This is a genomic window from Micromonospora sp. NPDC049374 (genome assembly GCF_040677165.1).
Taxonomy (GTDB): Bacteria; Actinomycetota; Actinomycetes; order Mycobacteriales; family Micromonosporaceae; genus Micromonospora.
This window is the reverse complement of record NZ_JBFAQH010000003.1, coordinates 225,486-340,828: the sequence shown is the minus strand read 5'-3', so window position 1 is coordinate 340,828 and position 115,343 is coordinate 225,486. Positions and strand designations below refer to the sequence as shown.

The window sequence follows — 115,343 nt, the reverse complement described above, 5'->3', positions numbered from 1 at the left end:
AACACCGCCTTCACCACGATCTACAGCGACTACCTGGTCCAGGCGGGTCCGGGCATCCCGGTCACCGACGGGCGCCGGAACTGCCAGCTCAACGTGCTGGTTCACGCCCCGGCCGGTTACACCTTCGCGATCGTCAAGGTGGACTACCGCGGGTACGGGCTGCTCAACCCGGGCGCCGTCGCCTCGGCCCGGGCGAACTACTACTTCCAGGGCATGACGCAGAGCACCTTCAGCAACCACCCGATCCCCGCCCCGCTCGACGACAACTGGATGGTGAGCGACGAGGTGCCGATCGCCTCCGTGGTCTGGCACCCCTGCGGTGAGCTGCGCAACCTGAACATCAACACCGAGCTGCGCCTGAGCCGGGGCAGGTCCACGGACACGAGCTTCCTCACGATGGACTCGACCGACGGCAGCATCCAGACGATGTACCACCTCGCCTGGCAGCCCTGCCCGTGACCTGACCGCGGCCTACGGCTAAGAAGGGTGGTCGGCCTCGCCGGCCACCCTCACCGTGACCGGGTGTGGCGCAGGGACGCGCCGCACCGGCGGGCTCAGGTGGCGGAGGTGAAGGGCGCGGCGACCGCGGCGCGTTGCGCCGGTGCGGTCCAGGCCGGGTCCAGTTCGCGTCGGGCGGCGGTCAGGAAGACCTCGGCGTACGAGTCGGCCGGGAAGTCGCCCAGGTAGCGGCTGCGGGTGGCCCAGCGGGCCTCGGCGAGCGGGTCGGTGTCGAGCAGCCGGGTCAGCACGTCGTCCAGGTCGGCCATGTCCCGGCGCAGCACGTAGCCGGCGGCGGCCAGCGGGAAGCGCTCGACGAACCGGTCGCCGTCGGTGCCCAGGTCGGTCACCGCGTACGGCTTGCCCGAGTAGAGCCAGTCGGAGACCACTCCGGAGACGTCGGAGACCAGCGCGTCCGCGCGGTTGACGCAGTCGGTCAGGGTGAGCCGGCTCGCGGCGGCACCGTAGACGTGCGCCCGGCCGGTGCGGCCCCGGTCGGCGGCGAGCAGGTCGTGCAGCCGCGCCAGTTGGCGCGACGAGGCCGGGTTCTGCGCGGTGTACGGGTGGGCCCGCAGGATGACCGTGGCCCCCCGGTCCAACAGGCGTCGCAACAGTGGCTCCGCCACCGGCAGCGAGCAGTAGTCGGCGTCGGCGTTGTGCCCGGTCCAGGTGGGCGTGTAGAGCACCGTCGGGTTGGTCAGGCCCCGCGCCGGTCGCGGGCGCACCTCGATCGCCTCGACCTGGGGACGGCCGACCACCACGAACTTCTCGGCGGGGATGTCGATCCCGGCCCGCGCGTACCGCTCGATGGCCGCCTCACCGGCGACGAAGATCCGGTCGAAGATCGCCGAGACCGGGTTGGCGCTGGGGGCCTTGTCGCTGTCACCGTGGTGCAACTGCACGTGGGTGAGCTGCGTGAACCTGATGCAGTGACTGTTCTTCGCGCCGTGGTTGACGTAGAACGCCACCCGCAGGCTCGGCACCAGCACCTCGTCCATGCTCCGGGTGGTGGGGCAGTAGACCACCGGGGCGGTGGTGGCCGCCGCAACGGGGGCCAGGAACTCCGGCTCCCGCACCATCACCACGAAGGGCCGGCCGATCCGTTCCAGGTACGGCAGCCACATGGTGACCTGGTACTCGGAGCCGGGCGGTGCGGAGAAGTGCAGGACGAACTCGGGCTGGTGCCGGCGCAGCGCCCGGGCCACCGCCGACCCGGTCGGTGACGGCCGGAACCGACGCCGGGCCAGGTCGAGGGCGACGGCCGCGGCGGCGCTGCCCACCAGCAGCGTCGCCGCCAGGGCCACCACCGTGGGTAGCCCCGTCAAGGCGGCCAGGGCCAGCAGACCGAGCAGTACGGCCACGGCGTCGCCGAGAACCGCCGCGACCTGCGGCACCCAGGCGCGTACCGGAAGGTTGGCGGCACGGATCTCCAGGTTGCCGGCCTGGCGCAGTGGACCGGTGAGCAGCACCAGGCCCAGCAGCACCAGGGCGGTCGCGGTCAGGGCCGGGTCGAAGCCGGCGTCGAGCCGGCGGCCGTAGCCGACCAGCACCCCCGCCGCGATCAGCGCGGTCTCCGCGACGTTGTCGGCACCGGGTCGCACGCGGCGCTCCCAGACTGTGGCGACGAGCGCCGCCACGGCCAAACAGAGCCCCCAGGCGGTCGCTCCGGTGAGCGCGACCACCAGGAACGCCAGGACCGCCCCACCGGTGGCCAGGCCCCGTGCGGTCAATTTCCGGACCAGCTCACCACGCATCTCGGTGTCGCTTTCGCGGTCGTGTGGTCGGACGGGTCAGCCGACGGCAGCGGCGCTCGCCGCCCGGTCGGTCTGGGCGGGCACGGCGACGGCGACCGGTGCCTCACCCGGCGGCCGGCGGACGTCGATCACCTGACCGGTGAGATCCGAGATCAGCACGTCCAGCGACGACTGGGCGACGGTCTCGGCGGCGAGCAGCGTGTGCTCCGGTTCCGCGCCGAAGGCCTTCGTCCGCATCGGGGTGGCGGTCCGCTCCGGGTTGATGACGTTTACCCGTACGCCGAACTCCGCCCACTCGTCCGCGAGCGCCTGGGTGAGGTTGACCAGGGCGGCCTTGGTGGCCGAGTAGAGCGCGTAGTCGGCCCGCCCCCGGGTGTACGAGCTGGAGGTGTAGAGCAGCAGCTGGCCCTTGGTCTGCTGGAGGTAGGGCAGGGACTGCCGGGCGACGGTGACCGGGCCGACGAAGTTGACCTGGAGCACCCGGTCGATGGTCTCCTGGTCCATCTCGGCCAGCGCGCCCTTCTCCAGGATCCCGGCGGTGACCACGACGTGGTCGATCCGGCCGGTGGCCTCGAAGGCGGTCCGCAGCGCGGCCTCGACGTCCTCGGGGCGCTCCACGTGGGTGCCGGTGCTGGAACGGCTGAACGGGAAGACCTGGGCGCCGTAGCGGCGGGCCAGCTCCGTCAGGTCGTGACCGATGCCGTAGCTGCCGCCGAAGACGACGATCGTGCGGCCGGAGACCTCCTCGCTGTACGCGCGGTGGTCGGTCAGCCGCGGCACCTTGGCGGCGGCCAGCTGGAACAGCTTGTCGGCCAGGTGCACGTCGACCGGGTGGGTGACCTTGATGTTCTCGTCGGAGCCGTCGATCACCTTGATCGGGGTCTCCGGGAGGTAACGCAGCACCACCCCGCAGTCGTCGGTGGCGGCGAAGTTGGGGTCGCCCTCGGCCCGGCGGTACGCCTCCCGGATGGTGCCGGAGCGGAACGCCTGCGGGGTCTGGCCCCGGCGCAGCGTGGCGCGCACGGGGATGTCGGTGATGCACTCGTTCTCGTCGACCTGGATGATCGTGTCGGCCGACGGGATGGCCACGTCGACGGCCGAGTAGGTCCACAGCGCGTTCACGCACTCCCGGACGATCCGGCCGCTGAGCAGCGGGCGCACCGCGTCATGGAAGAGGATGTTGCAGTCGCCCGCGCCGACCGCGTCCAGCGCGACCCGGGTGGTGTCGTTGCGGGTGTCGCCACCCTCGACGACCTTGGTGACCTTGCGGAAGCCGGCCTTGTCGACGATCTTCTGCGCCTCGGCGACGTGCCCGGTGGCCATCAGCACGATGATCTCGTCGATCTCGGGCGCGGCCTCGAAGACGGCCAGCGTGTGCTCGATGATCGGCTTACCGGCGATCTTGAGCAACTGCTTGGGAATGCCCAGACCCAGCCGGGTGCCGGTGCCGCCGGCCAGCACCACCGCCACCGTCCGTGAGGGTCGCCACGGCGTCCGGTCCTCCGGCGTGGTACCCGGATCGGTGGTCTGGTCCTGCGTCATTGCCGGTCCTCGCTCTCGGGGGTACATGACTGTGGTGGTAGGTGAACGGAAGGTTCCGCCGACGCGGCGACGGAGTGAACCATAACGCGCGGGCCGCGTCGCCCCAACGGGACAACGCGGCCCAAGATCCTGGGCACGCTCGGCGACGTCGCCGCTCGTTCACCCAGACTCTACTTGCCGTTCGTAAATGCCTCGTAAGCCGCCAGCACCTCACGAGTCGGACCGTCCATCCGGATCTCGCCGGATTCCAGCCAGATGGTCCGTTCGCAGGTGTCCCGTACGGAGGAGAGCTGGTGGCTGACCAGGAACACCGTGCCGGCGCTCTCCCGCAGCTCCCGTACCCGCTGCTCGCTGCGCTTGCGGAACGCCTTGTCCCCGGTCGCGAGGGCCTCGTCGATCAGCAGCACGTCGTGCTGCTTCGCGGCGGCGATGGAGAAGCGCAGCCGGGCCGACATGCCGGAGGAGTAGGTGCGCATCGGCAGCGAGGCGAAGTCGCCCCGCTGGTTGATGCCGGAGAACTCGATGATCTCCGGGAGCTTGCGCCGTACGTCAGCCGGCGACATGCCCATGGCCAGACAGCCGAGCGTGACGTTGCGCTCGCCCGGCAGGTCGTTGAGCAGGGCGGCGTTCACGCCCAGCAGCGAGGGCTGCCCCTGGGTGTAGACGGCCCCCCGCTCCACCGGCAGCAGGCCGGCGATGGCCCGCAGCAGGGTCGACTTGCCGGAGCCGTTGGTGCCGATCAGGCCGATGGCCTCACCCCGGTACGCGGTGAACGAGACCCCGCGCACCGCGTGCACCTCCCGGACGTTCGGTGTGGAGGTGCGGGTGACCAGCCGCTTGAAGGCGGCCACCGGGCTGGTGTTGCCGGCGGAACCCCGGTACACCCGGTAGACGACGTGCGCGTCGTCCACCACCACGGTGGGGATTCGCTCCTGGATTCGGGGGAGGGTCACCGTCACATCATTGGACATTTCAAGGTTAACCACGGCCGTACTCCTGTTCGCCGCGCCAGAAGTAGAAGTAGCCACCGAGCCCCGCGACGACCGCCCAGCCGAACGCGATCAGCCAGGTCAGCGGCAGCGACTCGTTGAGCAGGTGGGTGTTCTCCAGCAGGGAGATGCGGGCCAGCTCGATGTAGACAAGCATCGGGTTGAACTGCACGATGCCCGTGGCCCAGCCGGGCAGGTTCTCGGCGAACAGGGTGACGCTGTAGAGCACGCCGGAGCCGTACATCCAGGCCCGCAGGATGAACGGCATGACCTGCTTCAGGTCGGTGGCCTTGGCGCCCAGCCGGGCCATCGCCATGGTCAACCCGGCGTTGAAGATCGTCTGGAGCAGCACCGCCGGCACCAGCATCAGCCACATCAGGGTGATCGGCTCACCGGTGGCGACCACGATGACCATCAGCACCAGTAGCGAGCCGAGCAGTTGCTGGAGCTGGGTGGCGGTGATGGCCAGCGGCAGGCTGGCCCGGGGGAAGTGCAGGGCCCGGATCAGGCCGAGGTTGCCGCTGATCGCCTGGGTGCCCTGCTGCAGGCTGACCTGGGTGAAGTTGAAGATGAACACCCCGGTGGTCAGGTAGGCGATGAAGTTGTCCATGCCCCGGCTCTGTTCGAGCACCACACCGAAGATCAGGAAGTAGACCGCCGCGTTGCTCAGCGGGGTGAGCACCTGCCACAGCTGCCCGAGCCGGGCGTTGCTGAACGAGGCGGTCAACTTCGCGTGGGAGTACGCGGAGATGAAGTGCCGGTAGCGCCACAGCTGGCCGCTGTAGGCGACGATCGAGGGCCGCTCGCCGGCCACCCGTAGTCCGTGTCGGGCGGCCAGCTGAGCTGGGGTGAGGCCGGAGTCGGGGTCGGCCAGCAGGTTGGCCATGGGGATGGGCGCTCCGATCTGTCGTGCCGGCGTTATGTCTCGCGATGAGTGAATCTAGCGTGGGTCAGTGCGGGAGCGCCGCCCGCGGTCGCTGGCTGGACAGTAGTCCGAAATACGTCGGGACGCAACCGTAGCGTCGTTGCGCTACGCTGTCCCGGTGACAGTCGAGAAGAGTTCCAGGTGACGGCCGAGAAGAGGCGCACACCGGCCGGTGCGGCGGTGCTCCGTGATGAGATCACCACGGCCATCCGTCGTGCCCTCATGCAGGAGCTCGCCGCAGTCGGGTACGGCCGGCTCTCCATCGAGGCGGTGGCCCGCCGGGCCGGGGTCAGCAAGACCGCGATCTACCGCCGCTGGAACTCGAAGCTCGACCTGGTGCTGGACGTGGTCTCGGCCGTCGCGAGCCGGAAGCTGCCGATGCTCGACACCGGGACCCTCGACGGCGACGTGCGGCTGCTGCTGCTGGTAGTGAGCGGGGCGCTCGGCCACCCGGTGGCGTCGCAGATCATCCCCGACCTGCTCGCCGAGGCGGCGCGCAACCCGCAGATCGCCGGGACCTTGCAGAGCGCGATGAAGGACTACCAGGACCGGATCGGCAAGATCGTCATCGGGCGGGCGGTCGACCGTGGGGAGTTGCCCGGCGGTGCCGACCCGCGGACCGCGGCCGACCTGATCGTCGGGCCGATCTACTGGCGGATGGCCATCGCCCGGTTGCCGCTGGACCCGCCCGAACTGGACCGGATGGCGCGGGCCGCCGTGGCCGCCCTGCGGGTTGCCTGCGCCGTGCCGGAGAACGATCTGGCCTGAGCTGCGCGGCGTCCGTATACCGAAACGTGAACGTCGACTGGACGCCTCGTGAACGGCTTTCTGCTCTTCCGTGTCCAACGGACTAGTATCGCACCCCGAACCTGCGAACAGTCCTGCAACGGGAGGATCTTCTTCATGACTGGGCAGCGCCCGGCCTTCATACCGCCAGCCCGACCGATCATCGGCGAAGCCGAGATCGAGGCGGCTGTCAGGGTGTTGCGCAGCGGCAAGGTGGTACAGGGACCCGAGGTTGTCGCGTTCGAGCAGGAGTTCGGTGAACTCGTCGCCGGCCGACACTGCGTCGCCGTCAACTCCGGCACCTCCGCCCTCCAGTTGACCCTGCTGGCGCTCGGCGTCGGCCCGGGCGACGAGGTCATCGTGCCGTCGTTCTCCTTCGCGGCCAGCGCCAACGCGGTGCGGCTGGTCGGTGCCGAGCCGATCTTCGTGGACATCGAGCCGGGCAGCTTCTGCCTCGATCCGGAGGCGGTCGCCGCCGCAGTCACCGCGCGGACCGTCGCCGTCATGCCGGTCCACCTGTACGGCCACCCCGCCGCGATGGACCAGATCATGGCGGTGGCGCAGCGGCACAGCCTGGCCGTCGTCGAGGACGCCGCCCAGGCCCACGGTGCCAGCCTGCACGGCACCCCGGTCGGGGCGTTCGGCACCGCCGGTTGCTTCAGCTTCTACCCCACCAAGAACATGCACTCCCTGGAGGGAGGCATGATCAGCACCGCCGACGCCGGGCTCGCCCGCACCCTGCGGCTGCTGCGCAACCAGGGCATGGAGCAGCGGTACGCGAACGAGATCGTCGGGGCCAACATGCGGATGACCGACGTGGCCGCCGCCATCGGCCGGGTGCAGTTGACCCAGCTCGCCGAGTGGACCGAGCAGCGCCGGGCCAACGCCAAGTACCTCGACTCCAACATCACCGGCATGACCACCCCACCGGTGGCGGACGCCGCCCGGCACGTGTACCACCAGTACACCGTCCGGGTCCGGGGCAACCGGGACGCCGCCCAGGCGCGGCTGGACGAGCTGGGCGTCGGCAACGCCGTCTACTACCCGACCCCGATCCACCGGCTCAAGCCGTACCTGGACAAGGACGGCCAGCCCGGTCCCTGGGAACTGCCGGAGACCGAGCGGGCCGCCGCCGAGGTGATCTCGCTGCCGGTGCACCCCTCGCTGAGCCCCGACGACCTTGAGCGGATCGCCGAGGCCGCCAACCTCGCCGGTGGTGCCCGGTGAACGCGCGGCAGGGGGGCAAACTGCGCGCCGGCCTGATCGGCCTCGGTGCGATGGGGCGCAACCACGCCCGGGTACTCTCCGGTCTGGACGGGGTCGAGCTGGTCGGGATCGTCGACCCGGCCGGTGACCAGAGCGGCCTGCTCCGGGCACCGGTGCTGCCCGATCTCGGCGAGCTGCTGGCCCGGGACATCGACTACGCGGTGGTCGCCTGCCCGACCGCGCTGCACGAGCAGGTCGGGCTGGAACTCGCCGCACACGGGGTGCCCGCGCTGATCGAGAAGCCGATCGCGCAGTCCGTCGAGGCGGCGACCCGGCTCGTCGAGGCGTTCGAAAGCCGTGGGCTGGTGGCCGGGGTCGGCCACATCGAGCGGTACAACCCCGCCCTGCAGAACCTGCGCATCCGCCTGGAGGCGGGCGAGCTGGGCGAGGTCTACCAGGTGGTGACCCGGCGGCAGGGTCCGTTCCCGCACCGGATCGCCGATGTCGGCGTGGTGATGGACCTGGCCACCCACGACATCGACCTGACCAGCTGGGTGACCGGCCAGGAGTACGTCTCGGTGTCAGCCCGGACGGTCTCCCGCAGCGGCCGACTGCACGAGGACATGGTCGCGGTCGTCGGCCAGCTCACCGGCGGCACGATGGTCAACCACCTGGTCAACTGGCTCAGCCCACTCAAGGAGCGGTCCACGGTCATCACCGGTGACCGGGGGTGCTTCGTCGCCGACACCCTCACCGCCGACCTGACCTTCTACGCCAACGGCGCCATCGACACCGAGTGGGAGGCGTTGCGCGCCTTCCGCGGCGTCGCCGAGGGCGACATGATCCGCTACGCCATCCCGAAGCGCGAACCGCTGCTTGTCGAGCACGAGCGATTCCGGGACGCGGTCGAGGGCAAGGAGAGCGACATCGTCACCCTCCGCCAGGGGCTGCGCACGGTGCGGGTCGCCGCGGGGCTGCTGGCGTCGGCCACCGACGGCACCGTGGTCACGGTGGCACCGGGCCACCCCGACGAGACCGCCGCCGCCCGCTGACCACACCGGGGCCGCTCCGCCGCGTGCGGAACGGCCCCGGGATCGGTTGTCCGGTGCGTCAGTTCGTACCCGCCGGTGGCTCCAGCACCAACCGGTCGAAGTCCTTGTGCGTGACCGACCAGTCCCAGGTGCCGAGCACGTGCGAGGCCGCCGCCCCACCTGCCTCGCGCCAGGTCTCCTCGGACGCGGTGACGTCCAGGATCCGCTGCGCCGCCTCCGCCGGTGTGGAGACCACCCAGTCACCGGGGAAGAGGGTGCGGGCACCGTGCGGCCGGCCGGCGAAGAACGGCCAGTCCCGTACCACCGGCACCGCACCGCTGGCGGCACCCTCGACCAGGCCACAGTGGAAGCTCTCCCGTACCGAGGTGCTGAGGATGACCCCGACGTCGGTAAGGGCCCCCGGCACGTCCTCGGTCCGGCCGGTGCGTACCACGGCACCGGCGGGTTCCAGCTCGGCCAGGTCCGCGGCCAGTTCCGCCGCGTACCTCGCCACCCCCGGGCCGAGCGAGGTGCGCAACTCGTCACCGATCAGCTTCAACCGGTACCGGTCGTCGCGGCGGCGCAGCTCGCGTAGTACCTCCAACGCCCAGCGCGGGTCCTTGGCCACCGCGCTGAGCCCGACCAGGCCCAGCGTGAAGCGGGCCTCCGCGGACGGCTTCGGCAGCACGTACCGGTACAGGTCCATGGCGTTGGCGATCACATGGGTCCGTGGCCCCTCCGGCGCGCGTAGCCGGGGCACCGCCGCCAGCGCCAGATCACGCAGGTGCTCGGAGACGAAAACGAGGTCGTCCACTCGGGACCAGTCGGTCAGGTGCGGCCACCAGGTGAACGCCTCGAAGCTGTGCAACCGGATGATCACCCGGGCGGACCCCGGATCGATCATGGTGAGCATCGCGGCGGCCAGGTTGCACCAGTCGACGAAGATGGTGTCCGCCCAGGCGACGTCGGCACCCCACGCCTCCTGGACCTTTCGGGCGTGCTCGGAGCTGCCGGCGAGCCGGTGCCGCGTCAGACGCATCCGCCCGTTGCCGAGCACCGGGCGGATCGACTCCTCAACCAGGTTCAGCCGGCGGACCTCCACCCCGGGCGTCGCCTTGTAGCGATCGAGGATCGGCCCGATGAAGTTGTCGTTGATCCCGGTGAAGAAGAGCATCCGGTGCGGACGGTTGGCGGGTGGGAACTCCGCCTGCGTCCGGCGGCCCTGCGGAGTGGCCAAGGCCTTGCCGACCTCGCTTTTCAGCAGCGGTGCCAGGAAGCCCGCCGGATCCGCGGCCAGCGGCGAGGTGAGCCCGTCGAAGTGCAGGTTCCGGTGGAACATCAGGTCGAAGGCGCGTACCACATGCTCCGCGGCCTGACCCGACCTGCGCTTCTTCAGGTGCCCGTCAGCCATCTGGAGCTGCCCTTTGACCACCGTCTTCAGGTGTTCGGGCAGGGTGCCCTGTTTGAGCTCCGCCTCGACCATCGGACCGAGCACCTGACCCTTCGCCGCGACGCTGCGCATCCGGCGCTGGGCGGCGAGCGCCAGCCGGTTCGCGCTGTCCCGGTGACCGGCCCGACGCATGCTGCGGTTCACCCGCCGGGCGGCCATGCCCCGCAGGCGTTCCGGCACACCGGGAGCGGTCACCGCCTGATGCCAGAACCAGCGCACCGGGGCGAGCTTCATGGCCCTCTTGCCGGTGCTCAGGTCGAACACCCGCTTCGCCAGGTCGATGGTCTGACTGCGGGTGGCGCTGGTCAGCACCGTGGGCGAGGGAGCGATGGTGCTCAGCCGGTGCCGGCGGTACCGCGCCGGGTCGACCGACCGTTTCCGCACCGCCTGCAACGCCGGGGCGATGCCGTGGACCGCGTCGGCCCGCCGGTGCCGCTGCGCCAGCTGCCAGACCGTGTGCAGGGCCTTGGCATCCAGGGCGACCAGCACGTCGGCACGCTTCGCGTGCCGCCGGATCCACGGGTCACGCTGGGCACGCAGCCACGGACGCCGAGCCGGGTTGGCCCGCTTGACCATCCGGCCGAACCGCGGCCCCAACTGCGCGGTCGTGGATAGCTGGTGCACCTCGGCCAGCCCGGTCACCGCCGGAATCTTCTCCACCGGGTCGAAGGTGGTGGCGATGCGGACGGTGACGCCCAGGGCCCGGAACTGCGCCAGCGCATCGGTGAGCACCGCCACCCGGGCGGGTACGGCGCCCAGCACTACCAGGACCTCGATCATGACCCACCTTCTCGGGCAAGGACGCGGGCGCCGGCAGCGGAACCGGGCGCGGTGCCGGCTGGCCCGCCGACGCCGAGCACCAACTCGGTGACCTCCCGGACAGCGGGGATGAGCTGCTCCTCACGGGCGTACTGTCGCGCCTCGACCCGCGCCTTGTCCCGCTCGGCCACATCGGCGTTGCGGGCCATGTCGGCGGCCCGCCGGAACGCACCGGCCAGATCGTCCGGCTCAAGCCCGACCGCCCCGGTCCAGAGCGGGTACGTGGACAGCAGGGTGGACGCGTCGTGCTCCGCCTCGTGGGCGGAGACCACCGGCAGGCCGGTGGCCATGTACTCGTAGACCTTGCCGGAGGTCATGTACTTGCCGCCGGTCACCATCAACACGACGACGTCCCATCGGGTGTAGAAATCCACCACCTCTGCCTTGGGCACCGATCCGCCGACCACCACCCCGTCGTCGGCGGCCGCCTTGAGCAGCTCGGCGTGGCGGTTGTCGCCCCGGGCCCACCCGGAGCCGATGTGACCGCGCACCTCGAACGTGGCGTCGGTAAGTGCCGGGTCCTCCGCGCGGGCCTTCCGCCACCCCTGCAACACCGCGTCGAGCAGCGGCACCGGCAGATTCAGCGCCCCGAGGTAGCCGAAGTTCAGCGGCCGGTCGGCCGGGGCGGGAATCGACTCGGCCGGAATGCTGGCCGCGTCGTAGCCGTTGCGCACGATCCGCATCTTGTGGGCCAGGTCCGGATAGCGCTCGCGGTACCAGCGGGAGATCGGCTCGTTGACGTTCCAGATCGCCACCGCATGGGTGAGCAGCTTGGTCTCCCACCGACCGGAGACCGAATCCCGGGTGAACGCCTCCCCGCCGTTGATCACGTCGACGGACCAACCGTCCCGGAAGTCCACCACGTAGGGAACCCGGTGGGTCTCCCACAGCTTCCAGGTGGCGGCCAGGTTCACGTACGGGACGCAGGTGGTCACCAGCAGCTCCGCCGGCCGCTCGCGGTGGAGCTGGAGCACCGCCTCCTCCAGCGCGGGCCGCCAACCGCCGAAGACCGGCTCGGGGAAGACCTTCAGGTGCTGTTCGCGCAGTTCGGTGAGGTAGTCGTTGTGGGCCAGGGCCCGTCGCTCGGTGTAGGCCCGGACGTCGGTCTCCAGGTCCTCCCGGAACAGCGGCAGCTTCACCACCCGGACGCGGGGGTCCACCCCCGCGACCAGGGTGTGGTCGAGGCCGTAATCGCGCTCCCACGCCTCGTCCGCGATGGTGACGACGGTGACGTCCCAGCCCGCGGCGGCGAACTGGTTGGCCGTCGCCCGCATCCGGTAGGTGGAGCTCTTGGCCGCCGGCGGAAAACCGATCGCGAGGTAGATCATGTGCGGCCGGGATCCGGGCCGGCGCGTCCGGGAACGTTTCCACGAGTCCCAGAGGGGTCGCCGCTTGTTCATTTGTTCCGTTCCTGGGGAGGTGGGAGGATTCCGCACTGGTACCCGGAGGGCCCCTCCTCGCTACCCGGTCGGGTGGCGGCAGCCGCAGGACGTCTGCGGAGCGGGACCATGCCGGGAGGGACCTTTCGTCAGAGGTACGCCGCACCTTGTCGGTCGGCGGGACGCGGTTTCTGCTGCGCGACGCCGGGCAGGGCCGTCGCGGACAGGCCGCTGACCCTACAATAACGCCGGCCTGAGCGTCCGTCGTCTCGGCCGCCGTCCGATCCGTCCGGTGGCCGTCCCGGTCGCCGTGGAAGGTTGCGTCCCAAGATGACCACTCCCGACACCCGCGACCGCGAGCCCGGCCCCACCGGGAGCGCTGAGCCGGCGGAGAGCGACGCTTCCACTCCAATGCCGCGCGTCGAGCCGGCGGAGAGTGACACGTCCGCTGCCCCGCCGCTCGCCGAGCCGGCGGGCGGTACTGGACGCAGTACCGCCCGGCGTTGGCCGGTCGACGTGGTGGCCGCCCTGGTGTTCCTCGCGGGCGCGGGCTGGGTCACCGGCCGTGGGTGGCTCGACCCCGACGGTCGGCTGCTCGGCAGCCGCCCCGACGACCAGGGCTTCAACGAGTGGATGCTGGCGTACGCGGCACACGCGGTCAGCCACCTGGAGAACCCGTTCTTCACCACGTTGCAGAACGCCCCGGACGGGGTCAACCTGGTGGCCAACGTCGGGTTGCAACTTCCCGGGCTGGTGCTCAGCCCGGTCACCCTGCTCTTCGGCGCGCCGGTCGCCTACCTGCTGTTCATCACCCTGAATCTGGCCGGCACCGGCTACGCCTGGTACCACGTGCTCTCCCGGCACGTGGTCGAATCCCGGGTGGCGGCCTTCCTGGGCGGCGTGTTCTGCGCGTTCGCCCCGGCACTGGTCTCGCACAGCAACGGTCATCCGCACATCACGGCGCAATGGCTGGTGCCGTTCATCGTCTGGCGGCTGATCGCGCTCTCCCGGGGCGAGCACGTGGTCCGCGACGGTCTGGTGCTGGGCGCGCTGGTGACCGCGCAGTTCTTCGTCGGACTGGAGATCCTCTTCCTCACCGCGCTCGGCTGTCTGATGCTGGTCCTGGCGTACCTCGCCGTCCGGCCGCGGGACGCGGTGCGCCGCGGGCGCGCGCTGCTGCCGGGCCTGGCGATCACCGCCGTACTGGTGGCGGTCGTGGCCGCGTACCCGCTCTGGATGTACTTCGCCGGCCCGCAACACCGCAGCGGCCATCCCGGCACCCCCGACATGTACGCCCTGAAGCTCGGCTCGTTCGCCCGGTTCGCCACCGAGTCGGTCGCCGGCGGCCCGACCAGCGCTGTGGGCTGGGCGCCGAACACCACGGAACAGGCGAGTTTCTACGGCTGGCCCATGCTGCTGCTCGCTCTCGGCGCGTTGTGCTGGCTGCGGCGTGAGGCCGTCGCGTTGGTGCTCGGGGCCGTCGGACTGGTGACGGCACTGCTGTCGATCGGCACCACCTGGACCGTCGGCACCCGCCGTACCGACGTGCCGGCACCGTTCGCGCTCGTGCAGCACCTGCCGGCGTTCGACTCGGTGGTGGTGGCCCGATTCGCCCTGATCACCACTGTGGCGCTCGGCGTACTGCTGGCGATGACCGCCGACCGGTTCGTCACCCGCCACGGCCGGCCGTTCGGCCGGCTCGCCCGCGCAGCCGGTGCGGTGGCCGTCGCCGTCGCGCTGGTGCCGATCCTGCCGACGCCGCTGCCGGCTGGTGACCGGCCCCCGGTGCCAAACTTCGTCACCAGCGGCGCGTGGCGTGATCACGTGGCACCGGGCCGCACTCTGGTGCCGGTGCCGGTGGCCCGGATGACCTCGGTGTACTGGGGTTCGGCCGCGCTGGCCGGTTTCGCCGTGCCGGAAGGCTACTTTCTCGGACCGGTCTCCGCGACCGACGCCACCGGCCGCTGGGGAGTGGCGCCCCAGCCCACCGCGGCCCTGCTCACCGCCGTGTCGAAGGGCAAACGGGACACCGCGGTCGGCCCGCCGGAGATCAGCCGGGCGCGCGCCGACGTCCGCTACTGGAAGGCTGACGCGGTGGTGCTGCCCGACCGGGGTGCTCGGCGACACGATGCGCTGAAGACCGTGCTCGACACCCTGTACGGCCCGGGACAGCGGATCGACGACGTCTGGCTGTGGGACGTCCGGCCGTTCACCCGATGAGCGCCGCGCCCCGGCCACCGGTCAGGGCGACCACGGCCAGATCAGCAGCAGGTAGCCGCCGAAGTAGGTGGCGAAGGCGACCATCGCCACCAGCACGGTGGTCGCCCGCGCCCAGCCGGACCGGGCCAGCGCCACGGCCGCCGGCAGCAGCAGCGGGAAGGCCGGCAGCAGGAACCGGGCCTTGGACTGGTAGTAGCCGGCCGTGCCCAACGTGGTGACCAGTAGCAGCCCGCTGTAGAGCAGTAGCTGCCACGGCTGCCGGTCGAGCAGGCTCAGCACGAAGAACATCAACGCCAGCAGCACCACCAGGCTCACCACGAACAGTTGCGGCGGCGCCGTCTGCGCCAGCGCCTCGCGACCCCGGCCCACGGTGTAGACGCCGAAGTCGAAGGTGCTGCCCCAGCCCGCGGACTGGATGTGGAACCAGGCGTCCGGGCGTCCGACCTCGCTGCCCACCCAGGCCAGGTAACCGAGCCAGCCGGCGGGGGCGAGCAGCGCGGCGACCCAGGGGCGCCAGCCGTCCCGGCGTCGGACGATCGCCACCAGCGCGGCCAGCCCCACCACCGGTATCAACGAGGAGGCGGTCGGGCGGGTCAGGCCGGCGAAGAGACAGAGCAGGCCGGCGGTGATCCAGTGGCCGCGCAGCAGGGCGTGGAGCGTCCAGGCGGTGAGGGCGGTGAACAGGGTCTCGCTGTACGCCATCGATTCGACGACGGCGTGCGGCACGGCCGCCCAGAGCGCGGCGAGCAGTACGCCGGTGCGCCGGTCGTGCAGGTACGCGCCGATCGCGAACAGCCCCCAGGCGGCGGCCAGGCCGGCCAGCCAGGCCACGATCAGCCCCGCGTCGCGGGTGCTGAGCGGCGAGATCCGGTCCAGCGCGGCGGTCAGCCCGGGGTAGAGCGGAAAGAAGGCCATATTGGACTGCGTCTTCTCGTACCCGTCGTACCCGTGCTGGGCGATCGCTAGATACCAGACCCCGTCCGACTTCGCCAGGGACTCGCTGGGCGAGACGCCGACGCGGTCGGCCCAGACGGCGACGACCACCACGCCGACCAGGCGGATCAGCGCGTACGCGACGAGCCCGGGCAGGGCGTACCGGGCGGCGTGACGTAGTCGTCGGGCCCGACCGGGTCGCGTCGGTGCGGCAGTGGCCGCCGGTTGCTGCTCTCGCTCAGCCGTCACCACGCCCGATGAAGCCGTCCGACCGGAACCGCGCAGCGTGCGCTCGCCGCGGTCGACCCGGGGGTCAGCCGGGCCGCAGGTTGAGGTGGGGAAGGGTGCAATGGATGATCCCGTCCGTGCCGAAAGGGGACGATCCGACAGCTCCTTCGCGGTGCGGCCGGGCGGCGCGACACCGAAGCGAAAACGGTCATCGGTCGTCGAACAGTACGGAGGTTAGCAATCGACGCGACAGGTCGCGGACCGCCGACCGCCACGGAGTTCGGGGCCGGGATCCTGCCGTACACTCGCTCGGGTCCGCGGGCGGGCGGCACCGGCGACGACGGAAACGGGCAACGATGGGATCTGACGACCTCGATGGGGGTGGCCTGGTGAACGCGCCGGACGTGACGGTTGTCGTCGCCGTCTACAACACCATGCCGTACCTGACCACCTGCCTGGACTCGCTGGTCGGGCAGAGCATCGGTCTGGAGCGGCTCGAGGTGGTCGCGGTGGACGACGGCTCGACCGACGGCAGCGGTGAGGAACTGGACCGCTTCGCCAAGCGGTACCCCGGCACCGTCACCGTGCTGCACCAACCCAACTCGGGTGGTCCGGCGGTGCCGAGCAACCGGGCCCTGGACGTGGCGCAGGGGCGCTACGTCTTCTTCATCGGTTCGGACGACTACCTGGGCCCGGAGGCGCTGGAACGGCTGGTGGACGCCGCCGACCGGTGGGGTTCGGACGTGGTGCTCGGTCGGATGGTCGGCACCAACAACCGCTACGTGCACCAGGCCATCTACGCCAGCACGGAGGAACAGGTCGACCTGTTCGACAGCGCGCTGCCCTGGTCGCTGTCGAACACCAAGCTGTTCCGGCGGGACCTGATCGAACGGTACGGCCTGCGGTTCCGCGAGGACATGCGGATGGGCAGCGACCAACCCTTCACCCTGGAGGCCTGCGTACGCGCCGGACGTATCTCGGTCCTCGCCGACTACGTCTACTACTACGCGGTCAAACGCGACAACGCGCAGAACATCACCTACGCGAGTCGGTTCGAGGAACGGCTGCGCTGCGCCGAGGAGCTGATCAACTTTGTGGCCGGGTTGATCGAGCCCGGTCCCCGGCGCGACGCCGTCCTGGTGCGGAACTTCAGCTGGGAGGTGGCCAAGCTGCTGCGGGCCGACTTCCTCGACCTCGACCCATCGGTGCAGGAGCATAACCACCAGCGGATCCGCCGGTTGGCCGAGAGCTTCCTGACCGACGCCATCCGGGACCAGCTCGCCCCCGATGTACGCCTGCGCCTGCTGCTCGCCCGGCACGGGAGCCTGGCGCAGCTACGCGAGTTGATCCGTCAGCAGAGCGACAAGCTGCTGCCCGCGTTGACGGTCGACGGCGACCGCTGCTTCGCCGGCTACGTCGGCTTCCGCGACCCGGAACTGGGCTTCCCGGACGAGTGGTACGACGTCACCGACCGGGCCGCCAAACTGGCGGTCAAGACCACCGTGACCGAGCTTGCCTGGGGCCGCGACGCCGCAGGTGGGTTGACCCTCGTGATCACGGCGCAGAACCCCTGGGCGCGCATGGTCGATCTCACCGGGGACGCGGTGCGGGTCACCATCGGTGACCAGCCGGCCGTCGTCTCGCTGCGCCCGGACAGCGCCGGTACCCTGCTACGTGCGGAGTTCCCGGTGAAACAGCTGCTCGCGGCGGGTGCCCAACGGTGGAAGGCCGGCGCCAAGCTCACCGTGTTCGGCGGGCTCAGCACGGTGCCGCTGCGGGCGAAGGGTCAGCTCACCGCGACGCGCCAGGCGTTGTGGCGCGGGTTGCGGTTGCACCGCGTCACCGCCAACACGGACCGCAAGCATCAGGTGCTCTTGACGATCAAGCGCGTCAGGTACCGCCAGGTCGCCGCCACCCGTCTGGCCCGTCTGCGGCCCTCGAGAGGAAAGTAAAGCCATGAACATCTGCGTCGTCGCCCTCGGGAAGATCGGCCTGCCGCTGGCCGTGCAGTTCGCCTCGAAGGGACACCGGGTGGTCGGCGCCGACGTCTCCGAGCGGGTCGTCGAGCTGGTCAACGACGGGGCCGTACCGTTCCCGGGCGAGACGGACCTGGACGTCAAGCTGAAGGAGGTGGTGGCCGCCGGCCTGCTGTCGGCGACCACCGACACCACCGCCGCGGTGGCCGCCTCCGAGGCGGTCGTGGTGGTCGTGCCGCTCTTCGTCGACGCCGACGGGGTACCGGACTTCGGCTGGATGGACGACGCCACCCGGGCGATCGCCGCCGGTCTCAAGCCGGGCACCCTCGTCAGCTACGAGACCACCCTGCCGGTCGGCACCACCCGGGACCGGTGGGCACCCATGCTGGAGGCGGGTTCCGGGCTCACCGCCGGTACGGACTTCCACCTGGTCTTCAGCCCGGAGCGAGTGCTCACCGGTCGGGTCTTCGCCGACCTGCGCCGGTACCCGAAGCTGGTCGGCGGCATCGACGAGGCGTCCGGTGCGCACGGTGTGCGCTTCTACGAAGCGGTGCTGGACTTCGACGAGCGGCCCGACCTGAACCGTCCGAACGGCGTCTGGGACCTGGGCTCGGCCGAGGCGTCCGAGCTGGCCAAGCTGGCCGAGACGACGTACCGGGACGTCAACATCGGCCTGGCGAACCAGTTCGCCCGGTTCGCCGACACGGTGGGCGTCGACGTCATCAAGGTGATCGAGGCGTGCAACACCCAGCCGTACAGCCACATCCACTCCCCGGGCATCGCCGTCGGCGGGCACTGCATCCCGGTCTATCCACGGATGTACCTGTGGAACGACCCGGCGGCCACCGTGGTGCGTTCGGCCCGGGAGGCCAACGTCGCCATGCCGGAGTACGCCGTCGACCTGCTGGCCGCCGCGTACGGCGACCTGACCGGCGTCGGTGTGCTGGTGCTCGGCGCCGCCTACCGGGGCGGCGTCAAGGAGACCGCCTTCTCCGGTGTCTTCCCGACGGTGGAGGCGCTGCGCCGGCGGGGCGCGAAGCCCTACGTCTCCGACCCGATGTACACAAACGAGGAACTGGTGGCGCTCGGCCTGCCGGGCTACGCCGGTGAGCCGGTCAGCGCCGCCGTCATCCAGGCCGACCACGCCGAGTACCGGACCCTCGGCTCCGCCGATCTGCCCGGCGTGACGGTGCTGGTCGACGGGCGACGGGTCACCGAACCAGCCCGTTGGACGGGCGTCCGCCGGGTGGTCATCGGGGGCTGAACGAGCCGTACCCGGGGCCCGGCGGCTACCGCTCGGGCCCCGGTCGTAACCGGGTCAGTGGTCCCGTCGGGGCGGGTTGTCCAGGTCCCGCGAGACGACCTCGCCCCGCTCGTCGACCCAGCCCTTCGGCCGGGCCGGGTTGCCCGCGACCAGTTGGTAGGGTGCCACGTCCCGGGTGACCACCGAACCAGCGGCGATCATCGCGTACTCGCCGACCTCGATGCCGCAGACCAGGGTGGCGTTCGCGCCGATCGAGGCGCCACGGCGCACCACGGTGGGGGTGATCTTCCAGTCCGGGTTCTGGGCACGGGGACGGAAGTCATTTGTGAAGACCGCGCACGGGCCGACGAACACCTCGTCCTCCAGGAGCACCCCCTGGTAGACGGAGACATTGTTCTGGATCTTCACGAGGTCACCGATCGTCACGCCCGCGTCGACATAGACGTTACGACCGATGACGCAGCCGGCGCCCACCCGGGCCGACGACCGGATGTGGGCCAGGTGCCACACCTTGGTCCCGTCGCCGACCTCGGCCCCCTGCTCGACGTCGGCTGTGGGATGGACGAAGACGGAGGGGGAGCTCTTGTCAGTCAACCTTCAGATCCCATCGGGTGTGCACGGTCTGGCGGAACTCGGCGCAGCATACCGGGCCGTGTGATGACCGGGTCCGGACCCGACTCCGACTACGCTCCTTGCCGATCCGCCGGCATCATCGGCCGAGCGTGCGCTGCGTACGCCCCGAGCTGGCCCCGCCCGTACGACGACGACAAGGACGCCCCGTGTCGATGACCGACCAGGCCACCGCCTCCTCGGCGGCGATCGACGGACCGACCGCTTCCGCTCCGGCCCGGTGGCGGTCCGCCGTGGGCCGGGTCGGGGCGGTCATCGCCTGGCTGCCCGTAGCACTGACCGACGGTGGCGTCCTGGTGTTCGCGCTCTGGACGCTGCTGTACCACGCCGCGCTGCCGCTCGGCATCGCCCCGTCGTGGACGTTTCGGGTCTGGTTGGTGGCCAGCCTGGCGCTGGCCCTGTTCGTCGCGCTGGCCCGATGGCGTCGCCGACGCGGCACGCCGGACACCACGGGCGGCACGCCGGACGCGGCAGGCGGCACGCCGGACACCGCGGGCAGTCCAGCAGGCGGCGCGCCGGCCACCGCGGGCAGTCCGGCGGGCGGTGCGTCGGACACTGCGGGCAGCACGCCGGGCGCGGCAGGCGGTGCGCGGGACGCGGCGGACAAGGGGCCGGCATCCGACGTCGACCGGACGGCGGCACGGACCGGCCGGGCGGCGGTCGTCCGGCACGGATTGACGGCACTGGTGCTGATCTTCGGCACTGTCGCGGCGATCACCGCCGGACTGGCCGGTACACCGGCCGGCGCCGACCTGTCCTGGTGGGTGCCGGCCGCAGCCGGGATCGTCGCGGCCACGGGTCTGGTGCTGCTGACCCGGCGGACCTGGCGGACCTGGCCGGACACTCCGGTGACCCGGTCGCCGGCACCGACCGCCTGGCAGTCGGCTTACGCGTTCGTGATCGCCGGTGGTGCCGCCGCCGCCTCGCTCGTCCTGGCCCGCAACACCCCGGACGACATCTACTACGTGGGCCGGTCGGTGTGGGTCGCGGAACGCGACAACGTTCCGCTCAACGACTTCCTGTTCAGCGAGAACGTCCTGCCGGCGATGGCGTCCCAGCCGCCGATCGCCAGCATCGAGGTGCTGGCCGGCGCGCTCGCCCGGTTCCTCGGCATCTCCGCCGCCTCGGCGACCTGGTACCTGCTGTTGCCGATGATGGCGGTGCTCGCCGTGCTGGCGCTCTGGCGGCTGGTGCAGCGCTGGGCGCCCCGGCGTCCGGTGCTCGCCTTCACCGTGGCCATCGCCTTCCTCGCGTTGGTCTGCGGCCCGGATGCCGCCCTGGGCAACTTCCACCTGCCCCGGCTCTACCAGGGCAAGGGCATGTTCGTCTCCGCGGTCGTGCCGCTGATGTGGCTCTATCTCACCCGCTGGTTCGACGACCGGTCCCGGCTGGGGCTGCTGCTGATCGCCGCGCTGTCGATCACCGCGACCGGGCTCACCACCACGGCGGCGATCGTCCTGCCGCTGCTGGTGGGTGGGGCGGCGCTGATGATGCTGCTGGTGGGCCGCTGGAAGTCGGCGCTCGCCGTCGGCGCGGCCGCGCTTACCTATCCGATCGGGGCGGTGGTGATCAGTCAGCTGGTCCTCGGTTCGGCCAACGAGGCCGCCGCCGACGTCAACTTCTACGACGCCGCGCACACCTACCGTCGGACCTTCGAGATCGGCATCGTCGGTGTGATCGGCGGGCTCGCGCTGTGGTGCGGCCCGCTGCTGGCCCGCCGTCGCAGCCCGGCGCTGCTGGCGGCCGGCGGCACGGTCACCCTGAGCGTGCTGCTGGTGCCCGGGGTGTTGGAGTGGCTCAGCGCGCTCACCGGCATCTCCGTGGTGCTGTGGCGGGTGTCGTGGCTGCTCGCCCTGCCGGCGCTTATCGGTCTGCTGTGCACGGTCTGGCTGCCGGCGCGGCTGCCCGCTGTGCGGGCGCTGGCCGGTGTGGTGCTGGCCGCCGCGATGGTGGGCTCGTTCGCCGGCTACGCGGTGCCGATGTGGGACGAGCGCAGCGGGGTGCTGGTGCACGACGGGCCGACCTGGAAGATCCGCACGAAGCAGCTGGCCATCGCGAGGTTCGTCGTGGGCCTCGACCGACCGGACGGTCTGGTGCTGGCCCCGGAGAGCATCATGCGGGCCATCCCGCTGCTCACCACCGAGGCGCGGGTGGTCCTGCCGCGTGACTTCTTCCTGATCGAGTACGACATCAACTCGCAGTTCTCCCAGGACCGGTTGTTGCTGACCCGGTTCGCCAACGGTGGCCCGGCCGCCCAGCGGCCCGCCGCCGAGCAGGTGGGCGCCGCGCTGGAGCGGCTGGACGTGGGCACCATCTGCGTCTACAGCCAGAACCGTTACGCCCGGCAGACCGCTGAACGGTTCGGCTACACCACGTACGCCAGGCGGAAGGCCGATCCTCCCGTGCACCCGAACGCCGTCACCTGCCTGCGTCGCGGGTAGTGCGGTGTCCAGAAACGTTCACCGGGCCGCGCCGGGCCCAGCCGACGACCGGCGGCGTTCCTGGACACCGCACTCGACACCCGGGCGTCACGGCGTCGATGTCTCGCGTTAAGGTCGCAGCTGCGCTGGCGCCGGGACGTGGCGTTCGGTGCCGCCGGGCTGCTGACCGGCCGTCGATCTCGGTAGGGAGAGCCATCCCTTGTTCGGCATGTTGACTGCGCGCGTCGGTGTGGCGGCGCGTGGGGCCCTGCTGGTGGGGGCGTACCTTCTCCTGCTCGTCACCGGCGCGTTCGGCCAGGTCGCCGGGTTCGTGGTTGCCGCCCTGGCGGCGGTGCTCGGCGAGGTTGCGGTGCAGCGGTGGTCTCTGGCCACCGTGACCCTGATGGAGAAGGCCGGCCTCGGCCTGGGCTACCGGCAACTGGCCCGCGACGTGTCGGTCGTGCTGCTGGTCGTCGCCCAGGTGGCCCCGGCCGGCGGCGCACTGACCCTGCTGCTCCTGCTGCCCGCCCTGGTGTGGGTGATCGCCGTCTTCGCCGGAGCGTTCGAGCGCATCATCGACAGGCGTAGTCCCGGCGGTTCGATGGTGCGCAACATCGATCTGGGTCGGCTCGGCGGCGGGCCGCAGCTGCCCCGGTGGGCCGCCGCCCTCAGCGGTGACCGGCTGCCCTGGGTGAACGTGTTGCTCGTGCCGGCGGCGGTGGCCGCGGCGCTCGCCGACACGGTGACGCCCGTCCACCTGGCCGGCGTGATCGCCGTCGGGTTGGCCGCGGTGGTGGGCGCCATGGTCGCGTCGATCTGGCTGCGGGGCCGGGGCACCGGGCACGGTGCCCGGCTGTCGGCGGTGCAGCGGTGGCTCGACAGCCACCGCCCGGAGGTCGCGCTGTACTTCGCCGGCCCAGGCAAGGACATCTACCAGGCGAACATGTGGCTTGCACCGATCGAGGCGCTGGACCGGCCGACGGTGGTCTTCCTGCGTAACCGGGAGGCCCTGGCGGAGCTGGCCGACACCCGGCTGCCGGTGGTCTGCGTCCCGCCCGGTGCGGATTTCATGAATCTCGGCAAGACCAGCGTCCGGGTGGCGCTGTATCCCGCCAACGCCGGGGAGAACATCCACATGCTGCGGGAGCCCGGTGTGCAGCACGTGTTCGTCGGGCACGGCGACAGCGACAAGGCCGCCAGCGTCAACCCGTTCTGCAAGGTCTACGACGAGGTCTGGGTCGCCGGCCCGGCCGGCCGGGAACGCCTCGCCCGCGCCGGGACCGGCGTACGCGACGTGAACGTGGTGGAGATCGGTCGGCCACAACTGGCCGGCCTGCGCACCGTCGGTGGGGGATCGGCCGAACGTCCCTTCACCGTGCTCTACGCACCCACCTGGGAGGGTTGGCTCGCCGACGACCCCTTCCACACCTCGGTGCTGCTGATGGGGGAGCGGATCGTCGCCGGGCTGCTGGCGATCCGGCCGGAGGTCCGGCTGATCTACAAGCCGCACCCGCTGACCGGGAGCCGGTCGGGGCGGGTCCGGGCGGCACACGAGCGGATCGTGCAGCGCATCCGGGCCGCCGGTGGCGACGTCGACGCGAGCACTCTGGACGGACCGGCGCACCGGGTCGTCACCGGCCGGGTGCCCGCGCTGTTCGACTGCTTCGACCAGACCGACCTGCTGGTCAGCGATGTGTCCAGCGTGGTGTCCGACTTCGTGCAGAGCCAACGGCCGTACGTGGTGACCAACCCCGCCGGGCTGCCCGAGGACGAGTTCCGTCGCACCTTCCCGACCTCCCGTGCCGCGTACCTGCTGTCCGCCGACTGCGGGGAACTGGGGAAGATCGTGGCGGTGACCCGGGCGGGCGACGACCCGATGACCGAGGCCCGCCGGGAGTTGAAGACCTACCTGCTCGGCCCGGCCGACGCCAACCCGATGGACCGGTTCGCCGAGGAGGTCGGTCGGCTCTGCCGCTGACGCCGCGCGGGTGCCCCGGGCGGAGGCTCCGCCCCGCGCCGTTGAGCCCGGGTTTTGTCCGGTACCGGCCCGGTCCGCCGCCTCGGCGGGCATGCTCGAAGGGCAGGCCGCCGGCGAGGGGATGGGCATGGAGAGCTACCACGACGACTGGACCGACAGCCAGCGCGCGCTCTACGACGAGTGCTACCGCGCCGGTGCCGACTGGGCCGACGACCCCGACACGCCGTCGGAGGACGTGCAGCACGTGATCAACCTGGCGGAGGCCGACGACGACACCCTCGCCGACGCTGAGATCGACTTCGCGCCGCTTATCGACGCGGTGACCGAGGCCACCGGCGAGGTCGTCGCCACCGTGCCGGCCAGCCACGAGGACCCCGGATTCAAGGGCTTCGTGGACGGGGTGCGGGACAGCACCTCCGACGAAACCTTCGGCCTCTGACCGGCTGAGCCGCTCTCCCGGCCCCCGGGCCTGTGCACCGGGCCGCTCGTCTGCCACCATCTGGCGCAGGTAGTTGAGCAGACCGAACGGGGAGGCCGGGTGCGCATCCTGCTGGTCGAGGACGACCGTCGGGTGGCCGCCGCACTGTCGTCGGCCCTGACCCGACGCGGGTACGAGGTGGAGCACGCCGCCACCGTCGCCGCCGCGCTCTCCGCCGCCCCCTGCGACCTGGTGCTGCTCGATCTCACCCTGCCCGACGGCGACGGGACCGACCTGTGCCGGCAGTTGCGACGGCGCAGCAACCAGCTCGGCATCATCGCCGTGACCGCCCGCGGCGAGGAGCGCGACCGGGTGCTCGGCCTCCGGCTCGGCGCGGACGACTACGTGGTCAAGCCCTTCTCGATGGTGGAACTCCAGGCCCGCATCGAGGCGGTGCTGCGGCGGGCCTCGCACGCGGCACCGGAGCGCAACCTGATCGAGGTCGGGCCGGTGTACATCGACGTGGCGGCCCGTACCGTCGCGGTGGCCGGACGCCCGGTGTCGCTGACTCGCAAGGAGTTCGACGTCCTGCTCTCCCTGGCCCGGCAGCCCGGCGTCGCGGTGCCCCGCGACCGGATCCTGCTCGACGCCTGGGGCACCACCTTCACCGATCGGCACACCGTCGAGGTGCACGTCGGTTCGCTGCGCGGCAAGCTCGGTGACCCGCGTCTGGTGGAGACCGTCCGCGGCGTCGGTTACCGGCTCCGGGGCGAGTGAGGAGCCCCGGGTGCGACGGCGGCTGGTGATCAGCTATCTGCTGCTGATGGTGCTGGTGGTGGTGGCGCTGGGTACGCCGTTGGCGGTGACGCTCACCACCCGGGAGACCGACCGTGTCCGGGCCGACCGGCTCGCCGACGCCACCCGCTTCGCGTCGCTGGCCGGGCCGGCGTTGCGCGACGGCACGCCCGGCCCACTCGACCACGAGCTGGGCAGCTACGACGAGCTGTACGGCATCGGTGCGGCGGTGGTGGACCGGGACCGGCGGGAGGTGGTGGCCTCGGCGAGCTGGCGACCGGCCCCGGGTACCCGGGAGGCACTTGACGTCGCGCTGTCCGGGCAGCAGGCCAGCGGGCCCGACTCGGTCTGGCCGTGGGTCGACGGGCCGATCGTGGTGGCGGTGCCGATCAACGACGGCGGCGAGGTCCTCGGTGCGGTGGTCACCGCCACCCCGGCCGACGGGGTCCGGCGTACCGTGGCCACCTGGTGGACGCTTGTCGCCGCGCTGGGTCTGCTCGCCGTGCTGGCCTGCGTGCTCACCGCGTTCGGGCTGGCCGGCTGGGTGCTGCGTCCGGTCACCGAGCTGGACGCCGTCACCCACGAGATCGCCGAGGGCGACCGTGGCGCCCGGGTGCAGCACCGGCTGGGGCCGCCGGAACTGCGCCGCCTGGCGAAGAGCTTCAACCACATGGCGGACGTCGTCTCCGACGTGATGGACCGGCAGCGTGCGTTCGTCGCGCACGCCAGCCACCAGCTCCGTAATCCGTTGACCGCGCTGCGGCTGCGGGTGGAGGAACTGGGGCCGAGCGTCACCGACGAGCAGGGCCGCGCCGAGCACCGGCTCGCGTTGGAGGAGACCGACCGGCTCGCCCTGCTCCTGGACGCGTTGCTCACCCTGGCCCGCGCGGAACGCCGCGAGAACCAGCGGATCACCGTCGACGCGACGGCTGCGGCCGTGTCCCGGGTCGCGGCCTGGGAGCCGCTGGCCCGCCACCGGTCGGTCACCCTGCGTCTGGCGGCCGATCCCGGGCCGGTGTACGCCCGTACCGTGCCGACCGCCATCGACCAGGCCCTCGATGCCCTGATCGACAACGCGGTGAAGTTCAGCGGTGCGGGCGGCGAGGTGACGGTGACCGTCGCGGCCCGCGACGGCGGGACGGCCCTTGAGGTACGCGACACCGGCCCGGGGATGACCCGCAGCCAGCTCGGTCGGGCCACCGAACGGTTCTGGCGGGCGCCGGAGGTGCAGAACGTCGACGGTGCCGGGCTGGGCCTGACCATTGCCGCCGTGCTTGTCGACGCCTCCGACGGCCGGCTCACCATGCACCCGAACTCGCCGCGCGGCCTGGTCGCCGCGCTGTGGTTCCCGCAGCCGGCGGAGCCGGCCGAACCCACCGGCCCGGATGCCGAGGCCGGACCACTGGCACCCACCGATCCGGCATCGTCCGCGCCAGCGGTGGCCTGAGCGTAGAACCGCGCACCCGCGGGACAGCCGAGGTTTGCTGCGAACCGTAGTATGAGTGCTACATTTCAGCGCACAGATCGTACGGAGGTGATTGTCGATGGCTGTCAGCGCCGGGGCGGAAACCCCGACCAGTACCGCGTCGCCGACCGACCGGGGCGTCACCCTGGACGTGCACGACCTGCGGATGCGGTACGGCTCGACCGACGTGCTCACCGGCGTGTCGTTCAGCGCGCGGCGGGGCGAGGTGCTGGCCCTGCTGGGCCCGAACGGTGCCGGCAAGACGACCACCATCGAGATCCTGGAAGGCTTCCGGATGCGTTCCGGCGGCCGGGTCGCCGTCCTGGGGGTCGACCCGGCGCGCGGCGACGAGCGGTGGCGGTCCCGACTCGGCGTGGTGCTCCAGTCCTGGCGCGACCACAGTCGATGGCGGGTGCGGGAGCTGCTGGCCCACCTCGGCTCCTACTACGCGCCCTACTCGACCGGGCGGATCAGCCGGCCGTGGGACATCGACGATCTGGTCCAGGTGGTCGGGCTGACCGAGCACGCGCACAAGAAGGTCGGTCAACTCTCCGGTGGTCAACGTCGCCGGGTGGACGTGGCGATCGGCATCGTCGGCCGGCCGGAGGTGCTCTTCCTCGACGAGCCGACCGCCGGGTTCGACCCCGCCGCCCGCCGCGAGTTCCACGACCTGGTGCACCGGCTGACCGACATCGACGACACCACCATCCTGCTCACCACCCACGACCTGGACGAGGCGGAGAAGCTGGCCGACCGGATCCTCATCCTGGCCGGTGGCCGCATCATCGCCAGCGGATCCGCCGACGAGTTGTCCCGCCGCATCTCCGCCGACGCCGAGGTGCGCTGGAGCCAGGGCGGGGCACGGTTCGTGCACTCCACCGCCGACGCGACCGGCTTCGTCCGGGAGTTGTTCACCCAGCACGGCGAGGACATCGCCGACCTTGAGGTGCGCCGGGCCAGCCTGGAGGACACCTACATGACGTTGGTACGCGATCACGAGTCCGGCCGCGCCGACGGCGCGACCCGCGCGTTCGAGGAGGTGGCTCGATGAGCCCGCTGGTCGTGGCCGCCCGGGCCGGTCTGTCCCGGGGCCGGATCGAGCTGCGGCAGAGCTTCACCAACGCGGAGACCCTCTGGGGGTACCTCTTCCCGACGGTCGTCCTGCTGGTGGTGATGTTCTTCCTGCGGGGTGCCAAGGTGCCGGGCACCGAGTTCTCGCTCGGCGCGCAGACGCTGCCCAGCACGCTCGGCATGACCGTGGCGTTCGGCGGGCTGGTCACCATGGCGTCGATCCTCACCGTGGAACGCGAGGACGGCACCCTGTTGCGGGCGAAGGCCACCCCGAACGGCATGTTCGGCTACCTCATCAGCAAGATCACCTTGGTCTCGGGGATGACGCTGGTGAGCGTCGCCCTGCTGCTCGTACCGGGTCTCTTCCTCTTCGACGCCCTGGCGCTCGACAGCGTGGCGGCCTGGCTGACCCTGGCCTGGGTGATGCTTGTCGGCATGGTGGGGACCATGCCGGTCGGTGCGGTCCTCGGCTCGCTGCTGTCCAACCCCCGGAACATGGGGCTGATCATGCTGCCGATGATGGGACTCATCGCCACGTCGGGCATCTTCTATCCGATCACCGCACTGCCCGGGTGGTTGCAGGCGGTCGCGCAGCTCTTCCCGATCTACTGGCTCGGTCTCGGCATGCGGTCGGCGTTGCTGCCCGAGGCCATGGCCGCCGTCGAGATCGGCGAGTCGTGGCGGCACCTGGAGACGCTGCTGGTGCTCGGCGGCTGGGCGGTCGCCGGGCTGGTGCTGGCACCGGTGGTGCTGCGCCGGATGGCTCGCCGGGAGTCCGGGTCGAGCGTGGCGGCCCGCCGCGAGAAGGCCCTGCAGCGGGTGACCTGAGGATGGGCCGTCGAGATGAGTGAGATCGTCCACAACCGCATCGCCATGCTCCGGGCGGAGCGGGGGATCTCCCGCCGTCAGCTGGCCGAGGCGTTGGGCGTCCACTACCAGACCATCGGCTACCTGGAACGCGGCGAGTTCAGCCCGAGCCTGCATCTGGCGCTGCGCATCGCCCGGCACTTCGAGGTGCCGGTGGAGGTGGTCTTCGCCACCGAACCGTTTCCCCGGCTGGGCGACCCCACGCCGCCCGCCGCGCGGTCCGCCTGACGCGTCCGGTCAGGGTTTGCTGGCCCGGTAGTAGTCGACGGCGCCCGGGTGCAGGGGCAACGGTGAGGTGGCGATGGCCGAGCGGGGGCTCATCCGGCCGGCTGCCGGGTGCGCGGCGGCCAGTTCGGAGCGGCGTTCCATCAGCAGCCGGGTCACCTCGCGAACCAGCGACTCCGGCAGGTTGGCCCGCACCACCAGGTAATTTGGGTTGGCCACGGTGGTGACCGGGTCGACGCCGTACACCGAGCGGGGAATGTCCCGCGGTACGTACACCTCGGGGTTGCCCCGGCGCAGCCGTGCGGTCCACTCGCCGAGGTCGACGATGCGGGTGGGAGTGTCCTGGGCGAACTGGGCGACCGCGCGTACCGGCAGCCCACCGGAGAAGAAGAAGGCGTCGATCCGACCGGCGTGCAGGGCGGCCACCGAATCGTCCAGGCCGAGCTGCTCCTGCCGCACCTGCGGGCCGTCGAGGCCGGCGGCGGTCAGCAGCCGATCCACCGTGATCTTGGTCCCCGAGCCGGCCGCGCCCACCGAGACCCGCCGCCCGCGCAGGTCGGCCAGGGTCCGCACCGGGCTGTCGGCGGTGGTGACCAGGTGCAGCAGGTCGTCGTAGACCCGGGCGACCGCCACCACCGGCGGGTCCGGACCCGGGTCGGCCTGCAACACGTCGGCTTGGGTGAAACCGAGTTCGGCCTGCCCGGCGTTGAGCAGCTGCACGTTCTCCGCGGAGGCCGCGGTGACCAGCACCTCCGCCCGCACCTGGGGCAGCTCCCGGTTGAGGATGGCCGCCAGCGACGCACCGAAGGCGTGGTAGACGGCGGTGGGGCTGCCGGTGGCGATCCGGATGACCACCGGCTCACCCGGATCGTCGCGGCAGCCGCCGAGGCCGGGCAGGGCCAGCAGCACGGTCAGCGCCAACGCCACGCGGGCGCCACGCCACCGGGCTCGCGCGGGACAGCGGGTACGGGTCACGGGCAGCACTGTGCGCCGCCGGACCCCGATGGCGCAACCCCGGGACGGCGGAGCATGGTGCGGCCGTGGGTCGGCCGCCGGTCACGCCACCGGCCGCTGCACCGCCTCCTCCGCCGCGTACCGCAGGATCCGGTCCCGGTCGCGGCCGTGGGCCACGCTGACCAGGAAACAGCCGGTGTTCGGGCGCAGCAGCGCCGGCACGTCCAGCAGGGCGGCGCCGCGTACCAGCACCGCGCCGAGTTCCCGGTCGGTGATCCGCACCCCGAGGATGTGCCGCCGGACATGCCGACCACCGGCCAGCAGCGCGGCCCGCCAGGCGGCGGCGGCCAACCGGGTGCGCCACAACCGCCGCGCCGTCGATGCACCCGGCACCGGCCCGCCGAGCAGCTCCCGCCGGCCGCGCCGCCAGCCGTTCTCCACGATCGCCGCGTACGTCGGCCGGTGCTCCCGCTCGACGTGCAGCCGGTGCAGCTCGTACCGGCGGCGCAGCCCACCGACGGCCACCTCGTGCCGGACCGGGATGTCGAGGCGGTCGAGCAGTTGCCGGGTCCGCCGTGCCGCCTCCTCCCGGTTGAACTCGATCGTCGTCGGCCGGACGGGTTGCTGCGCCGCATGCCGGTGCCCGGCGGCTGCCGGCGGTGGCATGCAGCGCAGCAGGCAGGCCGTCTCGAACGCGTCGGCCAACGTCGACCAGTCCAGCGGTGGCGCTGCCGACGGGGGCCGGGCCGACGACGGCGCGGTGGACGCCGGCAGGGCCGATGACGGACGGGACCGGTCGAGCAGGATCGGTTCGGCAACCACCGCAGGGCCTCCTCGTCGCGTCGGGTCCTCTTACGGTGACCCGGGACACGGACCGGTGGTACCGATCCGGTCCAGCCTTGAGGAAATCTTGCGTCTGGTTACAGCTCCGAAACGATCACGTCGACCTGACGCGGCCGGCCGGGGGCGGTGGCCTGCTCGCACACCTGGTACTTCAGGTCCCGCAGCGTCGTCACCAGCGCGGCCACGGAACGCGGTCGGGCTCCGGCGAGCAGCAGGTCCCGGACCAGCCGCCCCTTCGTGGCCTTGTTGAAGTGGCTGACCACCGAGCGCACCGGCACCCCGTCGACCTCCCGCTCGTGCAGCACCCGCACGGTGAGGGTGCGCTCGGCCAGCTCGCCGCGGGGCGTCCAGGCCGCCGCGTACGCCCCGGACCGCAGGTCCAGCACCGGGCCGCGACCGGCCGCCGCGGTCAGCGCGGCACCCAGGTCCTGCCGCCACAGCGCCGGCAGCGCACCGACGCCGGGCAGCCGGGCCCCGATCGGGCAGCGGTACGGCGGAATCCGGTCGGTCAGCCGCACCGCTCCCCACAGACCGGAGCTGACCAGCACCTGCCGTCCGGCCGCCCGCTGCGCCGTTGCCGGCAGGCCGGCCAGGTCGAGGGCCTCGTAGAGCACGCCGGTGTAGATCCGGCCGGCGGGCGCGGTGGCGGCCTGCCGCAGCCGAGCGTTGCGTCGCACCTCACCGTGCTGCCCGGCGCCGAGGCCGAGCGCGGTCAGCGCCGTCTCCGGCGGCCCGGCGCCGAGGGCGACAAGCGCGGACAGCACCTCCTCCCGCCGTGGGTTCAGCTCCGGCAGGGAGAGCCGGTCCAGGTCCAGTCGGCGGCCCGAGCCGGCCTCGGCCTTGCCCTCCGAGGGCGGCAGCAGGATGAGCATGGGTGACTCTAACGCCACGGCCGCAGCGGCTCCGCCGGGTGGTACACCCGGAAGCCACCGACCTCGGCGAGCAACGCCGCGTCGGCCCGGTCGCCGAGCAGTTCCCGCAGCCGCCGGTCCGCCGGGGCGTCGGCGGCCAGCACGTACCCGGGCCGCTGCGCCCGGGCCAGCCGCCACCAATACGCCGGGTACCGGTTCTGCCCGGGATGCAGACTGCCCTCGACCACTGCGCAGACCACCTCCTCGTCGGTGTTGAAGACCAGCCGGTTGCAGGTCCAGTACTCGCCGTACACCTCACGCAGGCCGGCCGCGCGGACCGTGTCGGCCAACTCCCGGGCCTGTCGTTCCTCGGTACGCCCCGGAGCCGCGCCGGTGGTGGCGAAGAGCACTGTCACCACAAGCGAACCGGCCGCCAGCGCGGCCAGCACGGCGGTGGCCGCCGCACCCGCCACCCGGCCCGCCACGCCGGCGGTGCCCCGTCGGGCGGCGACCGCCGCCACCCACAGCGGCCAGAGCACCGCCGGCAGCGACAGTTGCAGCACCGACAGGTAGCGGGCGTTGCCCAGCGGATCCGTGGCCGCCAGCGGGCTGCGCAGGTACGCCAGCAGGGTCAGCGCCGCGCCGGTGAGCAGCGCGAGGTGCACGACCGGGCCGACCCGGTCGCCGCGCCCGGTCGCCCGCCGGTACGCGAGCCCGGCGAGCGCCGCCGCGACCACCAGCAGCAGCGGGTAGAGCAGGCCGAACCACGCCTGCCAGCGGGCGCAGCCGTCGACCGGGCAGAGCCCGGCGGCCAGCGGTACGCCGTCCAGCAGCCCGCCGCCGAGCCGCTGCGACCACGGCGGCACCGGCCCGTCCTCGCCGCTGACCCCCCGTAGCACCGACAGGGAGTCCTGCCCGGGTGGGGCAACCAGGTTGTCCCGGATCATCGGGGCGAGCCCGACGGCGAAGCCGACGACAAGCAGCAGACCCGACCAGCCGAACAGCTCCCGGCGCAGCGTCCACACCAACACCAGCCCGGCCACCGCCAGGTACGGCACGATCAGCCAGTCCGACCAGAGCGCCACCCCGGCGAGCAGCCCGAACCCGCCCACCGCCAGCCCACGGCGACGTACCGTGCCGCGGGCCAGCGCCACCACGACCAGCAGCATCGCCAGCACCGCCACCTTGACCTCCGGCCGCCCGCCCACCGCGGTCACCTGGTCCCGGACGACCCGCTCGGAGCCGAGCGCGAGCAGCCCGACGACCACGGTGGCGAACCACGGCGAGCCGATCCGCCGGGTCAGCCGGTGGATCAGCCAGAGGAACAGCGCGTAGAGCGCGAGCACCGGCAGCCGCAACATCGGCCAACTCGGCCCGGTCACCGCGAGCAGCGGTGCGGCCAGGTACGACTCCAGGGTGCCCATGTACCGCTGGCCGTACAGGAAGATCGGCTGCTCGCGGCCCTGCGCGATGTGCAGCGCGGCCAGCCCGAAGGTCGCCTCGTCGCTGTTGGAGACGGGCACGGTGGTCAGCACCAGCACCAGCCGGTAACCGACTCCGATCATCCCGAACAGCAGGGCGACAAGCGCCGGCCGGTCGAGCCGTGGCCGCCACCGCCCGCGCTGTCGCCCTGGTTCCGCCCCTGCTCGTGGCACGACCTCGCCCCCGTCGTCGTCCCGACCGGAGTGTGTCACGGCGGCGACGCCGGGCGTGGCGGTTCGGCTCAGCTCGCGTGGCCGAGGTGGCTGGTCTGTGGCAGGGTTGCTTCCGTGCCACCGACTCCCGCAGGCCAACTGGCCGTACCGAACCTGCACCGGGCCGCGCGGATCGAGGACGCCGTACACGCCCTGGTGGAACGCCGGCTGCGGCGGACCGGCTGGCGGACAAACATCATCGCGTACACCGGCTACGGCGGGCCCGGTTGGGTGCGGGTGATGTGCCGGGTGCTGCTGGGGCGGCCGGACACCCGCCAGCGCGGCCGGCTGGAGAAGGTCCGGGGCTGGCGCAGCTTCACCACCCTGCCGGCCAAGCACGTCACCGTGACCATCGAGACCGGCGGGGTGGTGCACGAGGCACAGGCCGACCGCAGCGGCTTCATCGACACGGTGGTCGAGGCGGGCCTGCCACCCGGCTGGGGTTCGGTGCGGCTGAGCATGCCCGACGCCGATCCGGTCGAGGCACCGGTGCGCATCCTCGACCCGGAGGTGCGCTTCGGCATCCTCTCCGACATCGACGACACGGTCATGGTGACCGCGCTGCCCCGGCCGCTGCTCGCCGCCTGGAACACCTTCGTCCTCGACGAACACGCCCGCGCGGCGGTGCCCGGCATGGCGGTGCTCTACGAGCGGCTGGTCACCGCCCACCCCGGCGCGCCGGTGTTCTACCTGTCCACCGGCGCGTGGAACGTCGCCCCGACGTTGACCCGGTTCCTGTCCCGGCACCTCTACCCGGCCGGTCCGCTGCTGCTTACCGACTGGGGGCCGACGCAGGACCGCTGGTTCCGCAGCGGCCGGGAACACAAGCGCGCCACCCTGGCCCGGCTGGCCAAGGAGTTCCCGGACGTACGCTGGCTGCTCGTCGGCGACGACGGCCAGCACGACCAGGAGATCTACCGCGAGTTCGCCGTCGCCCATCCGGACAACGTCGCCGCGGTGGCGATCCGCCGGCTGTCGCCCACCCAGGCGGTGCTCGCCGGTAGCCTGCCGGTCCCACACGACGACCACGCCGAGGGGCCGGTGGGGCAGAAGTGGCTCTCCGCGCCCGACGGCGCCGGCCTGTGGACCCTGCTACGCGGCGCCGGCCTGGTCTGAGCCGGCCCTCGGTTCGCCGATCCCGATCCGCCGACCGGGCCGGCCGGGGAAGCTGCTCGGCTGGCGGGGGCGCTGCTCGGCAGGCGGGCGGAGCCGGTCACCTGGCCCGGCCCACCCACCGTCCGTCGGCGTCAGCCGCCCGGTGTGAGCGTGACCTCGCCGGTGCAGCCGGCCAGGGTGCGACGGTCTTCGAGCAGGTCGATGACCGCCTGCCGGTTGGCGATCCGCGCCTCGGAGAGGGCGTCCGGGTTGCGCCGCTGGCCGTCGATGAAGGCGAGGTTGTTGCGGACCGCGCCGTCGAGGCCGGCGCAGTTCTCCGCCGCGCCACCGTTGAGTGCCGCGTTCGGGTCCGCGTCGGGTACCTCGACCTCGCCGGTGCAGCCGGCCGCCGCACGCCGCTGCTCCAACTGGTCGATGACCGCCTGCCGGTTGGCGATCCGGGCCTCCGACAGCTCGTCGGGGAACACCAACTGGTCGGCGATGAACGCGAGGTTGCTGCCCACTGCGGCGTCCAGGCCGTCGCAGTTCTCGCTGGCCTGACTGGTCCCGGTCGCCACCGCGAAGGCCACCGCCAGGGTCACCCCGACCGCCGCGAACCCCGCGATCCTCCGCTGTCCTAACGAGGGCTCACTCCCACGGTCCCGGGCCGTACCCCTGCTGCTCGCCATCGATCCTCCGCCTCGTCGTCCACCTGGAACCATGGGTACGGAGGCGAGGGCGCGGGTGGTTCACCGTCCGATGATCTACCTGCCCGCCCGGCGGGTTGTTCTACTTCTGGTAAGCGTCATGTCACTCAGACAGGAAATTCTGAGTGACATGACGGCGTCGAGGACATCCGGTTCGGCGGCTCTCCGACGCGGCTAGGCGGGGCGGAGCCAGAGGGCCCCCAGCGGCGGCAAGCGGAGCGCCACCGAGGCGGGTTGGCCGTGCCAGGGGATGTTCTCGGCGTGCACGGTGCCCAGGTTGCCGACGCCGGAACCGCCGTAGTGCTGGGCGTCGGTGTTGAGCACCTCCGCCCAGTCACCGGCGGCCGGCAACCCGATCCGGTAGTCCTCAAGCGGCAGCGCGGAGAAGTTGGCCACGCAGACCAGAGTCGCCCCGTCGGGCGCGATCCGGACGAACGAGATGGTGTTGTTCGCGACGTCGTCACCGGCGAGCCAGCGGAAACCGGCGGGGGAGGTGTCCTGCGCCCACAGCGCCGGGGTGTCCCGGTAGACCCGGTTCAGGTCGCCCACGAGGCGTTGCACACCGGCCCGCGCCGGATCGTGCAGCAGGTACCAGTCGAGGCCGCGTTCCTCGCTCCACTCCCGGTCGTCGGCCAGCTCGCAGCCCATGAACAACAACTGTTTGCCCGGGTGCGCCCACATGTACGCCAGCAGCACCCGCACGTTCGCCAGCCGCTGCCAGGTGTCCCCGGGCATCTTGCCGACCAGGGAACCCTTGCCGTGCACCACCTCGTCGTGGCTGATCGGCAGCACGTAGTTCTCGCTCCAGGCGTACGCCAGGGAGAAGGTGAGCTGATGGTGGTGGTGCTGCCGGTAGATCGGGTCCTTCGAGGTGTAGAGCAGGGTGTCGTGCATCCAGCCCATGTTCCACTTGAACCCGAAGCCGAGCCCGCCGTCGCTCGTCGCCCGGGTCACCCCCGGCCAGGCGGTGGACTCCTCGGCGATCATCACCACCCCGGCGTGGTGCTTGTAGACGGTCGCGTTGACCTCCTGCATGAACGCGATGGCCTCAAGATTCTCCCGGCCGCCGTGCACGTTCGGCGTCCACTGCCCGGCCTGCCGCGAGTAGTCCAGGTAGAGCATCGAGGCGACCGCGTCCACCCGCAGCCCGTCGACGTGGAACTCGTCCAGCCAGTAGAGCGCGTTGGCGACCAGGAAGTTGCGCACCTCCCGCCGGCCGAAGTCGAAGACGTAGGTGCCCCAGTCGGGATGCTCGCCCCGGCGCGGATCGGGATGCTCGTAGAGCGGGGTGCCGTCGAACCGGGCGAGCGCCCACTCGTCCTTCGGGAAGTGCGCCGGCACCCAGTCCAGGATCACCCCGACGCCGGCGGCGTGCAGCCGGTCCACCAGGTAGCGGAAGTCGTCGGGGTCGCCGAACCGGGCCGTCGGCGCGAAGTAGCCCGTCACCTGGTAGCCCCACGAACCGCCGAACGGGTGCTCCATCACCGGCAGGAACTCCACGTGGGTGAAGCCCAGCTCCACCACGTACGCGGTCAACTGCTCGGCCAGCTCCCGGTAACCCAGGCCGGGCCGCCACGAACCGAGGTGCACCTCGTACACGCTCATCGGCTCCTGGTGCGGCTGCCGCCGCGACCGCCGGTCCAGCCACTGGGCGTCGGACCACTCGAACGTCGACCGGTGCACCACCGACGCGGTGGCCGGCGGCACCTCCGCGTACGCCGCGAGCGGGTCGGCCTTGTCCCGCCAGTACCCGTCCGCGCCCAGCACCCGGTACTTGTACCGGGTGCCGGCGGTGGCGTCCGGCACGAAGATCTCCCACACGCCTGTCGAACCGAGCGAGCGCATCGGCCAGCCGTCATCGGGCGCCCAGCCGGTGACGTCGCCGACCAGCCGCACGCCCCGGGCGTTCGGCGCCCACACCGCGAACGCCACCCCGCCGTCGACGACCCGGGCGCCCAGCGCCTCCCACAGCCGTTCGTGCCGGCCCTCACCGATCAGGTGTAGGTCCAGGTCGCCGAGGGTCGGCGGGAAACGGTACGGGTCGTCGTGGCGCACGCCGTCGACGTCGAGCCGGTAGTCGAGCACCTCCCCGGGGACGGTGGCCTCGAAGACTCCGACGTCGTGCACCCGCTTCATCGGGTGCCGCTCCTCGCCGACCAGCACGCCGACGTCACCCGCGCCCCGGCGCAGGGTGCGGATCACCGTACGCCCGCCGGCCGGGTGCGCACCGAGCACGGCGTGCGGGTCGTGGATCTCCCCGGAAATCAGCTGGTCCATCGGGTGTCGTCCTTCTGGGCGGGAGCGGTAGGTGCGGTGCCGCCCGACAGGTCGGCGGGCACGTCCTGAACGGTCAGGGTGACCGGCTGGGTGCCGCCCTGACCCGGGGACCCGGCATCCGTCGGCCCGGACAGGGCCGGCCCGGTCACGGCTGGCCCGGTCGAAGGCTCCGGCGCGGTGGCCGGGCGGTGCAGGGTGAGCACGTGCGCGGGTTGCAGGTACGGGTCGAGCCGGACCGCGTTGCGCTGCCCCCAGTCGTAGCGGGCGCCGGTCAGCTCGTCGTGCACGGTGAACCGGTCGTGCCAGTCCAGACCCAGCGCCGGCATGTCCAGGGTGGTGTTGCCCCACTGCACGGTGTGCGAGTCGAACGAACAGATCACCAGCACCGTGTTGCCGGTCGCCGGATCATGCTTGGACCAGCACAGCAGGGCCGGGTTGTCGATGTCGTGGAAGACCAGGTTGCGTAGCCGCCGCAGGGCCGGGTTCTCCCGGCGTACCCGGTTCAGGGTGGTGATGAACGGCGCCAGCGACCGGCCCCGCGCCTCGGCGCCAGCCCAGTCCCGCGGGCGCAGCTCGTACTTCTCGTTGTCGAGGTACTCCTCCGCGCCCGGACGGGCCACGTGCTCGAACAGTTCGTAGCCGGCGTACATGCCCCACGACGGGGAGAGCAGCGCGGCCAGCACCGCCCGGATCTTGAACATCGGCGGTCCGCCGTGCTGCAACGAGGCGTGCAGGATGTCCGGCGTGTTGGGCCAGAAGTTCGGCCGCATGTAGTCGGCCGCCGCCACCAGCTCCGTGCAGTACTCGCGCATCTCCGCGGCCGAGGTCCGCCAGGTGAAGTACGTGTACGACTGGGTGAAGCCGACCTTGGCCAGCCCGTGCATCATCGCCGGCCTGGTGAACGCCTCGGCGAGGAAGAGCACGTCCGGGTCGACCCGCTTGACCTCCCAGATCAGCCAGTGCCAGAAGTCGACCGGCTTGGTGTGCGGGTTGTCCACCCGGAAGATCTTCACGCCCTCGCCGACCCAGTGCCGCACCACCCGCAGCACCTCGGCGCGGATGCCCTCGGGGTCGTTGTCGAAGTTCAGCGGGTAGATGTCCTGGTACTTCTTCGGCGGGTTCTCCGCGTACGCGATGCTGCCGTCGGCCCGGGTGGTGAACCACTCCGGGTGCTCGGTCACCCACGGGTGATCCGGCGCGCACTGCAACGCCAGGTCCATCGCCACCTCCAGGCCCGCTTCGGCGGCGGCGGCGACGAAGTCGCGGAAGTCCTCAGGCGTACCCAGATCGGGGTGGATGGCGTCGTGCCCGCCCTCGGCCGCGCCGATCGCCCACGGCGAGCCCACGTCGTCCGGCCCGGCGACCAGACTGTTGTTCGGGCCCTTGCGGTTGACCCGACCGATCGGGTGGATCGGTGGCAGGTAGAGCACGTCGAAGCCCATCGCCGCGACACCCGGCAGCCGCTCCGTGGCGGTGACGAAGGTGCCGGAGCGGGCCGGCGCGTCGACGGCCGCCGGGATCGCCCCCTCGGAGCGGGGAAAGAACTCGTACCAGGCGGAGAAGAGGGCCCGCTCGCGGTCCACCCAGAGGCGGTACTCCTCGCCGGTGGTCACCAGCTCGCGCACCGGGTGCTGCCAGAGCAGGTCGGCCAGCTCCAACGCCGGACTCACCCGCTGCGGCAGCGGCCGGTCGACGTCGGTCAGGGTTTTCGCGGCCTTCTTGAGACGGGCCCGCTCGGCCTTCGGCACCAGCTTGGTGGCGGCGCTCAGCACGCGTACGCCCTCGGCCAGGTCGTTTGCCAGCTCAGCCGGCCCCTGGCCGGCGGCGATCTTCTTGGTGACCGCGTTGTGCCAGGTCAGGTAGGGGTCGCTGAACGCCTCCACGGTGAACATCCACTCGCCGACCGCGTCCGGCACGATGGTGGCGTGCCAGTGGTCCTGGCCGGGTTCACCCGGACGCATCCGGGTGAACGGGCGGGCCACCCCGTCGGGGCCGAGCCACACCACGTTGCAGCCGAGCGCGTCGTGCCCCTCGCGGTAGGCGCGGGCCGACACCGGCACCACCTCGCCGACCACCGCACGGGCCGGGTAACGACCGCAGGAGACGACGGGGGAGACGTCTTCGATCGGGAACCGTCCGCTCACCGCCCCAACCTACTGCCCGAGATCCCCTCGCGCTCGGCTGACAACCAACGAGATCTTGGAGGGCGTGGTGCGCCCCGATCCGTGGCAGTGAAAGTGGACGACACGCCGAGGCGAAGACACCAGTACTGCCACAGATCGGGGCGGGTAGCGTGCCGGCATGATCGAACTGGTCGAGCGGCACACGGTGCTGGCCGTCGTGGTCGGGTCGCGGGCGTACGGGCTGCACGGCCCGGATTCCGACCACGACCGGCGTGGCGTCTACGTGGCACCGACCCGCGCCTTCTGGCACCTGGAGAAGCCACCCACCCACCTCGACGGGCCGGCGGCGGAGCAGTTCTCCTGGGAGTTCGAACGCCTCTGCGAGCTGGCCCTGCAGAGCAACCCGACGGTGCTGGAGGTGCTCTGGTCCCCGCTTGTCGAGACGCTCACCGAGGACGGGCGACAGTTGCTGGCCACCCGGCGGGCGTTCCTGTCACGGCGGGTGGCCCAGACGTACGGCGGCTACGCCCGGGACCAGCTCAACCGGGTGGCGGCCCGCCGCGAACGTACCGGCGAGACGAACCACAAGCAGGCCATGCACATGATCCGGCTGCTGATCGCCGGGGTGCACGTACTGCGGACCGGGGAGATCCTGGTGGACGTACGGCACCTGCGTGACCGGCTGCTCGCGGTGCGCCGAGGCGAGCTGCCCTGGGAGTCGGTCACCGGCTGGGCCGAGGACCTGCAAGCCGAACTCGCCGACGCGACCGCCACCACCATGCTGCCGGAACAACCCGACCGGGACGCCGTCGACCGGCTGCTCACCGCCGTACGGGAGAGGAACCTGTAGTGACAGTCGACGTACCGTCGTGGGCCGCCGAGGCCGCCGGGGAGCTACCCCGCCCGCTGCTGTTCGCCACCGTCAGCGGCGCCCACCTGTACGGCTTCGCGTCGGTCGACTCCGACCTGGATCTACGCGCCGCGCACCTGCTGCCGGCGACGGAGGTCGTCGGGTTACGCACCGGACCGGACACGTTGCAGCACACCGGCGTACGCGACGGCGTCGAACTGGACGTGGTCAGCCACGATCTGCTGAAGTTCGCCCGGCTGCTGAACAGCCGCAACGGGTACGTGCTCGAACAGGTGTTGTCGCCGCTGGTGGTCGTGACCACCCCGGTGCACGCCGAACTCGTGTCCCTGGCACCGCGACTTGTCACCCGTCACCACGCGCACCACTACCTCGGCTTCGCGGCCACCCAGGAGCGGCTGTACGCGCAGACCGGAAAGCTCAAGCCCGCGCTGTACACGTTGCGGGTCCTGCTCACCGGGAGCCACCTGATGCGCACCGGCCGCCTGGAGACGGACCTCGGCGAGCTGGGAAAGAGCCTGGCGTACGTGCCGGATCTCATCGTCGCCAAGCGGGAGGCCGAGCACGGGCCAATGCCCCCGGGCACCGCCGAGCGACTCGCCGTCGACGTACCGCGGCTGCGCGCCGACCTGGAGGAGGCCAGGAACGCCTCGACCCTGCCCGACCAGCCCGACCCGGCCGCCGTGGACGCCCTGCACAACCTGGTCGTACGCACCCGCCTGGCCTGAGCCGCGTCAACGGAGCTTGATCCCCTGCTCGCTCGGTCGACCGCCCACGGGCTCGGGCTGTTTCCGACGACGTAGAATTTGGCCCCCGCGAGGGACCTGGGAGGGCGAGGCCGGCATGAGTTACGCGGCACTGATCCGGCCGGTGATCGACCGGGTGTACGTGGGACTGCGCAGCGCGGGACGGGACCGGCTGCGGGCGGTCTACGACCGGCACGGCCTTCGACCCGGGTTCGAGTGCAGCTTCTACTTCGGCCTGCTTGCCCGCCCGATGCCTGCGGACAGTTTCGCGGCGGCTACGGCGTACTCCGGCTCCGACATGACCGGCGAACTCGAACAGGGCATCGCCGTCGTCGACGCCGACGGCGCGTGGCGGCTGACCGAACGGGGCCGGGAGGTGGCGCTGGCCGTACAGCGCACCATGGGTGACTTCGCCGAGGAGTTCTGGGACCGGAAGCCGATCGAGACGATGCCGGGCCTGGCGGTGGTTCCCCACCTGGCCGACCTTGTCGGTCGCCTCCTGGAGGCGGGCCTGGCAACCGGTGGTCCAGCCTTCCGTGCGATGGCCCCGGTGTACGAGCCGACCGATGCCACTGCGGCCGTACGCCTGACCAGCCGACTCGGGGCGCTGCGGCACCACCGGGCCGACGCGCACCGGGCGGCCTGGGCCGCCGCCGGGCTCACCCTGGCGCAGCTTCGGGCGCTGGCCCCGGACGATCCTCGACGACAGGCCGTCGAGGACGCGACCAACCGGCTGGACGAGCCCATCTACCAGGCCCTGTCTCCCGCCGAGCGGGACGAACTGCTCGCCGGCCTCGGAGCACTCCCCGGCTGACCCGGCTCTGAGGACGTATCCGTCTGCTGACACGTATCGTTTGTATTACGTGATACGCGGAGGCGCCATGAAGCTCAACAGCAAGGGGCAGGTCACCATCCCGGCCGCGCTGCGCGCCCGGTACGGCCTGCACGAGGGTGACGAGGTCGACGTGATCGAGGACGGCGGTGCACTCCGAATCGTCCGGGTGAGCGGCGCGGAGAGTCGAGGGCAGCGCCTGGTGCGACACATGCGCGGGCGTGGTGGCACGAAGCAGACCGCCGGCATGTCCACCGACGACCTCATGGAGTTGCTGCGTGGGGATTGACCGACTCCGCGCCGTCGCGCACCGGCCCACCGACTCGGCCACGACCCTTGTCGACACGAACGTGCTGCTTGACATCCTCACCGACGACGCCCGGTGGGCGAACTGGTCCAGCGAGTCACTGGCCGAGGCACGGGACAACGGGGCCCTGGTGATCAACCCCATTGTGTACGCCGAGGTGTCGGTCCGTTTCGACCGCATCGAGGACCTCGACGAGGCGCTGCCGGCCGGTGACTTCCTTCGTGAGGAACTCCCGTATGCGGCCGGCTTCCTCGCGGGCAAGGCGTATGCGAGTTACCGCGCGCAGGGCGGCACCAAGAGGTCGCCGATTGCCGATTTCTACATCGGGGCACATGCGGCCGTGTGTGGATACCGTCTGCTCACCCGCGACGGGGCCCGCTTCCGGACGTACTTCCCGAAGCTGGCGTTGATCAGCCCGGCGGGTTGATCGCACTACTTCAGCAGGGAGCGGTAGAGGTCGAGGGTGCGGGTGGCGATGGCGTCCCAGGAGAAGTGTTCGACCGCGCGTCGCCGCCCGGCCCGGCCGAGCGTGGCGGCGCGCTCGGGCGCAGCCAGCAACTCGTTCAGCCGCCCCGCCAGGTCGGCCTCGAAGCGCGCCGGATCCACAGGCGTGCCGTCGAGGCCGGCCTGTTCGATCGGGACCAGCAGGCCGGTCTCGCCGTCGGCGACCACCTCGGGGATGCCGCCGGTGGCGGTGGCCACCACCGCCGTCTCGCAGGCCATCGCCTCCAGGTTGACGATGCCCATCGGCTCGTACACCGACGGGCAGACGAAGATGCTGGCGTGGGTGAGCACCTGGATCACCTCGGACTTGGGCAGCATCTCGGCCACCCAGACCACCCCGGAGCGGCTGGCCCGCAGCTCGGCGACCAGGCCCTCCACCTCGGCGGCGATCTCCGGGGTGTCAGGTGCCCCGGCCAGCAGCACCAATTGGGTGTCCGCCGGCAGCTCGCGGGCGGCGCGCAGCAGGTGCGGCAGGCCCTTCTGCCGGGTGATCCGCCCGACGTAGGCCACGCTGGGCAGGGCCGGGTCGATGCCGAGGCGCGCCAGCACGTCGGTGCCCGGATCCGGGGCGTACTGCGCGGTGTCGATGCCGTTGTAGATCACGTGTACCCGGTCCGGATCCACCGACGGGTACGCGGCCAGCACGTCCCGACGCATGCCCGCGCTGACCGCCACGATCGCGTCGGCCGACTCGTACGCGGTGCGCTCACACCACGAGGAGAGCGCGTAACCACCGCCGAGCTGCTCGGCCTTCCACGGTCGCAGCGGCTCCAGGCTGTGCGCGGTCGCCACGTGCGGCACCCCGTACAGCAGCTTCGCGGTGTGCCCGGCCAGGTTCGCGTACCAGGTGTGGCTGTGCACCACGTCGGTGCCGGCACACCCGGCGGCCATCTCCAGATCCACGCCCATCGTGCGCAGCGCGGCGTTCGCGCCGGTCAGGGCCGCCGGCTCGGCGTACGCCCGAACTCCCGGCTCGGTACGCGGCGCGCCGAAGCAGTGCACCCGCACGTCGGTGAGCTGGCGCAGTTCCCGGGCCAGGTACTCGACGTGCACCCCGGCGCCGCCGTAGACCTCCGGCGGGTACTCCCTGGTGAGCAGGTCCACGCGCAGCCGTGCGGAGTCCGTCATGCCCGGCACCCTAGTGCAGAATCCGGCGTCGCACCCGGCCGCGGAACTGTCCCGTACGAGTGGTGAACCGGCACCGGTATGGATAGCGTCTGTTCATGGCTGCCAAGGTGCTCGCGATCGTCCTGGCCGGCGGAGAGGGCAAGCGCCTGATGCCGTTGACCACGGACCGGGCCAAGCCGGCCGTCCCGTTCGGCGGGATGTACCGCATGGTCGACTTCGTCCTCTCCAACCTGGCCAACGCTGGCTATCTGAAGATCGTCGTGTTGACCCAGTACAAATCCCACTCCCTCGACCGGCACATCACCAAGACCTGGCGGATGTCGACGCTGCTCGGCAACTACGTCACGCCGGTGCCCGCGCAGCAGCGCCGTGGCCCCTGGTGGTTCGCCGGCTCGGCCGACGCGATCTACCAGAGCTTCAACCTGATCTACGACGAGCAGCCGGACTATGTGATCGTCTTCGGTGCCGACCACATCTACCGGATGGACCCCCGGCAGATGGTGGAGGACCACATCGCCTCCGGCGCCAGCGTGACGGTCGCCGGCATCCGGCAGCCGCTGTCGACGGCCGACCAGTTCGGCGTCATCGAGGTCGGTGAGGACGGCCGACGGATCCGGGCCTTCCGGGAGAAGCCCACCGACGCCGTCGGTCTGCCCGACGCCCCCGACGAGATCTACGCCTCGATGGGTAACTACGTCTTCACCACCCGGGCGCTCATCGACGCGGTCGAACGCGACGCCGACGACAAGACCAGCAAGCACGACATGGGCGGCAGCATCATCCCGATGCTCGTCGAGCGCGGCGAGGCGAACGTCTACGACTTCCGCGACAACGAGGTGCCCGGCAGCACCGACCGGGACCGCGGCTACTGGCGCGACGTGGGAACCCTCGACTCGTTCTACGACGCCCACATGGATCTGATCAACGTCCACCCGGTGTTCAACCTCTACAACTTCGACTGGCCGATCTACACCGAGCAGCCGCCGTATCCGCCGGCCAAGTTCGTGCACCAGTGGGGGGAGCGGGTCGGCCGGGCGGTCGCCTCGATGGTCTCGCCCGGCGCGGTGATCTCCGGCTCCCTGGTGGAGAACTCGATCGTCTCGCCCAAGGTGAAGGTCCACTCCTGGGCTCACGTGGACGGCTCGGTCCTGATGGAGGGCGTCGAGATCGGCCGGCACGCGGTGGTCCGTCGGGCCATCCTCGACAAGAATGTCCAGGTGCCCGAGGGCGCCGAGATCGGCGTGGACCTGGAACGCGACCGGCAGCGCTACACGGTCTCCGACAACGGCATCGTGGTCATCGGCAAAGGACAGAAGGTAGAACCGTGAGCGCGAGGAGTGCAGCGCAGCGGAGCCCCGCAGTCGCGAACGAAAGGTCAATACAGCCTTGAGCAGTCATCCCCGTGCCGGCCAGCCTGCCGAGCCCGCCGACCTGGTCGACGTACCACGGCTGGTGACCGCCTACTACGCCGAGCACCCCGACCCGGCCGACCCGGCGCAGCAGGTCTCCTTCGGCACCTCCGGGCACCGCGGGTCGAGCCTGCGCAACGCCTTCAACTCCGACCACATCCTCGCCGTCACCCAGGCGCTCTGCGACTACCGGCGGGAACAGGGCGTCGACGGCCCCCTCTTCCTCGGCCGCGACACCCACGCGCTGTCCACCCCGGCGGCCGTCGACGCCCTGGAGGTGCTCGCCGCCAACGATGTCACCGTGCTGCTGGACAGCCGGGACGGCTACACCCCCACCCCGGCGGTGTCGCACGCCATCCTCACCCACAACCGGGGACGCACCGCCGGCGTCGCCGACGGCATCGTGATCACCCCGTCGCACAACCCGCCCGACGACGGCGGCTTCAAGTACAACCCCACCCACGGCGGCCCCGCCGACTCCGACGTCACGAAATGGATCCAGGACCGCGCGAACGCGATCCTCACCGCCGGGCTCAAGGAGGTGCGCCGCATCCCGTACGCGCGGGCCCGCGCCGCCGACACCACCGACACGTACGACTTCCTCGCCGCGTACGTCGACGACCTGCCGGCGGTGCTCGACCTCGACGCGATCCGCGCCGCCGGGGTCCGCATCGGCGCCGATCCGCTCGGCGGCGCCAGCGTCGACTACTGGGGCGAGATCGCCGACCGGCACCGGCTCGACCTGACAGTGGTCAACCCGACCGTCGACCCGACCTGGCGGTTCATGACCCTCGACGGCGACGGCAAGATCCGGATGGACTGCTCGTCGCCGAACGCGATGGCCTCGCTGATCGCCATGCGCGCCGACTACCAGGTGGCCACCGGCAACGACGCCGACGCCGACCGGCACGGCATCGTCACCCCCGACGCCGGTCTGATGAACCCCAACCACTACCTCGCCGTCGCGATCGCCCACCTGTTCCGTACCCGCGAGAACTGGGGCCCGGACGCGGCCGTCGGCAAGACCCTCGTCTCGTCCTCGATGATCGACCGGGTCGCCGCCGACCTCGGCCGACCGCTGCTGGAGGTGCCGGTCGGCTTCAAGTGGTTCGTGCCCGGGCTGCTCGACGGCACGGTCGGCTTCGGCGGCGAGGAGAGCGCCGGCGCGTCGTTCCTGCGCCGCGACGGCGGCACCTGGACCACCGACAAGGACGGCATCCTGCTCTGCCTGCTCGCCGCCGAGATCATCGGGGCGACCGGGCGCACGCCCAGTGAGCACTGGGCCGAGCTGGCCGACCGGTTCGGCGCACCCGCGTACGCCCGCATCGACGCACCCGCCACCCGGGAGCAGAAGGCGGTGCTCGGCAAGCTATCCCCGGAGCAGGTACGCGCCACCGAACTGGCCGGCGAACCCATCACCGCGACGCTGACCACCGCCCCCGGCAACGGCGCCCCGATCGGCGGGCTGAAGGTGACGACGGAGAGCGGCTGGTTCGCCGCCCGCCCGTCCGGCACCGAGGACGTCTACAAGATCTACGCCGAATCCTTCCAGGGCCCCGACCACCTGGCCCGGGTACAGCAGGAGGCCCAGGCCCTGGTCACCGACGTGCTCGACAACTCCTGACACTGCGGCGGAGCGGGCGCCCGGGTGTGGTGACCAAGAGTGACCACACCCGGGATGCCGCTGTCACGATCCGGCCGGACCGATCGACGTGGGGCGGAAGGTGTGTTCCCGACCGCAGTAGTCCGGCCTGATGCTGGGCCCGTCGAGAGACGTCCGGCAGACCTGGATGGTCACCCGGTCGATGCCCAGCACCGAGGCGCTGGAGCCGAGCACGAAGTCGAACCGGACCACTCCGTTGTCGACCCGCTGGGCTGCCTGGTCGATGGGACGATCGCCCGCGTACGCGATGTAGGTGGCAGTGGTGTAGCGACGGTCGTCGCGGCAGGCGATCGGCTCGTTGGCGCTGGGCCGGTCGACGACGACTCCGGTAAGCCGTACCGCACTTGTGGGTGCGGTTGAGCGCCATTCGAGCACGCCTTCGGTGTAGCCGTAGGTGCAGTTGTCTCCGGACGGGACGGAGAAACGCTGGGAGATCGGGCTGGCGGCGGCGCTGCTGGCCATGACGGTGGCGGCGAGAAGCGCGGCGGCGAGGACGGTCGCCGCCCGCAGGAGTGCGCGGGTCATCTGCTTCCTTCCAGACTGATCGGGGTGCGGTGGTGTGTTGGGCGGGACGGGTCGCGACTGGGGGCCCGATTGGGACGGCCACCGGCACCGATTGCAGATGAAGCGAAGTCTATCGATGTAAGGGCGGAAAGTCAGCCGCCGCAGCGCCGGGTCAGCGCGGTGGGGGGAGTTCGCGGCGGCCGAGTTGACGACGCAGGTTCTCCGGGAGCAGCTCGCGGAGCTGCTCGGGCAGCAGCGGCAGGTCGAGCAGGCTCAGTTTGAGCTGGCTGCGCTCCTGGTAGCGGGCCGGGTCGAGGCGGACCACCAGGCCGGCGTCGGTGCGGTAGCGGATGTGCACCGCACCCGAGGTCGACCCGTCCCGGATGACCAGGCCGTCCACCTCCACGGCGACCGGCGCGGACCCGGGACGTAGCTCCAGATGGATCGTCTCCTCGGGGGAGAGCACCACCGACCGGGAGATGCCCGACATCGGCGCGCTCGGGGTGACCACCACCGCTCGTGTGGCCGGGGAGACCAGCGGCCCGCCGGCGGCGTAACTGTAGGCGGTCGACCCGGTCGGGGTGCTCACCACCAGCGCGTCACAGCGGTAGTAGCCGTACTGCTGCCCGTCCACCGCCAGGGTCGCGGTGACGAAACCCTGACCGGGGCGCCGGATCAGGGCGATGTCGTTGAACGCGACCACGTCGTCGCCGCACACGTCACAGGCCAGGCAGCTGTGCGACTCGACGGTGTACTCGCCGGCCAGCAGCCGGTCCAGCGCCGCCGGCAGCTCCGGCGGCTCGACCTCCACCAGAAACCCCAACTTCCCCAGGTGTACGCCGAGCACCGGCTTCGGATCGGGTACGGCCGCCCGCAGCGCGCCCAGCATCGTGCCGTCCCCGCCGATGCTGACCAGCACGTCCGCTCCGGCGGTGAGCTGGTCCTCCGGTACCGGGCGGACGGACTCGGGCACCCGCTGCCGGTCCTGCTCGCGTACCGTCAGGGCCACCTCGTGCCGCGCGGCCCAGGCGGCGATGGTGTCCACCACCGGGGACACGTCCCGGGTGGGGTGCAGCACCAACCCGAGCCGGATGCGGTCCATACCCACAGCTCATCACAGTCCGGACGCCCGTCAGGCCGGTACGCGGCAAGGCGCGCCGACGGTGGCTCGACCACGACCCGGGTGTCGTCGACGAACAGGCCGAGGCCCGGGTACAGCAGGCGGCGAAGGAACTGGTCTCGGATCTCAAGAGCGCCTGAGTCGTCTCGTCAATTCGGTCGTCGACAGCCACGGCCGTGCATGACGTCGGCGTGTGCCGTCGAGTCACCGTACGACGACGATGATGTCGCACTTATGCGAAGTGATTCTTCACCGATGGGCTCCCAGCAGTGACAAGCGGGACGAGCAGCCGTGCGAGGGCGAGTGACATCGCGGTACGCGACTGGTTCGCCTGGATCCATCGTTGGCCGGCCATCCCCATCTTCGCCAACTCTTCCGGGCTGGCCTGCGCCATCTGTCCGAGGCCGTGGGCAAGGCGGACAGGTGGCGTCACGTGTCCACAGCCGGCAGTCAGCACGAGATCGCCGACAACTCCCGGGCTGTTGGTGACCACCGGCCGCCCGGCGGCCATGTAGTCAAAAATCTTGTTGGGGCTGACCGCGGAACGGAACAACTCGACATCGGCTAGGACGTGCACACCGATGTCCGCGGCGTGGAGCAGATCGGGAATCTCCGTCTTCGGGATCGGATCGAGGAGTCGTACGTTGGGGATGTCCGCTGCCGCGACCTGTAGCCGGGGCTTCTCGACACCTGATCCCACGAGGACGATGTCGATCTCGGGCACCGTGCGTGCGGCCTCCAGGAGCAGGTCGAGCCCGTTGGCTGGGCCGTGCGCCCCGGCGTAGACAGCGGTCCGGCGGGTGAACCCATAGCGTGACCGCAGTGTGTTCCGGTCGGCGCTGGGTACAAAGTCGTCCGGGTCGGCGCCGTTGGGAATGAAGGCGATCTTCTCTGGCGGTACGCCCAGGGCGGCGACGGCCCCCACCGTGCCCGGTGCCATCACCACCACCCGAACGGCCCGTTGGTAGAGAAACCGTTCCAGGCGCTCCAGCGCCCGATACGGCAACGATGTCTCCGACAGCGCCCCCATGTCGACGAGCATTCGCGACCACAGGTCCCGGATCTCCAGAACGAACGGTGCCCGGCGCAGCGTCGCCACCACCCACCCGGACAGCCCGGCCAGCACGTGCGGCGAGGACGCGTACACCACGTCGGGGCGGGCCTGCCGCAGACCGGCGACCGTGGCCGTCACCGCGTAGCTGACCCAGTTGACTACCCGGCCCAAGCCGTTGCCCCGGTACGGCGTCACCGCCACCGGATGGAACCCCGGCTCCGCGCGCTGGGGCAAGCCGCTGATCAAATTACGCCGGGCGGCGATGATCACGTGCTCCCAGCCGGGCAGTCGGCTGAACAGCTCGACGTGCCGGGTGCCGCCGGGGCAGCCCCGTGGCGCGGCGAAGTGGTTGAAGACAAGGATCTTCCGGTGAGTCATAGCGACGCTTCCAGGTGTTGGTCTTCCACTGACTCGAGGGTGGTGACGGCGAGCGACGCGCTGGCCCGGTGCCAGGTCACCGCGAACCGGAGACCGTCGAGTGCATGGGCACTGTTCTGGGGCCTTCGCCGAAGGGGCGATTCATCTCCAAGAGTTGTATCAGCATCATTGATGGGCGGCAGGAAAGTGGCGACAGTGGGGCAGATTCCTGCAGATCAACTCTGGAACAGATCGAAAGGATGCGCCGCGCCGGCGCACCGTATCGCGTCTGGCGTGTCGTGGGCTCCGATCAGTGGCCGGTGTCGCTGGCGTCGAGCCTGGTCAGCGCTCCGAACCGGGCGGTTCTCGCGTTGGCGCTATTCCTGGGGTAACTGATTGTTTCTTCGATCGTTTTACCCGTTGTGCCCCCGCGCAGTGGTGAGAGCCTCTCGCAAGTCCTTTCAGTCAATCGGTATGCGTTCACGGCTACTGCTCGATCTTTCGGCCGAAACCCCTGCGGTCCGGGTCGCCATGTCGACCGGCACGCCTGGTGGCGCATGCCGCTGCTCTCGAGATGGAGGGGGTCAGCGCCCACATCGCTGAGATCATCGATCACTGTCTCCACTGCGGATCGATTCACGTGAAGCACGTTATTCAGTCCATCTCCAACGGTGCGCTGACCGTCGTCGAGGTGCCTCAACCTGCTGTGCCGGCCGCCCCGCAGGTCGCCGTGTCCGTGGGCACCGCCGCCGACGGTGTGGACGCGTGCGGGGCGAGGTGTGCCACTTCGTCGACCGTGCTCGCGGATCATCGGCGCGGCGCTCAGCACGGTCCCTGCCGTGGGTGGTCAGTGCGGTGAGGCTGGACTCGGACGTCGTGATTCTCCTCGGCTACCTAGATGGTTCCACTGCCACCCGTCGACAAGGGACATCTCAGCCGGCTCACGGCCTTTCGCCGCGCCATCGTCGACGGACGGTCGCTCTGAGCACGAGTGTCCCTCCGACCATCGACGACCCTCACCTGCCCTTGAGAAGGGACTCACGCCGACCCTTCATAAACATCGCCCTTGCTATATGTTCACGGGAATATGGTACATACCGGATGTATGCTGACAGTGTGAAGCAATGTGGAGGTGTGCGATGAGAGGCGTGGTCGAGATGCTTCGCCGGGTCGTGCCGTCGTCCCGGCGAGTCCGGGCGCGGGTCCATGCGCGAAGACACCTTCGCGCTGGACGCGACGTCGTCATCCGGCCGGCCTCCCGACTAAAAGGCGGCCGGACGCTCAGGGCGGCTGGTCGTGTCTCGATCGGTCCGAACTTTCATTGTGTGACCAACGCTGTGTCCGCAGATGACGCCATGGTCTCAGCGCCGGTGGCTCTCGTCGGGAACGACCACGCCTTTGACGACCCCGGGCAGAGAGGGGACAACCTCATCGGGGTCGGCACGATCGTGATGGGCAACGTGCGCACCGGGCGGCGGACGGCTACGAGTTTGGCGGGGCCGCTGACATGACGGACGATCGACCACGCGTTCTCATCGTGTACCACCATCTGCCGCATTATCGCAGCGGGGTCTTTGCGGAACTGGAGCGCAGCCGCGACGTGGCATACGAGTTCGCGGCCGGGACGGCCTCGCGGGACGGCACGATTCCGACCATTCCGCCAACCTCCCTTCGCAGATTCTTCCGGTTGGCCAACCATTGGTTGGGCCCCTTCCTGTGGCAGACGGGACTACTCTCGGTGCTCTGGCGGGAACGCCACCACGCCGTCGTGTTTTTCGGCGATATGAAATACCTGTCGACGTGGGTGGGTGCCCTGCTGTGCCGGTGGCGCGGACAGTCCGTGTTGTTCTGGGCGATCGGCTGGCACCGGCCGGACGCAGGGCTGCGCAAGCGGGTCCGGCTGGCCTTCTACCGGCTCGGCCACAAGCTGCTCCTGTACGGACACACTGGCGCGCGCATCGGCACAGAACTCGGCTACCCGGCAGATCGGATCGCGATTGTTGGTAACAGTCACATTTCAAGCATTACGGCGACTGGAACGCGAGACGAGATCGGAATCGAGGATCTCGACCTCCTCCTGCCCGGGGTCGACGTCGACGTGGTGACCGCCGTTGTGCGTCTCACTAGGCCGAAGCGGCTCGACCTGGTCGTCGCTGCGGCCGCCCATCTCGGCAAGACCGGCCGCAAGGTCGTCGTGGTCCTGGTCGGGACCGGTCCGGAGCGGGAGAACCTGCGACGCCTGGCCGACGACCTCGGCGTCGACCTCCGGCTCACCGGACCGATCTACGAAGAGGAGAAGCTGCGGTTGATCTACGAGCGCACGAGCGTGTCGGTGGTGCCGGTGAACGCTGGTCTGACGGCTGTCCAGAGCCTGAGCCACGGGCGGCCAATGATCACGTCGGACGACGAGTACCACCGTGCGCCCGAGTCTGAATGCATCCGCCCCGGGCAGACCGGTGGCTTTTATGTGGACGGCTCGGCAGAGAGCCTTGCCGAGGTGGTCGCCGAATGGCTTGACCGCGTGCGCGCCGAGCCGGAGACGGTAGCCGGCGCGTGCCGGCACGAGGTCGAGACGCGCTGGACGTCGAGCGCGCATGCGGCCGCGATCAACACCGCCGTCACGGCCGCCCTGACTCGACCGGAGTGTGTCTCATGAACCCGCCTTCACCTGACAAGAGTCCGATGAGGATTGCGGTTGTCAATCCGTACGGCACTGGAACTACATACAGCGGACCAGCAGTATTCTTGAGTCGGCTGATGGAACCGGTCTCCCGAGAGCATCACACCGTGGTGCTCTACGGTATTCGGGACCTCCACGCCACGAGCCTGTCATGGGCGACGGTATCAGTGCCGATCATGACGTTTCGGCGGTACTCGGTGCTGGAGCAGATGCGCTGGTCGTTCCGGGCGACGCGGTGGCTGCTGCGCCATCTCGGCCAGTACGACATGGTGCACTTTCATGGTGCTGCGCTGTTCAATCTATTGCCTGCGCTCGCCGCGATCGTCCGGCGGCGTCGCTACCTGCTCGTGGCGCTGTCCGCGCGCGGCGATCTGTCGCCCTCCGCGCGATCCAACCGCATTCCGCTCGTCGCCGCGCTGCGTCGGCGGCTGGTGTCCGGGGCAACGGTGGGCCTGGCGCTCTCCGACGACATCGCATCGGAGTTCGCCGCCCTCGGACTTCCGTCCCAGCGAATTGTTCCCATGCAGAATCCGGTCGACACCACTCGGTTCGCTCCGCTGGTGCCGCCCGGCGAGGATCCGCGTGCGCTGTCACATACGCTCGGCTTCGTCGGGAAGCTCTGCGCACGCAAGCGGCCCGACCTGGTCCTGGAGAGCCTGGCGCTGTTGCGCCAGCGCGGCTTCCACGAGGCGCGAGCGGTCTTCGTCGGTCCGTTCGATAGCCCAGAGTACGAGCGGTTTTTTCGCGACCGGATGACCCGGCTCGCGGTGACGGACGCGGTGGAACTTCTGGGCTATTGCGCTGATGTGTCGACGGTCCTCGCAGCGGACGTCAGCCTGCTGGTCCTTCCTTCGACAAAGGAAGGACTCCCTGGCGCCCTCGTCGAGGCGATGGCGTGCGGGCTTCCCGCGATCGTGACAGACGTGGGTGCCATGGGACGGACCGTCCGGGACGCGGGCTGTGGGTGGGTCGTGGAGGCGGACCCCGAGGCGATCGCTGCGGCGGTGACGGAGTTGTGGGTTGACCGAGATCGCTGGATCGAGTATTCGACCGCTGCCCAGCGATACGCCCGGTCGCACTGCGACATCAAAGCGGTCGTGCATACCTATGTGAGTGCGTTGAGTGAGGCAGGTAAGCGATGACACCGGTAGGGCAACTGCCCGATCTGAGCGGGCTGCGGTCGCTGCTGGCCGAATGGCGCGGCCACGCCGGCTACCTGGTCGAGTACGTGGGACCACGGGCCATCCCGTTGGGAAACAACGGCGACGAACTGCTCGGCCGGGTGTTCCTCCGGGTTTTGCGAGACCTGGGCATCACGCTGGTGCGGCGCCCAAGCGACGCCAGCGTGCTCCTGGTGCGTCCGGGCGGCGCACTCCTGGACCGCTACCAGGCACCGGCGTTGTTGGCCGGCCGGCTGGCCCAGCTACCGGACTTGCCATTGATCATCTTTCCGCACTCGAGTTGGTTCGAGCGGGACGATCCGGCAACCATGTTCGCCGGTCGTCGATCGCGCACCCTGTGGATTTCACGCGAGGAACGGTCACACCGCCACCTCCGCGACGCGTGGGGAGAGAGTCTCGCCCGCGCCGGAGTCACGCTTGAGCTCGACCACGACATGGTCGTCAGCGGGAACTCGTACGTTGCGCAGGCGCTCGGGGCCGTCACTGGGCGGACGGGTGTTGACGACGGCCTGCTCCTGGTCGCGCGACTGGGTGTCGAGGCCGGACGCATGAATGAGCCGATCGACCGCGGCACCTGGTACCGACAGCTGGCCGTGCGTGGACTGCGCCGTCTACCTCACCGGACGTTGGTCTCCATCCGTCAGCGCACTACGCGTGATCGGCAGATCGCGGCGAACAGTCGGATGCTGACTAAGGTGAGTTCCGAGCTTGCGACCTCACGCATGTCGATGAGCCCGTGGTGTTTTGACATCAGCGATCCGTCATTGGCGAGCTTCGACGAGTTCGCACGGGCCATCTCCGGGGCCGCCGCAGCCGTCACCGACCGGCTCCATGTCGCTGTCCCCGCCGCAATCTTGGGGAAGCGCACGTTTCTTGTGGAGTCTGGTTACCACAAGGCGGGCGGAGTGTACGAGCACTCACTCCGAGATATGGAGGCCATCACATTCGTTCGGCGGACGTAGGTGACGACGGCGGCAACCGGCATCAGGGTTGTCCTGCGCAGTGTGGCTCAGCTCTCCGCCGGCACAGTAGTCGTACAGTGCATGGTTGCGGTCAGCCAGATGCTGTTCGTGGCGTGGCTCTCTCCGGCACAGTTCGGGGTGTGGGCGACGGCGACGGCGTCGATGGCGGTCCTGACCGGCCTGGTCAACTTTGGTGAGGTCAACGGCTACCTCGCGGGTGGCGCACGGAGCCTCGGCGAGGTGCGGCGCTCCATCTGGCGGCTCAACGCGATCCTCACCGCTGGCGCCTTCGCCGTCGTGGGCGGCTACTGGTATTCCGGTCGTCACGACCTGGCGGTCCTGGTCGCGCTCATTGGGCTCAACTTGCCGCTTCTGGGCGAGTGCAACCTGTTGTACGCCGCCTATGTGCGGCGGACCGAGAACGGTAGGCTCGTGCGGGCGCAGGCGATCTCTGCCGCCGCGCGAACCGCCTTGGGGCTCGCCGTTGCGTGGCTGACCGAGTCGGCAATTGCGTTCGCGGCCGCGATGTTGCTCTATTCCGTCGCGATGATCATCTTGCTCTCTCCTGGCACTCGACAGTGGCCGGAGCGAGCCGGTGATCGGCTTACAGCGGTTGGCTGGCGGGTGCGCGGCGCGTGGTCAGCCCAAGCGCTGTCCCAACTGTTGCCCACACAGGTGGACTTCCTCGTCGTCTCCGTTGTCGCCGGGCCTTCGCTGCTGGGCGTGTACTTCTTCGCCTACCAGGTAACGGTCGGGCTCAGCGCGATGGTGGCGGGACCGCTGGTGAAGTCGGTCCTGTCGACCCTCGCGGCGCAGGACGAGCAGGCCCGTCCGGCACTCGCTGAGCGTCTGATGTCGACCGTCGCCGCCCTTGCCGGCGGTGTCGCCGCTGTGGGCGTAGGCGTGATCACCGTGGCGGGTGGGGCGTTGCCCAGTCAGTGGGAGGGCGCCGCGGCGACGATCGGGCTGCTGCTCGCGTCGGTGCCGGCGAGATTCCTGTCGGTCATCAGCGATGCGGCCCAGATGGCCGCTGGTGCCTGGTGGCGCAGCTCGGGGCTGAACGCGCTCGATGCCGTCGGCACCGCCGCCGTCGCGCTCACCGCCGTTGCTGGCGACATCACGGTGCTCGCGATTGCCGTCGTGGGGTGGAAGGTGGCGTTCATGTGTGTGCGCGTGTGGCGGAGCCCGCTGGGTCTGCCGGCCTGGCAGCGGGTCGTAGTCGCCGCACCCACGGTGCTCGTCGCTCTTTCGCTTGTCACAGCCGTACTGGCCGGCCCCCCATACCTGTGGTTCCTGACGATCAGCGTACTAGTCGTTTCCGGTGGTCGCCTGTTCACGCTGTGGCGTGTCCGTCGCCCCGTCGCGGTGCCGGCCGGAGCGGTCGCGGCCGAATCATCTTGGAGTTGATGTTCAATGGCTTTGCCTCTGCTGACTGCTCACAAGCCCCGTCAGGAGCAGGTACTAGGGTGCGTCGCCTTGTTCGGGCTGTGTTACGCCGGTCTGGTGAAGGGGGCACCCATTTTCGCCGGCTCGCCGATCGATCTCACTCTTTTCTTTGGCATAGCCACCGGACTCGCCGTCGTCACTTATTCCCTGTCCGGGCGCTCATACGACTGGCGGGCGGTCGCGTGCGTGATCGGCTTGTGGGCGGTCTTCGGTATCGGTGCGGCGATGAACATCGGTACAGATCGCGGTGCGTACAAGACTGCCCTGCTGTACACACTCACGCTGCTGTGCGCCCTCGGGCCGTGCCTCCTCCTCGCGAGCGCCCGGGCGCAGCGGCTCTGGCTGTACCTCGCGGTGGCGGGCGGCCTGGCGGTGGCCGTCGAGACCATCCTCATGCGAGACGCTACCGCGTGGACGGTGTATCACCGGCTCAACGTCGAGGGCACATCGACGATCGGAACCGCGCGGGTCATTGGCGCGGCCGCAGTCGTCGCATCGGTCATGACGGCCCTGACCTTCGGCCGCCGTCGGTTGTGGTGGTGTGCGGTCGCCGTGTTCTGCACCGGTCTTGTCGTCATGGTGGGCAGTCGTGGTCCCCTTATTTCTTTGGCGCTGGCCGTTCCGGTGGCGCTGTTCCTCAGCAAGGCCATGTACGGCCGGCGTGTCGCCGCGCTTGCCATGGGGATCATCGTCGTTATCGCGTCGGCATGGGCCGTGGTCGAGTCGTCCGTACGCCATTCGGTGCGCATATCACGGTTCATGGCAGGCGACGTCACTGACTTGGCCCGCGAGGCACTGCTGCGCGAGGCGCTCAGCGTGATCGGTCGCAACCCGCTAGGTCTGGGGTGGGATGGCTTCATCGCAATCCCGGCCATCCAGTTCAACTACGCGGGCCGGGACCGTCCGATCTATCCACACAACTTTCTGCTGGAGATTTTCGTAGAGGGTGGTTGGCTCGCCGGAGCGCTCGTGCTGGTGCTAGTGGCTCTCTCGATTCGTGGATTTGTTCTGAACTCGCGGACGAGCGAGTCAACGGCGGTACTCGGCCTCGGCATCTACTGGATCGCAGCTGCCCAGACGTCCAGCGACATCAACGGAAACCGGACGACATGGGTCATGCTAGTGCTGGGCCTGATGTACTACCTCAGGGAACGCGGAGAGCGTCGGGCTGCGCGTGCGGTATCCGCTGGCGAGCGAGTGGGGTGGCGTCAGGTCAGCCCGCCTTGACGATGTGCAGCCGGCTCCGCCGGACGAAGGTGTACCCGGTCCGGCCGGCGAAGTACTCGTCGACCGCGGTTCGGCATCCGGACCAATGGTCGTAGTCGTCGATGACGAGTCGTCCGCCTGGAACGAGTCGGGGTTCGATCTGACGCAGGCACGTCATCACCGATTCGTACCAGTCGCAGTCCACGTGAGCGAAGGCCACCGGATAGGTGACACGCAGAGTGTCCTCATACAGGCCCTGCACGAACTCGACGGAGTGGGCTTCCGCGGGCACACCGAGGGTACGGAAGTTGTCGCCGACCTCGCCGAGCAAATTATCGCGATAACCATAGTAGGTCTCCCCGCCGATACCGGTTGCTTTGCCGCTCGCGATCGCCGCATAGCGCTCATGGACGTCGCGCCCGTCCCGATCAGCTGGAGGAGGGATCATTCCGAACGTGTCGTAGACCTTCATCGGTCGCGACGGCGCCTTTGCCTTCCCGAGGACGATGGCGGAACCGCCGAGGGCTGCGCCCGCCTCGACTACGGCGCCGGGCAGGCCGCGCCGCTCCATCGCGAGCACCGCCTCAGCGAGGTCGATGAGGCACTCGTGGGAAAGGAACGTCAACCGGCGCGCGCGGACCTGGCCGATGAGGTGGCCCAACTCGGGGTGGCGGCGAGTGAAGAAGCCGGCCCGAATCGGACTCCGCAATGTTGCTACCGGGTGCCGCGACAGACGTCGCAGTTGGGCTGCCATGCTCATGTGCGCTCCCTCAGAAGAGATGGACGCCGATTAAGAACGGCGTGGAGAAATACGTGGTTGGTGCGGCGGGCCGTGCCGGCCACGATCACGCCGAGACGGTGGAGCACCAGCACCGTCACGACCGGGCCTGCAGCTCGTGGCGATCGCCGGTCGTCTCGTTGACGGCAAGCAGTGTGGCGACGCGGGGTGCCCACCGAACCTCCAGACGGTAGCCGTCCCAGTTGAACGGCGTACCCGGCGGTGCCTCGCCGACTCCCCAAGCGCCCAACGTCCGGCTGTCCTCCGACAGCCATGTCGCCGGTTCCCAGTGGCCGTACGTCCGGCTGTGCCAGCCGGCGAAGGGCTTCAGCTCGCCCTTCTTCGCGGTACGCACGTCGAGGCCGAACAGCGTGATCATCTCACCGTCGCGTAGGAGAGCGTGCTCCTTCACCTCCACATCTGGATGTAGCGGCACGGTGAGGCGCCAGGACCGCACCTGCTCCGGGCGGTCGGCGAACTCGAGGACGGCGACGTAGGTGTCGTGCACGACGACGGCCCGGCCCACCCGCAGCGGCGCGTACGCGTCATGCCAGCCGAACAGAATCGTGCGGTCGGGCAGGCACAGGGGAGCGGCGAGGTGCCCGTGGGCGGTTCTCAACCACCGGAAAACCCGGTGCGGCTCAAGCTGATCCTGCCCGTCCGGGCGCTGGACAGGGTGCGCAGCCGATGATCGCAGTCCGTTGCGGACATCAAGCGGCCCGTTGTACGTACCGGTACCCGGTTCGCACACCAGCCAGCGGCCGCGATGGGCGATCCAGACCGAGGTGAGGTCGGCGTGACCGTGGGAGGGCCCGCTGCCGACCTTGAACCAGACCCGCCATGGGCCCCTGCGGACATGCGCGATCCCGCCTGAGGAGAGGGCCGCTGGAGGTGGTGGCGCGGGTCGCTCGATCGGCTGGATCGGCGCGTACCAGGCGAGCTCGTCGTAGTCGGTGTACCAGGCGCCCGGGATCGCCTCGCCCGACAGTGCGAGCCCCAGGGCTGCCGACCCCGCGACGTCGAGCGGGTCGCCCGAGGACGCGAGCACGCGGCCCTCGTCCCAGTCGCCGTACTGCGGTACGTCACCCTCGAACACCCCCAGCGCGCGGAGGTGCTGGCTCGCGGCATGGAGCGCGCGCCGCACCGGAACGGGCGCGTCACCCAGGAGGACGCGCACCGAGAGCATCTCGAGTACGAAGCGGTGGTAGGAGAGCGAGTCCTCGATCATGGATCCATCGGCGCGGAGGTGGCGGCGCAGCTGGGCCAGGAAGAGGCGCTCACCGAGGCGGGCCCAGCGACGGGCACCGCGCGCATCCGGAAACAGGCGCGCGAGCGTGATGAGACCGAGGGCATCGCCAAGCAGATGGTTGTTCCGCATGCTGCTTACCGCATATGGCAGCTCGAACAGGAGATGCCGAGCGCTGGCGAACAGCAGCCGTTCTAGATCCCGGACCAGAGGGTGCGGCAGACGCTCACCGGCGAGGTCGAGTATCTGGCTCCACGCGATGGCCCGCAGGCTCAACTCGAGGCTCGAGTGCCAGTGAACTCCCTGCTCCGGTGCAGCCTGTGTCACCCACGAGCGCAGGAGATGCGTGAGCGCGTCGAGCCATTCGCCCTCGGGATCGAGCCGGCTCGCCCGCGCGAGCACGACGAGATCCCGGTGTCGGCCCGCCTCCCAGGTCAGCTTCACGTCCGACAAACGTCGGTCGGATCTGATGTCGATGCGCCACCACGGACGGTCGTGGGGCCACCGGCGACCGGTCAACGGGTCGACATCCCATGGATCGGCAGTGCCGTTGCGCACGCGCCGGCCGAAGACCAGGAGCCCTTCATCGAGGATGAGTTGGGCCTCATCAAGGCAGCGCTGCGCGGCCTCGGACGTCACCGGCGAACGGTGCGACAGATGCAGTGCTCGGGACGGTCTCGGGGTCCGGTAACGGGACGGGCGCAACAGTGCCCCATGGAGCCCGGTCCGTTTCGATGCCTCGTACGCGGCGCGTACCGGCGCACCCCATCCGATCGCGCGGATATCCCGGACAACATGTGGCAGATCCAAGATGCTGAACTCCTTCCAAAGCGACTGAGGTGGTCATCCAATGTGACAACGATCCTCGGCCGAAGCAGAAACTCATCCGAGGTCGCCGCGCCTGCGGTGCGGTCGGCGGGCCCGTCGGAAGGTCCGGGCCGGGTGTCGCGCGCCGAGCTACCTCGGATGGGTCGCGTAGCCGCCGCTCAGAGGAGGTTGTCGGCGGCGTCGAGCCGCCGCTGCAACATGATCCGCAGCGGTAGCGACTCGCCGTCCCGAGCGCCTTCGCCGACGATCAGCGGGGCCGGATCGGGCTGTGGGTCGGCGCCAAAAAGCCGGGCGCGCAGCGAGCGCGGCACGGTCAGCAGGTGAAAACGACCATCCACGTCGACCGCCCGGCTGCGTGCCCGGTCGATGTACCAGCCGTGCAGTCGGGTCCGGTAGCGGACCCGGCCGTCGTGCGACCGGGCGACGAGCCGGGTGGTCGCCAGGCCGCGCCGCCGCGCCTCGGCGACGAAGTCGCGGACCAGTGCCGCCGCCTCCGCCTGCTCGGCCTCCCGGCGCCGCTGCGCGGCCGCGGCATGCGCCAGCACCGCCTGCCGTCGCGTCTCCCGCCAGTCCGGGCCGCCGTCGCTCACCACGACACGACGGTACGCCACCCGCTACCGTCGCTCGGCGCTCGCTCCCCGCTCGGCTGCCACCGGTGTACGGCTTTCGAGGGCGGTCCCCGGTGCACGGGCTGAGGCGCCCGCTCTGCCTTAACAGGCGCATCCTTGGGCGGTCTCCCACCGCAGCGGTCGTTTCGGGCGGTGGATCGGTGTGTGCGGGTTGAGGCCCTTTGCTCTGCTTCAACCCACGCATCAGTGGTGCGCCAAAACCGTTGCGTGCGTTGAAGCAGAGCAAAGGGCGCGAGGTGGTATCTGCCTCGGCTGGTGCCAACGGCCGTGTCCGGCGGGACTGGGCACGCGTCCCACCGGACACGGCCGTTGGCGAGGGCGGCTCGCTCTAGAGCAGGCCGGCGCGGCGCAGCGCGTCGGCCATCGCACCGTCCGCGGGTGTCGCAGCGCCGCGTCCCTGGCGCACCTGCCCGCCCTGCGTTCCACGGCCCTGCCCGCCCTGGCCGGTACGGCCCTGGCCGCCGTGGCCCTGACTGCTCTGCCGGCCACGCCCCTGCTGGCCGGCGTCACCCCGGCCGCCGGCGCGCCCCGCGCCGGGCTCCGCTTCGTCCTCCAGGCGCAGGGTCAGCGAGATCCGCTTGCGCGGCACGTCGACGTCCAGCACCTTGACCTTCACCACGTCGCCGGACTTGACCACGTCGCGCGGGTCCTTGACGAAGGTGCGGGACATCGCCGACACGTGCACCAGCCCGTCCTGGTGCACCCCGACATCCACGAACGCGCCGAACGCCGCCACGTTGGTGACCACACCTTCCAGAACCATGCCCGGCGTCAGGTCGCTGATCTTCTCCACGCCCTCGACGAAGGTCGCCGTCTTGAACTCCGGCCGTGGGTCGCGGCCCGGCTTCTCCAGTTCGGCAAGGATGTCGGTGACCGTGGGCAGGCCGAACGTGTCGTCGACGAAGTCGGTGGCCCGCAGCCCCCGCAGGATCGCCGACTTGCCGATGATCGACCGCAGGTCCTGGCCGGTCGAGGCCAGGATCCGGCGCACCACCGGGTACGCCTCGGGGTGCACGCTTGAGGAGTCCAGCGGGTCGTCGCCGCCGGGGATGCGCAGGAAGCCGGCGCACTGCTCGAACGCCTTCGGGCCGAGCCGGGCCACCTTCTTCAGCTCGGCCCGGGTGCGGAACGGCCCGTTGGCGTCCCGGTGCAGCACGATGTTCTCGGCCAGTCCGGCGCCGATGCCGGAGACCCGGGTCAGCAGCGGCGCGGAGGCGGTGTTGACGTCGACACCGACGCCGTTGACGCAGTCCTCCACCACCGCGTCCAGCGACCGGGAGAGCTTTACCTCGGACAGGTCGTGCTGGTACTGCCCGACCCCGATGGAACGTGGGTCGATCTTCACCAGCTCGGCGAGCGGGTCCTGCAACCGCCGGGCGATGGAGACCGCGCCGCGCAGCGACACGTCCAACCCGGGCAGTTCCTGGGCGGCGTACGCGGAGGCCGAGTAGACCGACGCGCCGGCCTCGGAGACCACCACCTTTGTCAGCTTCAGCTCCGGGTGCCGCTTGATCAGGTCACCGGCCAGCTTGTCGGTCTCCCGGCTGGCGGTGCCGTTGCCGATGGCGACCAGCTCGACCCCGTGTGCGGCGGCGAGCGTGGCGAGGGTGTGCAGGGACGCGTCCCACTGCCGGCGGGGCTCGTGCGGGTAGATCGTGTCGGTGGCGACCACCTTGCCGGTGGCGTCCACCACGGCCACCTTCACCCCGGTCCGCAGGCCCGGGTCCAACCCCATGGTGGGCCGGGCACCGGCCGGCGCGGCCAGCAGCAGGTCCCGCAGGTTCGTGGCGAAGACCCGGACGGCCTCCTCCTCGGCCGCCTGCCAGAGTCGCATCCGCAGGTCCGCACCGAGATGGATGAGGATCCGGGTACGCCACGCCCAGCGCACCGTGTCGGCGAGCCACCGGTCGCCGGGCCGTCCCTGGTCGCTCACCCCGAACCGGCCGGCGATGGCGGCCTCGTACCGGGTCGGTCCGGTGACCACCGCGTCGACGTCGCCTTCGGCCTCCGGGTCCATGGTCAGGTCGAGTACGCCCTCCTTCTCGCCCCGGAACATGGCCAGGATGCGGTGCGAGGGCAGCTTCGGGTACGGCTCGGCGAAGTCGAAGTAGTCGGCGAACTTCGCTCCGGCGCTCTCCTGTCCTTCGCGTACCCGGGACACCAGCCGGCCCCGCGACCACATCTGCTCGCGCAGCGTGCCGATCAGGTCGGCGTCCTCGGCGAACCGCTCGATCAGGATGGCCCGCGCCCCGTCCAGCGCGGCGGCGGCGTCGGCCACGCCCTTGTCGGCGTCGACGAACGCCGCCGCCACCGTACGGGGATCCTGCGTCGGGTCGCCGAGCAGCGTGTCGGCGAGGGGCTCCAGCCCGGCCTCGCGGGCGATCTGCGCCCGGGTCCGCCGCTTCGGCTTGTACGGCAGGTAGATGTCCTCCAGGCGGGACTTCGAGTCGGCCGCCATGATCTGCGCTTCCAGGGCCTCGTCGAGCTTGCCCTGGGAGCGGATGGACTCCAGCACCGCCGCGCGCCGCTCGTCCAGCTCGCGCAGGTACCGCAGGCGCTCCTCCAGGGTGCGCAGGCGGGTGTCGTCGAGCAGGCCGGTGGCCTCCTTCCGGTACCGCGCGATGAACGGCACGGTGGCACCACCGTCGAGCAGTTCCACGGCCGCGCGTACCTGGCGCTCGGCGACGCCGAGTTCCTCGGCGATCCGCTGATGAACAGAGAGGGTCACGATGTCGCTCCGCCTTCGGGTGTGGGTTCCGTGGTGCATTCTGCCGGGCTACCGTGGCGATCATGGAACCACCTGCGGACCCCCGGGCGCGCCGACTCTTCGGCGGCAGCGCGCGGGCCCTCGGCGACCTGGCCACCAGCCCCTTCCGGGCTGACCGGGACCGCATCGTCGGCTCGCCGTTCTTCACCCGGCTCGGCGGCGTCACCCAGGTGGTCAGCCCGGGCGGGTCCGGGCTGCTGGTGCACAACCGGCTCACCCACAGCCTGAAGGTCGCCCAGGTGGCGCGGGCGATCGCCGAGCGGCTCACCGCCGACGACCACCAACGTGACCTGGTGGAGAAGCTCGGCGGCTGCGACCCGGACGTGGTGGAGGCCGCCGCGCTCGCCCACGACCTCGGGCATCCGCCCTTCGGGCACCTGGGGGAGCGGGTGCTGGACCGGCTGGCCCGGCACCGGCTCGGCCTGACCGACGGGTTCGAGGGCAACGCCCAGTCGTACCGGATCGTCACCTCGACCGAGATCCGGGGCGCGGCGACCACCGGCCTGGACCTGACCGCCGCGGTGCGGGCGGCGATGCTGAAGTACCCGTGGACCCGGCTGGACCACCCCGACCCGCACCCCCGCACGATGGATCCGCCGCCGCGCGGCGCGACCCCGCCGCCCGACGATCCGGACAGCGGCTCGCTGAAGTTCGGGGCGTACCGCACCGAACTGGACGACCTGCGGCAGGCGCGGGCACCGTTCGCCGGGCGGATCGCCGACTGGCAGCAGACCGTCGAGGCGTCGGTGATGGACACCGCCGACGACATCGCGTACGCCATCCACGACGTGGAGGACTTCTACCGGGTCGGTGTGCTTCAGCAGGGCGCGGTGGCCGCCGAGCTGATGGCCTGGCAGCGCGAGGGCGGCCATCTGCGGGCGATCACCGACTCCGCGCTGGCCACCTCGGCCCGTCGGCCCGGCTCGTCGATCGAGCGGCTGCGTCGCCAACTGCACCACAAGGACGCCTGGATCGCCGACGACGAGGCGTTCGCCGCCGCCGTCGAGCATGTCCGGGAGGAACTGGTCGAGGGGCTGCTCGCGTTGCCGTTCGACGGTTCGATCGAGGCGGAGCAGTACGTGGCCCGCTTCTCCGCCCGGTGGACCACCCGGTTCGTGGACGCGATCACCGTCGTCGAGCAGCCCGCCGTGCGCTCCGGGCACGTGCTGCTGGCCCCGGCGCAGTGGCACGAGGTGCAGGTGCTCAAGTTCGTGCACCACCGGTTCGTGCTGGCCCGTCCGGACCTGGCGTTGCACCAGCGTGGGCAGGCCCGGCTGCTCGACACCCTGGTCGACGCGCTGCGCGAGTGGCTGCTGGATCCGGAGGAGGAGTCCCGGCTGCCCCGGCGGCTGCACGACCTGGTGGAGCTGGCCGAGGCGGAACTGCATCCGCGTACCCCGGACCGGCTCGGCAAGGCGCGCGGCCGAGCCATCGTGGACTTCGTCGCCCAGCTCACCGACGGCCAGGCGGTGGCGATGCTGGACGCGCTCTCCGGCCGCTCCGGCGCCCTCTGGACCGACGCGTTCGTGCTGTGACGACTTATGCCGGCATAGCCGACGATCCTCCCCGGCAGGGCCCGGTAACTGGACCCGGCACTAGGGCTTCGTCCTGATCGAAGTCAGCGCTGGCTTCCGAGGAACTCCGGTGCGGTCGCATGGCCCTCGGCGCAGATTCCGTCCCGGCGCAGCGTGGTACCGACGGTTGCGACCAGGATCGACAGGTCGAGTCGGAAGCTGCGGCGCTCCACGTACTCGACGTCAAGCGCGAGCCTGTCGTCCCAGTCGAGGCTGTTGCGCCCGCGCACCTGCGCCAAACCGGTGACACCCGGGCGAACTATGTGCCGCCGCGCCTGAGTGGGCGAATAGCGACTGAGATACTGAGGGAGCAGCGGTCGAGGCCCGACGAGGCTCATATCCCCGCGCAGGACGTTCCAGAAGGTGGGCAACTCATCCAGGCTGGTGGCGCGCAGCCAACGACCGAGCGGAGTGAGTCGATCGGCGTCGCTGATCAGATCGCCGTGTGGCTCGCGCATGGTACGAAACTTGACCAGCTCGAATGGGCGCTCGTTCAGCCCGATGCGGCACTGCCGGAACAAGACCGGTCGCCCCAGCCCTACGGCGACCGCCACCGCTACCACCATCATCACCGGTGCCGTCAGCAGCAGTAGCGTGACTGCCAGGACCACGTCCACGACCCGCTTCACCTGGTCGTTCGGTTGCGCGTGTCGGGGCCGGCGTACGGGCGCAGCAGGCGAGGATGTGGACACGGATCCGACCTCCGTCCGGGTCAAACGGTCATTGCGTCCATAAGGTTTTTATCAGGCATAATGTGGGCGTACGTCGAAACATCGGATTCAAGGTAGTTTTGTTGGTCGGGGCGACGGCTTCGGGTGTGATTCAGCGAGCCGGCACGCCCTTGACCACAACGTTCGGCGGGACGTCGCGTACGACGCAGGCGCCGGCTCCTACCGTTGCTCCGGCACCGATATGCAGCCGGGGCAGCACCACAGCACCCGCTCCGATCAGGGCGGCGGTGCCGAGGCGGCAGTCGCCGGAGACGGCGGCGAGCGGGTGCAGCGACACATGGTCGCTGACAACGCAGTCGTGGGCGAGGGTAGCGTTCTGGTTGACGTGCAGGTGCCGCCCTGCGGTGACGTTTGTGGTGATTCGGGCACCGGCAAACACCACCAGGCCCTCGGCTGCGTTGAGGTTGGCACCCACGGTGGCGTCCGGGTGTACGAGACTGGCTGCGGGCAAGCCGAGCGCGTCGATCCGGGTGTCCACGGTTCGCCGGATGGTGGGATCGCCCAGCCCGAGCGTGACATGGGTCTGCGGGGGCAGATCGTGAAGCACTGCGAGCGTGCCGAGGTACGGGGCTCCGGTCGCCTCGGCTCGCTTACGGTTGATCTCCGAGGGCGCGTCGTCAACGAAGCCGACCAGCCGCCACACCAGCCGGCCGTTCGCCTCGTTGACGGCCGCCACGAGTTGGGCGATTTCCCGACCGTGGCCACCGCAGCCGATGATGACGAGGCCGATGGTCATCCTGATCGGTCACCTCCGCAGGGTTTCGGCGCGTCGGAGGCCGTCACCGTCGTTGACGCGCCACCGCGCGGTTGGCCGGGTGGCCCGTTCCATCGAGCCCACTGGCGGGTAGGTCCGTCGGACGGTTCCGGACCGGTGCGGCGAGGTGATCGAGCAGAATGTCGGCAATCCGCTCGGCAGCCCGGCCGTCCCACAGTGCGGGGCAGCGTCGTGGTGGTGGCGTGTGCAGGATCCGGGTGGCGGCACCGATGATGCGCTGCGGGTCACGACCTACCAGGGTGTTCGTACCTTGGGCGATGGTGATCGGGCGCTCGGTGCTCTCGCGCAGCGTGAGACATGGCACGCCGAGTACGGTGGTCTCCTCCTGCACACCGCCGGAGTCGGTCAGCACCATCCGCGCCTCGGCCTGCAAGCTGAGGAAGTCCAGGTATCCGGCGGGCGGCAACAGCTGCAGACCGGTGGGGATGCCGGACGCATCCAGTCGTTTCGCGGTCCTCGGGTGGACGGTCATCACCAGCGGTAACAAGCGTGCGACCTCCCCCAGCGCCGTCATCAGGGTGCCGAGGGCGACCGGATCATCCACGTTGCTCGGTCGGTGGAGCGTGACCAGCCCGAACTCACCAGCTTTCAGCCCGTTGCGGGCCAGCACGTTCGACTCGCGCGCGCGGGAGAGGTTGGCCAGGAGGGTGTCGACCATGACGTTGCCGACGAGACGGATCTGGTGGGGGTGATAACCCTCGCCATGCAGGTTGTCCACGGCGTCCGGCGAGGGGGCGAAGAGAAGGTCGCTGACCCGGTCCACCACGACCCGGTTGATCTCCTCAGGCATGTCCCAGTCCCGACTGCGCAGACCGGCCTCCACGTGGGCCAGGGTGATCCCACTGTGCGCGGTCACCAGAGCGCAGGCGAGCGTCGCGGTCACGTCGCCCACCACGACGACCGCGTCGGGCGCGATGTCGGCCAGGACGGGCTCGAAAGCGGTCATGATCCGTGCCGTCTGTTGCACCACCGTTCCGGAGCCGGTCCCGAGGTGCCGATCAGGCGCGCGTAATCCCAGGTCGGCGAAGAACACCTCGCTCATGGCATGGTCGTAGTGCTGGCCTGCATGCACCAGCACAACGTGTGCCGCGCGTTTCTCCAGCGCGTCCAGAACGGGTTTGATCTTCATGAAGTTCGGCCGCGTTCCGGCGACCAGCATGACAGTGGGCATGGGTCAGTCCTGTCCGGTGGCGAGGGACATCGGCACGTGCTCTCGGCCCCAACGGCGGCCGACCGCCGTCATCGGTGCGGCGTAGTGGTTCAGAACGAGGACGTGTCCGGTAGCGGACGGTCATCGGCGGTCGAGGAAGTCGCCGATGGCGGCGGTCACCCGGGCGACCTGCTGGTCGGTCAGGGCTGACCCGCTGGGCAGGGCCAGACCGTCATTGAACAGTTGCTCGGCGGCACCGGACAGCACGCTGCGCGCCCCACGGAACACCGGCTGCAGGTGCATGGGTTTCCAGATCGGTCGGGTCTCGATGTCGAGCGCCCCGAGATGCGCGGCCAGATCGCCGACCTGCCATCCGGCCACTGCCGGATCAACCACGATGCTTGTCAGCCAGCAGTTGGCACCAGCGTCCCGGTCACCAAGCAGCCGCACGCCAGGCACGGCACTGAACAGCTTGGCGTACCGCTCGCGGTGGGCGCGTCGACGTTCCAACATGCCGTCCAACCGACGCAGTTGGGCTCGGCCGAGTGCGGCGAGGAGGTTGCTCAATCGGTAGTTGTAGCCGATGTCGGTGTGCTCGTAGTGCGTGACCGGCTGCCGCGCCTGCGTGGACAAATAACGGCACCGGGCGATCAGATCCTGGTCGTCGGAGACCAACATTCCACCGTTGGAGGTGGTGATCATTTTGTTGCCGTTGAAGGAAAGGACCGCCGCCCGGCCGAAGGCGCCTGCCGGATGGCCGTCCTGGACCGCGCCGAGCGCCTCTGCGGCATCCTCGATAATGGGTACACCGGCCGATGCGCCGATCGGCAGGATGCGTCCGTAGTCGGCGCAGGACCCAAACATGTCCACCGGCAGCACCGCAGCCACTCGCCGCCGGGCACGGCGCAACTCGTCCAGCGTCCGTTCGAGAAGGTCCGGGTCCAGGTTGCCGGATTCCGGCTCACAGTCCACGAAGACTGGCTCGGCCCCGGTATAGACGACCGCGTTGGCGGTGGCCACGAAGGTCAGCGTGGGAACCACCACCGCGTCGCCGGGGCCCGCGCCGAGGGCGAGTAGGGCCAGGTGCAACCCGGCGGTGCCCGACGTGAGCGCGGCCGCGTGTGCCCGGCCCACTCGCGCGGCGACTTCCCGCTCGAACGCGTCGACCTCGGGGCCCACCGGCGCGACCCAACCGGATCGCAGTGCTCTGACCAGGTACGACTCTTCCAACGGCCCGACGTCGGGACTTGAGAGCCAGATACGCTCCGCCGTCGGCCCGATTCCTGGATTGGCGAGCCAGACCTGCTCGATCGTGTGCTGGGAAGGCGGATGGCCAGCGTTGTGTTCGCGTACCGTCATCTGAACCTCCCGTCGTAAACGGGGGCACCCCCGCTTGTTCCTCGGAAGGTCAACGACGTAACCGTGAACGGGTGTCGCCCTAATGGGGGCAAAATCGCCCATTCACCCGGTCGTGCGTTATCGACCTGGTCGACAACCTTTCTCAGGCGATGGCCTGCCACCAGCCGTCGACCGGGGGCGGGTCGTCGACCACCACCCGCTCGCCGGGGCGCGGCACGGCCAGCCGCACGTCGCGGGCCTTCGCCTCGGCCCAGAGCCGGTCCACCGGCTCGGACCAGTCGTGCAGCGCGAGGTTGAACGTGGCCCAGTGGACCGGCAGGAAGAGCCCGCCGCGCAGGTCCAGGTGGGCGGCGACCGCCTCCTCCGGGAACATGTGGATGCCCGGCCAGGCATGGTCGTACGCGCCGATCTGCATCAGCGTCACGTCGAACGGGCCGTGTGCGGCGCCGATCTCGGCGTACCCGCCGAAGTAGCCGGAGTCTCCGGTGTAGTAGACGCGGCGCTGCTGACCGGCCACCACCCAGGAACTCCACAGCGTGCCGTTGCGGCGCAGGCCCCGGCCGGAGAAGTGCTGGGCGGCGGTGCAGGTGATCTCCAGCTCGGCCACCCGGTGGGTCTGCGACCAGTCCAACTCGATGATCCGCTCCGCCGGTACGCCCCAGCGGTCGAGGTGGGCACCGACCCCGAGCGGCACCAGGAACGGTGCCGACTGCCGGGCGGTCAGTTCCCGCACCGTACCCATGTCGAGGTGGTCGTAGTGGTCGTGGGAGATCAGGATCGCGTCGAGGCGGGGCAGTTCGTCGAGGCGTACCGGCGGTTCGTGCAGTCGACGCGGGCCGACCGCCGTCGACGGGGAGCACCTGTCGCTCCACACCGGGTCAAGCAGCACCCGCTTGCCCTCGATCTCGATCAGGGTGGAGGCGTGGCCGTACCAGACGATGTTCAGCTCGCGCGCCGGGTCGATTCCGGTCTCGGCGGCCGGCCGCAGCAGCGGCACGGGTGCGACCGGCCGACGCTTCTGCTTGCCGAAGAGCAGTTCCCGGAACAGGTTGCGGTCGCTGACGGGCACCATCGTGCGGGTGTCCGTCCGGTTGTGGAAGGTGCCGTCGCGGAACTGTGGTGACCGGGCCGCCCGTTCGGCGCGAGCGCCGGCCAGCCGGCCGCCGATCGCGGCCGGCACGTTCCGCGCGGCCCAGGCCGCTCCGGCGAGCCCGGCCAACGCGGCCAGGCCCGCCACCGATCCGGTGATCCGCCGACCGGTGGTACGTCCGCTCGGCTCGTTCGGCGCCCGCATGGTTCCCCCTTGGTTGATCCCCGAGGTCCACGGTAGCCGTCACCGGCAGGGTTCAGCCGCCGTTGCTGGGGCGGTACGTGTGCTTGCGGTGGGTGGTGCCGGTGCCGCCGAAACCGGCGGTGAGGTCCATGACCCGCCGGCCCCACCGGGCCCGTGCCTGCACGGCGGGGTGGGTGGCGCCGAAGTCGTCCGCGCCGGCCTGCCCGTCGGCGAAGAGGGCGTACGTCACAAGTGGCGCGCCGGCGGTGTCGAAGATCACGCCAGCTTCGTGTCGGGCGTCGACGAACCAGCCGGCCTTGGTGGCGACGCGGGCCCGTTCGGCGGAGGACATCTCCCGGCGCACCCCGTCGGTGAACGCCACCGGCGAGCGCAGCAGCCGCAGCACGCGATCGGTCGAGGCGGGGGAGAGCAGGGTGCCGGCGACAAGCGCCCGCAGCAGGTCGTGGGTCTCCCGTGGCGTGCTGGTGCCCAGGAAGAAGCGGTTCGGGTTGGCCACCGGCTGCACCTGGGTGTTCGGGAAGCCCTTCGCGACCAGGATCTGGTTGACCTCGGCGGCCGGGCAGACCAGCCCGCAGAGCCGTACCGCGGTGTCGTCGGAGACGGTAAGCAGGTTCGCCAGGACGTGGCCGACGGTGACCAGGCTGGGGTAGGCGCCGTCCAGGCTGAAGATGCCGTCGCCGCCGGGCACCACGATCGCCTCGGTCACCTCCACCTGGTGGTCGAGGGCGAGCAGACCCCGGTCGACCTTGTCCAGCACCGCGACCGCCACGGCGATCTTGTTGACGCTGTACGCCTCGATCCGCAGGTCCGCCGACTCGTTCACCGCGACCAACGGCCCGTCCGGGCTGGCCAGGCTGACGTACGCCTGCCAGTTGCCACCGGCCCGGGTGCTCTCCCGCTGGAAGACGGCGGCGATGCGGGCGGCGAGCCGTTCGCGGTCGCGCGGCCCGCCTGCCGTGCCCGCCTCCTCGGCGGGGTCAGCGGCGGCGGGCACTCCGGTGCCGAGCACGGTGCCGGCCGTCGCCACGGTGCCCAGGCCGAGCGCGGTCCTGCGGTCCATCCGGATGGTCACTCGTCTCTCCCATCGGTCCCCTGGTGTGTACACGACACACCCTAGGCCGAAGGATCGACGTGCGTGATCCCGTGGCTGGGCTCACGGGGCGAGGACGACCTTCACGCAGCCGTCCTGCTTCTTCTGGAACATCTCGTACGCCTGTGGCGCCTCCTCCAGCGGCAGCCGGTGGGTACGCAGGTCGGCCACGCCGAGCGGGTCGTCGTCGGTGAGCAGCGGGATGATCTCGTCGGTCCAGCGCCGCACGTGGCACTGACCCATCCGCACCTGGATGCCCCGGTCGAACATCTCCATCAGCGGCAACGGGTCGACCTCGCCGCCGTACACCCCGGAGATGGAGACGGTGCCGCCGCGTCGGACGGCCTTGAGCGCGGCCTTGAGCGCGACCAGCCGGTCCACCCCGACCTTGTCGATCATCGGCTGGGCAATCTTGTCCGGCAGCAGTCCGGCGGCGGCCTGAGCCATCTTGCCCAGCGGCGCGCCGTGCGACTCCATTCCGACCGCGTCGATCACGGCGTCCGGCCCGCGTCCGTCCACCAGGTCGATCAACGTGCCGGGCACGTCGTCGAGCTGGGAGATGTCGAGCACCTCCACACCGTGCCGGCGGGCCATCTCCAGCCGCTCCGGCACCACGTCGAGGCCGATCACCCGCTCGGCGCCGAGGTGGCGGCCGATGCGGGCGCAGAACTGGCCGACCGGCCCCAGCCCGAAGACCGCCAGGGTGCCGCCGCGCGGCGTGTCGGCGTACTTCACCGCCTGCCAGGCGGTCGGCAGAATGTCGGAGAGGTAGAGCCACCGCTCGTCCGGCCCGTCGGCCGGCACCTTGATCGGGCCGAACTCGGCGTGCGGGACGCGGAGGAGCTGGGCCTGCCCGCCGGGCACCGCGCCGTAGAGGGAGGTGTAGCCGAACAGGGCGGCGCCCTTGCCCTCGGCGGTGACCTGGGTGGTCTCGCACTGGGCGTAGAGCTGCCGCTGGCACATCCAGCAGGATCCGCAGGCGATGTTGAACGGCACCACCACCCGGTCGCCGGGCTTGAGGCGGGTCACCCCGGGCCCGACCTCCTCGACGATGCCCATCGGTTCGTGGCCGAGGATGTCACCCGGCTTGAGGTAGGGCCCCAGGACTTCGTACAGGTGCAGGTCGGAGCCGCAGATGGCGGTGGAGGTGATCCGCACGATCGCGTCGGTCGGGTCCTCGATCCTCGGGTCGGGCACCTCCTCGACCCGTACGTCCCGCTTGCCGTGCCAGGTCAACGCCCGCATGCCGCCTCCTCCACCTCGCCGCCCTCCCCAACCCTCTACCCCCAAACCGACAAACCCCACCTCCCGATGTGTTGATCATGAGGTTGGCGGCAATCGTTGATCTTCAAACTGCCGCCAACCTCATGATCAACGGAGGGGATGGGTGGGGGTGGGGTGGGTGGGGTGGGTGGGGTCAGGTGCCGGGGGTGTCGGCGTGGCGGGTGGTGGCGGCGAGGTAGTCGCGGTTGAGGCGGCCGATGGTGGTCAGCGGGATGCCCTTCGGGCAGACCACGGTGCACTCGCCGGCGTTGGTGCAGCCGCCGAAGCCGGCCTCGTCGTGCGCGTCGACCATGCCGATCACCCGGGTGTAGCGCTCCGGCTGGCCCTGCGGCAGCAGCGACAGCTGGGTGACCTTGGCGGCGGTGAACAGCATGCCGGAGCCGTTCGGGCAGGCCGCCACGCAGGCACCGCAGCCGATGCAGGCGGCGGACTCGAAGGCCGAGTCGGCGTCGGCCTTGGCCACCGGCACGGAGTGCGCCTCCGGGGCGCTGCCGGTCGGCGCGGTGACGTACCCACCGGCAGCGATGATCTTGTCGAAGGCGTTGCGGTTGACCACCAGGTCCTTGATGACCGGGAAGGCCCGGGCCCGCCACGGCTCGATGTCGATGGTGTCGCCGTCTTTGAACTGCCGCATGTGCAGCTGGCAGGCGGTGGTGCCGCGCTGCGGGCCGTGCGCGTCCCCGTTGATCATGAGGCCGCACATGCCGCAGATGCCCTCACGGCAGTCGTGGTCGAAGGCCACCGGCTCCTCACCGGCGAGGATGAGCCGCTCGTTGAGCACGTCGAGCATCTCCAGGAACGACATGTCCGGGGAGACGTCGTCGACCTGGTACTTCACCATCCGACCCTTGTCCTGGGGGCCGGACTGGCGCCAGATGCGCAGGGTCAGGTTCACTTGTAGCTCCGCTGCGTGGGGTGGACGTATTCGAAGTTCAGGTTTTCCTTGTGCAGCACCGAGAGTTCGCCCGTGGCGGTGAACTCCCAGGCCGCGACGTACGCGAACCGCTCGTCGTCGCGCTGGGCCTCGCCCTCGGGAGTCTGGTGCTCGGCGCGGAAGTGGCCGCCGCAGGACTCCTCGCGGTGCAGGGCGTCGATGCACATCAGCTCGGCCAGCTCGAAGAAGTCGGCGACCCGGCCGGCCTTCTCCAGCGACTGGTTCAGCCCTTCGCCGTTACCCGGCACCCGTACCCGCTGCCAGAACTGCTCACGCAGGGCACGGATCTCGTCGATGGCCTTGCGCAGCCCGGCCTCGGAGCGCTCCATGCCGCAGTGCTCCCACATGATCTGGCCCAGCTCACGGTGGAACGAGTCCACCGTGCGGTCACCGTTGATCGCGAGCAGTCGCTGGATGCGGTCCTCCACGTCGCGACGGGCCTCGACGGCCGCCGGGTGGGTCGCGTCGACCTTCTCGAACGGACCGGCGGCGAGGTAGTTGGCGACCGTGTTGGGCAGCACGAAGTACCCGTCGGCCAGGCCCTGCATCAGCGCCGAGGCGCCGAGCCGGTTCGCGCCGTGGTCGGAGAAGTTCGCCTCACCGATGACGAACAGGCCGGGGATCGTCGACTGGAGGTCGTAATCGACCCAGAGGCCGCCCATCGTGTAGTGCACGGCGGGGTAGATCCGCATCGGGACCTCGTACGGGTCCTCGCCGGTGATCCGCTCGTACATCTCGAAGAGGTTGCCGTACTTGGCCTCGATGGCCTTGCGGCCCAGCCGGTCGATGGCGTCGGCGAAGTCGAGGTAGACCCCGAGCTTCGTCGGGCCCACGCCCCGGCCCTCGTCGCAGACGTTCTTCGCGGCGCGGGAGGCGATGTCGCGGGGCACCAGGTTGCCGAAGGACGGGTAGATGCGCTCCAGGTAGTAGTCGCGCTCGTCTTCGGGGATGTCGCGGGGGTCGCGGTCGTCGTCCTTGGCCTTCGGCACCCACACCCGGCCGTCGTTGCGCAGCGACTCGCTCATCAGGGTCAGCTTCGACTGGTGGTCGCCGGAGACCGGGATGCAGGTCGGGTGGATCTGGGTGTAGCAGGGGTTGGCGAAGTACGCGCCCTTGCGGTGCGCCCGCCAGGTGGCGGTGACGTTGCAGCCCTTGGCGTTCGTGGAGAGGTAGAAGACGTTGCCGTAGCCGCCGGAGGCGAGCACCACGGCGTCGGCGAACTCCGTGGTGATCTCGCCGGTGACCATGTCCCGGACCACGATGCCCCGGGCCTTGCCGTCGACGACGATCAGCTCCAGCATCTCGTGCCGGGAGTTCATCTCCACGTTGCCCAGGCCGATCTGCCGCTCCACCGCCTGGTACGCCCCGAGCAGCAGCTGCTGGCCCGTCTGGCCCCGGGCGTAGAAGGTGCGCTGCACCTGCGCGCCGCCGAACGACCGGGTGTCGAGCAGGCCGCCGTACTCGCGGGCGAACGGCACACCCTGGGCGACGCACTGGTCGATGATGTTGACCGAGACCTCGGCCAGCCGGTGCACGTTCGACTCGCGGGAGCGGAAGTCACCGCCCTTGACGGTGTCGTAGAAGAGCCGGTGCACCGAGTCGCCGTCGTTGCGGTAGTTCTTGGCGGCGTTGATGCCGCCCTGCGCGGCGATCGAGTGCGCCCGGCGGGGGCTGTCCTGGTAGCAGTAGGACTTGACCCGGTAGCCCTGTTCGGCGAGCGTGGCGGCGGCGGAGCCGCCGGCCAGGCCGGTGCCGACCACGATGACTGTCATCTTGCGGCGGTTGGCCGGGTTGACCAGCTTGGCCTCGAAACGGCGGCGCTCCCACCGGGTCTCGATCGGGCCGTCGGGAGCCCTGGTGTCGGCGATCGGGTCGCCCTCGGTGAACAGATCCATGGTCAGGACACCAATCCGGTGAGTACGGCGAACGGGACCACGAGGTAGCCGGCACAGAGCACGACGGCGAAGACCAGCGCCACCGCCCGGGCCCGCTGCTCGCCGCTCGGTGTCTGCTGGCCGAGGCTGCGCAGCGCGCTGAACACGCCGTGCCGCAGGTGGAAGCCGAGCGCGACGACCGCCACGGCGTAGAAGAGCGTGACGTACCAGCGCTCCGGAGCGAAGTCGGCGACCACGTTCGCGTACGGCCGGGACGGGTCGCCGACCGGGTTCAGCGTGCCGGTGGTCAGGTCGAGGATGTGGTAGACCACGAAGAGCAGGATGATCACGCCGCCCCAGCGCATGGTGCGGGCCGCGTAGCTGCCCCGGACCTTCTTGCGGTGGGCGTAGCGCACCGGCCGGGCGGCCCGGGCGCGCAGCGCCAGGACCGTGGCGGCCCAGATGTGCAGCAGCACCGCCGCCAGCAGGCCGACCCGTTGGATCCACAGGAACCCGGCGCTGGGCAGCAGCGGGACGCCGAGTTCACGCAGCCAGTGCGCGTAGTGGTCGAACGATGTCGCGCCCGAGAAGATCTTCAGGTTGCCCAGCATGTGGGCGATGAGGAACAGCACCAGCAGGATGCCCGTCACCGCCATGACGGCCTTGAGGCCGACATTGGATCGGATGGGCGACCGGGTTCTCGTCGTGACTACCACTCGACCGACGCTAGGAGCACTTTGATCAGTCGTCCAATGCATCGACACCGCAGTCTTGATAGCCATAAGCTATGTAGATGCAGCTCCATCAGCTGAAGTACTTCGTCGCGGTGGCTGAAGTACGACATTTCACCCAGGCGGCCGACATCGTGGGCATCACCCAGCCCTCATTGAGTAAGCAAATTCACGCACTGGAGGACACCCTGGGTGCGCCCCTGTTCGAGCGGGTAAGGGGCAACATAACGCTCACCGCGGCGGGGGAGGTGCTGCTGCCGCTGGCCAAGCGGATCCTGGCCGACGTCGAGACCGCCACCCGGGAGGTGCAGGAACTGGTCGGCCTGCGGCGCGGCCGGGTACGCCTCGGTGCCACCCCCAGCCTCGCCACCTCGCTCGCCCCGCCGGTGCTCCGCCGGTTCCGCGACGCCCACCCCACCGTCGACCTGCGGATGGAGGAGGGCGGCTCGCAGGACCTCGTCCGTGACCTACTCCGCGGCGACCTCGACCTGGCGCTGATCATCATGCCCGCCCAGGGCACCGACCCCGGCCTGCGAGCCGACCCGATCCTCACCGAGAGCCTGGTGGTCGCCTCGGTAGACCCGGTGCCCACCGCCACGCCCGGTGCCGACCTGCGCATCACCGACCTGCGCGACCAGCCGATGGTGATGTTCCGCGAGGGTTACGACCTGCGCGACGCCACCCTCCAGGCGTGCCGGGACGCCGGCTTCGAACCGACCCTGTCGGTGGACGGCGGTGAGATGGACGCGGTGCTCAGCTTCGTCGAGGCCGGGCTGGGCATCGCCGTGGTACCCGGCATGGTGGTGGCCCGCCGGGCCGGCATCCGCGTCACCCGGCTCGCCCCACCCGGCGTACGCCGGACCATCGCCGTGGCCCGCCGCCGGGACGCGGTGCCCACCCACGCCGGCCGCGAGCTACGCCGAATCCTGCTCGACTACGTCCACACCGCCACCGCCACCGCCCAACTCCCACCCGGCGTCGAACCCCTGAGCTGAGCCCGCTGAGTTAAGCCTGGTGTCCGCTTGTGGGGCCCGATGCTTAATTCGTCCTTAAGGGCCCGATATCGCCACCAACGGCACTCCCGTCACCTATCGTGAGGTCTTGCACGGGGGCTAGCACCCTCATTTGTCGCTTTTCGAGGCCAGAACCATCTGCGGGCGCGGCGCGACCACAGGGTGGATGAGTGGTAACCCACCCGGACAGCCCGGGGGTGGCGGGATAGACGATGCGCGGATTCGCGTGGCAGGGAGGCCACATACATGAGGATCCTGGTGACCGGTGGTGCTGGCTTCATCGGGTCGCACTTCACCCGGTGCCTACTGGACGGACGCTACCTCGGCTTCGAAGGCAGCGCTGTCACAGTGCTGGACAAACTCACGTACGCCAGTAATCGCAGGAATCTGCCCGCCACCCATCCGCGGCTGAGCTTCATTCGGGGCGACATCGCCGACGAGTCGCTTCTGCGCGATGTGGTGCCGGGCCACGACGTGGTGGTGCACTTCGCGGCCGAATCGCACGTCGACCGGTCGATCGACGATCCTTCGCCATTCTTCGAAAGCAACGTGATGGGATCGCACCGGCTGATGGCCGAATGCGTCCGCAGCGGTGTCAGCCGCGTCGTGCACGTCTCCACCGACGAGGTGTACGGCTCGATCGCGGAGGGCTCCTGGGACGAGCGCTGCCTGCTCGAACCGAACTCCCCGTACGCTGCCTCCAAGGCCGCGAGCGACTGCGTGGTGCGTTCCTACTGGCGGACCTACGACCTGGACGTGTCGATCACCAGGTGTGCCAACAACTACGGGCCGTACCAGCACGTGGAGAAGGTCATCCCACGCTTCGTGACCAGCCTGCTCTCCGGTCGGGACATCACCCTGCACGGCGACGGTAGCGCGGTACGGGAGTGGTTGCACGTCGATGACCACTGCCGGGCCATCGCGCTCGTGTTGGCCAAGGGGCGCGCCGGCGAGGTCTACAACATCGGTGGCGATGTCGAGTTGACCAATCGGGACCTGGCCGAGCGGATCCTGCTACTGGCCGGTGCCGACTGGGACCGGGTCCGGTACGTCGCCGACCGGAAGGTGCAGGACCAGCGTTACTCGCTCGACTTCCGCAAGATCTCCGAGGAGTTGGCCTACGAGCCACGGATCAAGTTCGCCGACGGGCTGGCCGAGGTCTTCCAGTGGTACCGGGAAAACCGAGACTGGTGGGCCTCGACCTGTCCGGAGCCCCGCTCGGCGGGTGCCGAACTGACCCGCTCGGTGGCGGATCTGCCGGTCGGCTGGGAGTTCCCAGTGCAGGTCGGCTGAGCGATCAGCGCCCTTCGGCGTCGTCCATGGCGCGATAGATGCGCTGATCCGAGATCGGGTACGGGGTGCCCAGGGCCTGCGCGAAGATACTCACGCGCAGCTCCTCGATCATCCAGCGGATCTGCCGCACGGCGACGGAGTTGCGTCGGGCCGGCGGGAGTATGGCGAGCATCTCGTCGTACTCCCGCTGCACCACCGCCACGCGGTCCTGCTGCTGTTTGTCCCGCGCCGGATTGCTCGGCAGCCGGTCCAGCCGGCGCTCGATCGCGGTCAGGTAGCGCAGCAGGTCGGGCAGCCGGGCGTACCCGGCCTCGGTGATGAAGCCGGCGTGCACGAGGCCGGTGAGCTGGTTGCGGATGTCGGCCAGGGCGGCCACCACGGCCAGGTTCCTGGTCGCGCCGAGGCGCTGCTGCACCGCGTACGCGGTGGCGAGCACCGCCCGGACCCGGTCCATCACCGCCACCACCGTGTCGACCAGCTCGGCCCGGACCTTCTCGCGTAGCGCGGCGAAGCCCGCCTCGTCCCAGGCCGGGCCGCCCGCGTCGACGATCAGCTTGTCGATGGCCGCGCCGGCCGCGTCCTCGATCAACGCCTGCACCCCGCCGTGCGGGTTACGGGACAACGCCAGCTTCGCCTCGTTGGTCAGCCGCCCCTGAAGGAACTTCGCCGGCGACGGCACGGTCAGCCGCAGCAGCCGACGGGTGCCGGCCCAGTGCGCGGCCTCCTGCTCGGCCGGGGAGTCGAACACCTTCACCCCGACCGTGGCGCCCTCGTCCACAAGCGCCGGGTAGGCAGTCACCGCGTACCCGGCCCGTACCTGCTCGATGGTGCGCGGCAGCGTACCGATCTCCCAGCCGGTCAGCCCCGAACGGGACACCTCCGGCGCGGCGGCGGCCACCACCTGGCGTACCTCCGCCTTGAGCTGACGTTGCAGGGCCGGCAGATCCTTGCCCTCGGCGACCGGTTTGTCGTCGTCACCGAGCACCCGGAAGGTGACCCGCAGATGCGGCGGCAGCCTGCCCAGATCCCAGGCGTCCCTCGGCACGCTCACCCCGGTCATCCGCCGCAACTGCCGGGTCAACGCGTCCAGCAGCGGCTCCTCGCCCGGGGTGATCGCGGCCAGCGCGGCGCGGGCGTAGTCGGGCACCGGCACGAAGTTGCGCCGGATCGGCTTCGGCAGCGACCGGATCAGCGCCACCACCAGTTCCTCACGCAGCCCCGGCACCTGCCAGTCGAAGCTCTCGGCGGGCACCTGGTTGAGCAACGGCAACGGGATGTCCACCGTCACGCCGTCGGTCGCCGTACCCGGGTCGAACGTGTACGTCAGCGGCAGCGCCACCCCCTCGGCCCGCCACTCGTCGGGGAAGTCGGCCTCGTCCAGCCCACCCCGGCCCGCGTTGACAAGCAGCTCCCGGGTGAAGGTGAGCAGCTCGGGCCGCTCCCGCCGGGTCGTCTTCCACCAACTGTCGAAATGCCGCCCGGAGACCACCTCGGCCGGGATCCGCTCGTCGTAGAACTGGAAGATGGTCTCGTCGTCGACCAGGATGTCGCGTCGCCGGGCGCGGTTCTCCAACTCCTCCACCTCGGTCAGCAGCCGCTGGTTGTCCCGCCAGAACTGGTGGTGGGTGGACCAGTCGCCCTCCACCAGCGCGTGCCGGATGAACAGCTCCCGGCTCAGCGTCGGGTCGATCCGACCGAAGTTGACCTTGCGGGAGGTGACAAGCGGGACGCCGAAGAGGGTGACCTTCTCGTACGCCATCACCGCCGCCTGCTTCTTCTCCCAGTGCGGCTCGCTGTAGCTGCGCTTGACCAGGTGCTGGGCGAGCGGTTCGACCCACTCCGGTTCGATCCGCCCGTTCACCCGCCCCCACAGCCGGGAGGTCTCCACCAGCTCGGCGGCCATCACCCAGCGGGGTGGCTTGCGGAACAGCGCCGAACCCGGGAACAGGGCGAACTTCGCCCCTCGCGCCCCCAGGTACTCGTGCTTCTGCGCGTCCTTGAGGCCGATGTGCGACAGCAGACCGGGCAGCAGCGACTGGTGCACCTTCGGTGTGTCGATCTCCTCCGGCAGGTCCGCGCCGGCCTGGCGTCGCCCGCCGCCGTCGGGCGCGCCGTCCGTGGCGCCCCGCCGGCCGCGTCCCCGGTTCCTGTCGTCAGGGGTACGCAGGACCTGCCGCAACTGACTGACGATGTCCTGCCACTCTCGGACCCGCAGGTAGTTGAGGTACTCGGCCCGACACATCCGGCGGAACGCGCTGGAGGAGAGCGCCCGCTGCTGCTCCCGCAGGTACCGCCACAGGTTGAGGTACGCGACGAAGTCGGACTCCTTGTCGGCGAACCGGGCGTGCGCCTGGTCGGCCTGGGCCTGCTTGTCCGCCGGCCGCTCACGCGGATCCTGGATCGACAGGGCCGCGGCGATCACCATCACCTCGGTGGCGCAGCCGTTGCGTTCGCCCTCCAGCACCATCCGGGCCAGCCGGGGGTCGACCGGCAGCTGGGCCAGCCGCCGGCCGAGGGTGGTGAGGCGTTTCGTCGGCTCGGTCTCGGCCGGGTCGATGGCACCCAACTCGTGCAGCAGGTTCACCCCGTCGGTGACATTGCGGCGGTCCGGCGGGTCGATGAACGGGAACGCGGCGATGTCGCCCAGGCCGATGGCGGTCATCTGGAGGATGACCGAGGCCAGGTTGGTCCGCAGGATCTCCGGGTCGGTGAACTCGGGACGGGAGTCGAAGTCCTGCTCGTCGTAGAGCCGGACGCAGATGCCGTCCGAGGTACGCCCGCAGCGGCCCTTGCGCTGGTTGGCGCTGGCCTGGGAGATCGCCTCGATCGGCAGCCGCTGCACCTTCAGCCGCTGCGAGTAGCGGGAGATCCGGGCGGTGCCGGGATCCACCACGTACTTGATGCCGGGTACGGTCAGCGAGGTCTCCGCCACGTTCGTGGCCAGCACCACCCGCCGCCCGCCGTGCGGGGCGAAGACCCGGTGCTGCTCGGCGACGCTGAGTCGGGCGTACAGCGGCAGGATCTCGGTGCCGAGCAGCGACCGCTTGTTCTGCACCAGCTTGCCCAGCGCCTCGGCGGTGTCCCGGATCTCCCGCTCACCGCTGAGGAAGACCAGGATGTCGCCCGGCCCCTCGGCGGCCAACTCCTCGACGGCGTCGCCGATGGCCTGGATCTGGTCGCGGACGTTCTCCTCGTCCGCGTCCTCCTCGTCGCCGTCGGCGACCTCGACCAGTGGCCGGTAGCGCACCTCGACCGGGTAGGTCCGGCCGGAGACCTCCACCACCGGCGCCGGCTCGCCGTCGGGATGCTCGGCGGTCGGTGGCCCGGCGAAGTGCCGCGCGAACCGGTCCGTCTCGATGGTCGCCGAAGTGATGATCACCTTGAGGTCGGGACGGCGCGGCAGGAGCTGCCTGAGGTACCCGAGAATGAAGTCGATGTTGAGGCTGCGCTCGTGCGCCTCGTCGATGATCAGCGTGTCGTACTGGCGCAGCATCCGGTCGGTCTGCAACTCGGCCAGCAGGATGCCGTCGGTCATCAGCTTGACCAGGCTGTTCTCGCCCACCTGGTCGGTGAAGCGCACCTTGTAGCCGACCACGTCACCGAGCTCGGTGCCCAACTCCTCGGCGATCCGATCGGCCACCGTACGCGCGGCCAGCCGCCGAGGCTGGGTGTGGCCGATCAGTCCGTGCACGCCGCGCCCCAGCTCCAGGCAGATCTTCGGCAGCTGGGTGGTCTTGCCCGAGCCGGTCTCGCCCGCCACGATCACCACCTGGTGGTCGCGGATCGCCGCGGCGATGTCATCCTTGCGCTCGCTCACCGGCAGACTGGCGGGGTAGACGATCTTCGGTACCGCGGCTTTCCGCCGCTCCAGCCGACCCTCAGCCGCCGCCGTCTCGGCGACGATCTCCGCCAGCACCGACTCGCGTCGCTGCGGGTCGCGTAGCTTCCGCAGCCCGTCGAGTCGACGGCGCAGGTGCCGCTGGTCGCGGAACATCAGCGGGGAGAGGCGACGCTGCAACTCCCGAACGGGATCGGTCGCGGCGGGTGAGGCTGGATTCTGCATGTCGTCGCCAAGGATAGGCAGCCGCTGCCCGGTCCGCCTCCTGGTTACCCGGGCCCTGCTCCGGGCTACTCCGGCCGGGCTGGGCTGGCCGGGTTGGGGGCCGGTCGCGACGTGGCCCCCGGGCCTGGTCGGCGCGCGGTGGTGTGCGGCCGGAGGTTGGCCGCCGCGCCCCCTTTGCTCTGCTTCACCCGGCGCAACGGTTGCGGCCTCGAGTTGATGCGTGGGTTGAAGCAGAAGTCATTAGGAGGCGGTGTGGTGGCACCAGCGCGGCGGAGGTCTATCGTTGGGCGCCGAGTTGGGAACGGAACGCGGGGACGCCGATGACGATGCGGGACACCGACCGGGCACTGGTGCAGGCTGCCAGCGCGGTGGCAAAGCTACGTTGCCGCAGCGCAGCCCACACTCTCGCGACGGCGGCCCGTACCGCTGACGGCCGGGTGATCTCCGCCGTGAACGTGGCGCGCGCGACCGGCGGGGCCTGCCCCGAGGTGGTGGCTCTCGCGACCGCCGCCACCCAGGGCGTGGGGGAACTGGAGACCATTGTCACGGTCGGCGACCGGGGCAGGATCGTGGTCACCCCCTGCGACGCCTGCAGCCACCTGCTGCTCGACCACTTCCCCGCGTTACGCGTCATCGTCGGTCCGCCCGAGAACCCAAAGGTCCTGCCCCTCGCCGACCTGCCCCAGCACCCTGGACGAGCGGGGTCGGGCGTCGCTGCCCCTGGATAACTCCGGAACGCGGCGGGCCGGCCGGGGCGACGTGACCGCGCGGCGCGGTGGGCGGACCGGTGGTGGCGGAGGGCTGCACCTGGGCCCGAGCGGGGGGTGGCTGGGCCCAGGTGCGGGCCGGGTGGGGCCCAGAGCGGCCGGGTCGGAAGGTCGAGAGCTCTGAATGGGACAGTCCCGCCTCGCCCACCGGACATCCGGCCGCGGCCGGTGGTCGCTAAGCGGCGGCGGACCAGATGGCGCGGAAGGCGGCGGCCTCGCCGGCGAGCCAGCGTTCGATCTCGTCGGGCCGGGCGTTGTCGGGCATCCGGTGGGTGATGCCCCGACGCACGTCGACCAGGACCGGCTCGGCGTGCGGGAGAACGGCGTCCATGTGACGGGTGGTCAGGTGCAGTGCCGCCAGTGTGGCCTCCTCGCTGGGCGGGGCCTCGTCGAAGTGCAGGCGCACCGCCTCGGCGCGACCGTCGGCGTACCGGATGCCGAAGTGGGGGTTGATCTTGATGGGAAGGTCGCCGAGCATGGCCAGTGCGTCGCGGGTCTGGGCCAGGTCGACCCCGGCAGGCTCGCCGAGCGAGTGCAGCCACGCCGTCGCGCCGGGCACGAGCGCCTGGTAGAGCGGGCGCCACCGGGGCTTGACCACGTCGACCACCTGCGCGAGGTGGGTGCCGCCGGTGTGGAAGGCGATGTCGGCCTTGAGTGCCTTGACGAACTGGCCGTGCGGGTTGAACCCGGAGCGGCTCGCCCGCTGCCGGCGCAGGCCGCCGACGAAGCTGGCCTTGGTCGGCCCGGTGCGGTCGACGTACCGGGTGAAACCGAGGAGGGTGGCGTACGGCGTGAGGGGGGCGGGAATGGGCGCGGTCACGAGCATCCTCCCAGGTCAGGAACTCGATTAGTACATACATTCTAATCGACGGCCCTGACATCGCCCAGGGTACGAAAGGGGCCGCCCGGGCATCCCGGACGGCCCCTCGTACGAAAAATTTCAGAGCTGGCCGACGTCGGTGATCCGGACGACGGCGGCGCCCGCCTCGTCGGAGGCGGCCAGGTCGACTTCGGCGCTGATGCCCCAGTCGTGGTCGCCCTCCGGGTCGTCCAGGATCTGCCGCACCGTCCAGCGCTCCCGACCCTGCTCGATCATCAGCAGCGCCGGGCCGCGGGCGTCCGGGCCCGTCCCGATGCCGTCGTACGACTCGAAGTAGGGCTCCAGCGCGTCGGCCCAGGCGTCGGCGGGCCAACCGGAGTCCGCGTCCAACTCGCCCAGCGCGTCCCACCGCCGTAGCGCGGCCAACTCGACCCGCCGGAACAGGGCGTTGCGCACCAGTACCCGGAACGCCCGCAGGTTGCGGGTCACCGCCGCCGGGCGGTCGTCCAGTGCGGCGGCCACCTCGGGCAGGTCGGTCGGGTTGCGCAGCCGCTCCCACTCGTCGATGAGGCTGGAGTCGACCTGGCGGACCAGCTCACCCAACCATTCGATCAGGTCGACAAGTTCCTCGGTCTTGGCCTCCTCGGGCACCGTCTGCCGCAGCGTCTTGTACGCGTCGGCCAGGTAGCGCAGCACCAGGCCCTCCGAGCGGGTCAGCCCGTAGAACTGCACGAACTCGGTGAAGGTCATCGCCCGTTCGTACATGTCCCGCACGACCGACTTGGGGGAGAGCTGGTGATCGGCCACCCAGGGGTGCCCGCGCCGGTACATCTCGTAGGCGTTCTCCAGCAGCTCGGCGAGCGGCTTGGGCCAGGTCACCTCGTCGAGCAGTTCGAGCCGGGCCTCGTACTCGATGCCCTCGGCCTTCATCGCGGCGACCGCCTCGCCGCGGGCCTTGAACTGTTGGGCGGAGAGCACCTGGCGCGGGTCGTCGAGGATCGACTCGATCACCGACAGCACATCCAGGGCGTACGACGGTGACTCGCTGTCCAGCAGCTCGATGGTGGCCAGCGCGAGCGGTGACAGCGGCTGGTTGAGCGCGAAGTCGAGTTGCAGGTCGACGGTGAGCCGGACCCGGCGCCCGGTCTCGTCCGGCTCGGGCAGTTCCTCGACCACGCCGCCGGCCCGCAACGCCCGGTAGATGGCGATGGCCCGGCGGATGTGCCGGCGCTGCGCCGCCGCGTCCTCGTGGTTGTCGGTGAGCAGGTGCCGCATGGCCGCGAACGCGTCGCCGGGGCGGCCGATGACGTTGAGCAGCATCGAGTGGCTGACCTGGAAGCTGGAGGTGAGCGGCTCCGGTTCGGCCTCCACCAGGCGGTCGAAGGTGGGCTTGCCCCAGCCGATGGAGCCCTCCGGGGGCTTCTTGCGGACCACCTTGCGCCGCTTCTTCGGGTCGTCACCGGCCTTGGCGAGCGCCTTCTCGTTCTCGATGACGTGTTCGGGCGCCTGTACGACGACCCGGCCGATGGTGTCGAAGCCGGCTCGTCCGGCCCGGCCGGCGATCTGGTGGAACTCGCGGGCCTTGAGCAGCCGGGTGCGTACCCCGTCGTACTTCGACAGGCCGGTGAACAGCACCGTGCGGATCGGCACGTTGATGCCGACGCCGAGGGTGTCCGTACCGCAGATGACCTTGAGCAGCCCGGCCTGGGCGAGGGTCTCCACCAGCCGGCGGTACTTGGGCAGCATCCCGGCGTGGTGCACACCGATGCCGTGCCGGACCAGTCGGGACAGGGTCTTGCCGAAGCCGGAGGTGAACCGGAACCCACCGATGGCAGCCGCGATCATGTCCTTCTCGGCCCGGGTGCAGACGTTGACGCTCATCAGCGCCTGGGCGCGCTCCAGAGCGGCGGCCTGGGTGAAGTGCACGACGTACACCGGGGCCTGCTTGGTCTCCAGCAGCTCCTCAAGGGTCTCGTGCAGCGGCGTCATCGCGTACGAGAAGAGCAGCGGGACCGGCCGCTCGGCCGAGCGGACGACGGCGGTCGGCCGACCGGTACGCCGGGCCAGATCGTCGACGAACCGGGTGGTGTCGCCCAGCGTGGCCGACATCAGCACGAACTGGGCCTGCGGCAGCTCGATCAGCGGCACCTGCCAGGCCCAGCCCCGGTCGGGTTCGGCGTAGAAGTGGAACTCGTCCATGACCACCTGGCCGACGTCGGCCCGGCTGCCCTCGCGTAGCGCCAGGTTGGCCAGGATCTCCGCGGTGCAGCAGATGATCGGGGCGTCGGCGTTGACGCTGGCGTCGCCGGTGAGCATGCCGACGTTCTCGGCACCGAAGACCTCACAGAGCGCGAAGAACTTCTCCGACACGAGTGCCTTGATCGGCGCGGTGTAGAAGGTCGTCCGGTCGTCGGCCAGGGCGGCGAAGTGCGCGGCGATGGCGACCAGGCTCTTGCCCGAGCCGGTCGGCGTATTCATGATCACGTTTGCCCCGGAGACGATCTCGATGACCGCCTCCTCCTGGTGGGGGTAGAGGTCCAGGCCGCGCTCGGACGCCCAACTGGCGAACGCGTCGTAGAGGGTGTCGGGGTTGGCGGTCTTCGGCAGCGCGGCGGTGAGTGTCATGGCCGGTCCATGGTGCCTGGATCACGCGCCGGGACGCCAACCGGGGAGGGCCGGGCACCGGTAGTGGACGCCGGCCGGGCAGGGTCTGGCATCGGGCGCGGGCGCCGGCTTGCCGTCGTCGCGCTACCTCAACGGCGGCGGTAGATCAGGTCGGCGACCGGGCGGCCGGCGCGCAGCGCCCGCCGCTCGAACCGGGTCACCGGCCGGTACGCGGGCCGGGGAGCGTACCCGTCGTAGGCGTTGACCAGGCCCGGGTCGGCGTCCAGCGTCGCCCGCATCGACTCGGCGTACTCCGCCCAGTCGGTGGCGCAGTGCAGCGTGCCGCCGACAGCCAACCGGGAACGCAACCGCGCCACATGCGTCGGCTGGATCAGCCGCCGCTTGTGGTGGCGGGACTTCGGCCACGGGTCCGGGAAGAAGACGTGTACCGCGTCCAGCGAGGCGGCTGGCAGCAGATCGAGCAACTCCACGGCGTCGCCCTCGACGATCCGGACATTGCCCAGGTCACGAAGGTGGACCAGGTCCAGCAGGTTCGCGATTCCCGGGGTGTGCACCTCGACCGCCAGATAATCTCGATCCGGGTCGGCGGCGGCCATCTCGGCGGTCGTGTCGCCCATGCCGGATCCGATCTCGACCACCAGTGGGGCCCGGCGGCCGAACAGGCCGACGGGATCGAACGGGTCGACGTCGGCGACGCGCAGCCCGTACCGCGGCCAGAGCTGTTCCAACGCCGCCACCTGCCGGCCGCTCATCCGGCCGCGACGCGGGTGGTAGGTGCGAATGGCCCGCGCCCGGTGCGGCGCGGCGACGGCGGGGGTCGGGTCGGTGGAGGTCACAACGCACCGAGCCTACGCGAGCACCGCGCCGGACCGGATGTGATGTACGCCCGGTGGTGAGACCATCATCGGGAAAGGCAGGACCGGGTGTCCGGCAGTGCCCGGCGACCGCACCGGCGCACCGGGAGGGGGCATCGTGTCAGCAGCGACCCAGACTCGTCCGGCCCTGTCCGCTGCTCCGCTGCGTACTCTCGTGGCCTTCGCTCCGCTGCTCGCGATCGCCCTGGCCACCCCGCTGCTGACGGCGGCACCGGCCGTGGCGGCGCCCGTCCGGGCCGTCGTCGCGCCGCTCGTCGCCGGGCAACCCGGCGGTGGGCAACCCGGTGCCCCCGCGGGCGCACCGCAGCCGGGCCCGACCGTGTTCGTGGAGGTCTCGCCGAGCATGGTGGAACCGGGCCATCTGGTCGGGCTCCGGGCCAGCTGCCACGACAACTCGGTGGGCGCCATCGTCGTCTCGGACGCGTTCGGCCGGGTCGCCGTGCAGCCGCAGCGTGGGCTGCTGACCGGCACGGCGATGGTCAAGGAGCGGGTGCTCCCCGGCAACTACCGGGTCAAGCTGGAATGCCGGGGCGGCGAGACCGCGTCCACCATGATCCAGGTCGTACGCCACATGAAGCCCAGTCGAGGGCCGGCGACCGGATTCGGCGGTGGCGCCGGCAACATCAGCGCCAGTCTGCTGCTCCCCGGCGGTCTGGCGCTGACCGTCACCGGCATGGTCCTCTGGGTCACCGCGACCCGCCGTCGCGGCAGCCGACGGTGAGCCGCCATGACCGCCGCCCGCACACCCCGCCCCACAAACGTCACCGGTACGCCGGCACGCACCGGCTCCGGCCGGGCCACCCCGCGAACCGGCGCCGGCCTACCGGCCCGCCCCGCCGGTAGCCCACCCCGCCCCAGCTATCGACCCGACTTGTTCGTACCCTCGGCCAGCCCGCCGCCGGCCCCCGACGACCGTTCGGGCATGCCCCGGAACGACGACCGTTCGGGCCCCGGTTCCATGCCGCGTAACGGCGACCGTTCGGTGGGCCCCGACTCGACGCGGCCTCCGCACGGTCGGGCGGCCGTGCCGGACACCGGCTCCCGTCGCGCTCGTGCCGCGGCACCGTTCACCGATCGACGCCGTGCACCACGCAGTGCCGGCGGGTCCGGCCGCGCGGCGCACTCCGGGCGCAGCCCGTGGTCGCTGCCGCTCGCGGTGGTGCTCGTGCTGGCCGGCGTGTTCGCCACCGGCGCCGGCCTCGGGCACACCGTCGGAGGACCCCTCGACTGGACTGCCACCGGCGGTGAAGGCGGCTCCGGCGGAGCGTCGACGGTATCCGCCGGGCGTGCCGCCGCGCGGCCGGTGAGCCTGTCCATCCCGTCGATCGACGTCTCGGCACCGGTGAAGCCGGTCGGCGACGCACCGGACGGCTCGATCGCCGTGCCGCCCCTGAGTCGGCACGAGGAAACCGGTTGGTACGACCGTGGACCGGTGCCGGGAGACCCGGGGCCGGCGGTCATCGTCGGACACGTGGACACCAGGAGCGGCCCGTCGGTCTTCTACAACCTGGGCAAACTGAAGGTGGGAGACACCGTCGAGGTGGCCCGGGAGGACGACTCGGTGGCCGTGTTCACCGTGAACTCGGTGGAACACTTCCCGAAGGAACGGCTGCCCGCCGACCGGGTCTACGGCCACGAGGGCCCGCCCGGCCTGCGGCTGATCACCTGCGGCGGCGAGTGGCTCGGCGGCGGCACCGGCTACGCCGACAACGTCATCGCCTTCGCCACCCTCACCGCCACCCGCCCGTCCTGACTATTCGCCGCTACTGCTCCGGTCCAGAAGCGGTGAACGGGCGGTCGGTCAGGGGACCTGCTGGACGACCTCGAACTCCAGGAGGGTGGCACCGGAGGCGACGGGTGGCCGCCGCTCGGCTCCGGGCGGGGTGGCGTGGGCGGCTCGGGCGGGGCCGGCGGCCCAGTCCTGGTACGCCTGCTCGGTCTCCCACCGGGTGTAGACGAAGTAGCGGTTCTCGCCGGCCACCGGGCGCAGCAGTTCGAAGCCGAGGAAACCGGGGGAGTTCTCCACCGCGCGGGCCCGAGCGGCGAACCGCTTCTCCAACTCCTCGCCGCCACCGGGCGCAACGTCGATCGCGTTGATCTTCACAACTGCCATGACCTCACCCTAGCCGTGCCGCCGGGCGCGGGCGCGGTGCGCGGGTTGCGGGAAGTGGGGCTTTCCGGACGGCGGGAGAGGCCGACTTGCGGCATCTCGTGCCGCTGGGTCGGCATCGGGGCGGGCGGGGCGGGCGGGTGGTGTCCGGGCGTGGCACTCAGAAGGATTCGACGGTGGGGGTGAGGTCGGCGTCGACGACGATGGGGGCGTGGTCCGAGGGGCCCTTGCCCTTGCGGGCCTCCCGGTCCACGTACGCCGAGCGGACGGTACGGGCCAGCGGGGCCGAGGCGTACACCAGGTCGATGCGCATGCCCTTGTTCTGGTGGAACATGCCGGCCCGGTAGTCCCAGTAGGTGAACGGGTGCGGGCCCTTCATCGGGGTGGGCACCACGTCGGTGAGACCGAGATCGCGCAGCGCCGCCAGGGCGGCCCGCTCGGGCGGCGTGACGTGGGTGGAGTTGACGAACAGCGCCGGATCCCACACGTCGTCGTCGGTGGGTGCCACGTTGAAGTCACCGCAGACGGCCAGCGGCGCCCGGTTCGTCAGTTCGGTGTCCAGCGCGTCCCGCAGCGCCGCCAACCAGGCCAACTTGTACGCGTAGTGCGGGTCGTCGGGCGTGCGGCCGTTCGGCACGTACACCGACCAGACCCGCAGTCCGCCGCAGGTGGCCGAGATCGCGCGGGCCTCCGGGTCGGGGAAGCCGGGCTCGCCGGGAAACCCGACGGTGACGTCGGCCAGACCGACCCGGGACAGGATGGCGACGCCGTTCCACCGGCCGTCGCTGTGGCTGGCCACCGTGTACCCCAGCTCACCCACCTCGGTCGCCGGGAAGGCGCCGTCCGGGCACTTGGTCTCCTGGAGGCACACCACGTCCGGCCCGGTGCCGGCCAGCCAGTCGAGCAGCCGGGGCAGCCGGGCCTTCACCGAGTTCACGTTCCACGTCGCCAGGCGCATGACGCCAGCCTGCCCCATCCCGGCCCGACCCGCGCGGCAGCCACGCTGCCCGCCGCCGACCGGGAGGTCGGTTGTCAGCCGCCGGGGGTGTCGTTGTTCGGACGGGTCTGCTCGGCGAGGAAACGCTCCAACTCGGCGCCGAGTTCCTCCGCGGTGGGCAGGGGGCCGTTCTCCGCGGCGAGCAGGTTCTTCTCACCCCGACCCCGGGCGTACGCGTCGTACTGCTCCTCAAGGGCCTGGACCAGGGTGGTGGCCTCGTCGCTCTGCGCGACCTGTCGGTCGATTTCCACCCGTACCACCTCGGCGGCCGAGCGCAGCCCGTCCCGGGGCAGCAGCAGCCCGGTGCTGCGGGACACCGACGCCAGCAGCACCTCGGCGGCGGCCGGGTACTCGGCCTGCGCCACGTAGTGCGGCACGTGCGCGGCGAAACCCAGCGCGTCGCGGCCCGCCTCGCCGAGGCGGAACTCCAGCAGGTGGCCGACGCTGCCGGGGACCTGCACCCGTTGCAGCCACGGTTCGTAGCCGGCGATCAGGTCACGCCGGGTGGCGTGCGCGGTCACGCCGGTCGGCCGGGTGTGCGGTACCGCCATCGGGATCGCGTTGAGCCCGACGGTGAGCCGTACGTCAAGCCGGGCGGCGAGCCCGGCGACGGCGGCGGTGAACCGTTCCCACTGCAGGTCCGGCTCCGGCCCGGTGAGCAGCAGAAAGGGGGTCTCGTCGTCGTCGTGGAGCAGGTGCAGCTCCAACTCCGGGTCGTCGTAGCTCTCCCAGTGGTCCTCGACGAAGGTCATCACCGGGCGGCGGGAGCGGTAGTCGAAGAGCTGGTCCAGGTCGAACTGGGCGATCGGGCGGGACTCCAGCGATGTGAGCAGCTGTTCGCGGGCGAGCCGGCTCGCGTTACCGGCGTCGACGAAACCGGTGAGCGCCTGGATCAGGACCGGCTGACCGAGGTCGGGCAGATCGTCGGTGAGTTCGTAGAGCTCGTGTGGGTCGAGCACCGGTGCGGCCTCCCTGCATGTGCGTAACGGGGCCACCGGATTGACGGTGCCCCGATCGCCAGAACGTACCTGCCATCCTCGTGCATTCCTGTCGCGCCGGTCCGGCCGGCCCGGCGTCGCCGTGCGATCGGCCGACGGTACGCCGTTGCCCCGGCGGGGTACACATGGATGCGCGCCACCGAAAGGAGAGGTGATGAGCGATCCCGTGCCCGCCGAGGGCCAACCGGTCACCCCGGCCCCGCCGACGCCGGGCAGCCGGGTCGTCGAGGCGCTGCCGGCCACGCTGTGGGACCGGATGCGCCAGGATCCGCAGTACGCTCCCGAGCACCTCGCGCTCGAGGCGGTGCGCCGGCTCGGCCCGGAGGCAGCGCAGTGGGCGCAGCGGATCCGGGCCGCGCAGCCCGGGATCAGCGCCGAGGCCCTGGCGGAGCAGGCGGTACGTCGGTTCGTCAATCAGGCCCGGCTCTCCGGGGCCGTCTCCGGTGCGGCCGGGCTGCCCGGTGCGGTGATCGACGTCGGCGTGCTGGCCTGGACCCAGTCCCGCATGGTCCTGCACGTGGCCGCCGCGTACGGTGCTGACCCGACGCATTCCGACCGCGCCACCGACCTGCTGGTGCTCCAGAAGGTGCACAAGGCCGCTGCGAGCGCCCGGGTGGCGCTGGGGGTGGCGGCCGGGCGCGAGCGGGCGGGCGCGCTGTTCGGCGGGGGCGGGCAGGCACCGCTCGGCCGGGTGATGCTGCACCTCGGGGTCCGGCTCGCCCAGATGGCCGGGGTACGCGCGGCGAAACGGCTCTTCGCCAAGGTGGTCCCCGGAGCGGCGATAATCCTCGGCACCTGGGCGAACTCCTCGGCCACCAAGAAGCTGGCCGAGCGTTCCCGGGCGCTCTACCGCCAGCACGGCGACGCCCGAATCCCGTTGCCCCGTCATCCCGATGAGGCGGGCGATCAGTCGGCGTAGCCGGAGGCACGCCAGGTCACCTCGGCGAGGCGGGACTGACCGGCCGTGTTGGGGTGGAAGTAGTCCAGCGGGTTGACCAGGTCCAGGTCGAAGCGGACCCGGTGCGCGGCGCCGCCGTCGTATCGGCATCGGGCGCCGTAGGCCCGGCAGGCCGCCTTCAGTTGACTGTTGTACGCGGCGACCCGTTCCCGGAACGCCGCCCGGCGGCTCCGATCCGCCGGTGCGGTCGACGTCGCCTCGGCCAGCAGCGCCGGACACACGCCCCGCCGCCAGGCGCGCACCGCCCGGGGCTCGTCGTGGCCGACCTCCCAGAGCCGGTACAGGTTCGGAATGCTGACGACCAGGACGCGGGCCTTCGGCCGCCCCTCGCGCAGCACCCGCAGCCCTCGGTTGATCTCGGCCCGGAAGTCGGCCACCGGGGTCATCGCGTCGATCGTGGTGCGGCAGGCGTCGTTGGCGCCGACCAGCACCGTGACGTAGTCGGCGCGGTCGCGTACCGCCGCCTCCGCCTGGCCGGCCAGCGCGGCGGCCCGAGCCCCAGCCCGGGCGTGGTTGTGCGCCTTGCCGCGCAGGCCCGGGTTCCGGTCGAGCAGCCGACGGTAGTGGCTGTCGACCCGCAGTCCGTCCCCCGTCGACCAGGAGTTGCGCTGGCACGAGGTGAGGACCAGGCAGGACCCGAAGCCGGTGGTGATCGAGTCACCGAGGGCGGCGACGACCCGGGGAGAGCCGGGCTGGGCCGTGCCCCCCGACGGTCGCGGTGCCGCGTCCCCACCCGCCTCGCAGGCCAACGCGACGAGTGCGAGCAGGCAGACGGCGGCGGTGGTCCAACGTCCAGGCATTACTTCCCCGACCTCACAGCACTTCCCCGACCTCACAGCGCAGAGCGATGGCACGATGACTCTACGCGCGTGGGCTGGGCCGGTCATGTGCTGCTGTCGGGGATGCGGCAGTGCCCTGTCGCGTCCCGGGCCGACATGCTAAGTGGGCTCGGCCGCCGCCTACCTGTGCCAGGGCGCCCGCTGGCCGTGCAGCCACCAGTGCAGCGCCCGGGTGATCCGCGGCAGTACCAGGTAGGTCATCAGCGGGGTCAGGGTGAGCGTCATGACCAGCACCCGCGCCGGAGTCGGCAGCCCCGGCAGGAACTGGCCGGTCAGCAGCGTGGCGGTCAGGCTGAGCGGGAAGAACGCCAGCCAGATCGTCACCGCCTGCTTCCAGCGCGGGGGCGACGGCGGCACGGTCGGTTCCGCGTCCAGCGGCTCGACGGCCGCCGCGTGCGGCGGGTCGAACCAGCCCTCGATGCCGGTCCGCCGCTCGACGTGGGTGTGCTCCACGATGCCCTGCGCCGACGTCAGCCACCAGTGTCGCTGCGGCGATTCCTCCCAGCGGCGCAGGGTATCCGGGTCGGCGAACCGGTACAGCATGTGCCAGTCGCCGGATCCGGGGGCGCGGCGCACCCAACCCGCGCCCAGGAAACCCGGGAACGCCTCGGCCAGCGCCGTGCCGGCCCGCATCCACGCCACCATCTCGTCGGTACGGGCGGGGTCGGCTCGGCGGGCGACGGCGACGGTCACCGGCTCGGCGTGGCTCACGGTCATGCGTCCATGGTCCCCGCCGACGCCCGGAAAGGCCGGGTCCAGCCGGGCCGGTGTAACGCAACGCACGGCGGTGCCAGAAGGCGCGGCAGTTCCGCAATGCACGGGCCGTTCCGCAACCCGTGGTGTCGGGGCCTTGCTGGCCGGCCGGGCTTTGTCACAGGCGACTGCTCGACTGATCCCATGACGAACCAGGACATGATTCTTGTGCTCGGCGCCACCGGTACGACCGGTCGGCGGGTGGTCCGCCGGTTGCGGGCCGCCGGTCACCCGGTCCGATCCGCCTCCCGCTCCGGGGAGCCGCGTTTCGACTGGACCGATCCGAGTTCCTGGCGCACCGCCGTGACCGGGACCACCGCGATGTACCTGATGGCTCCGCACGACCGACCGATCGAGTCCGATTTCGTCCGGCTGGCGGTGGAGCAGGGAGTGCGCGGCCTGGTGCTGCTCTCCAGCCGGGCGATCGAGGCGATGGGTGACGAGCGACTGATGGCCGCGGAGGAGACGGTACGCACCAGCGGCGCGCAGTGGACGATCCTGCGCCCCGACTGGTTCGACCAGAACTTCGACGAGGGCTTCTTCCGGGAGGCCGTGCTCGCCGGGGAGATCGCCGTGCCGGTGGGCGACGCCCGCCAGTGCTTCGTCGACGCGGACGACATCGCCGACGTCGCGGTCGCCGCCCTCACCGGTGCCGGACACGCCGGCCGGACGTACGAGATCACCGGCCCGGACGCGCTCTCCTTCGGCGAGGCCGCGGAGATCCTCACCGAAACGGTCGGCCGGCCGGTGCGTCATCTCGGTACGGCCGACGACTACCGGGCGGTGATGCTCGCACTGGGTGTGCCGGCCGAGCAGGTGGCGGGCGAGATCGCCGCGTTCGGGGCGCTCCGTGACCTGGGCGACGGCCAGCCGACCGGGACGGTCCGGCAGGTCACCGGCCACGACCCGAGGAGCTTCGCCGCGTACGCCGCTGATGCGGCCGCCCGCGGCGCCTGGCGTTCCTGACTGGCCGCGGCGACTCGCCCCGCCATCGCGGCGGGGCGGAAAGGGCGCAGGCGACGGTTAGCTCTGGCGGCGCGGGGTAGGTGGGGGTGATGACGAGATCACAGCCCCGGCGTGCCCGTGGCACGGTCGGTCACGCGTACAGCGCACTGAACCTGCGGCTGGCGTTGGCCAGCTTCGGGCTCGTCACCATGACCGTTTTCGCGGTGTTGGCGTTCCGTGCCGACGTGGCCTGGTTGGGTGTCGTCTGCGCCGTCTTCGCGGTGGTTGCCGTGGTCGACCTGATCATCATTCAACGTCGTCGCGCCGCCCGCCGCCGGGAGGAGCCCGGCGCGCGGCACTCGCTCTTCGAGTGACGGGAGAAGCCCTGATGACCATCGCCACCACCAATCCGGTAAACGGCCAGGTGCTCAAGACGTACGAGGCGATGTCCGACGAGCAGATCGACGGCGCGATCGAGCGGACCGACCTGGCGTACCGGCAGCTGCGCGGCACCACGATCGAGCAGCGCGGGCGGTGGCTGACCGCGGCGGCCGACCTGCTGGAGGCGGAACGGGACGACACCGCCCGGCTGATGACCACCGAGATGGGCAAGACGCTCGCCGCCGCCAAGGCCGAGGTCACCAAGTGCGCCGCCGCCTGCCGCTTCTACGCCGGCCGGGCGGCGGAGTTCCTCGCCGACGAGCCGGCCGACCCCGAGGCGGTCTCGGCGACTCGGGCGTTCGTCCGCTACCAGCCGATCGGTCCGGTGCTGGCGGTGATGCCGTGGAACTTTCCCCTCTGGCAGGTGATGCGCTTCGCCGCGCCGGCTCTGATGGCCGGCAACACCGGCCTGCTCAAGCACGCCTCGAACGTGCCGCAGACCGCGCTGCTGCTGGAAGACCTGTTCCGGCGGGCCGGCTTCCCCGAGGGTGCGTTCACCACCCTGCTGGTCGGCTCCGAGGCGGTGGACCGGATCCTGAGCGACCCCCGGGTACGCGCCGCCACGCTGACCGGCAGCGAGGTCGCCGGCCGGTCGATCGCGCAGATCGCTGGCCGGGAGCTGAAGAAGACGGTGCTGGAGCTGGGTGGCAGCGACCCGTTCGTGGTGATGCCCTCCGCCGACGTGGAACTGGCCGCGCAGGTGGCCACCACCGCCCGCTGTCAGAACAACGGCCAGTCCTGTATCGCGGCCAAGCGGTTCATCGTGCACACCGACGTCTACGACGCCTTCGCCGAGGCGTTCGCGCATCGCATGTCGGCGCTGCGGGTGGGTGACCCGATGGACGACGACACCGATGTCGGCCCGCTGGCCTCCGAGCGGGGCCGCGACGAGGTCGACGCGCAGGTCCGTGACGCCGTCGACAAGGGAGCGACGGTGCTCTGTGGTGGGGAGAAGCCGACCGGGGCGGGCTGGTTCTACCCACCGACGGTGGTGACGGATCTGCAACCGGGCATGCGGATGTGGGCCGAGGAGGTGTTCGGGCCGGTCGCCGGGCTGTACCGGGCCTCGTCGTACGACGAGGCGATCGAGTTGGCCAACGGCACCAGCTTCGGGCTCGGCTCGAACGCCTGGACCCGCGACCCGCAGGAGCAGCAGCGGTTCGCCACCGACCTGGAGGCCGGGGCCGTCTTCATCAACGGGATGACCACGTCCTACCCGGAGCTGCCCTTCGGCGGGGTGAAGAACTCCGGCTACGGCCGGGAACTCTCCGCCCAGGGCATGCACGAGTTCTGCAACGTCAAGACGGTCTGGGTGGGGGAGGGCGCGGCCACTGCCGGCGCCGGCAGCCACTCCGAGTAGCTGCTGCTTACTCCTGCCGCCGGGTGGGTAGTGAAGCGCGGCATGACGGCGATCGCGTTTCACGCTTCCCACGAGCAGATCCACCCGCGTGAGCTGCTGGCGGCGGTGGTCCACGCCGAGCAGGTCGGCTTCGACGCCGCCATGTGCTCCGACCACTTCGCACCCTGGAGCGAGCGTCAGGGCCACTCCGGATTCGCCTGGTCCTGGCTCGGGTCGGCGTTGCAGGCCACCGGCCTGTCGTTCGGGGTGGTCAACGCGCCGGGGCAGCGCTACCACCCGGCGATCATCGCGCAGGCGATCGGCACGCTCGCCGCGATGTATCCGGGCCGCTTCTGGGCGGCCCTGGGCTCCGGTGAGGCCGCCAACGAGCACATCACCGGCGACGCGTGGCCGCGCAAGGACGTACGCAACGCCCGGCTGCGCGAGTGCGTGGACGTCATCCGCGCCCTGCTGGCCGGCGAGGAGGTCAGCCACGACGGTCTGGTCCGGGTCGACCGGGCGAAGCTGTGGAGCCGTCCGGAGCAGCCGCCGGCACTTGTCGGCGCCGCGGTCAGCGTCGCCACCGCCCGCTGGTGCGCCGAGTGGGCGGACGGTCTGATCACGGTCAACGCGCCGACCGACCACCTGCGCCGCATGATCGACGCCTACCGGGAGGCCGGCGGTCGTGGACCGGTGCACCTTCAGGTGCACCTGAGCTGGGCGCCCGCCCAGGCCGAGGCCGAGGCGATCGCCTACGACCAGTGGCGCAGCAACGTCTTCGCGCCGCCGGTCTGCTGGGACCTGACCACCCCGGAGCACTTCGACGTGGTCTCCGCCGAGGTGCCGATGGCCCGGCTCGCCGAGGTCGTCAACATCTCCGCCGACCTGGGCCGGCACGTTGCCTGGCTGGAGGAGTACGTGGCGCTCGGCTTCGACCAGATCGCCCTCCACCACGTAGGCCAAGACCAACGTCCCTTCCTCGACACCTTCGCCGACCAGGTCCTCCCCAAACTCCGCCCCTGACCCCCCGCCCCACCCCCGGGCAGGCCGCGTTGATCATGAGGTTAGCGGTACTTCGAAGATCGATAACTGCCGCTAACCTCATGATCAACCTGGTCAGTGGGTGGGTCGGAGGCGGCGGGTGAGGAGTTGGCCGGGCCAGGGGAGACGGTTGGGGCGGTCGACCGTGAACGGGGCGGTGGGGGTGAAGCCCTGGCGTTCGTACCAGCGCATCAGGGCACCGTCGTCGCCGGCGTAGCAGTCCACCCGCAACAGCCCGACCCCGCGTTCGTGGGCCAGGTCGGCGGCGTGCGCCAGCAGCCGCCCACCGATTCCCCGCCCGGCGTACGCCCGGTCGGTGACCAGCAGGTTGACGTACAGCTCCGGCTCGGTCGCGGGTGGCACGTACTCGGTGGCCGTACCCACGACCAGCGCGCCGACCGGGCGGTCTTCCGCCTGGGCCAGCCACAGCCCGCCACCGGTGGCCCACGCCTCGGCCTGGGCGATCCGACGGGGATCCGTCGAGGCGGGCTCGGTGCCCCACTGCCCGCTCCGACCCCGCGCCACCAGCCAGGCGGTCGCGGCGTCGAGCAACCGCAGCACCGCCCCCGCGTCCGCCGGACCACCACTGCGCAGCACCACCCCGCCGAGATCACCCACGCCCCCATCCTGCCGCACGGTGCCGACCCCGCCACCCGTGCCAGATGACCAAGAAGTTCTGGTCCGGATCCGTCACGGATCCGGACCAGAACTTCTTGATCACTTCATCGGGGTGGGGGCCGGGTGGGGCGCCGGTCGCCGACGGCACCCCACCCGGGGATCAGGACACGGTGCAGGGGGCGCCGTTGACCGTGACCAGGTTGGGGGCGGGGTTTGCGAGGCCGGCGGTGGTGGCGTTGAAACCGAACATCACCGAGCCACCCGGGTTGATCCGCGAGTTGTACGACTCGCTCTTCGCGGTCACCGTGGCCCCGGACTGCGTCACCTTGGCCATCCACGCCTCGCGCACCTTGGCGTCACCGGTGAAGGCGAACCGGGCGGTCCAACCGTTCACCGCGGCGGTGCCGGTGTTGCGGATGTTCACCTGGGCGGTGAAGCCGGTGCCGCCCTGCCAAGAGCCGTAGTTGGTGTACGACACCGTGCAGGTGGGCGCCGGCACCGCGCCGGAATCACCCTGGTCGGCCAGGAACGAGGCGATCCAGGCCAGCGCCGAGTTCCAGTTGATCGCCACCTCGTTGGTGGAGTACGAGGCGATGTCGTCGACGAAGCAGAACATCGGCGCGCAGCCCTCGAGCAGCTGCTCCACGAACGGGTCCTGGAGCGCGGCGTTCGGACCACCGGCGATCGAACCGGCCGGCGGCTTCGGCATGCTCGGGTCGAGCTGGAAACCGAAGATCCGGCTGTGCTGGTTCTCCGCCGCGTGCTCACCCCACCCGGTCACGTACGAGATGTTCAGCGCGTTACGGCCGAGGATGTAGTCCATCGTCTGCACCGCGCCGTCGCGGTACTTCGCCGCTCCGGTCAGGTCGAACGCGGTGGCCAGCACGACCGCGTTGTTGATGATGGCACCATTGCCGCCCCAGAAGTAGCTGTTCGGGTCGCCGGGCATGGGCAGCCCGTACGCCTGCCGGCGGATCTCGTCGAGGTAGCCGTCAGCGGCGGCGATGACCGACTGGCGGATCCGGGTCTGCTCGGCGGCCGGCAGCCCGCTCGGCACGGTGGCCAGGTCGAGGCGGCCCAGCGCGGCCACGCTCTGCCAGCCGAAGCCACGGACGTCGAAGACGTCGCCGGTGTGGTGCGGCGAGGCGGTCAGATCGGTCAGGTAGGTGCGCTCGCCGGTGGTCAGGTACAGCTCGGCGGCCGCCCAGTAGAACTCGTCGGTGACGTTGGTGTCGTCGTACGGGCCACCGCCGTTGCCGGTCGACGGGGCGTACCGGGCCGGGTTGGCCTTGGCCGCCGCGTAGGCGGTCTTCGCCGCGCTGCCGCAGCGCTGCGCGAACTCCTTGTCGTACGGGGCGAACAGCCGGGCGCACTGGGCGGCGGTGGCGGCCAGGTTCAGGGTGGCGGCGGTGGACGGCGGGTGCAGCTCGCGCGGCTCCGGGTCGTCCTCGGGCTGCATCGGCAGGCCGGTCCAGTTCCGGTCGTGGATCTTGTGGTGGGCCATGCCGGCCAGTGGCTTGCCGGCCGGCACCTGCATCCGCATCAGGAACTCCAGCTCCCAGCGGGCCTCGTCGAGGACGTCCGGCACCCCGTTGTCCCGCTCGGGCAGCCGCAGCGTCCCGTCGCCGAGGTCGGCGCCGAAACCGGCCGTGGCGGCGTTCTTGGTCCGCTCGAAGGCGCTCAGCAGCTGGTAGGTGGCGATACCACCGTTGACCACGTACTTGCCGTGGTCGCCCGCGTCGTACCAGCCGCCGCGCACGTCGAGGCGGTAGTCGCAGGCTCCGGCGGCACAGGGCACGTCGGTGTCGCCCTGGTTCGGCGCGACGTCGAGGTGACCGGCGGGTCGGGCGTACTCCTCGCCGACCAGGTCACCGTCGATGGCGATGCCGCTGCGCTGGATGTAGAAGAACTGCAGAGCGTCCGACCGCAACTGGTCGTAGAGCGTGCCGGAGATGTCGAACGGGTGGCTGACCTCGCCGTCCACGGCCAGCGTCAGCCCCTGTCCCGGGGTGCGGTACGAGGAGAAGTCCAGCGAGTGCACGTTCTGCGCCGACGCCTGGTCGACTCCGCGGGGCGTGGTGGTGCCGCTGGCCAGCACGGCACCGGAGGCGGAGTGCAGCTCCCAGGGCAGCGCCTCGGTGGCCTCGGTGACCACGGTGGCGTTCTTCGGCCCGCCGGGCAGGTAACCGACCTGGTTCACCCGGACGCGGGGGCCGGTGTCCGGCACGTACGGCTCGGGCGGGTTGCCGCCGCGCAGCGAGACGTTGTCCAGGCAGACGGTCTGCGCCTCGGCGGCGCCGCCGACCTGGAAGATCAGCTGGGCGCGATCGTCGTCGTTCGAGGCGACGAAGGTGCGCTCGACGCGCTGCTGGGTCGGCGTTGCGGCAGCGGTGACCGAGTAGTAGCCGGTGTAGGGCTCGCTGCCGAGTTGCAGCACGGCGGAGACCGAGCCGCCGGGGGTGGCGGTGACGTCGAAACCGAGGGTGTACTCGGCGCCGGCGATCAGCGGAAGCGCGTCGTGGCCGATGCCGGCGTCCCAGGGGTTGGCCAGGCCGCCGGCCACCGTGGCGCAGAGCTGGCCGTCGACGACGCCGAGCGTGTTGGTGCCGTACGAGAACCAGGGCGACGAGCCTTCGCTGAAGTCACCGTTGCGGATCTGTTCGGGTGCGTCGGCGGGTGGATCTGCGAACGCGGTGCCGGCGCTAACGCCGACCAGCGCCACGGCGGTCGCCGCGGCGAGCACCGCGAGACGACGTCGGGATGGCGTCACGGGGGAGTCCTTCCGACGAGCGGGACGGAATAGGCGAAGTGAAGGTGTGGACCTGGGAGCGCTCCCAGATATCGGGCATGTTTCCAGGACACGCAGGACATGTCAATCGATCGCATCCGATGGGAATTCACGTTCACTGTCAGTGAGATTCGCCGCGCCACGCCGGGCGGTCCTGATCTCCTAGAGACAACCGAGCCCTACTCCTGGCAGGCTGCGTGCCATGACCCTGAAGCTGCGTTCCGCCGGGACGAGCGACCGTGGGCTGATCCGCAGCGGAAACCAGGACGCGTTGCACTCCGGCACCTGGCTGGTCGCCGTCGCCGACGGCATGGGCGGCATGGCCGCCGGGGACCTGGCCAGCGCCATCGCCATCGGGGCGGTGGCCCCGCTCGATGTGGAGACGCCGGAGGACGTGCTGGTCGCCGCGTTGCAGAACGGCATTCAGCTGGCCACCGAACGGATCCGTCAGGCGGTTGCCGAGGACCCCCAGCGGCAGGGCATGGGCACCACGCTGACCGCGCTGCTGTTCGCGCGTACCGGCAGCTGCCTGGCGCTGGCCCACGTGGGTGACTCCCGGGCCTACCTGTTCCGCGACGGTGTACTCAAGCAGATCACCCGGGACGACACCTTCGTGCAGATGCTCGTCGACCAGGGGCTGATCACGCCGGACCAGGCCGGCAGTCATCCCCGCCGGGCCGTGGTGACCCAGGCGTTGCAGGGCGACGACGTCTCCCCGACGTACGCGACGATGGTGCCCCGAGCCGGTGACCGCTGGCTGCTGTGCAGCGACGGGCTGTCAAACGTCGTACGCGCCGACACCCTGGCCGAGGTGCTGGCCGGCCAGCCGGAGCGGGACGCCTGCGGGCGCCGACTCATCGACCTGGCGTTGCAGGCCGGTGGGCCGGACAACATCACCGTCGTCATCGCCGACGTGGTCGACGAGCCGTGAGCAGTCAGGAGCGCCGCCCGGCCCGCCGGGTCGGCGTGGCCGTGGTCGGGTCCTCCGGCCAGGGGTGGCGCGGATAGCGTCCGCGCAGTTCGGCGCGGACCTGGCGGTAGCCGGAACGCCAGAACGAGGCGAGGTCGGCGGTGACCGCCACCGGTCGACCGGCGGGGGAGAGCAGGTGCAGCAGCACGGGCACCCGACCGTCACCGACCCGGGGCGCCTCGGGCCAACCGAAGGTCTCCTGGAGCCGGACCGCGAGGACCGGCGCGGCCGGGTCGGCGTAGTCGACCCGGATCCGCGAACCGCTCGGCACCGCGATCCGCTCCGGTGCCAGTTCGTCCAGCCGCCCGGCCAGCGGCCAGGGCAGCAGCCGGCGTAGCGCGCCGACCACGTCGACGCGAGCCAGGTCGGCCCGGCGTCGGGCACTTGCCAGTTCCGGCCCGAGCCAGTGCGGTGCGCCGGCCAGCAGCGCCTCGTCGGAGACGTCGGGCCAGTCGTCGCCGAGCGCGTACCGGCAGAACGCCAGCCGCTCGCGCAGTGCCCTGGCGGCTGGCGTCCAGGTCAGCACGTCGAGCCCGGTGTCGCGCAGTCCGGTCAGCAGCGCGGCGGCCACCGCGTCCCGGTCGGGTCGGGTCAGCGGGCGGTCGACCAGCTCGACGGCGCCCAGTCGGAGCACCTCCCTGGCCACCACGTCCCCACCCGACCAGCCGATCTCCCGCTCGGTGCGCAACAGCGAACCGGCCGCCTCGCGGGCGGTCGCCTCGTCGAGGACGGCGGCGAGCCGGATTCGGGCGGCCGGTGCGCCGGGAGCGCGGTCGGCCACCGCGACGGCCAACCAGTCGACGCCCACCAGCCCCGACCCGGGCGTCAGCTCCGCCGCGGTCCCACCACTCATCAGGTACGCCGAACCGCCCGGCCGCCGCACCCGGGCCAACCGTTCCGGGTACGCCAACCCGACCAGTAGCCCGGCGGCAAGCTCGTCGGGCAACCACGCCATCCGCTCGCGGTCAACCCGGCCGTCACCCGCCAGCCCGCCAGCGGCCCGCGCGCCGTCCGCCTGGCGCTCGCCTGCTCGGCCGTCGCGCGCCTGGGCTGCCTCGGCGGTTGGCAGGGCGGCGCGCAGCCGGCGTACCTCCGCACGCCAGCGGGCGGTGGCGGCCGGGTCGGTGCCGGCGCGCAACCGACGCCAGACGGCACCGAGATCGTCGCCGGAGCCGGCCACGGTCGACTCGGCGAGCAGCGCCATCACCTGTGCGGCACGATCGGCACCGACCCGGTCGGCCCCGTCGAGCAGTGCCCGGGCCAGCCGGGGATGCGCTCCGACGGCGACGACGCCCCGGCCCCGCTCGGTGATCCGTCCGTTCGCGTCGATCGCGCCGAGGGCGGTAAGCGTCTCGGACGCCACTGTCATCGCCGCCGCCGGAGGCGGATCGGGCAGCGCGAGCCCGGTCCCGCCGGGGGCACCCCAGGCGGCGAGTTCAAGGGCGAACCCGGTCAGATCGGCGGTGGCGATCTCCGGTTCCGGCTGCGCGGGCAACCGCTCGTGCGTCGCCGGCGACCAGCAGCGGTACACCTGGCCGGGTGCCTCCCGCCCGGCCCGGCCGGCCCGCTGGGTCGCCGCCGCACGGGAAACCGGCACGGTGACCAGCGCGCCCAGTCCTCGGGTCAGGTCCAGCCGAGCCACCCGGGACAGGCCCGCGTCCACCACCGTTCGTACGCCTGGCACGGTCAGGCTGCTCTCCGCCACCGCCGTGGCCAGCACCACCCGTCGCCGGTCTCCCGATCGCAGTGCGGCATCCTGGTCGGCGCCGCTCTGGCGGCCGTGCAGGCGTAGCACGTCGACGCTGTCGCGCAGTTCGGCAAGGCGGCCGGCGACGGCGGCGATCTCGCCCACGCCGGGCAGGAAGACCAGCAGGTCGCCCTCCTGTTCGACGAGGGCCCGCCGGACGGTGGCCGCGACGTGGTCGAGCAGTGCCCGGTCCACCGGGCCCGCACCGGGCGGTGCCACGGGACGGGGCGGTGGTGTCCAGATGCGGGTCACCGGATGCAGTGCCGACGAGGCTTGAACCACCGGTGCCGGCACTGTGCCGCCGAGCAGGGCGGCGAAGCGATCCGCCTCCGGGGTCGCCGACATGGCCAGCAGCCACAGCTCCGGCCGCAGGGTCGCCCGGGACTCGACGCTGAAGGCGAGCGCCAGGTCGGCGTCGAGCTGACGTTCGTGGATCTCGTCGAGCAGCACCGCGTCCACACCTGCCAACTCCGGATCGCGATGCATCCGGCGGACCAGCAGCCCGGTGGTCACCACCTCGATCCGGGTACGAGGTCCGGCCCGTCGCTCTCCCCGAACCGCGTAGCCGACCCGACCGCCGACCGGCTCCCCGAGCAGGGCCGCCATCCGGCGGGCGGCGGCGCGGGCGGCCACCCGGCGGGGCTGGGCGACGATCACCCGCCCGGCCACCGCGTCGGCCACGGCGAGCGGAGCGAGGCTGGTCTTACCGGTGCCCGGCGGGGCGACCAGGACCGCGCTGCCGGCCGAGCCCAGCGCCGCCACCAGCGCCGGCAGCACCGCCCGCACCGGCAGATCGATGGACACGTCGGAGAGCACGGCCCAGTCTCGCACCGCCCCCGCCCCCGCCTCGGCACCCGCACCCGCCTCGCACCTGCGCGCCCCGAACCGAACCAGCGGCCCCGAACGGGTGCAAGGGCGCGGCGCAGGGCAAGTGCGGCGCGGTCTGGCGCGGGGGCGGTGCGGCGCACGGCAGCGTGGCGCGGGGTGGGTCGGCGGGCAGTGGGTGGGGTCAGCGCGTGTGGACGCTGGCGACGAAGGCGTTCCAGGCCGACGGTGGGAAGGTCAGCACGGGGCCGTGACGGTCCTTGCTGTCCCGAACCGCGACCCCACCGTCGACAGTGGCCACCTCGACGCAGTTGCCGTTGCCCACACTGCGCGTGCTGGTGCGCCACTCCGGCCGGGACAGGTCGAGCGCGGTCATCGCGATCCCTTCGTCGATACCGACAGTGACCGCGATGCAGCGGTCACGTAAAGTAACGAGAAGCTTCCTTCAGGCGGATCAGGGACGCCGCTGGATCGAGTGCCAGACTGCACAGCCTCTCGTGCACAAGGCTATACGAGCGCACCTGTGCGGCCTCCTCCAGTGCCAGGCCAGTAGAGAGATTTTCCAGGTAGACGACGGCCGCGTCGGCGGCGTCGGCGAACGTGAGGATCACGTACGGCGAGTTCATCGCCGGATGTCCGCCAGCATCGAAGGGAAGTACCTGAATAGTTACGTTCGGTAATTCGGCGAGGGTTTCCAGGTGGGTGATCTGGCCCGCCATGACGGTGCGATCGCTGACAGGGCGTAGCAGTACCGCCTCGTTCAGCACCACCGACAGCTCCACCGGTTCGTTGCCGCGCAGTACGTCCTGCCGGCGTAGCCGGGCGGCCACCTTGCGGTCCAGATCATCCTCACCGGCGGTCAGCCGGTACACCTCGCGGGCGTACGCCTCGGTCTGCAACAGACCGGGCACCGCCTCGGCCTCGTACGTGCGCAGGGTGGCGGCCTCGGCCTCCAGTCCCACGTAGAACTCGAACCATTCCGGGAGTACGTCGCTGTAGTGCTGCCACCAGCCGCGTTGCTGCGCGCCCCGGGCGATCTCGATGAGCGCCTCGGCGTCGTTGCCGGTGACCTGGTACAGCGCGAGCGCGGCCCGGACATCGCGCGGCTTGATGCCGATCTGCGCGTTCTCGATGCGGGACAGGTTGCTTTTGGACATGTCCAGCTGTCGGGCGGCGACGTCCAGGGTCATCCCGGCGCGTTCACGTAGCTGGCGCAGTTCCCGGGCGATACGGCGGCGTCGAACGGTGGGGCTCGCGGTCACCCTCCGAGTCTGTCACGGGAAAAGGCGCAGGTCGCTTCACCACGGAGTGCAACTGACCAAAACGGGAGTTGCGTTGCAGTTGCGCTCGGTGCATCCTTTCCCGGTTAGCGATCACTGTGGACGGCCGGCTCGGGAGGACGTGTGCTCACCGCCGACGAGTTCTTTCTGATCGCGCACAACGACACCCGGGGCAAGGCGAAGCTGCACCCGGCGGCGACCAGTCTCGGGTTGGCCGGGGGGCTCCTCGGCGAGTTGATCCTCTATGGACACATCACCGTCGCCGCCGGTCAGGTCGGCGTGATCGACCGACGGCCGCCGGCTGACGCGTTGGCGCACACCGTGCTGGACCAGTTGATCGGGGAGGCCCAGCACCAGTCGGTGCGTACCTGGCTCAGCTTTCTCGCGCAGACCTCGGTGACCTCGGTGGGCGAGCGGTTGTCCCGGGCCGGTGTGCTGCGCCGACAGGAGAGCCGGCGGCTGCTGCGGACCACCGTCACCTACCAGCCCATCGACCTCAACGTCGTGGCCTGGCCGGCCACCCGGTTGCGTGCGCTGCTGGAGCGTGCCGAGCCGCCCAGTGTGCCCGACGCGACGCTGCTCGGGTTGGTCGCCGCCGCGGGACTGACCCGGGAAGTGCTGTGGAGCGCCGGTCCGCGCGCACACCACCGACTCAATCTGATCATCCCGGCCCTGCCGGACCCGCTGAAGGAACTCGTGGCGCACACCGAAGCCGCCGTTGGTGCGGCGGTGCTGCGCGGTGCCCCCTGACCCGGTACACCCCCTTCCCCTCAGACCGGAGCAGTACATGTCCTCGACAGCGACAACCGAACGACCGAGCAACGTCTCCGAGGCGCTGGCCCGTGGCCGGCTCGGCGTCCCCTCAGTGATCTTCTTCGTCCTCTCCGCGGCGGCACCACTGACCGTGGTCGCCGGCGTGGTCACCACCGGCTACGGGGTCATCGGGGTGCTCGGCATTCCGCTGGCCTTCCTGGCGGTGGCCGTGGTACTCGCCGTGTTCTCCGTCGGCTACGTGGCGATGGCCCGTCGGATGGCCAACGCCGGGGCGTTCTACGCGTACGTGGCGCGTGGGCTGGGGCGTCCGGCCGGAGTGGGTACGGCCTGGGTGGCGCTGATCGCCTACAACGCCCTCCAGGTCGGGCTCTACGGGACCATCGGCGCGGCGGCGGCACCGGTGCTGGACCGGCTGTTCGGGGTCGCGCCGCAGTGGTGGGTCGTGGCGCTGGTGGCGTGGGCGCTGGTGGCGATGCTCGGCCTGCTCCGGGTGGACATCAACGGCATGGTGCTGGCGGCGCTGCTCTGCGCCGAGATCGCCATCATCGTGGTGTTCGATCTCGGCCAGTTGGGCAACCCGGCCGGCGGCGACGTGAGCTTCGCCGCGTTCGCCCCGGACAACTTCTTCGTGCCGGGGCTCGGCGCGGTGCTGGTGCTGGCGATCCTCGGTTTCGTCGGCTTCGAGGCGGCGGTGGTCTTCAGCGAGGAGAGCAAGGACCCGAAGCGTACGGTGCCGATGGCCACCTACCTGTCCGTGGCGATCATCGCGGTGGTCTACGCGCTCTCCTCGTGGAGCATGACGGTGGCCGTCGGGCCGGACCGGATCGTCGAGGAGGCGGGTACCCAGAGCGTCGAGCTGATCTTCAACCTGGCCGGGGCGCACCTGGGCGACACCGTCCTGACCATCGGGCAGGCACTCTTCCTGACCTCGGTGCTGGCCGCCATGATCTCGTTCCACAACACCACCGCGCGCTACACCTTCGCGCTGGGCCGGGAGCGGGTGCTGCCCGCGGTGTTCGGGCGGACCTCACCGACCACCGGCGCACCCCGGGCCGCCTCGCTCGCGCAGAGCGCGCTCGGCCTGGTGGTGATCATCCTGTACGCGGTCAACGGCTGGGACCCGGTCCTGCAACTGTTCTTCTGGTTGGGCACCAGCGGCGGCTTCGGCGTACTGCTGCTGATCGCCATCACCGCGGTCGCGATCATCGCGTACTTCGCGCGCGGCGGTGTGCAGGAGACGCTGTGGCGGCGGTTGGTCGCGCCCGGCATCGCCGTGATCGCGCTGGTCGCGATCATCGTCCTGGCGGTGCAGAACTTCGCCAACCTGCTCGGGGTCGAGCCGGACTCGCCGCTGCGCTGGGCGATCCCGCTGGCCTACCCGGTGGCGGCGCTGCTGGGCGGGTTGTGGGGCCTGTCGTTGCGGCGGCGCCGTCCCGACACGTACGCCCGGATCGGCCTGGGCGCGGAGAGTGCGGCGGCCGTCGTGGTTCCCCCGCCGGTCACCGAGCCGGCGCCGACGGCGGAGGTGCGGCGGTGACCGGGCCGGAGATCAACCAGCTCGGCGCGGACGACGCCCGCTGGGTCGCCGCGCGGATCGCCGAGGCATTCATGGTGCTCGACCAGCCCCGCTGGCTGGTGCCGGACGAGTCCAAGCGGGAGTCGGTGCTGGCCGGGAACTTCGAGATCATCGTCGACCACGCCACTCGGTACGGACTGGTGTTCGGCACCGAGGACCGCGCCGGGGTGGCCGTCTGGCTGCCGTCGGTCGGTGAACCACTGCCGCCGCCGGAGGACTACGACGCTCGGCTGGCCTCGGCTTGCGGGGAGTGGACTCCGAACTTCGTGCACCTGGACGAGTTGTTCGCCGCCAACCATCCGCACGCCGATCATCATCACCTGGCGCTGCTGGCCGTGCGTCCGGACCGCCAGGGCCAGGGCGTCGGCACGGCGCTGCTGCGCCACCATCACGCCTGGCTGGACACCAACGGCGTGCCGGCGTACCTGGAGGCGAGCAGCGAGACCAGCCGCGACCTGTACGCGCGGCACAGCTACCGGGTCGCCGAGCCGTTCCGGCTGCCCGACGGCACCCCGTTCTGGCCGATGTGGCGGGAGCCGGCCGCCGGCTGAGGTGCGAAGACGATGGTGGCCGGGTCCGTCGGACCCGGCCACCATCGCCACCCCCTCCTAGTACGTGCCGTCGAGCTGACCCCGCAGCTTCGTCAGGGCCCGGGTCAGCAGCCGCGACACGTGCATCTGCGACACGCCGATCTGCTCCGCGATCTGCGACTGCGTCAGGTTGCCGTAGAACCGTAGCGTCAGGATCTTCTGCTCGCGCTCGTCCAGCGTGGCCAGCGCCGGGCCCAGTGCCACCCGCAGCTCGGCAAGCTCGAACTCGCTGTCCTCACCGCCGAGCATGTCGCCCAGCTCGGTCGCGCGGTCGCCGTCACCGGTCGGGGTGGACAGCGACACCGCGTTGTACGCGCGGGCGCCCTCCAGGCCCTCCAGCACCTCTTCCTCGGTGAGCTTGAGGTGGGCGGCGATGTCGGCCACGGTCGGGGAGCGACCCAGGGACTGCAACAGGGTGCTGTTGGCGTCGGAGATGGCCAGCCGCAGCTCCTGCAACCGGCGAGGTACGCGGATGTCCCACGTCCGGTCGCGGAAGTGCCGCTTCAGCTCGCCGATGATGGTGGGGATCGCGTACCCGGCGAAGTCGACCCCGCGGGACGGGTCGAACTTGTCGATGGCCTTGATCAGGCCGACGGCGGCGGTCTGCGCGAGATCGTCGGTGGGCTCGCCGCGACCGCTGTAGCGGTGGGCGAGGTGGTTGGCCAGCGGCAGCCAGGCCTCGATCGCCCGGTCACGCAGGGCGGCCCGGGAGGGATGCCCGGCCGGCAGCGCAGCCATGGCGTTCAGCAGCTCGGCGGCGCTGTCGGTGAGCGCCCGCGGGTCGAGCTTCGGGGCCGGGGTTGCCGGGGTGGTCGCCGATTCAGTGATCGTTGACGCGGTCATGGTGGTCCTCCCTGCACCTCGTCCGCGGATATAGACGTGACGCTTTGGTTGGTTCTGTTAGTACGTTCGGGAGTCACCTTAGCCCGATCGTCTGCCAGAAATCTAGCCGAAAGGACGATGTACTTAAGTTATTTCTGGGCATAAAAGCCGCAAAGGGCCTCAGGCTGACCTGTCGAGAGCGGTCAGATCGTCGCGACTGCCGCGTACGGGCGGCCGACCGGACCAGTCGCGGATGTCCGTACGTCCATGATCGCCGATCCGGACGAGGTCGTCGCGGTGCCGAACGGACGATGGCCGCCGCAGGTGGCAAGCGGAGTGTCACCAATCCGTCGTTGTCCCGTGAACGGGACCGGGCTTAACGTCGCGGGGTACAACCCTGAACCGGAGGTGCCGTGCTCGATCCTGCCGTTCCTCACCTCGTCGTGAACAGCCGGACGCTGTACTTCAGCTGGCTGCCGGCGGACCCGGACGCGGTGGCGGCGCTGGTCCCCACGGGGCTACGGCCCCACCCGGACCGCGAGGTCTTCATGAACCAGTACGTCGTGGACGACGAGAGCCAGACCTCCGGCTTCGGTTCCTACTCCCTGACCTACCTCGGCGTCACGCTTGTCGACATGGACGCCCCGGACGGGGTGACCCCGGGTGGCTGGTGGACCCACTACGTCACCTCCAGCGAGCGGGTACGCGGCTACGCCCTGGCCCGGGGTGCCCCGGCCGTACCCGGCCGCACCAGCATCACCGAGCAGGGCGACACGATCGTCACCGGGACGGACATCGAGGGCGTGCCGGTGATCCGGGCCCAGGTGCGCGTCGGTGACACCGGACACGCCGTGCACAACGGGCACCATCGCTACCTGACCGAGTTGCACGGTCAACTGGTCAGCAGCATCTATGCGGTGGTCGCCGAACCGTCCACCTCGTTCGAGATCGAATCGGTCGAGTTCCTCGATCCGGACCACCCGGTGTACGCGTTGCGCCCGGAGAACCCGCTCACCATCGCCTGGGGCTACTACTCGCCGCGCTCCTCGTTCGCGTACCCCGGAGGGCTGACGGTGCTCGGCGAGTTGGAGCCGAGCTACCAGGTGCCGGACCGGCGGGCCCGCAGCGGTCTGCCGTCGGGGTCGTAGACCAGGCGGTACGCGGGCAACGCCCAGGCCCGGATCCACCAGGGCAGGCGCCGGGCACGGTGCGGTCGCAGCCGGCCGGGTGGGCGCGGGCCCACCTGCCCGCCGTCGTACCAGCGCTGCAACGCCTCGGCGGCGGCGGTGATCGCGGCGACCGCGTCGTCCGGGTCGATCAGGTCGGCGTCGTCGCCGCCGGCCGGATCGCGGTCCAGGTGCTCGCGGAGCAGACGTAGCCGGAGCTCCCGGGCGAACTGCCGGGCCCCGTCACCCCGACCGGCCGGATCGGGCGGGTGGCGTTCGTCCGCAGTGTCGTCCAGCACCGCGCAGGACAGTTCGCTGTCGTGCGTCCAGGACCGTCGGTTGAAGTTGTCGCTGCCGACGCAGGCCCACACGTCGTCGACCACGCACACCTTGGCGTGCACGTAGACCGGGGTGCCGGCGTGGTTCTCCGCGTCGAAGACGTGCACCCGCCCTGCCGCGGCCTGCTCGCACAGGGCCAGCGCCTGCTCGCGACCGACCGTGTTCGGCGGCAGGGCCAGCCGCCCGTCCACGTCGGGATGGCGGGGTACCACGGCGACCAGATGCAGCTCCGGGTTGTCGCGCAGCGCTCCGGCGAAGAGTTCGGCTACCTCGGTGGACCAGAGGTACTGGTCCTCCAGGTAGATCAGCCGACGGGCCCGGCGTACGGCCTTGGTGTAGCCGCGGGCCACCGTGCGTTCGCCGTCCGGTGCGAACGCGTACCGGGGCCGGACCGCCGGGTAGGTGCGCAACACCTGGACGTGATGCGGCCCGCAGGTCGGCGGGTCGGCCGGTTGCTCCGGCAGCGGCCCGGGGGTGAGATCCGCCCCGCGCAACCGGTCGCGCAGATAGGCCAGGGGGTTCTCCGAATCCAGCGGCATCGGGTCGGTCCAGCGTTCGCGGAACGTGGTGTCCAGCGCGCCCACCACCGGCCCGCGCAGCGCGAGCTGCACGTCGTGCCAGGGCGGATGGTCGCCGTAGGCGGCGGCCATCCGTACCGCCTGTGGGTCACCGTGATGCGCGTCGTCGTCGCGACGGCTGTGGCAGAGGTCGATGCCGCCGACGAAGGCGACGTCCTGCTCGGGGGCGGCCGGACGGCGCAGCACCACCAGCTTCTGATGGTGTGATCCACCTCGCCGGACCCGCTGGTCGAGCAGCACCTCACCGCCGGCTGCCGAAATGGCCTCGCTGAGGTTGCGGTTCTCCTGGTGGCTGTAGGACAGCACGTCGAGGTGCGACCGCCAGATCAGACCCTTGACCACCACGCCGCGCTGGGCGGCGCGGGCGAACAGTTGGGAGGTCGTCGGTCCGTCCGGACGCAGGCGCTCGTCCGGGTCGCCCCGCCAGTCGGCGAAGAAGAGGTGGTCGCCTTCGCCCAGCCGCTCGACCTCGGTGACCAGCCGGTCGAAGTACGCGGCACCGTGAATCAGCGGCTCGGCGAGGTTTCCACTGGTCCAGACGGGTAACTCAGAGACCGGGTTGGCGCGTTCCGGTGCGGTGAGGAACCAGTCCTGTAGCGGCACGCTCCCGCCCTCAGAGAGGTCGTTCACGTCCTCACCATACGAACCCGTGGTCGGGCTCGCACGCTGGTGGGCTGCCGGCTGATGGCGACCGACCCGCACCCCGAGCAACGAGGAGCCGAAGCATGTCCGGCGAGCCGACGAACTCCGCGACCGAGCACCGCGAGCAGGCGGTGGAAAGCGAGCGGGGGGCGCTGTTGACCGTGCTGGTGATGGTCCTGCTCGGTGTGGCCGGCATCTTCGCCGTCTCCTGAGCCGGGCGGGCGGCCCCGGTGACCGGAGCCGCCCTGCGTCCAGCGCGGTCGATCAGGGGCGCTCGCCCTGCCCCTCGGTGTGCGGCAGCCGCTCCGCCGGGACGACTCCGAGCCGTCCGGCCTGGAAGTCCTCGAATGCCTGGATCAGCTCGTCGCGGGTGTTCATCACGAACGGCCCGTAGTGCGCAACCGGCTCCCGGATGGGCTGGCCGCCCATGATGTAGAGGTCCAGGGTCTGGTTGCGGCTGTCCTGGCGGGCGTTCGCCTTGAACCGCAACGCGTCGCCCGGCCCGTGCACGGCCAGTTGTCCGGTGCGTACGCCGCGCCCGTTGGCGCCCACCGTGCCGCGCCCGCCGAGCACGTACACCAACGCGTTGAAGTCCGGCCGCCAGGGCAGGTCCACCTGCGCCCCCGGCTCGACCGTCACGTGGGTGACGGTGATCGGGGTGTAGGTGGAGCCGGGCCCGCGGTGGCCGGCGATCTCACCGGCGATCACCCGGATGAGCGCCCCGCCGTCCGGGGTGGTGAGCAGCGCGGCCTCGTTGCCACGGATGTCCTGGTACTTCGGTGGACTCATCTTGGCCGCACCGGGCAGGTTGACCCACAGTTGGGTGCCGTGGAACAGCCCGCCGCTGACCACCAGGTGCTCCGGCGGGGCCTCGATGTGCAGCAGGCCGCTGCCGGCGGTCATCCACTGGGTGTCGCCGTTGGTGATGGTGCCGCCGCCGCCGTGGCTGTCCTGGTGGTCGAAGATCCCGTCGATGATGTAGGTGACGGTCTCGAAGCCCCGGTGCGGGTGCCAGGAGGTGCCCTTCGGCTCGCCGGGTGCGTAGTCCACCTCGCCCATCTGGTCGAGCATGATGAACGGGTCCAGCTCGCTCATCGGCACCCCGGCAAAGGCCTTGCGCACCGGGAAACCCTCGCCCTCGAAGCCGCTGGGCGCGGTGGTGAGCCGGCGGACCGGCCGGAACGCGGTGGACTCGTCGAGCCGGGGCAGCCGGGGCAGGACGAGGACGTTGTCGACGGTGATGGCGGGCATCGGGGCTCCTTCAGTTGTCGCCGGGGGCGGTGGCGAGGGTGGCGTCGCTGCCGTCGGCCCCTCGCAGCCGTCGGCCGAGCCGGGTGAAGATCCTGGTCAGGACGGCGACCTCGGCATCGTCGAGGTCGTCCATCAAGTGGGTACGCACGGAGTGCAGGTGGTGCGGCGCGGCCTCCCGCAGCGCCAGCAGCCCGGCGGCGGTCAGCACCGCCTCATTGCCCCGGCCGTCCTGCGGGCAGGGCTGCCGGGCGACCAGGCCCCGCCGTTGCATGGAGGAGACCTGATAGGTCAGTCGGCTGGGTGAGAAGACCAGGCGGTCGGCCAACTCGCCCATCCGCAGTCGTTGCCCTGGCACCTCGGAGAGCAGCACCAGCACGTGGTAGTCGGCGAAGCTGAGCCCGCTGTCGGCGCGCAGGTCGTCCTCCAGCCGGGTGAACAAGCGTTGGCTGGCCTCGATGTAGGTCCGCCAGGCGGTCAGGCGGTCGCGGTCCAGGCTCTCCGTCACGCCGCAAAGGTAGCACCTGTTCAAAATTTGAACAAGAGTTCGCCGTAGTGGTGACTGCGGTGTGGCGGGGGGAGGGGAACGGGTATTGGTCAAGCTTTGAAGGAACGGACCGGGCGACCTCCGGGGAGGTATCCGGTGCGCGCCCGGAGCGGGCGGTGTGAGACTCTGCCGCCGTGGAACTGACCGCTCCCGGCCTGCTGCTGCGTCCCTGGCGGGAGGCGGACGCACCCGCCGTCCTGGATGCCTGGCGTGATCCGGCGATCGCCCAGTGGAACCCGCAGGGCGACCCGCTCGACCTCGACGCCGCGCTGCGCTGGCTACGGTGGCGGGCCGACTGGTCCGGCGGTGGCCACGTGTCGTTGGCGGCCGCCGACCCGGTCGACCCGGAGATCCTGCTCGGTTCGGTGTCGCTGCACCGCATTCACGCCGGCGACGCGTCGATCGGTTACTGGACCGTCGCTGCCGCCCGCGGTCGCGGGGTCGCCACGGCTGCGGTCGTACGGCTCAGCGGGTGGGCCTTCGCCGACCTCGGGCTGGAACGGATCGAGTTGTGTCACGCGGTGGCCAACCC

The 115,343-nt window shown here is 70.9% G+C and carries 95 protein-coding genes and 2 pseudogenes (2 of these 97 cut by a window edge); 46 read left to right on the top strand and 51 right to left on the bottom strand.

Features of this window, described 5'->3' with window-relative positions; translation table 11 throughout:
- Window positions 1-459, top strand: the 3' portion of a protein-coding gene (locus AB0J93_RS07485; RefSeq protein ID WP_363919111.1) for a DUF4360 domain-containing protein. It extends 189 nt beyond the left edge of the window; the window shows 459 of its 648 coding nt (coding positions 190-648); the start codon falls outside the window, past its left edge; its stop codon occupies window positions 457-459.
- 95 nt (window positions 460-554) lie between these two features.
- Here AB0J93_RS07485 and AB0J93_RS07480 read toward each other — a convergent pair whose 3' ends face one another.
- The 4 genes from AB0J93_RS07480 to AB0J93_RS07465 all read right to left on the bottom strand — a co-directional run bounded on the left by AB0J93_RS07480 (window position 555) and on the right by AB0J93_RS07465 (window position 5,669).
- Complete coding sequence (locus AB0J93_RS07480) at window positions 555-2,252, bottom strand: CDP-glycerol glycerophosphotransferase family protein (RefSeq protein WP_363919109.1); 1,698 nt, start codon at window positions 2,250-2,252, stop codon at window positions 555-557.
- Between the two features lie 36 nt (window positions 2,253-2,288).
- Window positions 2,289-3,794, bottom strand: coding sequence for a bifunctional cytidylyltransferase/SDR family oxidoreductase (locus AB0J93_RS07475; RefSeq protein WP_363919107.1), 1,506 nt, complete (start codon window positions 3,792-3,794; stop codon window positions 2,289-2,291).
- 170 nt (window positions 3,795-3,964) lie between these two features.
- Window positions 3,965-4,765, bottom strand: a complete 801-nt coding sequence (locus tag AB0J93_RS07470) for an ABC transporter ATP-binding protein (RefSeq protein WP_363919105.1) — start codon at window positions 4,763-4,765, stop codon at window positions 3,965-3,967.
- A 7-nt stretch (window positions 4,766-4,772) separates the two neighbouring features.
- Window positions 4,773-5,669 (bottom strand): ABC transporter permease, encoded by an 897-nt coding sequence (locus AB0J93_RS07465; protein ID WP_363919103.1) that lies wholly within the window; start codon window positions 5,667-5,669, stop codon window positions 4,773-4,775.
- 180 nt (window positions 5,670-5,849) lie between these two features.
- On the opposite strand from AB0J93_RS07465, the gene AB0J93_RS07460 reads away from it, so the two are divergent.
- The 3 genes from AB0J93_RS07460 (at window position 5,850) to AB0J93_RS07450 (ending at window position 8,752) form a co-directional block, all read left to right on the top strand.
- Window positions 5,850-6,476, top strand: a complete 627-nt coding sequence (locus AB0J93_RS07460) for a TetR/AcrR family transcriptional regulator (RefSeq protein WP_363919101.1) — start codon at window positions 5,850-5,852, stop codon at window positions 6,474-6,476.
- A 135-nt stretch (window positions 6,477-6,611) separates the two neighbouring features.
- The gene (locus tag AB0J93_RS07455) at window positions 6,612-7,721 is read left to right on the top strand and encodes a DegT/DnrJ/EryC1/StrS family aminotransferase (protein ID WP_363919099.1); all 1,110 of its coding nucleotides are present in this window, start codon (window positions 6,612-6,614) and stop codon (window positions 7,719-7,721) included.
- Complete coding sequence (locus tag AB0J93_RS07450) at window positions 7,718-8,752, top strand: Gfo/Idh/MocA family oxidoreductase (RefSeq protein WP_363919097.1); 1,035 nt, start codon at window positions 7,718-7,720, stop codon at window positions 8,750-8,752. Before AB0J93_RS07455 ends, AB0J93_RS07450 begins: the two co-directional genes overlap by 4 nt.
- 58 nt (window positions 8,753-8,810) lie before the next feature.
- Here the strand turns inward: AB0J93_RS07450 and AB0J93_RS07445 are convergent, their stop codons facing one another.
- Together AB0J93_RS07445 and AB0J93_RS07440 are read right to left on the bottom strand one after the other, a co-directional pair.
- Window positions 8,811-10,961 carry a glycosyltransferase family 1 protein gene (locus AB0J93_RS07445; protein ID WP_363919095.1) on the bottom strand — a complete coding sequence of 717 codons (2,151 nt, stop codon included), beginning with the start codon at window positions 10,959-10,961 and terminating at the stop codon, window positions 8,811-8,813.
- Window positions 10,958-12,328, bottom strand: coding sequence for a glycosyltransferase (locus tag AB0J93_RS07440; protein WP_363919093.1), 1,371 nt, complete (start codon window positions 12,326-12,328; stop codon window positions 10,958-10,960). The genes AB0J93_RS07445 and AB0J93_RS07440 overlap by 4 nt, the downstream gene beginning before the upstream one ends.
- 381 nt (window positions 12,329-12,709) lie before the next feature.
- Here AB0J93_RS07440 and AB0J93_RS07435 point away from each other — a divergent pair, with 381 nt between their 5' ends.
- Complete coding sequence (locus AB0J93_RS07435) at window positions 12,710-14,599, top strand: hypothetical protein (RefSeq protein WP_363919091.1); 1,890 nt, start codon at window positions 12,710-12,712, stop codon at window positions 14,597-14,599.
- Window positions 14,600-14,620: 21 nt separating this feature from the next.
- Here AB0J93_RS07435 and AB0J93_RS07430 read toward each other — a convergent pair whose 3' ends face one another.
- Window positions 14,621-15,781, bottom strand: coding sequence for a hypothetical protein (locus AB0J93_RS07430; protein ID WP_363919089.1), 1,161 nt, complete (start codon window positions 15,779-15,781; stop codon window positions 14,621-14,623).
- A 368-nt stretch (window positions 15,782-16,149) separates the two neighbouring features.
- On the opposite strand from AB0J93_RS07430, the gene AB0J93_RS07425 reads away from it, so the two are divergent.
- Together AB0J93_RS07425 and AB0J93_RS07420 are read left to right on the top strand one after the other, a co-directional pair.
- Window positions 16,150-17,712: a glycosyltransferase gene (locus AB0J93_RS07425; RefSeq protein WP_363919478.1), complete on the top strand. Its 1,563-nt coding sequence runs from the start codon at window positions 16,150-16,152 to the stop codon at window positions 17,710-17,712.
- A 4-nt stretch (window positions 17,713-17,716) separates the two neighbouring features.
- Window positions 17,717-19,000, top strand: a complete 1,284-nt coding sequence (locus AB0J93_RS07420; protein WP_363919087.1) for a nucleotide sugar dehydrogenase — start codon at window positions 17,717-17,719, stop codon at window positions 18,998-19,000.
- Between the two features lie 54 nt (window positions 19,001-19,054).
- On the opposite strand, the gene AB0J93_RS07415 is transcribed toward AB0J93_RS07420, so the two are convergent.
- Window positions 19,055-19,594: an acyltransferase gene (locus AB0J93_RS07415; protein WP_363919085.1), complete on the bottom strand. Its 540-nt coding sequence runs from the start codon at window positions 19,592-19,594 to the stop codon at window positions 19,055-19,057.
- A gap of 191 nt (window positions 19,595-19,785) precedes the next feature.
- Between AB0J93_RS07415 and AB0J93_RS07410 the strand changes: the two genes are divergently transcribed.
- From AB0J93_RS07410 to AB0J93_RS07375, 8 genes are all read left to right on the top strand, one after another.
- Window positions 19,786-22,071 (top strand): DUF6077 domain-containing protein, encoded by a 2,286-nt coding sequence (locus tag AB0J93_RS07410; RefSeq protein ID WP_363919476.1) that lies wholly within the window; start codon window positions 19,786-19,788, stop codon window positions 22,069-22,071.
- A 208-nt stretch (window positions 22,072-22,279) separates the two neighbouring features.
- Window positions 22,280-24,028 carry a CDP-glycerol glycerophosphotransferase family protein gene (locus AB0J93_RS07405; protein ID WP_363919083.1) on the top strand — a complete coding sequence of 583 codons (1,749 nt, stop codon included), beginning with the start codon at window positions 22,280-22,282 and terminating at the stop codon, window positions 24,026-24,028.
- A 91-nt stretch (window positions 24,029-24,119) separates the two neighbouring features.
- Window positions 24,120-24,467, top strand: a complete 348-nt coding sequence (locus AB0J93_RS07400; protein ID WP_363919081.1) for a hypothetical protein — start codon at window positions 24,120-24,122, stop codon at window positions 24,465-24,467.
- A gap of 99 nt (window positions 24,468-24,566) precedes the next feature.
- A complete protein-coding gene (locus AB0J93_RS07395) occupies window positions 24,567-25,223 on the top strand; it encodes a response regulator transcription factor (protein ID WP_281561887.1) in 657 nt (218 codons plus the stop codon).
- 10 nt (window positions 25,224-25,233) lie between these two features.
- Window positions 25,234-26,688 carry a HAMP domain-containing sensor histidine kinase gene (locus AB0J93_RS07390; protein WP_363919079.1) on the top strand — a complete coding sequence of 485 codons (1,455 nt, stop codon included), beginning with the start codon at window positions 25,234-25,236 and terminating at the stop codon, window positions 26,686-26,688.
- 184 nt (window positions 26,689-26,872) lie between these two features.
- Window positions 26,873-27,757 carry an ABC transporter ATP-binding protein gene (locus tag AB0J93_RS07385; RefSeq protein WP_363919474.1) on the top strand — a complete coding sequence of 295 codons (885 nt, stop codon included), beginning with the start codon at window positions 26,873-26,875 and terminating at the stop codon, window positions 27,755-27,757.
- Window positions 27,754-28,605: an ABC transporter permease gene (locus AB0J93_RS07380; RefSeq protein WP_363919077.1), complete on the top strand. Its 852-nt coding sequence runs from the start codon at window positions 27,754-27,756 to the stop codon at window positions 28,603-28,605. Before AB0J93_RS07385 ends, AB0J93_RS07380 begins: the two co-directional genes overlap by 4 nt.
- Window positions 28,606-28,620: 15 nt before the next feature.
- The gene (locus tag AB0J93_RS07375) at window positions 28,621-28,872 is read left to right on the top strand and encodes a helix-turn-helix transcriptional regulator (protein WP_363919075.1); all 252 of its coding nucleotides are present in this window, start codon (window positions 28,621-28,623) and stop codon (window positions 28,870-28,872) included.
- Window positions 28,873-28,881: 9 nt separating this feature from the next.
- Here the strand turns inward: AB0J93_RS07375 and AB0J93_RS07370 are convergent, their stop codons facing one another.
- From AB0J93_RS07370 to AB0J93_RS07355, 4 genes are all read right to left on the bottom strand, one after another.
- On the bottom strand, window positions 28,882-29,844 hold the full coding sequence (locus AB0J93_RS07370) for a TAXI family TRAP transporter solute-binding subunit (protein WP_363919073.1): 963 nt from the start codon (window positions 29,842-29,844) through the stop codon (window positions 28,882-28,884).
- Window positions 29,845-29,925: 81 nt separating this feature from the next.
- Window positions 29,926-30,597 carry a hypothetical protein gene (locus AB0J93_RS07365; RefSeq protein WP_363919472.1) on the bottom strand — a complete coding sequence of 224 codons (672 nt, stop codon included), beginning with the start codon at window positions 30,595-30,597 and terminating at the stop codon, window positions 29,926-29,928.
- 146 nt (window positions 30,598-30,743) lie between these two features.
- A complete protein-coding gene (gene yaaA / locus AB0J93_RS07360; RefSeq protein WP_363919071.1) occupies window positions 30,744-31,538 on the bottom strand; it encodes a peroxide stress protein YaaA in 795 nt (264 codons plus the stop codon).
- 8 nt (window positions 31,539-31,546) lie between these two features.
- Window positions 31,547-33,211 carry a hypothetical protein gene (locus AB0J93_RS07355; RefSeq protein ID WP_363919069.1) on the bottom strand — a complete coding sequence of 555 codons (1,665 nt, stop codon included), beginning with the start codon at window positions 33,209-33,211 and terminating at the stop codon, window positions 31,547-31,549.
- Between the two features lie 75 nt (window positions 33,212-33,286).
- On the opposite strand from AB0J93_RS07355, the gene AB0J93_RS07350 reads away from it, so the two are divergent.
- Window positions 33,287-34,327, top strand: a complete 1,041-nt coding sequence (locus AB0J93_RS07350) for a phosphatase domain-containing protein (RefSeq protein ID WP_363919067.1) — start codon at window positions 33,287-33,289, stop codon at window positions 34,325-34,327.
- A gap of 131 nt (window positions 34,328-34,458) precedes the next feature.
- Here AB0J93_RS07350 and AB0J93_RS07345 read toward each other — a convergent pair whose 3' ends face one another.
- The 3 genes from AB0J93_RS07345 to AB0J93_RS07335 all read right to left on the bottom strand — a co-directional run bounded on the left by AB0J93_RS07345 (window position 34,459) and on the right by AB0J93_RS07335 (window position 39,434).
- Window positions 34,459-34,995, bottom strand: a complete 537-nt coding sequence (locus AB0J93_RS07345) for a hypothetical protein (protein WP_363919065.1) — start codon at window positions 34,993-34,995, stop codon at window positions 34,459-34,461.
- 192 nt (window positions 34,996-35,187) lie between these two features.
- On the bottom strand, window positions 35,188-37,290 hold the full coding sequence (glgB, locus tag AB0J93_RS07340; protein WP_363919063.1) for a 1,4-alpha-glucan branching protein GlgB: 2,103 nt from the start codon (window positions 37,288-37,290) through the stop codon (window positions 35,188-35,190).
- The gene (locus AB0J93_RS07335) at window positions 37,278-39,434 is read right to left on the bottom strand and encodes an alpha-1,4-glucan--maltose-1-phosphate maltosyltransferase (protein ID WP_363919061.1); all 2,157 of its coding nucleotides are present in this window, start codon (window positions 39,432-39,434) and stop codon (window positions 37,278-37,280) included. The genes glgB and AB0J93_RS07335 overlap by 13 nt, the downstream gene beginning before the upstream one ends.
- 157 nt (window positions 39,435-39,591) lie before the next feature.
- On the opposite strand from AB0J93_RS07335, the gene AB0J93_RS07330 reads away from it, so the two are divergent.
- The 5 genes from AB0J93_RS07330 (at window position 39,592) to AB0J93_RS07310 (ending at window position 42,593) form a co-directional block, all read left to right on the top strand.
- The gene (locus AB0J93_RS07330; RefSeq protein WP_363919059.1) at window positions 39,592-40,263 is read left to right on the top strand and encodes a nucleotidyltransferase domain-containing protein; all 672 of its coding nucleotides are present in this window, start codon (window positions 39,592-39,594) and stop codon (window positions 40,261-40,263) included.
- A complete protein-coding gene (locus AB0J93_RS07325) occupies window positions 40,263-41,009 on the top strand; it encodes a nucleotidyltransferase domain-containing protein (protein WP_363919057.1) in 747 nt (248 codons plus the stop codon). The genes AB0J93_RS07330 and AB0J93_RS07325 overlap by 1 nt, the downstream gene beginning before the upstream one ends.
- 115 nt (window positions 41,010-41,124) lie before the next feature.
- Window positions 41,125-41,841 (top strand): hypothetical protein, encoded by a 717-nt coding sequence (locus AB0J93_RS07320; RefSeq protein WP_363919055.1) that lies wholly within the window; start codon window positions 41,125-41,127, stop codon window positions 41,839-41,841.
- A 67-nt stretch (window positions 41,842-41,908) separates the two neighbouring features.
- Window positions 41,909-42,148 carry an AbrB/MazE/SpoVT family DNA-binding domain-containing protein gene (locus AB0J93_RS07315; protein ID WP_164445328.1) on the top strand — a complete coding sequence of 80 codons (240 nt, stop codon included), beginning with the start codon at window positions 41,909-41,911 and terminating at the stop codon, window positions 42,146-42,148.
- Entirely contained in the window at window positions 42,138-42,593 is a 456-nt protein-coding gene (locus AB0J93_RS07310; protein ID WP_363919053.1) for a type II toxin-antitoxin system VapC family toxin, read from the top strand. The genes AB0J93_RS07315 and AB0J93_RS07310 overlap by 11 nt, the downstream gene beginning before the upstream one ends.
- Window positions 42,594-42,598: 5 nt before the next feature.
- On the opposite strand, the gene glgA is transcribed toward AB0J93_RS07310, so the two are convergent.
- Window positions 42,599-43,798, bottom strand: a complete 1,200-nt coding sequence (glgA, locus tag AB0J93_RS07305; RefSeq protein WP_363919051.1) for a glycogen synthase — start codon at window positions 43,796-43,798, stop codon at window positions 42,599-42,601.
- A 95-nt stretch (window positions 43,799-43,893) separates the two neighbouring features.
- Between glgA and glgC the strand changes: the two genes are divergently transcribed.
- Both glgC and pgm read left to right on the top strand, forming a co-directional pair.
- Window positions 43,894-45,126, top strand: coding sequence for a glucose-1-phosphate adenylyltransferase (gene glgC / locus AB0J93_RS07300; protein ID WP_363919049.1), 1,233 nt, complete (start codon window positions 43,894-43,896; stop codon window positions 45,124-45,126).
- A gap of 58 nt (window positions 45,127-45,184) precedes the next feature.
- A complete protein-coding gene (gene pgm, locus AB0J93_RS07295; protein ID WP_363919047.1) occupies window positions 45,185-46,831 on the top strand; it encodes a phosphoglucomutase (alpha-D-glucose-1,6-bisphosphate-dependent) in 1,647 nt (548 codons plus the stop codon).
- 63 nt (window positions 46,832-46,894) lie between these two features.
- Here the strand turns inward: pgm and AB0J93_RS07290 are convergent, their stop codons facing one another.
- The 3 genes from AB0J93_RS07290 to AB0J93_RS07280 all read right to left on the bottom strand — a co-directional run bounded on the left by AB0J93_RS07290 (window position 46,895) and on the right by AB0J93_RS07280 (window position 49,926).
- On the bottom strand, window positions 46,895-47,395 hold the full coding sequence (locus tag AB0J93_RS07290) for a hypothetical protein (protein WP_363919045.1): 501 nt from the start codon (window positions 47,393-47,395) through the stop codon (window positions 46,895-46,897).
- 151 nt (window positions 47,396-47,546) lie between these two features.
- A complete protein-coding gene (locus AB0J93_RS07285; protein WP_363919043.1) occupies window positions 47,547-48,476 on the bottom strand; it encodes an NAD(+)/NADH kinase in 930 nt (309 codons plus the stop codon).
- Between the two features lie 250 nt (window positions 48,477-48,726).
- Entirely contained in the window at window positions 48,727-49,926 is a 1,200-nt protein-coding gene (locus AB0J93_RS07280) for a glycosyltransferase family 4 protein (RefSeq protein WP_363919041.1), read from the bottom strand.
- Window positions 49,927-51,412: 1,486 nt separating this feature from the next.
- Between AB0J93_RS07280 and AB0J93_RS07275 the strand changes: the two genes are divergently transcribed.
- From AB0J93_RS07275 to AB0J93_RS07255, 5 genes are all read left to right on the top strand, one after another.
- Window positions 51,413-52,561: a glycosyltransferase gene (locus AB0J93_RS07275; protein WP_363919039.1), complete on the top strand. Its 1,149-nt coding sequence runs from the start codon at window positions 51,413-51,415 to the stop codon at window positions 52,559-52,561.
- Window positions 52,558-53,727 (top strand): glycosyltransferase family 4 protein, encoded by a 1,170-nt coding sequence (locus tag AB0J93_RS07270; RefSeq protein ID WP_363919037.1) that lies wholly within the window; start codon window positions 52,558-52,560, stop codon window positions 53,725-53,727. Before AB0J93_RS07275 ends, AB0J93_RS07270 begins: the two co-directional genes overlap by 4 nt.
- On the top strand, window positions 53,724-54,728 hold the full coding sequence (locus AB0J93_RS07265; protein WP_363919035.1) for a polysaccharide pyruvyl transferase family protein: 1,005 nt from the start codon (window positions 53,724-53,726) through the stop codon (window positions 54,726-54,728). Before AB0J93_RS07270 ends, AB0J93_RS07265 begins: the two co-directional genes overlap by 4 nt.
- Before the next feature lie 81 nt (window positions 54,729-54,809).
- Window positions 54,810-56,135, top strand: a complete 1,326-nt coding sequence (locus tag AB0J93_RS07260; RefSeq protein WP_363919033.1) for an oligosaccharide flippase family protein — start codon at window positions 54,810-54,812, stop codon at window positions 56,133-56,135.
- Between the two features lie 96 nt (window positions 56,136-56,231).
- Window positions 56,232-57,401: an O-antigen ligase family protein gene (locus AB0J93_RS07255; protein ID WP_363919031.1), complete on the top strand. Its 1,170-nt coding sequence runs from the start codon at window positions 56,232-56,234 to the stop codon at window positions 57,399-57,401.
- Here AB0J93_RS07255 and AB0J93_RS07250 read toward each other — a convergent pair.
- The 4 genes and pseudogenes from AB0J93_RS07250 to AB0J93_RS07235 all read right to left on the bottom strand — a co-directional run bounded on the left by AB0J93_RS07250 (window position 57,388) and on the right by AB0J93_RS07235 (window position 63,653).
- The gene (locus AB0J93_RS07250) at window positions 57,388-58,140 is read right to left on the bottom strand and encodes a TylF/MycF/NovP-related O-methyltransferase (RefSeq protein ID WP_363919029.1); all 753 of its coding nucleotides are present in this window, start codon (window positions 58,138-58,140) and stop codon (window positions 57,388-57,390) included. The two genes, AB0J93_RS07255 and AB0J93_RS07250, sit on opposite strands and share 14 nt — an antisense overlap.
- A 115-nt stretch (window positions 58,141-58,255) precedes the next feature.
- Window positions 58,256-60,043, bottom strand: a complete 1,788-nt coding sequence (locus AB0J93_RS07245; RefSeq protein WP_363919027.1) for a heparinase II/III family protein — start codon at window positions 60,041-60,043, stop codon at window positions 58,256-58,258.
- Between the two features lie 347 nt (window positions 60,044-60,390).
- Window positions 60,391-60,825, bottom strand: a complete 435-nt coding sequence (locus AB0J93_RS07240) for a hypothetical protein (protein WP_363919025.1) — start codon at window positions 60,823-60,825, stop codon at window positions 60,391-60,393.
- Between the two features lie 364 nt (window positions 60,826-61,189).
- Window positions 61,190-63,653: pseudogene (locus AB0J93_RS07235) on the bottom strand (Tex family protein).
- On the opposite strand from AB0J93_RS07235, the gene dgt reads away from it, so the two are divergent.
- Window positions 63,652-65,163 (top strand): dGTP triphosphohydrolase, encoded by a 1,512-nt coding sequence (dgt, locus tag AB0J93_RS07230; RefSeq protein WP_363919023.1) that lies wholly within the window; start codon window positions 63,652-63,654, stop codon window positions 65,161-65,163. The pseudogene AB0J93_RS07235 and the gene dgt overlap by 2 nt on opposite strands.
- A gap of 83 nt (window positions 65,164-65,246) precedes the next feature.
- On the opposite strand, the gene AB0J93_RS07225 is transcribed toward dgt, so the two are convergent.
- The 10 genes from AB0J93_RS07225 to AB0J93_RS07180 all read right to left on the bottom strand — a co-directional run bounded on the left by AB0J93_RS07225 (window position 65,247) and on the right by AB0J93_RS07180 (window position 76,409).
- The gene (locus AB0J93_RS07225) at window positions 65,247-65,819 is read right to left on the bottom strand and encodes a sugar transferase (protein WP_363919021.1); all 573 of its coding nucleotides are present in this window, start codon (window positions 65,817-65,819) and stop codon (window positions 65,247-65,249) included.
- 205 nt (window positions 65,820-66,024) lie between these two features.
- A complete protein-coding gene (locus tag AB0J93_RS07220) occupies window positions 66,025-66,669 on the bottom strand; it encodes a NeuD/PglB/VioB family sugar acetyltransferase (RefSeq protein ID WP_363919019.1) in 645 nt (214 codons plus the stop codon).
- A 43-nt stretch (window positions 66,670-66,712) separates the two neighbouring features.
- The gene (gene wecB, locus AB0J93_RS07215) at window positions 66,713-67,879 is read right to left on the bottom strand and encodes a UDP-N-acetylglucosamine 2-epimerase (non-hydrolyzing) (protein ID WP_363919017.1); all 1,167 of its coding nucleotides are present in this window, start codon (window positions 67,877-67,879) and stop codon (window positions 66,713-66,715) included.
- Between the two features lie 120 nt (window positions 67,880-67,999).
- Window positions 68,000-69,217 (bottom strand): aminotransferase class I/II-fold pyridoxal phosphate-dependent enzyme, encoded by a 1,218-nt coding sequence (locus AB0J93_RS07210; RefSeq protein ID WP_363919015.1) that lies wholly within the window; start codon window positions 69,215-69,217, stop codon window positions 68,000-68,002.
- 142 nt (window positions 69,218-69,359) lie between these two features.
- Complete coding sequence (locus AB0J93_RS07205; RefSeq protein ID WP_363919013.1) at window positions 69,360-70,511, bottom strand: MBL fold metallo-hydrolase; 1,152 nt, start codon at window positions 70,509-70,511, stop codon at window positions 69,360-69,362.
- Window positions 70,512-70,563: 52 nt separating this feature from the next.
- A complete protein-coding gene (locus AB0J93_RS07200; RefSeq protein WP_363919011.1) occupies window positions 70,564-71,583 on the bottom strand; it encodes a serine hydrolase in 1,020 nt (339 codons plus the stop codon).
- A gap of 81 nt (window positions 71,584-71,664) precedes the next feature.
- Window positions 71,665-72,846 carry a zinc-dependent alcohol dehydrogenase gene (locus AB0J93_RS07195; protein WP_363919009.1) on the bottom strand — a complete coding sequence of 394 codons (1,182 nt, stop codon included), beginning with the start codon at window positions 72,844-72,846 and terminating at the stop codon, window positions 71,665-71,667.
- A gap of 172 nt (window positions 72,847-73,018) precedes the next feature.
- Window positions 73,019-73,780 carry a succinate dehydrogenase/fumarate reductase iron-sulfur subunit gene (locus tag AB0J93_RS07190; protein WP_357588946.1) on the bottom strand — a complete coding sequence of 254 codons (762 nt, stop codon included), beginning with the start codon at window positions 73,778-73,780 and terminating at the stop codon, window positions 73,019-73,021.
- A complete protein-coding gene (locus AB0J93_RS07185; RefSeq protein ID WP_363919007.1) occupies window positions 73,777-75,714 on the bottom strand; it encodes a fumarate reductase/succinate dehydrogenase flavoprotein subunit in 1,938 nt (645 codons plus the stop codon). Before AB0J93_RS07185 ends, AB0J93_RS07190 begins: the two co-directional genes overlap by 4 nt.
- Before the next feature lie 2 nt (window positions 75,715-75,716).
- Window positions 75,717-76,409: a succinate dehydrogenase cytochrome b subunit gene (locus tag AB0J93_RS07180; protein ID WP_363919005.1), complete on the bottom strand. Its 693-nt coding sequence runs from the start codon at window positions 76,407-76,409 to the stop codon at window positions 75,717-75,719.
- A gap of 77 nt (window positions 76,410-76,486) precedes the next feature.
- Here AB0J93_RS07180 and AB0J93_RS07175 point away from each other — a divergent pair, with 77 nt between their 5' ends.
- Complete coding sequence (locus AB0J93_RS07175; protein ID WP_363919003.1) at window positions 76,487-77,419, top strand: LysR family transcriptional regulator; 933 nt, start codon at window positions 76,487-76,489, stop codon at window positions 77,417-77,419.
- A 264-nt stretch (window positions 77,420-77,683) separates the two neighbouring features.
- Window positions 77,684-78,730 (top strand): dTDP-glucose 4,6-dehydratase, encoded by a 1,047-nt coding sequence (gene rfbB / locus AB0J93_RS07170; protein ID WP_363919001.1) that lies wholly within the window; start codon window positions 77,684-77,686, stop codon window positions 78,728-78,730.
- A gap of 4 nt (window positions 78,731-78,734) precedes the next feature.
- On the opposite strand, the gene hrpA is transcribed toward rfbB, so the two are convergent.
- The gene (gene hrpA / locus AB0J93_RS07165; protein WP_363918999.1) at window positions 78,735-82,793 is read right to left on the bottom strand and encodes an ATP-dependent RNA helicase HrpA; all 4,059 of its coding nucleotides are present in this window, start codon (window positions 82,791-82,793) and stop codon (window positions 78,735-78,737) included.
- A gap of 320 nt (window positions 82,794-83,113) precedes the next feature.
- On the opposite strand from hrpA, the gene AB0J93_RS07160 reads away from it, so the two are divergent.
- A complete protein-coding gene (locus AB0J93_RS07160) occupies window positions 83,114-83,521 on the top strand; it encodes a cytidine deaminase (RefSeq protein WP_363918997.1) in 408 nt (135 codons plus the stop codon).
- Window positions 83,522-83,735: 214 nt separating this feature from the next.
- On the opposite strand, the gene AB0J93_RS07155 is transcribed toward AB0J93_RS07160, so the two are convergent.
- The 3 genes from AB0J93_RS07155 to trmB all read right to left on the bottom strand — a co-directional run bounded on the left by AB0J93_RS07155 (window position 83,736) and on the right by trmB (window position 87,757).
- The gene (locus tag AB0J93_RS07155) at window positions 83,736-84,380 is read right to left on the bottom strand and encodes a hypothetical protein (protein ID WP_363918995.1); all 645 of its coding nucleotides are present in this window, start codon (window positions 84,378-84,380) and stop codon (window positions 83,736-83,738) included.
- Between the two features lie 120 nt (window positions 84,381-84,500).
- Entirely contained in the window at window positions 84,501-87,005 is a 2,505-nt protein-coding gene (locus tag AB0J93_RS07150) for a DUF3516 domain-containing protein (protein WP_363918993.1), read from the bottom strand.
- 128 nt (window positions 87,006-87,133) lie between these two features.
- Entirely contained in the window at window positions 87,134-87,757 is a 624-nt protein-coding gene (gene trmB / locus AB0J93_RS07145) for a tRNA (guanosine(46)-N7)-methyltransferase TrmB (protein ID WP_363919470.1), read from the bottom strand.
- Window positions 87,758-88,022: 265 nt separating this feature from the next.
- Between trmB and AB0J93_RS07140 the strand changes: the two genes are divergently transcribed.
- Window positions 88,023-88,601, top strand: a complete 579-nt coding sequence (locus AB0J93_RS07140; protein ID WP_363919468.1) for a hypothetical protein — start codon at window positions 88,023-88,025, stop codon at window positions 88,599-88,601.
- 402 nt (window positions 88,602-89,003) lie between these two features.
- A pseudogene (locus AB0J93_RS07135) lies at window positions 89,004-89,633 on the top strand (class F sortase); the annotation flags it as partial.
- A gap of 48 nt (window positions 89,634-89,681) precedes the next feature.
- On the opposite strand, the gene AB0J93_RS07130 reads toward AB0J93_RS07135, so the two are convergent.
- The 3 genes from AB0J93_RS07130 to AB0J93_RS07120 all read right to left on the bottom strand — a co-directional run bounded on the left by AB0J93_RS07130 (window position 89,682) and on the right by AB0J93_RS07120 (window position 91,946).
- Complete coding sequence (locus AB0J93_RS07130; RefSeq protein WP_363918991.1) at window positions 89,682-89,993, bottom strand: antibiotic biosynthesis monooxygenase; 312 nt, start codon at window positions 89,991-89,993, stop codon at window positions 89,682-89,684.
- Window positions 89,994-90,150: 157 nt separating this feature from the next.
- Window positions 90,151-90,948, bottom strand: coding sequence for an exodeoxyribonuclease III (locus AB0J93_RS07125; protein ID WP_363918989.1), 798 nt, complete (start codon window positions 90,946-90,948; stop codon window positions 90,151-90,153).
- A gap of 74 nt (window positions 90,949-91,022) precedes the next feature.
- Window positions 91,023-91,946: a PAC2 family protein gene (locus tag AB0J93_RS07120; protein ID WP_363918987.1), complete on the bottom strand. Its 924-nt coding sequence runs from the start codon at window positions 91,944-91,946 to the stop codon at window positions 91,023-91,025.
- Between the two features lie 193 nt (window positions 91,947-92,139).
- Between AB0J93_RS07120 and AB0J93_RS07115 the strand changes: the two genes are divergently transcribed.
- Window positions 92,140-92,904, top strand: a complete 765-nt coding sequence (locus AB0J93_RS07115; protein WP_363918985.1) for an EcsC family protein — start codon at window positions 92,140-92,142, stop codon at window positions 92,902-92,904.
- Here AB0J93_RS07115 and AB0J93_RS07110 read toward each other — a convergent pair.
- The gene (locus tag AB0J93_RS07110) at window positions 92,892-93,743 is read right to left on the bottom strand and encodes a GDSL-type esterase/lipase family protein (protein WP_363918983.1); all 852 of its coding nucleotides are present in this window, start codon (window positions 93,741-93,743) and stop codon (window positions 92,892-92,894) included. The two genes, AB0J93_RS07115 and AB0J93_RS07110, sit on opposite strands and share 13 nt — an antisense overlap.
- A 159-nt stretch (window positions 93,744-93,902) precedes the next feature.
- Window positions 93,903-94,499 carry an antibiotic biosynthesis monooxygenase gene (locus AB0J93_RS07105; RefSeq protein ID WP_363918981.1) on the bottom strand — a complete coding sequence of 199 codons (597 nt, stop codon included), beginning with the start codon at window positions 94,497-94,499 and terminating at the stop codon, window positions 93,903-93,905.
- A gap of 180 nt (window positions 94,500-94,679) precedes the next feature.
- Between AB0J93_RS07105 and AB0J93_RS07100 the strand changes: the two genes are divergently transcribed.
- The 4 genes from AB0J93_RS07100 to AB0J93_RS07085 all read left to right on the top strand — a co-directional run bounded on the left by AB0J93_RS07100 (window position 94,680) and on the right by AB0J93_RS07085 (window position 98,283).
- A complete protein-coding gene (locus tag AB0J93_RS07100) occupies window positions 94,680-95,501 on the top strand; it encodes an NAD(P)H-binding protein (protein ID WP_363918979.1) in 822 nt (273 codons plus the stop codon).
- A gap of 89 nt (window positions 95,502-95,590) precedes the next feature.
- Window positions 95,591-95,854, top strand: a complete 264-nt coding sequence (locus AB0J93_RS07095) for a DUF6343 family protein (protein WP_210935265.1) — start codon at window positions 95,591-95,593, stop codon at window positions 95,852-95,854.
- A gap of 14 nt (window positions 95,855-95,868) precedes the next feature.
- The gene (locus AB0J93_RS07090) at window positions 95,869-97,281 is read left to right on the top strand and encodes an NADP-dependent succinic semialdehyde dehydrogenase (RefSeq protein WP_363918976.1); all 1,413 of its coding nucleotides are present in this window, start codon (window positions 95,869-95,871) and stop codon (window positions 97,279-97,281) included.
- 42 nt (window positions 97,282-97,323) lie between these two features.
- Window positions 97,324-98,283, top strand: a complete 960-nt coding sequence (locus AB0J93_RS07085; protein WP_363918974.1) for a TIGR03885 family FMN-dependent LLM class oxidoreductase — start codon at window positions 97,324-97,326, stop codon at window positions 98,281-98,283.
- 93 nt (window positions 98,284-98,376) lie between these two features.
- On the opposite strand, the gene AB0J93_RS07080 is transcribed toward AB0J93_RS07085, so the two are convergent.
- Complete coding sequence (locus AB0J93_RS07080; protein ID WP_363918972.1) at window positions 98,377-98,919, bottom strand: GNAT family N-acetyltransferase; 543 nt, start codon at window positions 98,917-98,919, stop codon at window positions 98,377-98,379.
- Window positions 98,920-99,079: 160 nt separating this feature from the next.
- Window positions 99,080-101,689 carry a glycoside hydrolase family 9 protein gene (locus tag AB0J93_RS07075; protein WP_363918970.1) on the bottom strand — a complete coding sequence of 870 codons (2,610 nt, stop codon included), beginning with the start codon at window positions 101,687-101,689 and terminating at the stop codon, window positions 99,080-99,082.
- A gap of 220 nt (window positions 101,690-101,909) precedes the next feature.
- Here AB0J93_RS07075 and AB0J93_RS07070 point away from each other — a divergent pair, with 220 nt between their 5' ends.
- The gene (locus tag AB0J93_RS07070; RefSeq protein ID WP_363918968.1) at window positions 101,910-102,638 is read left to right on the top strand and encodes a protein phosphatase 2C domain-containing protein; all 729 of its coding nucleotides are present in this window, start codon (window positions 101,910-101,912) and stop codon (window positions 102,636-102,638) included.
- 4 nt (window positions 102,639-102,642) lie between these two features.
- Here the strand turns inward: AB0J93_RS07070 and hrpB are convergent, their stop codons facing one another.
- The 3 genes from hrpB to AB0J93_RS07055 form a co-directional block, all read right to left on the bottom strand.
- Window positions 102,643-105,240, bottom strand: coding sequence for an ATP-dependent helicase HrpB (gene hrpB, locus AB0J93_RS07065; protein ID WP_363919466.1), 2,598 nt, complete (start codon window positions 105,238-105,240; stop codon window positions 102,643-102,645).
- Between the two features lie 193 nt (window positions 105,241-105,433).
- A complete protein-coding gene (locus AB0J93_RS07060) occupies window positions 105,434-105,625 on the bottom strand; it encodes a DUF397 domain-containing protein (protein WP_363918966.1) in 192 nt (63 codons plus the stop codon).
- A gap of 43 nt (window positions 105,626-105,668) precedes the next feature.
- Window positions 105,669-106,511: a helix-turn-helix transcriptional regulator gene (locus AB0J93_RS07055; protein ID WP_363918964.1), complete on the bottom strand. Its 843-nt coding sequence runs from the start codon at window positions 106,509-106,511 to the stop codon at window positions 105,669-105,671.
- Window positions 106,512-106,652: 141 nt separating this feature from the next.
- On the opposite strand from AB0J93_RS07055, the gene AB0J93_RS07050 reads away from it, so the two are divergent.
- Genes AB0J93_RS07050 through AB0J93_RS07040 form a run of 3 tightly spaced genes read left to right on the top strand, consistent with a single transcriptional unit; the run spans window position 106,653 to window position 109,430 of the window.
- Complete coding sequence (locus tag AB0J93_RS07050) at window positions 106,653-107,279, top strand: GPP34 family phosphoprotein (protein WP_363918962.1); 627 nt, start codon at window positions 106,653-106,655, stop codon at window positions 107,277-107,279.
- A 37-nt stretch (window positions 107,280-107,316) separates the two neighbouring features.
- Complete coding sequence (locus AB0J93_RS07045) at window positions 107,317-108,840, top strand: APC family permease (protein WP_363918960.1); 1,524 nt, start codon at window positions 107,317-107,319, stop codon at window positions 108,838-108,840.
- Entirely contained in the window at window positions 108,837-109,430 is a 594-nt protein-coding gene (locus AB0J93_RS07040; RefSeq protein WP_363918958.1) for a GNAT family N-acetyltransferase, read from the top strand. The genes AB0J93_RS07045 and AB0J93_RS07040 overlap by 4 nt, the downstream gene beginning before the upstream one ends.
- A 57-nt stretch (window positions 109,431-109,487) precedes the next feature.
- Here the strand turns inward: AB0J93_RS07040 and AB0J93_RS07035 are convergent, their stop codons facing one another.
- The gene (locus AB0J93_RS07035; RefSeq protein WP_363918956.1) at window positions 109,488-110,312 is read right to left on the bottom strand and encodes a SigB/SigF/SigG family RNA polymerase sigma factor; all 825 of its coding nucleotides are present in this window, start codon (window positions 110,310-110,312) and stop codon (window positions 109,488-109,490) included.
- Window positions 110,313-110,734: 422 nt separating this feature from the next.
- Between AB0J93_RS07035 and AB0J93_RS07030 the strand changes: the two genes are divergently transcribed.
- Entirely contained in the window at window positions 110,735-111,439 is a 705-nt protein-coding gene (locus tag AB0J93_RS07030; RefSeq protein WP_363918954.1) for a hypothetical protein, read from the top strand.
- On the opposite strand, the gene AB0J93_RS07025 is transcribed toward AB0J93_RS07030, so the two are convergent.
- On the bottom strand, window positions 111,388-112,977 hold the full coding sequence (locus AB0J93_RS07025; RefSeq protein ID WP_363919464.1) for a phospholipase D-like domain-containing protein: 1,590 nt from the start codon (window positions 112,975-112,977) through the stop codon (window positions 111,388-111,390). The two genes, AB0J93_RS07030 and AB0J93_RS07025, sit on opposite strands and share 52 nt — an antisense overlap.
- A gap of 122 nt (window positions 112,978-113,099) precedes the next feature.
- Here AB0J93_RS07025 and AB0J93_RS07020 point away from each other — a divergent pair, with 122 nt between their 5' ends.
- Entirely contained in the window at window positions 113,100-113,228 is a 129-nt protein-coding gene (locus tag AB0J93_RS07020; protein WP_275415497.1) for a hypothetical protein, read from the top strand.
- A gap of 52 nt (window positions 113,229-113,280) precedes the next feature.
- Here AB0J93_RS07020 and AB0J93_RS07015 read toward each other — a convergent pair whose 3' ends face one another.
- The gene (locus tag AB0J93_RS07015) at window positions 113,281-114,267 is read right to left on the bottom strand and encodes a pirin family protein (protein WP_363918952.1); all 987 of its coding nucleotides are present in this window, start codon (window positions 114,265-114,267) and stop codon (window positions 113,281-113,283) included.
- Window positions 114,268-114,277: 10 nt separating this feature from the next.
- Window positions 114,278-114,772: a MarR family transcriptional regulator gene (locus tag AB0J93_RS07010; RefSeq protein WP_363918950.1), complete on the bottom strand. Its 495-nt coding sequence runs from the start codon at window positions 114,770-114,772 to the stop codon at window positions 114,278-114,280.
- A gap of 173 nt (window positions 114,773-114,945) precedes the next feature.
- On the opposite strand from AB0J93_RS07010, the gene AB0J93_RS07005 reads away from it, so the two are divergent.
- A protein-coding gene (locus AB0J93_RS07005; RefSeq protein WP_363918948.1) for a GNAT family N-acetyltransferase crosses the window boundary here: on the top strand, window positions 114,946-115,343 show its 5' portion. The gene runs 124 nt beyond the window's last position; only the first 398 of its 522 coding nucleotides appear in the window; its start codon is at window positions 114,946-114,948; the stop codon falls past the right edge of the window.

Coding starts and splice junctions, on each gene's coding strand:
- AB0J93_RS07480 (WP_363919109.1), bottom strand. CDS start 2,252: ATGCGTGGTGAGCTGGTCCGGAAATTGACCGCACGGGGCCTGGCCACC.
- AB0J93_RS07475 (WP_363919107.1), bottom strand. CDS start 3,794: ATGACGCAGGACCAGACCACCGATCCGGGTACCACGCCGGAGGACCGG.
- AB0J93_RS07470 (WP_363919105.1), bottom strand. CDS start 4,765: ATGTCCAATGATGTGACGGTGACCCTCCCCCGAATCCAGGAGCGAATC.
- AB0J93_RS07465 (WP_363919103.1), bottom strand. CDS start 5,669: ATGGCCAACCTGCTGGCCGACCCCGACTCCGGCCTCACCCCAGCTCAG.
- AB0J93_RS07455 (WP_363919099.1), top strand. CDS start 6,612: ATGACTGGGCAGCGCCCGGCCTTCATACCGCCAGCCCGACCGATCATC.
- AB0J93_RS07445 (WP_363919095.1), bottom strand. CDS start 10,961: ATGATCGAGGTCCTGGTAGTGCTGGGCGCCGTACCCGCCCGGGTGGCG.
- AB0J93_RS07440 (WP_363919093.1), bottom strand. CDS start 12,328: ATGATCTACCTCGCGATCGGTTTTCCGCCGGCGGCCAAGAGCTCCACC.
- AB0J93_RS07435 (WP_363919091.1), top strand. CDS start 12,710: ATGACCACTCCCGACACCCGCGACCGCGAGCCCGGCCCCACCGGGAGC.
- AB0J93_RS07420 (WP_363919087.1), top strand. CDS start 17,717: ATGAACATCTGCGTCGTCGCCCTCGGGAAGATCGGCCTGCCGCTGGCC.
- AB0J93_RS07410 (WP_363919476.1), top strand. CDS start 19,786: ATGACCGACCAGGCCACCGCCTCCTCGGCGGCGATCGACGGACCGACC.
- AB0J93_RS07405 (WP_363919083.1), top strand. CDS start 22,280: ATGTTGACTGCGCGCGTCGGTGTGGCGGCGCGTGGGGCCCTGCTGGTG.
- AB0J93_RS07400 (WP_363919081.1), top strand. CDS start 24,120: ATGCTCGAAGGGCAGGCCGCCGGCGAGGGGATGGGCATGGAGAGCTAC.
- AB0J93_RS07385 (WP_363919474.1), top strand. CDS start 26,873: ATGCGGTACGGCTCGACCGACGTGCTCACCGGCGTGTCGTTCAGCGCG.
- AB0J93_RS07380 (WP_363919077.1), top strand. CDS start 27,754: ATGAGCCCGCTGGTCGTGGCCGCCCGGGCCGGTCTGTCCCGGGGCCGG.
- AB0J93_RS07375 (WP_363919075.1), top strand. CDS start 28,621: ATGAGTGAGATCGTCCACAACCGCATCGCCATGCTCCGGGCGGAGCGG.
- yaaA (WP_363919071.1), bottom strand. CDS start 31,538: ATGCTCATCCTGCTGCCGCCCTCGGAGGGCAAGGCCGAGGCCGGCTCG.
- AB0J93_RS07345 (WP_363919065.1), bottom strand. CDS start 34,995: ATGGCGAGCAGCAGGGGTACGGCCCGGGACCGTGGGAGTGAGCCCTCG.
- glgB (WP_363919063.1), bottom strand. CDS start 37,290: ATGGACCAGCTGATTTCCGGGGAGATCCACGACCCGCACGCCGTGCTC.
- AB0J93_RS07330 (WP_363919059.1), top strand. CDS start 39,592: ATGATCGAACTGGTCGAGCGGCACACGGTGCTGGCCGTCGTGGTCGGG.
- AB0J93_RS07320 (WP_363919055.1), top strand. CDS start 41,125: ATGAGTTACGCGGCACTGATCCGGCCGGTGATCGACCGGGTGTACGTG.
- AB0J93_RS07315 (WP_164445328.1), top strand. CDS start 41,909: ATGAAGCTCAACAGCAAGGGGCAGGTCACCATCCCGGCCGCGCTGCGC.
- glgA (WP_363919051.1), bottom strand. CDS start 43,798: ATGACGGACTCCGCACGGCTGCGCGTGGACCTGCTCACCAGGGAGTAC.
- glgC (WP_363919049.1), top strand. CDS start 43,894: ATGGCTGCCAAGGTGCTCGCGATCGTCCTGGCCGGCGGAGAGGGCAAG.
- AB0J93_RS07290 (WP_363919045.1), bottom strand. CDS start 47,395: ATGACCCGCGCACTCCTGCGGGCGGCGACCGTCCTCGCCGCCGCGCTT.
- AB0J93_RS07285 (WP_363919043.1), bottom strand. CDS start 48,476: ATGGACCGCATCCGGCTCGGGTTGGTGCTGCACCCCACCCGGGACGTG.
- AB0J93_RS07280 (WP_363919041.1), bottom strand. CDS start 49,926: ATGACTCACCGGAAGATCCTTGTCTTCAACCACTTCGCCGCGCCACGG.
- AB0J93_RS07275 (WP_363919039.1), top strand. CDS start 51,413: ATGACGGACGATCGACCACGCGTTCTCATCGTGTACCACCATCTGCCG.
- AB0J93_RS07270 (WP_363919037.1), top strand. CDS start 52,558: ATGAACCCGCCTTCACCTGACAAGAGTCCGATGAGGATTGCGGTTGTC.
- AB0J93_RS07265 (WP_363919035.1), top strand. CDS start 53,724: ATGACACCGGTAGGGCAACTGCCCGATCTGAGCGGGCTGCGGTCGCTG.
- AB0J93_RS07260 (WP_363919033.1), top strand. CDS start 54,810: ATGGTTGCGGTCAGCCAGATGCTGTTCGTGGCGTGGCTCTCTCCGGCA.
- AB0J93_RS07250 (WP_363919029.1), bottom strand. CDS start 58,140: ATGAGCATGGCAGCCCAACTGCGACGTCTGTCGCGGCACCCGGTAGCA.
- dgt (WP_363919023.1), top strand. CDS start 63,652: ATGGAACCACCTGCGGACCCCCGGGCGCGCCGACTCTTCGGCGGCAGC.
- AB0J93_RS07220 (WP_363919019.1), bottom strand. CDS start 66,669: ATGACCATCGGCCTCGTCATCATCGGCTGCGGTGGCCACGGTCGGGAA.
- wecB (WP_363919017.1), bottom strand. CDS start 67,879: ATGCCCACTGTCATGCTGGTCGCCGGAACGCGGCCGAACTTCATGAAG.
- AB0J93_RS07210 (WP_363919015.1), bottom strand. CDS start 69,217: ATGACGGTACGCGAACACAACGCTGGCCATCCGCCTTCCCAGCACACG.
- AB0J93_RS07205 (WP_363919013.1), bottom strand. CDS start 70,511: ATGCGGGCGCCGAACGAGCCGAGCGGACGTACCACCGGTCGGCGGATC.
- AB0J93_RS07195 (WP_363919009.1), bottom strand. CDS start 72,846: ATGCGGGCGTTGACCTGGCACGGCAAGCGGGACGTACGGGTCGAGGAG.
- AB0J93_RS07185 (WP_363919007.1), bottom strand. CDS start 75,714: ATGGATCTGTTCACCGAGGGCGACCCGATCGCCGACACCAGGGCTCCC.
- AB0J93_RS07175 (WP_363919003.1), top strand. CDS start 76,487: ATGCAGCTCCATCAGCTGAAGTACTTCGTCGCGGTGGCTGAAGTACGA.
- rfbB (WP_363919001.1), top strand. CDS start 77,684: ATGAGGATCCTGGTGACCGGTGGTGCTGGCTTCATCGGGTCGCACTTC.
- hrpA (WP_363918999.1), bottom strand. CDS start 82,793: ATGCAGAATCCAGCCTCACCCGCCGCGACCGATCCCGTTCGGGAGTTG.
- AB0J93_RS07160 (WP_363918997.1), top strand. CDS start 83,114: ATGACGATGCGGGACACCGACCGGGCACTGGTGCAGGCTGCCAGCGCG.
- AB0J93_RS07150 (WP_363918993.1), bottom strand. CDS start 87,005: ATGACACTCACCGCCGCGCTGCCGAAGACCGCCAACCCCGACACCCTC.
- trmB (WP_363919470.1), bottom strand. CDS start 87,757: ATGAGCGGCCGGCAGGTGGCGGCGTTGGAACAGCTCTGGCCGCGGTAC.
- AB0J93_RS07130 (WP_363918991.1), bottom strand. CDS start 89,993: ATGGCAGTTGTGAAGATCAACGCGATCGACGTTGCGCCCGGTGGCGGC.
- AB0J93_RS07125 (WP_363918989.1), bottom strand. CDS start 90,948: ATGCGCCTGGCGACGTGGAACGTGAACTCGGTGAAGGCCCGGCTGCCC.
- AB0J93_RS07115 (WP_363918985.1), top strand. CDS start 92,140: ATGAGCGATCCCGTGCCCGCCGAGGGCCAACCGGTCACCCCGGCCCCG.
- AB0J93_RS07110 (WP_363918983.1), bottom strand. CDS start 93,743: ATGCCTGGACGTTGGACCACCGCCGCCGTCTGCCTGCTCGCACTCGTC.
- AB0J93_RS07105 (WP_363918981.1), bottom strand. CDS start 94,499: ATGACCGTGAGCCACGCCGAGCCGGTGACCGTCGCCGTCGCCCGCCGA.
- AB0J93_RS07100 (WP_363918979.1), top strand. CDS start 94,680: ATGACGAACCAGGACATGATTCTTGTGCTCGGCGCCACCGGTACGACC.
- AB0J93_RS07095 (WP_210935265.1), top strand. CDS start 95,591: ATGACGAGATCACAGCCCCGGCGTGCCCGTGGCACGGTCGGTCACGCG.
- AB0J93_RS07090 (WP_363918976.1), top strand. CDS start 95,869: ATGACCATCGCCACCACCAATCCGGTAAACGGCCAGGTGCTCAAGACG.
- AB0J93_RS07085 (WP_363918974.1), top strand. CDS start 97,324: ATGACGGCGATCGCGTTTCACGCTTCCCACGAGCAGATCCACCCGCGT.
- AB0J93_RS07070 (WP_363918968.1), top strand. CDS start 101,910: ATGACCCTGAAGCTGCGTTCCGCCGGGACGAGCGACCGTGGGCTGATC.
- AB0J93_RS07060 (WP_363918966.1), bottom strand. CDS start 105,625: ATGACCGCGCTCGACCTGTCCCGGCCGGAGTGGCGCACCAGCACGCGC.
- AB0J93_RS07045 (WP_363918960.1), top strand. CDS start 107,317: ATGTCCTCGACAGCGACAACCGAACGACCGAGCAACGTCTCCGAGGCG.
- AB0J93_RS07035 (WP_363918956.1), bottom strand. CDS start 110,312: ATGACCGCGTCAACGATCACTGAATCGGCGACCACCCCGGCAACCCCG.
- AB0J93_RS07020 (WP_275415497.1), top strand. CDS start 113,100: ATGTCCGGCGAGCCGACGAACTCCGCGACCGAGCACCGCGAGCAGGCG.
- AB0J93_RS07015 (WP_363918952.1), bottom strand. CDS start 114,267: ATGCCCGCCATCACCGTCGACAACGTCCTCGTCCTGCCCCGGCTGCCC.